Origin of the sequence: Myxococcus dinghuensis (assembly GCF_024198235.1) — a bacterium.
GTDB classification, from domain to species: domain Bacteria; phylum Myxococcota; class Myxococcia; order Myxococcales; family Myxococcaceae; genus Myxococcus; species Myxococcus dinghuensis.
On sequence record NZ_JAKCFB010000013.1, the window covers coordinates 1 to 115,343 of the forward strand.

General features: G+C 71.3%; 92 protein-coding genes and 1 pseudogene (1 of these 93 running past the window's edge). 41 read left to right on the forward strand and 52 right to left on the reverse strand.

Annotated features, from left to right (window positions below; translation table 11 throughout):
* A pseudogene (locus LZ198_RS18605) lies at positions 1-459 on the forward strand (hypothetical protein); the annotation flags it as partial.
* A 67-nt stretch (positions 460-526) separates the two neighbouring features.
* Here LZ198_RS18605 and LZ198_RS18610 read toward each other — a convergent pair.
* Positions 527-1,267 carry a transglycosylase domain-containing protein gene (locus tag LZ198_RS18610; RefSeq protein WP_253973344.1) on the reverse strand — a complete coding sequence of 247 codons (741 nt, stop codon included), beginning with the start codon at positions 1,265-1,267 and terminating at the stop codon, positions 527-529.
* Between the two features lie 88 nt (positions 1,268-1,355).
* On the opposite strand from LZ198_RS18610, the gene LZ198_RS18615 reads away from it, so the two are divergent.
* A complete protein-coding gene (locus tag LZ198_RS18615) occupies positions 1,356-2,048 on the forward strand; it encodes a ferredoxin reductase domain-containing protein (RefSeq protein ID WP_253973345.1) in 693 nt (230 codons plus the stop codon).
* Here the strand turns inward: LZ198_RS18615 and LZ198_RS18620 are convergent.
* From LZ198_RS18620 to LZ198_RS18635, 4 genes are all read right to left on the reverse strand, one after another.
* Positions 2,042-3,667 (reverse strand): aspartyl protease family protein, encoded by a 1,626-nt coding sequence (locus LZ198_RS18620; RefSeq protein WP_253973346.1) that lies wholly within the window; start codon positions 3,665-3,667, stop codon positions 2,042-2,044. The two genes, LZ198_RS18615 and LZ198_RS18620, sit on opposite strands and share 7 nt — an antisense overlap.
* Positions 3,664-5,832 carry an ABC transporter substrate-binding protein gene (locus LZ198_RS18625; protein WP_253973347.1) on the reverse strand — a complete coding sequence of 723 codons (2,169 nt, stop codon included), beginning with the start codon at positions 5,830-5,832 and terminating at the stop codon, positions 3,664-3,666. Before LZ198_RS18625 ends, LZ198_RS18620 begins: the two co-directional genes overlap by 4 nt.
* A 208-nt stretch (positions 5,833-6,040) precedes the next feature.
* The gene (gene dnaJ, locus LZ198_RS18630; RefSeq protein ID WP_253973507.1) at positions 6,041-7,171 is read right to left on the reverse strand and encodes a molecular chaperone DnaJ; all 1,131 of its coding nucleotides are present in this window, start codon (positions 7,169-7,171) and stop codon (positions 6,041-6,043) included.
* A gap of 168 nt (positions 7,172-7,339) precedes the next feature.
* Positions 7,340-7,780 (reverse strand): hypothetical protein, encoded by a 441-nt coding sequence (locus tag LZ198_RS18635; protein WP_253973348.1) that lies wholly within the window; start codon positions 7,778-7,780, stop codon positions 7,340-7,342.
* A gap of 160 nt (positions 7,781-7,940) precedes the next feature.
* Here LZ198_RS18635 and LZ198_RS18640 point away from each other — a divergent pair, with 160 nt between their 5' ends.
* The gene (locus LZ198_RS18640) at positions 7,941-9,704 is read left to right on the forward strand and encodes an ABC transporter ATP-binding protein (protein WP_253973349.1); all 1,764 of its coding nucleotides are present in this window, start codon (positions 7,941-7,943) and stop codon (positions 9,702-9,704) included.
* Positions 9,705-9,784: 80 nt separating this feature from the next.
* Positions 9,785-10,162 carry a hypothetical protein gene (locus tag LZ198_RS18645; protein WP_253973350.1) on the forward strand — a complete coding sequence of 126 codons (378 nt, stop codon included), beginning with the start codon at positions 9,785-9,787 and terminating at the stop codon, positions 10,160-10,162.
* Between the two features lie 979 nt (positions 10,163-11,141).
* Here LZ198_RS18645 and LZ198_RS18650 read toward each other — a convergent pair.
* Positions 11,142-11,819, reverse strand: a complete 678-nt coding sequence (locus LZ198_RS18650; protein WP_253973351.1) for a hypothetical protein — start codon at positions 11,817-11,819, stop codon at positions 11,142-11,144.
* Between the two features lie 171 nt (positions 11,820-11,990).
* Between LZ198_RS18650 and LZ198_RS18655 the strand changes: the two genes are divergently transcribed.
* The 4 genes from LZ198_RS18655 (at position 11,991) to LZ198_RS18670 (ending at position 14,070) form a co-directional block, all read left to right on the forward strand.
* Positions 11,991-12,215 (forward strand): hypothetical protein, encoded by a 225-nt coding sequence (locus tag LZ198_RS18655; protein WP_253973352.1) that lies wholly within the window; start codon positions 11,991-11,993, stop codon positions 12,213-12,215.
* 46 nt (positions 12,216-12,261) lie between these two features.
* Complete coding sequence (locus LZ198_RS18660; RefSeq protein ID WP_253973353.1) at positions 12,262-13,020, forward strand: hypothetical protein; 759 nt, start codon at positions 12,262-12,264, stop codon at positions 13,018-13,020.
* A 3-nt stretch (positions 13,021-13,023) separates the two neighbouring features.
* The gene (locus LZ198_RS18665; protein ID WP_253973354.1) at positions 13,024-13,584 is read left to right on the forward strand and encodes a hypothetical protein; all 561 of its coding nucleotides are present in this window, start codon (positions 13,024-13,026) and stop codon (positions 13,582-13,584) included.
* 111 nt (positions 13,585-13,695) lie between these two features.
* Entirely contained in the window at positions 13,696-14,070 is a 375-nt protein-coding gene (locus LZ198_RS18670) for a VOC family protein (protein WP_253973355.1), read from the forward strand.
* A 65-nt stretch (positions 14,071-14,135) separates the two neighbouring features.
* On the opposite strand, the gene LZ198_RS18675 is transcribed toward LZ198_RS18670, so the two are convergent.
* From LZ198_RS18675 to LZ198_RS18695, 5 genes are all read right to left on the reverse strand, one after another.
* Positions 14,136-14,960 (reverse strand): hypothetical protein, encoded by an 825-nt coding sequence (locus LZ198_RS18675; protein ID WP_253973356.1) that lies wholly within the window; start codon positions 14,958-14,960, stop codon positions 14,136-14,138.
* A complete protein-coding gene (locus LZ198_RS18680; protein ID WP_253973357.1) occupies positions 14,957-15,910 on the reverse strand; it encodes a hypothetical protein in 954 nt (317 codons plus the stop codon). Before LZ198_RS18680 ends, LZ198_RS18675 begins: the two co-directional genes overlap by 4 nt.
* A gap of 1 nt (position 15,911) precedes the next feature.
* Positions 15,912-17,444, reverse strand: coding sequence for a pilus assembly protein (locus LZ198_RS18685; protein ID WP_253973358.1), 1,533 nt, complete (start codon positions 17,442-17,444; stop codon positions 15,912-15,914).
* Positions 17,426-18,199 carry a TadE/TadG family type IV pilus assembly protein gene (locus LZ198_RS18690; RefSeq protein ID WP_253973359.1) on the reverse strand — a complete coding sequence of 258 codons (774 nt, stop codon included), beginning with the start codon at positions 18,197-18,199 and terminating at the stop codon, positions 17,426-17,428. Before LZ198_RS18690 ends, LZ198_RS18685 begins: the two co-directional genes overlap by 19 nt.
* 173 nt (positions 18,200-18,372) lie before the next feature.
* Positions 18,373-21,423 (reverse strand): helicase-related protein, encoded by a 3,051-nt coding sequence (locus LZ198_RS18695; RefSeq protein ID WP_253973360.1) that lies wholly within the window; start codon positions 21,421-21,423, stop codon positions 18,373-18,375.
* A gap of 297 nt (positions 21,424-21,720) precedes the next feature.
* Between LZ198_RS18695 and LZ198_RS18700 the strand changes: the two genes are divergently transcribed.
* The 7 genes from LZ198_RS18700 (at position 21,721) to LZ198_RS18730 (ending at position 32,351) form a co-directional block, all read left to right on the forward strand.
* Entirely contained in the window at positions 21,721-23,571 is a 1,851-nt protein-coding gene (locus LZ198_RS18700) for a sensor histidine kinase (protein WP_253973361.1), read from the forward strand.
* A gap of 341 nt (positions 23,572-23,912) precedes the next feature.
* Complete coding sequence (locus LZ198_RS18705; RefSeq protein WP_253973362.1) at positions 23,913-25,721, forward strand: cytochrome c3 family protein; 1,809 nt, start codon at positions 23,913-23,915, stop codon at positions 25,719-25,721.
* Positions 25,722-25,758: 37 nt separating this feature from the next.
* On the forward strand, positions 25,759-26,922 hold the full coding sequence (locus LZ198_RS18710; protein WP_253973363.1) for an FIST signal transduction protein: 1,164 nt from the start codon (positions 25,759-25,761) through the stop codon (positions 26,920-26,922).
* A gap of 3 nt (positions 26,923-26,925) precedes the next feature.
* Positions 26,926-29,871: a response regulator gene (locus LZ198_RS18715; RefSeq protein WP_253973364.1), complete on the forward strand. Its 2,946-nt coding sequence runs from the start codon at positions 26,926-26,928 to the stop codon at positions 29,869-29,871.
* Positions 29,864-30,268: a response regulator gene (locus LZ198_RS18720; protein WP_253973365.1), complete on the forward strand. Its 405-nt coding sequence runs from the start codon at positions 29,864-29,866 to the stop codon at positions 30,266-30,268. The genes LZ198_RS18715 and LZ198_RS18720 overlap by 8 nt, the downstream gene beginning before the upstream one ends.
* Positions 30,269-30,450: 182 nt before the next feature.
* Positions 30,451-31,320, forward strand: coding sequence for a tryptophan 2,3-dioxygenase family protein (locus tag LZ198_RS18725; RefSeq protein WP_253973366.1), 870 nt, complete (start codon positions 30,451-30,453; stop codon positions 31,318-31,320).
* Positions 31,317-32,351, forward strand: a complete 1,035-nt coding sequence (locus LZ198_RS18730) for a methyltransferase (protein ID WP_253973367.1) — start codon at positions 31,317-31,319, stop codon at positions 32,349-32,351. The genes LZ198_RS18725 and LZ198_RS18730 overlap by 4 nt, the downstream gene beginning before the upstream one ends.
* 61 nt (positions 32,352-32,412) lie before the next feature.
* On the opposite strand, the gene LZ198_RS18735 is transcribed toward LZ198_RS18730, so the two are convergent.
* A complete protein-coding gene (locus LZ198_RS18735; protein WP_253973368.1) occupies positions 32,413-33,114 on the reverse strand; it encodes a response regulator transcription factor in 702 nt (233 codons plus the stop codon).
* Between the two features lie 293 nt (positions 33,115-33,407).
* Here LZ198_RS18735 and LZ198_RS18740 point away from each other — a divergent pair, with 293 nt between their 5' ends.
* Together LZ198_RS18740 and LZ198_RS18745 are read left to right on the forward strand one after the other, a co-directional pair.
* Entirely contained in the window at positions 33,408-34,619 is a 1,212-nt protein-coding gene (locus tag LZ198_RS18740) for a sensor histidine kinase (RefSeq protein WP_253973369.1), read from the forward strand.
* Positions 34,620-34,817: 198 nt separating this feature from the next.
* On the forward strand, positions 34,818-35,216 hold the full coding sequence (locus LZ198_RS18745; RefSeq protein WP_234066178.1) for a response regulator: 399 nt from the start codon (positions 34,818-34,820) through the stop codon (positions 35,214-35,216).
* Between the two features lie 36 nt (positions 35,217-35,252).
* Here the strand turns inward: LZ198_RS18745 and LZ198_RS18750 are convergent, their stop codons facing one another.
* The 3 genes from LZ198_RS18750 to LZ198_RS18760 all read right to left on the reverse strand — a co-directional run bounded on the left by LZ198_RS18750 (position 35,253) and on the right by LZ198_RS18760 (position 39,808).
* Entirely contained in the window at positions 35,253-36,557 is a 1,305-nt protein-coding gene (locus LZ198_RS18750) for an ABC1 kinase family protein (RefSeq protein ID WP_253973370.1), read from the reverse strand.
* An 80-nt stretch (positions 36,558-36,637) separates the two neighbouring features.
* Positions 36,638-38,533: a protein kinase domain-containing protein gene (locus LZ198_RS18755; RefSeq protein WP_253973371.1), complete on the reverse strand. Its 1,896-nt coding sequence runs from the start codon at positions 38,531-38,533 to the stop codon at positions 36,638-36,640.
* Between the two features lie 786 nt (positions 38,534-39,319).
* Positions 39,320-39,808: a hypothetical protein gene (locus LZ198_RS18760; protein WP_253973372.1), complete on the reverse strand. Its 489-nt coding sequence runs from the start codon at positions 39,806-39,808 to the stop codon at positions 39,320-39,322.
* Between the two features lie 339 nt (positions 39,809-40,147).
* Here LZ198_RS18760 and LZ198_RS43450 point away from each other — a divergent pair, with 339 nt between their 5' ends.
* Complete coding sequence (locus LZ198_RS43450; RefSeq protein WP_253973373.1) at positions 40,148-42,460, forward strand: S41 family peptidase; 2,313 nt, start codon at positions 40,148-40,150, stop codon at positions 42,458-42,460.
* Positions 42,461-42,607: 147 nt separating this feature from the next.
* On the opposite strand, the gene LZ198_RS18770 is transcribed toward LZ198_RS43450, so the two are convergent.
* From LZ198_RS18770 to LZ198_RS18785, 4 genes are all read right to left on the reverse strand, one after another.
* Positions 42,608-43,360 (reverse strand): tetratricopeptide repeat protein, encoded by a 753-nt coding sequence (locus LZ198_RS18770; RefSeq protein ID WP_253973374.1) that lies wholly within the window; start codon positions 43,358-43,360, stop codon positions 42,608-42,610.
* Positions 43,361-43,434: 74 nt separating this feature from the next.
* Positions 43,435-44,082 (reverse strand): DUF998 domain-containing protein, encoded by a 648-nt coding sequence (locus LZ198_RS18775; protein ID WP_253973375.1) that lies wholly within the window; start codon positions 44,080-44,082, stop codon positions 43,435-43,437.
* An 87-nt stretch (positions 44,083-44,169) separates the two neighbouring features.
* On the reverse strand, positions 44,170-44,940 hold the full coding sequence (locus LZ198_RS18780; protein ID WP_253973376.1) for a LytR/AlgR family response regulator transcription factor: 771 nt from the start codon (positions 44,938-44,940) through the stop codon (positions 44,170-44,172).
* On the reverse strand, positions 44,912-46,195 hold the full coding sequence (locus LZ198_RS18785; protein ID WP_253973377.1) for a sensor histidine kinase: 1,284 nt from the start codon (positions 46,193-46,195) through the stop codon (positions 44,912-44,914). Before LZ198_RS18785 ends, LZ198_RS18780 begins: the two co-directional genes overlap by 29 nt.
* A 783-nt stretch (positions 46,196-46,978) precedes the next feature.
* Here LZ198_RS18785 and LZ198_RS18790 point away from each other — a divergent pair.
* A complete protein-coding gene (locus LZ198_RS18790; protein ID WP_253973378.1) occupies positions 46,979-47,746 on the forward strand; it encodes a class I SAM-dependent methyltransferase in 768 nt (255 codons plus the stop codon).
* Positions 47,747-47,752: 6 nt separating this feature from the next.
* Here the strand turns inward: LZ198_RS18790 and LZ198_RS18795 are convergent, their stop codons facing one another.
* The 15 genes from LZ198_RS18795 to LZ198_RS18865 form a co-directional block, all read right to left on the reverse strand.
* Positions 47,753-50,173: a sensor histidine kinase gene (locus LZ198_RS18795; RefSeq protein ID WP_253973379.1), complete on the reverse strand. Its 2,421-nt coding sequence runs from the start codon at positions 50,171-50,173 to the stop codon at positions 47,753-47,755.
* Between the two features lie 164 nt (positions 50,174-50,337).
* On the reverse strand, positions 50,338-51,288 hold the full coding sequence (locus LZ198_RS18800) for an aldo/keto reductase (protein ID WP_253973380.1): 951 nt from the start codon (positions 51,286-51,288) through the stop codon (positions 50,338-50,340).
* A gap of 57 nt (positions 51,289-51,345) precedes the next feature.
* The gene (locus LZ198_RS18805; protein WP_253973508.1) at positions 51,346-52,509 is read right to left on the reverse strand and encodes an alkaline phosphatase PhoX; all 1,164 of its coding nucleotides are present in this window, start codon (positions 52,507-52,509) and stop codon (positions 51,346-51,348) included.
* A 76-nt stretch (positions 52,510-52,585) separates the two neighbouring features.
* Entirely contained in the window at positions 52,586-52,858 is a 273-nt protein-coding gene (locus LZ198_RS18810; protein WP_253973381.1) for a DUF5985 family protein, read from the reverse strand.
* A gap of 11 nt (positions 52,859-52,869) precedes the next feature.
* Positions 52,870-53,130: a DUF5985 family protein gene (locus LZ198_RS18815; protein ID WP_253973382.1), complete on the reverse strand. Its 261-nt coding sequence runs from the start codon at positions 53,128-53,130 to the stop codon at positions 52,870-52,872.
* Between the two features lie 4 nt (positions 53,131-53,134).
* Complete coding sequence (locus tag LZ198_RS18820; protein ID WP_323382777.1) at positions 53,135-53,527, reverse strand: hypothetical protein; 393 nt, start codon at positions 53,525-53,527, stop codon at positions 53,135-53,137.
* A gap of 30 nt (positions 53,528-53,557) precedes the next feature.
* A complete protein-coding gene (locus tag LZ198_RS18825) occupies positions 53,558-54,652 on the reverse strand; it encodes a response regulator (protein WP_253973384.1) in 1,095 nt (364 codons plus the stop codon).
* Positions 54,649-55,197, reverse strand: a complete 549-nt coding sequence (locus LZ198_RS18830; protein ID WP_253973385.1) for a chemotaxis protein CheB — start codon at positions 55,195-55,197, stop codon at positions 54,649-54,651. The genes LZ198_RS18825 and LZ198_RS18830 overlap by 4 nt, the downstream gene beginning before the upstream one ends.
* The gene (locus LZ198_RS18835) at positions 55,194-56,027 is read right to left on the reverse strand and encodes a CheR family methyltransferase (protein ID WP_253973386.1); all 834 of its coding nucleotides are present in this window, start codon (positions 56,025-56,027) and stop codon (positions 55,194-55,196) included. Before LZ198_RS18835 ends, LZ198_RS18830 begins: the two co-directional genes overlap by 4 nt.
* The gene (locus LZ198_RS18840; RefSeq protein WP_253973387.1) at positions 56,024-61,924 is read right to left on the reverse strand and encodes a HAMP domain-containing protein; all 5,901 of its coding nucleotides are present in this window, start codon (positions 61,922-61,924) and stop codon (positions 56,024-56,026) included. The genes LZ198_RS18835 and LZ198_RS18840 overlap by 4 nt, the downstream gene beginning before the upstream one ends.
* A gap of 195 nt (positions 61,925-62,119) precedes the next feature.
* Positions 62,120-62,938: a hypothetical protein gene (locus LZ198_RS18845; RefSeq protein ID WP_253973388.1), complete on the reverse strand. Its 819-nt coding sequence runs from the start codon at positions 62,936-62,938 to the stop codon at positions 62,120-62,122.
* Between the two features lie 27 nt (positions 62,939-62,965).
* Complete coding sequence (locus LZ198_RS18850; RefSeq protein ID WP_253973389.1) at positions 62,966-63,340, reverse strand: response regulator; 375 nt, start codon at positions 63,338-63,340, stop codon at positions 62,966-62,968.
* Positions 63,341-63,368: 28 nt separating this feature from the next.
* Positions 63,369-64,805 (reverse strand): ATPase domain-containing protein, encoded by a 1,437-nt coding sequence (locus LZ198_RS18855; protein ID WP_253973390.1) that lies wholly within the window; start codon positions 64,803-64,805, stop codon positions 63,369-63,371.
* A 112-nt stretch (positions 64,806-64,917) separates the two neighbouring features.
* On the reverse strand, positions 64,918-65,544 hold the full coding sequence (locus LZ198_RS18860; RefSeq protein ID WP_253973391.1) for a hypothetical protein: 627 nt from the start codon (positions 65,542-65,544) through the stop codon (positions 64,918-64,920).
* The gene (locus LZ198_RS18865; RefSeq protein WP_253973392.1) at positions 65,541-66,173 is read right to left on the reverse strand and encodes an RNA polymerase sigma factor; all 633 of its coding nucleotides are present in this window, start codon (positions 66,171-66,173) and stop codon (positions 65,541-65,543) included. The genes LZ198_RS18860 and LZ198_RS18865 overlap by 4 nt, the downstream gene beginning before the upstream one ends.
* A 205-nt stretch (positions 66,174-66,378) precedes the next feature.
* Here LZ198_RS18865 and LZ198_RS18870 point away from each other — a divergent pair, with 205 nt between their 5' ends.
* From LZ198_RS18870 to LZ198_RS18905, 8 genes are all read left to right on the forward strand, one after another.
* Positions 66,379-68,025 (forward strand): SulP family inorganic anion transporter, encoded by a 1,647-nt coding sequence (locus LZ198_RS18870; RefSeq protein WP_253973393.1) that lies wholly within the window; start codon positions 66,379-66,381, stop codon positions 68,023-68,025.
* Between the two features lie 11 nt (positions 68,026-68,036).
* Positions 68,037-71,417, forward strand: coding sequence for a YbcC family protein (locus LZ198_RS18875; RefSeq protein ID WP_253973394.1), 3,381 nt, complete (start codon positions 68,037-68,039; stop codon positions 71,415-71,417).
* A complete protein-coding gene (locus tag LZ198_RS18880; protein WP_253973395.1) occupies positions 71,404-72,741 on the forward strand; it encodes a proton-conducting transporter transmembrane domain-containing protein in 1,338 nt (445 codons plus the stop codon). Before LZ198_RS18875 ends, LZ198_RS18880 begins: the two co-directional genes overlap by 14 nt.
* Entirely contained in the window at positions 72,741-74,279 is a 1,539-nt protein-coding gene (locus tag LZ198_RS18885) for a proton-conducting transporter transmembrane domain-containing protein (RefSeq protein WP_253973396.1), read from the forward strand. The genes LZ198_RS18880 and LZ198_RS18885 overlap by 1 nt, the downstream gene beginning before the upstream one ends.
* A complete protein-coding gene (locus tag LZ198_RS18890) occupies positions 74,272-74,826 on the forward strand; it encodes an HlyD family secretion protein (RefSeq protein WP_253973397.1) in 555 nt (184 codons plus the stop codon). The genes LZ198_RS18885 and LZ198_RS18890 overlap by 8 nt, the downstream gene beginning before the upstream one ends.
* Positions 74,827-74,930: 104 nt before the next feature.
* Positions 74,931-75,566, forward strand: a complete 636-nt coding sequence (locus tag LZ198_RS18895) for a glutathione S-transferase family protein (protein WP_253973398.1) — start codon at positions 74,931-74,933, stop codon at positions 75,564-75,566.
* 86 nt (positions 75,567-75,652) lie between these two features.
* On the forward strand, positions 75,653-76,996 hold the full coding sequence (locus LZ198_RS18900) for a short-chain fatty acid transporter (RefSeq protein WP_253973399.1): 1,344 nt from the start codon (positions 75,653-75,655) through the stop codon (positions 76,994-76,996).
* A 92-nt stretch (positions 76,997-77,088) separates the two neighbouring features.
* Complete coding sequence (locus tag LZ198_RS18905) at positions 77,089-77,583, forward strand: hypothetical protein (protein ID WP_253973400.1); 495 nt, start codon at positions 77,089-77,091, stop codon at positions 77,581-77,583.
* Positions 77,584-77,681: 98 nt separating this feature from the next.
* Here the strand turns inward: LZ198_RS18905 and LZ198_RS18910 are convergent, their stop codons facing one another.
* Complete coding sequence (locus LZ198_RS18910; protein WP_253973401.1) at positions 77,682-81,071, reverse strand: AAA domain-containing protein; 3,390 nt, start codon at positions 81,069-81,071, stop codon at positions 77,682-77,684.
* Positions 81,072-81,318: 247 nt separating this feature from the next.
* Here LZ198_RS18910 and sitA6 point away from each other — a divergent pair, with 247 nt between their 5' ends.
* Both sitA6 and sitI6 read left to right on the forward strand, forming a co-directional pair.
* On the forward strand, positions 81,319-81,990 hold the full coding sequence (gene sitA6, locus LZ198_RS18915; RefSeq protein WP_253973402.1) for a SitA6 family polymorphic toxin lipoprotein: 672 nt from the start codon (positions 81,319-81,321) through the stop codon (positions 81,988-81,990).
* A 13-nt stretch (positions 81,991-82,003) separates the two neighbouring features.
* Positions 82,004-82,717 (forward strand): SitI6 family double-CXXCG motif immunity protein, encoded by a 714-nt coding sequence (sitI6, locus tag LZ198_RS18920; RefSeq protein ID WP_253973403.1) that lies wholly within the window; start codon positions 82,004-82,006, stop codon positions 82,715-82,717.
* 83 nt (positions 82,718-82,800) lie between these two features.
* Here the strand turns inward: sitI6 and LZ198_RS18925 are convergent, their stop codons facing one another.
* The 6 genes from LZ198_RS18925 to LZ198_RS18950 all read right to left on the reverse strand — a co-directional run bounded on the left by LZ198_RS18925 (position 82,801) and on the right by LZ198_RS18950 (position 91,118).
* Complete coding sequence (locus LZ198_RS18925) at positions 82,801-83,391, reverse strand: hypothetical protein (RefSeq protein WP_253973404.1); 591 nt, start codon at positions 83,389-83,391, stop codon at positions 82,801-82,803.
* 151 nt (positions 83,392-83,542) lie between these two features.
* Positions 83,543-83,923 (reverse strand): B-box zinc finger protein, encoded by a 381-nt coding sequence (locus LZ198_RS18930; RefSeq protein WP_253973405.1) that lies wholly within the window; start codon positions 83,921-83,923, stop codon positions 83,543-83,545.
* A 20-nt stretch (positions 83,924-83,943) separates the two neighbouring features.
* Positions 83,944-85,905: a DUF4397 domain-containing protein gene (locus LZ198_RS18935; RefSeq protein WP_253973406.1), complete on the reverse strand. Its 1,962-nt coding sequence runs from the start codon at positions 85,903-85,905 to the stop codon at positions 83,944-83,946.
* A 48-nt stretch (positions 85,906-85,953) separates the two neighbouring features.
* Positions 85,954-88,680 (reverse strand): hypothetical protein, encoded by a 2,727-nt coding sequence (locus tag LZ198_RS18940; protein ID WP_253973407.1) that lies wholly within the window; start codon positions 88,678-88,680, stop codon positions 85,954-85,956.
* A gap of 175 nt (positions 88,681-88,855) precedes the next feature.
* Positions 88,856-89,887, reverse strand: a complete 1,032-nt coding sequence (locus LZ198_RS18945) for a Vgb family protein (RefSeq protein WP_253973408.1) — start codon at positions 89,885-89,887, stop codon at positions 88,856-88,858.
* A 106-nt stretch (positions 89,888-89,993) separates the two neighbouring features.
* The gene (locus LZ198_RS18950) at positions 89,994-91,118 is read right to left on the reverse strand and encodes a PstS family phosphate ABC transporter substrate-binding protein (RefSeq protein WP_253973409.1); all 1,125 of its coding nucleotides are present in this window, start codon (positions 91,116-91,118) and stop codon (positions 89,994-89,996) included.
* A 504-nt stretch (positions 91,119-91,622) separates the two neighbouring features.
* Between LZ198_RS18950 and LZ198_RS18955 the strand changes: the two genes are divergently transcribed.
* Positions 91,623-93,014, forward strand: a complete 1,392-nt coding sequence (locus tag LZ198_RS18955; RefSeq protein WP_253973410.1) for an NHL repeat-containing protein — start codon at positions 91,623-91,625, stop codon at positions 93,012-93,014.
* A 285-nt stretch (positions 93,015-93,299) separates the two neighbouring features.
* On the forward strand, positions 93,300-95,822 hold the full coding sequence (locus tag LZ198_RS18960; protein ID WP_253973411.1) for a sodium-translocating pyrophosphatase: 2,523 nt from the start codon (positions 93,300-93,302) through the stop codon (positions 95,820-95,822).
* Positions 95,823-95,892: 70 nt separating this feature from the next.
* On the opposite strand, the gene LZ198_RS18965 is transcribed toward LZ198_RS18960, so the two are convergent.
* Positions 95,893-96,441 carry a hypothetical protein gene (locus LZ198_RS18965; protein ID WP_253973412.1) on the reverse strand — a complete coding sequence of 183 codons (549 nt, stop codon included), beginning with the start codon at positions 96,439-96,441 and terminating at the stop codon, positions 95,893-95,895.
* Between the two features lie 265 nt (positions 96,442-96,706).
* On the opposite strand from LZ198_RS18965, the gene LZ198_RS18970 reads away from it, so the two are divergent.
* From LZ198_RS18970 to LZ198_RS18980, 3 genes are all read left to right on the forward strand, one after another.
* On the forward strand, positions 96,707-96,910 hold the full coding sequence (locus tag LZ198_RS18970) for a cold-shock protein (RefSeq protein WP_234066132.1): 204 nt from the start codon (positions 96,707-96,709) through the stop codon (positions 96,908-96,910).
* 103 nt (positions 96,911-97,013) lie between these two features.
* Positions 97,014-97,580: an endonuclease dU gene (locus LZ198_RS18975; RefSeq protein WP_253973413.1), complete on the forward strand. Its 567-nt coding sequence runs from the start codon at positions 97,014-97,016 to the stop codon at positions 97,578-97,580.
* A 208-nt stretch (positions 97,581-97,788) separates the two neighbouring features.
* A complete protein-coding gene (locus LZ198_RS18980) occupies positions 97,789-98,214 on the forward strand; it encodes a hypothetical protein (RefSeq protein WP_253973414.1) in 426 nt (141 codons plus the stop codon).
* 52 nt (positions 98,215-98,266) lie between these two features.
* Here LZ198_RS18980 and LZ198_RS18985 read toward each other — a convergent pair whose 3' ends face one another.
* From LZ198_RS18985 to LZ198_RS18995, 3 genes are read right to left on the reverse strand one after another with little or no spacing between them, the layout of a single operon-like run.
* A complete protein-coding gene (locus tag LZ198_RS18985) occupies positions 98,267-98,743 on the reverse strand; it encodes an NUDIX hydrolase (protein WP_253973415.1) in 477 nt (158 codons plus the stop codon).
* A 38-nt stretch (positions 98,744-98,781) separates the two neighbouring features.
* Complete coding sequence (locus LZ198_RS18990) at positions 98,782-99,273, reverse strand: hypothetical protein (RefSeq protein ID WP_253973416.1); 492 nt, start codon at positions 99,271-99,273, stop codon at positions 98,782-98,784.
* Positions 99,257-99,814, reverse strand: coding sequence for a DUF2378 family protein (locus LZ198_RS18995; RefSeq protein ID WP_253973417.1), 558 nt, complete (start codon positions 99,812-99,814; stop codon positions 99,257-99,259). The genes LZ198_RS18990 and LZ198_RS18995 overlap by 17 nt, the downstream gene beginning before the upstream one ends.
* A gap of 56 nt (positions 99,815-99,870) precedes the next feature.
* Here LZ198_RS18995 and LZ198_RS19000 point away from each other — a divergent pair, with 56 nt between their 5' ends.
* The 3 genes from LZ198_RS19000 (at position 99,871) to LZ198_RS19010 (ending at position 101,663) form a co-directional block, all read left to right on the forward strand.
* The gene (locus LZ198_RS19000; protein WP_253973418.1) at positions 99,871-100,623 is read left to right on the forward strand and encodes a hypothetical protein; all 753 of its coding nucleotides are present in this window, start codon (positions 99,871-99,873) and stop codon (positions 100,621-100,623) included.
* Positions 100,624-100,731: 108 nt separating this feature from the next.
* Positions 100,732-101,157, forward strand: a complete 426-nt coding sequence (locus tag LZ198_RS19005) for a hypothetical protein (protein ID WP_253973419.1) — start codon at positions 100,732-100,734, stop codon at positions 101,155-101,157.
* An 8-nt stretch (positions 101,158-101,165) separates the two neighbouring features.
* On the forward strand, positions 101,166-101,663 hold the full coding sequence (locus LZ198_RS19010) for a hypothetical protein (RefSeq protein WP_253973420.1): 498 nt from the start codon (positions 101,166-101,168) through the stop codon (positions 101,661-101,663).
* A gap of 43 nt (positions 101,664-101,706) precedes the next feature.
* Here the strand turns inward: LZ198_RS19010 and LZ198_RS19015 are convergent, their stop codons facing one another.
* The 4 genes from LZ198_RS19015 to LZ198_RS19030 form a co-directional block, all read right to left on the reverse strand.
* A complete protein-coding gene (locus LZ198_RS19015) occupies positions 101,707-104,820 on the reverse strand; it encodes an efflux RND transporter permease subunit (RefSeq protein WP_253973421.1) in 3,114 nt (1,037 codons plus the stop codon).
* 25 nt (positions 104,821-104,845) lie between these two features.
* On the reverse strand, positions 104,846-105,958 hold the full coding sequence (locus LZ198_RS19020; protein ID WP_253973422.1) for an efflux RND transporter periplasmic adaptor subunit: 1,113 nt from the start codon (positions 105,956-105,958) through the stop codon (positions 104,846-104,848).
* A complete protein-coding gene (locus LZ198_RS19025) occupies positions 105,955-106,674 on the reverse strand; it encodes a TetR/AcrR family transcriptional regulator (RefSeq protein WP_253973423.1) in 720 nt (239 codons plus the stop codon). The genes LZ198_RS19020 and LZ198_RS19025 overlap by 4 nt, the downstream gene beginning before the upstream one ends.
* A 134-nt stretch (positions 106,675-106,808) precedes the next feature.
* Complete coding sequence (locus LZ198_RS19030) at positions 106,809-107,507, reverse strand: DUF2293 domain-containing protein (protein WP_253973424.1); 699 nt, start codon at positions 107,505-107,507, stop codon at positions 106,809-106,811.
* Between the two features lie 113 nt (positions 107,508-107,620).
* On the opposite strand from LZ198_RS19030, the gene rnz reads away from it, so the two are divergent.
* Positions 107,621-108,544, forward strand: coding sequence for a ribonuclease Z (gene rnz, locus LZ198_RS19035; RefSeq protein ID WP_253973425.1), 924 nt, complete (start codon positions 107,621-107,623; stop codon positions 108,542-108,544).
* A gap of 31 nt (positions 108,545-108,575) precedes the next feature.
* On the opposite strand, the gene LZ198_RS19040 is transcribed toward rnz, so the two are convergent.
* Positions 108,576-109,091: a hypothetical protein gene (locus tag LZ198_RS19040; protein ID WP_253973426.1), complete on the reverse strand. Its 516-nt coding sequence runs from the start codon at positions 109,089-109,091 to the stop codon at positions 108,576-108,578.
* 405 nt (positions 109,092-109,496) lie between these two features.
* On the opposite strand from LZ198_RS19040, the gene LZ198_RS19045 reads away from it, so the two are divergent.
* On the forward strand, positions 109,497-111,206 hold the full coding sequence (locus LZ198_RS19045; RefSeq protein ID WP_253973427.1) for an amidohydrolase: 1,710 nt from the start codon (positions 109,497-109,499) through the stop codon (positions 111,204-111,206).
* Here LZ198_RS19045 and LZ198_RS19050 read toward each other — a convergent pair.
* Positions 111,172-113,199 (reverse strand): hypothetical protein, encoded by a 2,028-nt coding sequence (locus tag LZ198_RS19050; protein WP_253973428.1) that lies wholly within the window; start codon positions 113,197-113,199, stop codon positions 111,172-111,174. The genes LZ198_RS19045 and LZ198_RS19050 overlap by 35 nt on opposite strands.
* 112 nt (positions 113,200-113,311) lie before the next feature.
* Between LZ198_RS19050 and LZ198_RS19055 the strand changes: the two genes are divergently transcribed.
* Both LZ198_RS19055 and LZ198_RS19060 read left to right on the forward strand, forming a co-directional pair.
* Positions 113,312-114,532 carry a DUF6068 family protein gene (locus tag LZ198_RS19055; protein ID WP_253973429.1) on the forward strand — a complete coding sequence of 407 codons (1,221 nt, stop codon included), beginning with the start codon at positions 113,312-113,314 and terminating at the stop codon, positions 114,530-114,532.
* A complete protein-coding gene (locus tag LZ198_RS19060) occupies positions 114,529-114,852 on the forward strand; it encodes a DUF4286 family protein (protein ID WP_253973430.1) in 324 nt (107 codons plus the stop codon). The genes LZ198_RS19055 and LZ198_RS19060 overlap by 4 nt, the downstream gene beginning before the upstream one ends.
* 440 nt (positions 114,853-115,292) lie before the next feature.
* Here LZ198_RS19060 and LZ198_RS19065 read toward each other — a convergent pair whose 3' ends face one another.
* Positions 115,293-115,343 carry the 3' end of a GNAT family N-acetyltransferase gene (locus tag LZ198_RS19065; protein WP_253973431.1) on the reverse strand. It continues 495 nt past the right edge of the window, so 51 of the gene's 546 nt are visible here — the last part of the coding sequence; its start codon lies off the right edge, out of view — the gene reads right to left on this strand; it ends in the stop codon at positions 115,293-115,295.

Consider the following 115,343-nt stretch of genomic DNA (forward strand, 5'->3'; position numbering starts at 1 on the left):
GTCGCCCACGTCCCGCCGCCCGCCGCCGAGGGCGCGCAGGCCGTCGAGCCGGTCGCCGTGGCGCCGGTGGCCAACGGCGCGGAGCCGGGCGCCGCCACCGCCGCGACGCCGCCCCCCTCGTCGCTCCCGGAGCCCGCCGCGCTCCACGAGCAGGCCCCCAAGCTGGAGGAGGCCCACGCCGCGCTCCAGGGCCACGGGGCCACGGAGCCCGTCCGCGTGGCGAAGGCCATGCCGGACACGAACACGCGGGCCCGGCTGCTCAAGCGCATCGACTCGCTGGAGGACTCGGTGCCGGACCTGGTCGAGCGGGGCCGCGTGAAGAGCCCGGACGCGATGCTGAAGATGCTGACGAAGTACCGTCAGGAGGCCGAGCTGGCCCCCGACGCGGAGGCGCGCCGGGACATCGGCAAGAAGCTCAACTCGCTGGAGAGCATGTTCATCAAGCCCGCGGGCCGGTGAACCCGCGCACGGCCGCGCGCCGGGCCCGCGAGCGCGTCGCGGGGGCCCGGGCGCAGCAGCCGGCCGCTCACTCCAGGCAGGCCAGGCGCTCCGCCATGGAGCTGCGCGCGTTGGCCTCGCTCACCAGCTTCCAGCCGGCGAGGTCCTCCAACAGCATGTCGCGCTCCTGGCGCAGCACCGTGGGGTTCTTGCAGTGGCGGATCTCCCAGTACTTGTAGAAGGGGGGCAGCGCCAGCTGCAGCTCCGCCAGCTCCGCCAGCTTCAGCTCGCCCAGCTCCTTCTTGAAGAGGGTGAAGGCGGCGTCCTCCACGCCCACCACGCCGCGCTCGTAGTACTGGATGGACAGGTCGTAGGCGATGAGCTGGTCCTTCTGCATGAAGGAGTGCAGCCGGTGCGCGGCCACGGTGAGCGCCAGCGTGCCCTTGATGCCAATCGTCTCCGCGATGCGCATGGCCAGCAGCCGTTCGCACGCGCCGTCGCCCGGGGGCGCGGTGCCCATCGTCGCGCCGACGAACAGGCGCCACGCCCACGCCGGTCCGTCCTCGCGCGGCGTCTGGAAGTAGCGCGGGCACTCCATATGGCGGATGTAGAGCGCCACCAGGTCCTTGGGCAGGCGGGAGAAGTCCGGCCGGTTGAAGACGATGGGCCGGGGGTTCTTCTCGGACTGGCCCGCGCGCAGGCTCATCCGCTCGCCCTCGATGCTGTGCTTCAGCAACTTCTCGACGTCGAACTCACTCTCCAGTTGGGGGAGCTTGCTGGCCGTATAGAGATAGGTCAGCGGAATGACCACGCCGGCCAGGCCCAGCATGAACAGGATTATCCAAAGAAGACTCTTCACGCCCCCAGGCTACCAGGGGCAGCACGCGCCCGGCACACGGGTTAGAACCGCATCCACCATGTCCGACTGGCACCCGGCCACCGTCACCTCCCGTTCCCCCGCAGCCGACGGTCTCACCGACCTCGTGCTCGACGTCCGGGGGACGCCGCTCGTCGGGAGCCATGCCCACCCCGGACAGTACGTGCGGCTGAGACTGCCCGGCCTGGAGGCGGGCCTGTTCGCCATCGCCTCGCCGCCCGAGCCCCAGGGGGGCAGATGGGAGTTCCTCCTCAAGGACGGCAGCCCCCTGCCGGACGCCCTCATCCGCCTGCCCCTGGGCGCCCCGGTGCAGGCGTCCGCGCCGGAGGGCCCCGGCTTCCCGCTGGAGCGCGCGCGCGGGCACGACCTGCTGCTGTTCGCCACCGGCTCCGGCATCTCCGCCATCCGCCCCGTCATCGCCAGCGTGCGACGCGAGCGGGACGCCTTCGGCCGCGTGAAGCTCTACTTCGGCGCGCGCACGCCCGGGGCCTTCGCCTACCAGGGGGAGCTGCACGCGTGGGAGGAGGGCGGCGTCCAGGTGGTCCGCACCGTCAGCCAGCCCGGCGCCAGCGGCTGGCAGGGCCTCACCGGCTACGTGCAGGCCCACCTGGGGGAGGACCCCCTGCACGACGCGCTCGCCTTCGTCTGCGGACAGTCGAGCATGGTGCGCGGGGTGATGGACGCGCTGAGCGAGCGGGGCGTGCCCGCCACCCGCGTCTTCTTCAACTACTGAGCGGCGTCCGCCGCCACCGTGGCGCCCTCGGCGTAGCGCACGCCCAGCAGCACCGCCGCCGGGTCGCTCTCACCGCTGCTGCTGGCCACCTGCGGCGTCCACGCGGCCACGCCCACCCATTGCCCGTCCGGGCTGAACCGGACCCGGCGCACGGACCAGTCGACGGAGTACGAGCCCTTCGCCGCGGCGTCGCCTTCCGTGAAGAGGTACACGCGCTTGTCCCAGCCACCGGACACGAGCGAGCGCCCGTCCGGGGAGATGGCCGCGGTGGACACCACGCCCCGGTGCAGCGGCCACTTGTGGAGCACCTCGCCGGAGCCGGCGTCCACCACCGCGCCCGCGTTGAAGGGGCCCTGGGGCTCCTCCACGCCCTTGCGCTCGCGCTCGTAGACGGCGCGGTCGCGCTCCGGCTTCTGCTCGGACAGCCCCACGCCCAGCCTCCGCCCGGCCGCGTCCACGGTGACGTCGCTGACGTAGGCGGGGAAGCTGAAATCCGAGCGCGGCGAGAGCACCAGCGCCTCCACCGCGGGAGCCGCCACCTCCGGCGCGGCGCCCTCGAGCGTGAGGACGGCCTCGTGGCTGACCTCGTCGAAGGACACGCCCACCCGCTCCGTGAAGGGCGCGCCCAGCACGCCCTGCGTCCCCTGCGGCACGCACGCGTCGCACACGGCGACGTCCACGCCCGTCAGCGTCAGCGACTTGAAGCGCAGCGACTGCGAGCGCGCCAGCCGCGCCGCCGTCGTGCCCAGCGCGCCGGGCACGTCCACCGTCTCCTTCAGGAAGGGCACGTCGATGCCCGCGGCCGTGGCCACCTCGCTGGTGACGAGGATGACCGGCACGCGCGCGTCCAGCGCGAACGAGACGGGCGCCTTGCCGTTGAGCGAGCCGCCCACCACCGCGGAGCCCGCGCGCCGCTCGAAGCGCGCGCGCGCCGTCCCCGGCGTGGCGGACTCCTGGGCGGCGTGCCACGCGCGCACGTGCTTGTCCCAGCCGCCCGAGTACAGCGTCCCGTCCGGAGCGAACGCCAGCCCGCTCACCATGCCCGCGTGCCCGCGCGCCTCCGACGCGTGCGCCAGGTCCGGCACGGACAGCACGGTGAGCAGCCCCTGCGTGCTGCCCGCCACCAGCCACCGGCCGTTCGGGTGGAAGGCCAGCACGGACAGCGGCTCCTCGGTGAAGCGCACGCCCCGGGCCTCGCCGGTGGCCGCGTCGAACAGGCGCACCGCGCCGTCACGGCTCGCGGTGGCGACCAGGCCCCCGTCCGGCGAGAAGGCCACGCCCTCCACGTCCGACTCGTAGGGGTTGATGGCCGCGTCCGCCAGCTTGCGCGGCGGCGACCCCAGCGCCCAGATGGACAGGAAGTACGACTTGGAGCCCAGCCGCGTGTACGCCACGCGCCGCTGCCGGGGCGAGAAGTCCAGGCCCCAGATGAAGTCCGTGTTGTCGAGGACCGCCGCCTCGTCCAGGCCCGTCACGGTGCCGGTGACGTGACGCCCCGGCGCCTCGTCCAGCCGCGCCACCAGCTCCGGCGCGAGCCGCGCGTGGTGCGCGCAGCCGCCGCCCGTCGCCGCCAGCAGTCCCCCCGCCAGCAGCGCCGCCATCCCCTGCCCCACCCTCATGAGCCCGAGCCTCCCGTCGCGGAGGCGGCCTTCTCGCGCTCCTTGTCCACGTTGATCTCCGTGACGCCCTTGTTGTCGATGGACAGGAGGAACAGCTGCTTCACCGCCTCGCGCTTCTCGTTGAACGAGGTGCGGCCGGTGGCGCCGTCGAAGTCCTTCAGGGTGGCCAGCGCGTCGCGCATCTGCGCGCGCGTCCGGGGCGCGCCCTCCTTCTTGTCCGCGAGCTGGCGCAGCATGCGGGCCGAGTCGTAGCCGATGGCCTCCAACAGGCCCGGGTCCTTGCCCGTCTCCTGCTTGTACGCCTCGCGGTACTTCTTCACGAAGGTGCGCGTGGCCGGGCGCTGCGAGTCCACGAAGAAGCCGTCCACGTACACCGAGCAGGTGACGAACTTGCCGCCGCGCTCGATGAGCTCCGGCAGGCCCGAGCGCCCCTTGGGGCTGCTCCACTGGTTGGCGCCGAAGAGCGTCACCGTCTTCAGCTCCTTCTTGCCCGTCGTCTTGCGGATGCGCTCCAGGTCGCGCGGGTCGCACGCGTTGGTGACGATGTCCTCCACCGCGAGCGCCGGGGCGACGAGGCTCACGCGCCGCCAGTCGTCCGGCATGAAGATGGCCTCGAAGTCGATGATGGGCTCGACGCCGCTCTTCACCTTCTCCATCGCCTTGCGGCGGCGGAAGGCGTCCAGGTTCTCGCCCTGCACGTCGCGCACGCCCTCGATGTAGTCGAGCCGGTCCTCGAGGTAGTAGCGGCCCACCAGCTTCTTGGCCTCCGTGGTGAAGGTCGTCTGGTCGTGCGAGTAGCGCTCCGCGCCGCGCACCACGCCGCCGCGCTGGGTGACGTCGTCCCAGAACGCGTCCGCCAGCTCCACGCCGTAGGGGATGTTCGGGTACAGCAGGGCGAACTTCTTGAAGCCCTTCACGTTGATGGCGTAGTCCGCGATGGCGTCCGCCTGCGCGGCGTTGGTCAGCATGTTGCGGAACACGTACGCGCCCAGGTCCGTGACGCCCTCCTGGCGGCTCATGGTGAGCAGCGGCACCTGGAGCTCCTCGGCCACCAGCGCCGCGCGCTTGCTGTCGTCGCCCAGCAGCGGCCCCAGCACCGCGATGGCGCCGTCGTCGAACGCGAGCTGCTCCATCGCCTGGCCCGTCTTGTTGACGTCGCCCTGCGTGTCCTTGACCACCAGCTCGATGTCGCTGCCCTCCAGGCCCAACTGGATGCCGCGCAGCACCGCCTCGCCGATGGGCTGGTAGCGGCCCGTCATGGGCAGCAACACGCCCACCGTCCGGGGCCGCGCCTCCACGCGCCGGGTGGCCCGCGCGAGCAGCTCACGCGCCTGGGGCGCGAAGGTGCTGTGGGGCGCCTCCGCGAGGAAGCGGTTGAGCGTCTCCTCCAGCCGCGACCACTCGCGCAGGTGGTAGTAGACGCGCGCCAGCTTGAAGGTGAGGACCGGCCACGCGGGGTTGGTGGGGGACAGCCCGTCCGCCACCCGCGCGATGTCCACGAAGTCCGCGCGGCCCTCGACCAGCGCCTCCACCCGGGCCACCGCCGCGGCGCGCTCCTGCTCCGTGCGCGCCTGCCCCGCCTGCTCCACCGCCAGGGTGAGGGACTGGCCGTACAGCCCCGCGCCCTCCGCCGCCCGCGCCGCCTCCCGCAGGAGCTGCTCGCGCTCGGCGCCCTCGGCGCGCTCGGCCAGGCTGGACAGCGTCTGGTACGCGTCGCGGTAGGCGCCCGTCTCCATCGCCGCCAGGGCCAGCTTGCGCTTGGCGTCCTCGGACTGGGGATACAGCGGGTTCTCGAAGAGCAGCTCGTTGAAGGACTTGCGCGCGTTGACGTAGTCCTTCGATTCGAAGAAGAGCACGCCGGCCTGGTACAGCGCGTCCTGGCCCGCCGTCGTCGCCGGGTAGGCCTTGCGCACGGACAGGAACACCTCCGCGGCCTTCTTCTTGTCCGGCGTGGTCTGCGCGGCCTGCTTCGCCTGGGCGAGCGCCGCGTCCGCCGTGGCGTCCTTCTTCACCTCCACGGAGGGCCGCTGCGGGAACGGGTCACCCGTGGGGACGTCCTCCCCGGTCGCGCCTCCTGGCGTGGGGCGGGTGGTGCGGGGGCAGGCCGTCAGCAGGAGGGCCAGCGCGACGAGGAGCGAGCGGCGCAAGGTGGGCAGGACTTCCATGGCAGGGGGGTGCATAGCAGCGGCGGTGCGCCTCCGTCGACAACGGAGCACGGGGAAGATTCCTCGGGGAACCCCACCCGCGTTGCACCCTTCGTGCCCGCTTCCGCCACCCGCGCGGACGTTGACTGGCTCACGTTGCCGAGGCGTCCGGGCCACACCGCGTGGTCCCGGAGCCACGCTCGCCCGCCTGGGCGGGCGACGTCCCGCGTCAGCCGAAGAGCTCCTTCACCTTGGCGAAGAAGCTCTTGGACTGCGGATGCGACTCCTCGCCGGACAGCTCGGCGAGCTTCTCCAGGAGCTCGCGCTGCTTGGAGGACAGCTCCGTGGGCGTCTCCACCACCACGCGCACGTGCTGGTCGCCGCGCTGCTGGCTGTGCAGGTGGGGAATGCCCTTGCCCTTGAGGCGAAACACCTTCCCCGACTGGGTACCGGCGGGGATGGTCATCTTCACCTTCCCGTCGAGCGTGGGGACGTCGATCTTCGCGCCCAGCGCCGCGTGGGTGAAGGAGATGGGCACCTCGCAGAAGACCTCGTACTCCTCGCGCTGGAAGAGCGGGTGCTCCTTGACGATGACCGTGACGTAGAGGTCGCCCGGGGGACCGCCGCGGTCGCCCGGCTCGCCCATGCCCGCCAGGCGCACGCGCGTGCCGTTGTCCACGCCGCCGGGGATGGCCACCTCGATGACCTCCTCGGAGGGCACCTTGCCGGAGCCCTTGCAGCGCGTGCACGGGTCCGGCACCACCGCGCCGGAGCCGCCGCAGTCACCGCACGGCCGGGACACCGCGAAGAAGCCCTGGGTGTAGCGCAGCTCGCCCGAGCCGCCGCACGTGCCGCACGCGCGCGGCCCCGCGCCGCTCTTGCTGCCGGAGCCGCTGCACGTCTCGCACTTCTTGGGGCGCGGAATCGTCACCTTGGGCCGGCTGCCGAAGGCCGCCTCCTCGAAGGTGATCTCCAGGTTGTACCGGAGGTCCGCGCCGCGCGTGCTCGTCCGGCGGCCCCCACCCCGGCCACCGCCGAAGATGTCGCCGAAGATCTCCCCGAAGATGTCGTTGATGTTGACGCCCTGGAAGCCGCCGCCCGCCCCGCCGAAGCCCTCGAAGGGGTTGCCCGCGTGGCCGAAGCGGTCGTACTTCGCCCGCCGCTCGGGGTCGCTGAGCACCTCGTAGGCCTCCGAGGCCTCCTTGAACTTCTCCTCCGCGTCCTGGTTCCCCGGGTTCCTGTCCGGGTGGTACTGGAGCGCCACCTTGCGAAACGCGCTCTTCAGCTCCTGCGCGGAGACGGTCTTCTGGACACCCAGGACCTCGTAGTAGTCGCGCTTCTGTCCCGCCGCCGCTGGCATTCGCTTCAACCCCTGGAAATTGCTGAACTTTTCAACGCTGCGAAAATCCCTGGATCACTATAACGCAGCGAAACGCCCCAGCAATCCGGGCGCGGGAACGGCGACCGCCCGGGACCTGGGGGGTCACCGGGCGGCGGAAGGAAGGGGAAGCGGGTTGGCGCGGGTGGACTAGACGGTCCACACGCGGTTGGCCGTCAGCTCCATCCGGGCCAGCCGGCGCTTGAGGCCCGGGTCGACCGGACCGTTCGAGGCCCACTTGGGCACCACGAAGTGCAGCTCCGCGTTGTAGAGCTTGGCGGCGCTGGCCAGGAGGCTCCAGCGGTTCTCCGCGGCGGGCTCGTCCACCATGCCGGGTGTGACGATCTCCAGGATGATGGGGGTGCGCGCCGAATCCGACTGCCGGCAGGTGAAATCGGGACGGTGGTCCTCGATGGTGCCGGACAGGATGGGCGGGGGCATGAAGCCCGGAAGCCGTGCCTTGATGTCCGTGTACCCGATGGTGCGGAAGTACTCGGCCATGAGCCACAGGAGCCGCCGGCGCTCCTCGTCTTCAACCACCGGCTCGCAGCCCGGATTGAAAAGGACCTCTTTTTCGTTATTGGTGTCCATGGCTCCCATGAAGCTGTCCGCAGGGGCCAGGACGGGCAATGGAACGCACCTGCCTGCCGGTGAAGCCCGGTGGCAAGGCAGGCGGCGGGGCACACCGCGACCGGCGCGCCACTAGCCTTGGACCTCGCGGCGACTCGGTGACAGAGTCCGCGGCCGAACAGTGGCTCCCCGTCCTCCCGCACACGTCTATCGCCGAGTCCTCGGCTACCTGCGCCCCTACCGCTGGCTGCTCGCGGCGGGTGTCAGCGCGTCGCTCGTCGCCGCGCTGGCGACCTCCGCGTACGCCTGGGTCGTGGGCCCGCTGCTGCGCGCGGTGCTCACGGGCAAGCCCATCTCCGTGGCCGGCGTGTCCCTGCCCGGGGACACGATGCTCCAGCGGCTGCCGCTGGTGGTGGTCGCGGTCGCGTTCGTCAAGGCACTCGCCCAGTTCCTCCAGGGCGGGCTGATGCAGCGACTGGGCCAGCGGGTGATGGCGGACCTGCGCGGCTTCCTCTACGGGCGCCTGCTCGGACAGCCGCCCTCGTTCTTCGAGCGGAGGCACTCGGGCGAGCTGTTGGCGCGCTTCACGTCGGACGTGCCGCTGGTGGAGTTCTCCATCACCCAGGCGCTGTCGTCGTACGTGAAGGACGGGATGCAGGCGCTGGCGCTGCTGGTGACGTGCTTCCTCATCGACGCGCACCTGTTCCTGTTCACCTTCATCGTGGTGCCGGTGACGGTGGTGCCCATCAACCGCTTCGCGCGCTCGCTGAAGAAGGTGGCCGCGCGCTCGCTGCAGAGCCTGGGCGCGCAGACGTCGCTGACGGCGGAGCAGTTGCAGAACCTGCCGGTGGTGCAGGCGTACGGCGGACAGGCGCGGGCGCTCGAGGCCTTCGACGTGGAGGCGGAGCGGTACCTGGACGAGATGAAGCGCTCGCTGTTCCTGCGCGGCGCGGTGAGCCCCACGGTGGAGCTGCTGGGCATCGCGGGCGTGGCCATGGCGGTGGCGTGGGGCGCGAAGGCGGTGTCGGCGGACCCGGAGCTGGCGGGGCGCCTGCTGTCGTTCCTCGCGGCGGCGCTGCTGCTGTACCAGCCGGTGAAGTCGCTGAGCGGCACGCTGTCGCAGGTGCTCACGGGGCTGGCGGCGGCGGAGCGGCTGTTCGCGCTGGCGGACGAGCCGGCGCCCCCGGACGTGGGCGGGGCCGCCCCGCCGCTGGCGCGGGCGCTGGTGCTGGAGGGCGTGAGGGCGACGTACTCGGACGGGCGCGAGGCGCTGCGCGGCGTGGACCTGGTGGTGCCCGCGGGCAAGCGCGTGGCGCTGGTGGGCGCGTCCGGCGCGGGCAAGACGACGCTGTTCTCCGTGCTGCTGGGCTTCCTGCCCACGTCGGGCGGGCGGGTGACGTGGGACGGCGAGGCGCTGGACGGGCTGCGGCCCTCGAGCGTGCGCGCGCAGATGGCGTGGGTGCCACAGGAGCCGGTGCTCTTCTCCGGCACCGTGCGCCACAACCTGCGGCTGGGCCGGCCGGACGCGACGGACGCGGAGCTGTGGGAGGCGCTGGGGCTGGCGCACGCGGAGGACTTCGTGCGCGCGATGCCCGGGGGCCTGGACGAACCGGTGGGCGAGCGCGGCGCGCGGCTGTCCGGCGGACAGCGGCAGCGGCTGGTGCTGGCGCGCGCGTTCCTGTGCAAGCCGTCCGTGCTGCTCCTGGACGAGCCCACCAGCGCGCTGGACGCCGCGAGCGAGGCCGCGGTGGGCGCGGGCCTGGAGACGCTGATGCGCGGCCGCACGGTGCTCGTCATCGCCCACCGGCTGTCCACCGTGCGCGACGCGGACCTCATCGCGGTGCTGGACACCGGGCGCGTGGTGGAGTCCGGCACGCACGCGGAGCTGGTCGCGCTGCGGGGTCGCTACGCGCGGCTGCTCGGCGAGGGCGCCGTCGCCGCCTAGGACGCGGGTCGGCCGGGGCCCACGGGCCGGCCGCCGACCTTGCCTCCACGCATCCGCTCTGCCACCGTCCCCTCCGTCCGATGCGTCACCGGGAGCCCCTGTCCCTCAACGCCCTGCTGCTGGTGCCCGCGCTGGCGCTCGCGGCCCTGGCGTGTGTGGCCGTGTCGGCCCGGCAGTTGGCGTTCGCGGCGGCGGCCACCGTCACGCTGGTGCTCCTCCCCGTCGTCTTCCGGCTGTGGACACGGACCTGGTACCGCGGGCTGGTCCTGCGCGGGCTCGGCGTGTTCCTCATCGGCATGAACGCCCCGCTGCTCGTCGCGGGCGCGCTCGCCTACGCCCAGGTCGGCTGCGGGGAGGGCGGCTGCCCCCGCTTCTTCTTCCTGGGCGCGCTCGTCTCCCCCATCGTCGGCACGCTGTGCAGCGTCGCGTACTGGCTGATCGGTCGTCCCCCGGTCTGAATTACCAGATTAAGCAGGAGAGCCTACTCTCTCCTGGAATGCTTGTTCCTCTGCGGCTTCGTCTCGCGCCCGGCCTGTCCGTGGCGTCGTCCGTGCCACTCACGGTGCTCCTGTGGTGCTTCGCGCTGACGCCCTGGCTCCAGGGCACGGGGCAGAGCCTGGGCGTGGTGGAGGCGGCGGGTCCGTTCGCGGCGGTGGTGGGCCTCACGCTGCTGGTGGAGCTGCCGCTGTTGTCGGTGGCGCTGACGTGCATGAGCCTGGGGCGCCGGGTGCCGCTGGTGGTGATGATGGGGATGGCGACGTTGCCGTGGATGGTGGGGCTCCTGGGCACGGAGGTCCTGGTGGACCAGGCGATGCTCGGGCTGAACCGGCTGGCGGCGGGGGCCACGGTGCTGGAGGTCGCGGCGAGCACGGGCCAGGCGATGGCGCCCAGGCTGTTGGGGGCCTGGGCGAGCGCGGCGCTGCTGCTGGGCCTGTCGCTGGGGCTCGCGCTGGCGGGCCTGGGGCACGCGTGGGACGTGGGCACGGGCGAGCGCCGCCGCTCCCGGGGCCTGCTGCTGGCCAGCGGCATGACGGCGTCGCTGTCCGCGGTGGCGATGGTGGGCGCGCTGGAGGCGCGGCACTTCTTCGAGATGCTCACGGGCCTGGGCGCCGTGCCGGACGCGGAGCGCGCGGAGTGGGTGGCCTCCGGGATGGACGCGGCGACCCAGCTGCGCCTGGCGCGCTGGACGTTCACCACCCTGCTGGCGGTCCTGGGCACGCTCCTGCTGGCGCGCGGGCGCCGCAAGGAGCCGTCCGCCCGCCGGGGCTGGTCCGCGCGGCTGGTGCCCGTGGCGGTGGTGACGGCCCTGCTCGCCATGGACGCGCATCCGGTGCGCGCCATCGGCGCGAGCGCGCACGCGGCCCGCCACCGGGCGCGCGGCACCCTGCCGGACACGCTGGACATGCTGCGGCTGCTGGGCCTGGAGGTCGCGCCCGCTCAGAGCAGCCAGCTGAGCAACAGCAGCCCGAGCAACAACCCCACGCCGAGCACCACCACCATCACCGCGCCCTCCGAGCGCCGCGTCACCGGGGGCGGCACCTCGTTCGGGTGGGGCGCGCCGTACACGAGCTGAGCGGTCGCGGCGACGGCCGCCGCCTCCACCACCGGCGCGACGGAGGGCTGGGGCGACAACCCGGGCAGCGTGGGCTCCGAGGGGCGCTGCGACGCGGCCCGGGCCGCCTGGGCGGCCCCGGCCAGCTCCAGCCCCTCGCGCGCCAGCGCCAGCACGCGCTGGATGTGGAGGATGTAGCGGTCCTGCCCCGTGTAGGTCCCCAGGGCGAGCGCGGCGCGCAGCAGCCGGTGGGGCACGAGCTGGGGGTCCGCCCGCACCACGGCCGACGCGGTCCCCGCGCGGTGCCCCTCGCCCTCCCCGGGCTCCACGCGGCCGGTGCGCACGCCCTCGCCGCTGGCCCACATGTAGTGGTCTTCCAGCAGCGTCAGCTCCTGCCGGCGCACGCGCCCCTCGGTGTCCACCAGGGACATCAGCTCCGCGCCTTGCGTGCCCAGGTGCCAGACGGTGCGCAGCCCGTTCTCGCCGGGAGGCCCCTCCACCGCGTGAACGCGGCCGAGCGCCTGCACCGCGGTCTTCAACGTCTCCGGCGACGGTTCTGCCATCAGGAGGCGGAGACTAGGGTCGCGGGAGGGGAAACGGAAGACGAACGGGCCCTCGCCCGCCCGCCCCCGCCGCTCCCTCGCCCCACCCCGCCTGCGTAGCTTTGAACCGGGCGCGCGATGTGGAGCGGCCGACACACGGCCCGGCGCGCGACCTCCCGCACGGAGCCCGCCATGGCCATCCTCATCCCCGACCACCCCCTGGACACGCCCTTCACCGTCCCCGACAACCGCCCCGAGGTGACGGAGGAGGACGACGAGCGTTTCCTCACCGAGCTGGTGAGCTGGGACGGCCGCGCGCAGCACGGCGGCGGCCACGTCCCCGAGGACTTCGAGTGGACCTCCAATCCCAAGGAACGCCAGGACGAACTGATGGGCGAATGGCCGCGGGAACACTGATGCCGCGTGCGCCCGAGCGCTCCCCTGGAGTAAGCGTCCCGCCGCCATGAGCCGCTCCAAGGACCGAAGTGCCGACTTCCAGCGCCAGTTCGAGGGCGCCCAGACACTCGACGGACTGCTGGACCTCTCCGGCAGCGCGCTGGACACCGCCCAGGTGCTCGAGGTCATGCGGGCCGCGCATGCCGAGGGCCGCCCGCACAGCGATGTCATCCCGGACCTCTTCGAGGAGGAGCCGCGCTTCCCCTCGCCGGACATCGCGCGGCGGCTGTACCAGAACCTGCTGGGGCTCTGGGACCTGGTGGAGGAGGGGCGGCCGGTGCGGCTGGACGAGGAGCGCCCGCCGAGGCCCCGGAAGGTGAAGCCGGTGCCGCCGGAGACCTTCCATCCGGGCGAGCCGTCCGGCGAATTCGTCGAGGCGGCGTGGCGTTATCTGGAGGATGACGAGAAGTCGCGCACGCGGCTGCTCCACGCCTTCGAGAACCGACAGGACGCCATGCTGGGCGCGCTTGACGCGGCGGGGCTCACGGACGAAGGATACGGCGTCGCCCGCCACCTGCTCTTCGAGCTGTACGCCATGCTGGAGCTGGGTTGGCCGCCGGGAGTCGCATCCGTGCCTCCGGCGGCGCTCGAGACGCGGACGACGGCTCCACCGGTGCCTGCGGCCCTGCAGCAGTACGCGGACGAGGCGCTCTTCGAGGCGGAGCAGGACGAGGAGCAGCCCCTGTCCTCACAGGAGCTGGAGGCGGTGCGGCCTCTCGTCCAACGCGGACTCGCCGCGCTGTGGAGCGCGCGCAAGGGGAGATGAAGGATGGCCAAGGACAGGGACGACAACGGCGGCGGCTTCTCCGGGAAGCGCAACAAGAGCTGGCGTGAAATCGACGCCCAGCGGGGCAAGGGCAGCAAGTACACCTCCCGGCAGGACGACCCCGCCCAGCAGAAGATCGAACGCAGCGCGAGCTACCAGAAGTACAAGGCCGCCGCGGACGCGCTCTTCACCGGGGGCGAGCTGCCCGAGGGGCTGGCGAAGACGTTCGACCCCGAGGGCAAGCGCAAGGCCCAGAAGCAGGCCATGCAGAAGGTCACGGAGTCCGAGACGCGCGCCGACTGGGTGAAGGCCGTGGTGGACTACCTGGAGAAGTACCCGGAGCTGCCCGAGGACGCGTACTTCCTCGACAGCCTGCTGGACCACCCGCGCGAGCGCATCGTGGACAAGGCGCTGGCCAAGCTGGAGGTGCTGGCGGAGGAAGGCAAGCTGAAGGCGAAGGTGCCGCAGAGCCTGGATCAACGCCTGAAGTCCGTGGAGCTGACCAGCATGGACCCCGACATGCAGGGCCGCGCCAAGACGCTGCGCGAGCGGCTGCGCGCCTGAGCGCGGCGGCGGCCCGCACGGGGCGACGCGACACAAACCTGACACACGGCTGACGGGGCCCGGGGCCAGGGTGTCCTCATCGGCGCCGAGGCGCGCCGGAGGAGCCTGGTCATGGGGCATCGTGTGAACTGGTTCGAGATTCCGGTCGTGGACCTCGACCGCGCCACCCGCTTCTACGAGTCGGTCCTGGGGACGACGCTGCGGGTGGAGGACTTCCACGGGGCCCGCATCGCGGTGTTCACGCGCAAGGCCGCGGAGGACGTGACGGGGGCGCTCGTGCTGGCGCCGGAGCTGCGGCCCTCCCACCAGGGCAGCCGCGTGTACCTGGACGCGGGAGGCGACCTGGACGGCTGCCTGCGCCGCGTCGCGCCCGCCGGGGGCAAGGTGCTGGTGGGGCGCAGGTCGCTGGGAAGCCACGGCGCGTTCGCCGTGCTGGAGGACACCGAGGGCAACGCCGTGGCGCTGCACGTCCCCGCGCCGAGGTGACCGCGCGCATGGGCGACGTCAAGGCGCAGGCGTGACAGTCGAGGTGACCGCGCGCACGGGCGACGTCAAGGCGCAGGCGCGGCGTCCGACGCGCGGGCGCGGCGATGGAGGAGGACAACGGAGCGCAGTCCGCTCGCGGCGGCCTCGTCCACGATGCGCAGCTCCTCACCTGGGCGCGTGTAGAGGGCGCGCTCCCCTTCCGCGAGCCGCCACCCGGCGCGCGTCAGCTCCCGCGCGTAGTAGGCCTGGAGGTCGGTCGAGGACATGGGCACGAGGAAGGACAACGTGCGCGACCCCTCGTCCGACACGCGCAGGGCGTCGCGCGAGCCCGGGGGCATGGGCGCCACGTCTCCCTCGGCGGAGGGCTCCCGGCGCAGGGCGTGGTTGGCCTCGCCCAGGTAGACCAGGGTGAGCGTGGGGGACCGCGGCTGGAGGATGACGGTGTAGGTGAGGCCCTGGAAGATGTCGACGGCGGTGAGCATGGCCGCGCCGCTGGCGAGCTGCGGCTGCTCGTTGCCGGGGGGGACGTGGAGGCCGCCGTCGCGGAACGCGTCCGCGAAGCGCTGCACGAGGGCCTGGATGGGCTCCTTCACCACCACCGCGCGCAGCACCACGGGGACGCCGCCCGCCTCGATGACCTCGCTGGCGTCCACCTGCTCGAGCACCGTCAACGACGGCCACGCGAAGCGCTTCGTCGGCGCGGAGGCCGGAGCCTTCGCGCCGGCACGCGCTCCCACGGGAGCCGGGGGCTGCTTCGCGCTGGAGCGGGCCCCGGTGGACACCGACGGCTTCGCCTGGGCGCTCCGGGCGTCCCGTGCCGACTCGGCGTGGACCGGCGCCGCGGCACCGACCCACCCGACCAGCGCCAGCGCGACGAGCCGGGTCCTCACCGCGTCCGCACGCCTCCGAGCCAACTGTCGCGCCGGTTGACGTCGTACGGCCGCGCCAGGTTGCGCGCGCGGAAGGGCGTGGTCTCCCAGACGGACTGGCCTCCCGCGTGGGTGCCACCGATGTCGTCCTCGTACTGGTCTTCATGGCCGCGGAAGCTCATGAAGAACTGGTCCTCGTTGACCGACTCCGCGCCCACCAGCCCCGCCAGCGCCGAGCCCGCGCTCCCGCCACCGCCGTTGCGGCGGTACACCCGCTCCGCCCAGAGGTAGTAGTCCTGGTTGCCGCACGCCGCGCCGCTGTTGACGCTCAGCGGACACGCGCGGCCCTCCGCCACCGTCGACAGGCCCCAGTCGTCCAGGAGCAGGGAGAACTGGCCCGGGCACTGCGCGCCGTTGGCCCGCCCCGCCGCGCAGACGGTGAAGGCCGCCGCCGCGTCGCGCTGGGACTCGCGGAAGAAGCGCGGCTCCATGAAGCGACCGATGCGCTCGGCGCGCATGCGCGCGGACGCCGAGCACCGCATGCCGGACGCGCGCACGGTCATCGCCCCCGACAGCATCGTGCCCGCGCGGGCCGGCGTCAGGTCGGGCACCCCGGCCGGCAGGGACGTGTCGCAGTCCACCTGGATGGGCTGCGAGCGCGCGATGGCCAGTTGGAGGGTGACGCCCTCTCCCGCCATGCGCTTGCGCCCGTCGAAGTCCGCGTAGCGCTCGTTCGCCTCCTTCGCCGCCGCGGTGATGGCGCCCGGCCGCTGCCACTCGCCGGCCGCCGGGTCGTGCATCACGCGGCCCGTGGCGTTCCACAGCGCGAAGTTGGCGGCCTCCTGCACCTTGAGGGTCAGCGCGCCCACCTCCGCGAAGTAGATGCCGAACAGCAGGATGGTCACGAACACCATCAAGCCCAGCGCCGTCTCCACCAGGGACTGGCCCCGGTCTGCTCGCGAGCGTCGCATGTCAGTACCCCGCTCCCCGCCGGCTGCCTCCGCGATAGCCCGCGGCCTCCAGGTCGCGCAGCGTCCGCGCGTGCTCGGTGAAGCCCGCGGTCGACAGGCTGTCCGCGGGCTTGTCGTCGTCGGCGCCCTCGGCGCTCACCAGCGTGGCGCGCCAGAACGGGTTGAGGAAGTTGGGGGGCTCGCGCCAGCCGCCGCCCGACGCCGCCGGGAAGGGGCGGTGGTAGTAGACGATGCCCGCCGACAGCGCCACCTGGTTGCGCTGCACGCTCTCGCGCCCCGTGGGACGCGAGCGCCCGAGCGGGATGGCGTTGTCGAACGCCGTGTCGTTCTCCTGCGAGAAGCGGAAGCGGAAGAACAGGTTCCACGGGTCCGGGTGCTTGCGGCGCTGCTCGCTGCCGTAGTCGCGGTGGAGCACCGAGTACAGCTTCGGCTGGCCGTACTGGTTCGCCTCGCCCCGGTGGAGCTGGTCCACGTTGTAGCTCATGGAGAACGGCCAGATGCCCGGGCACACGACGCAGGCGCCCAGCGTGTGCTGCTCGTACATGGGCTTGCCGTCCTCGGGCGTCTGGCCCGGCGGCGCGCGCACGCCATACACGTGCTGGTCCTCGTGGGTCTGCTCCTCGTCGGACATCACCCACGCGTCCGACACGGGCACCACGCTCGGCGGCGTGTTGACGCACCGGGTGGGCAGCACCGCGTTGCCGTGGTCGTGGCCCCACGAGTTGCGCCCGGACACGGTGTCGTAGGTGGAGGGGTCCATCGCGCCCGCGGAGGCGTAGTGCCGGAAGGCCGTGGACTGGGCCGCGCCGCCCGTGCCGAAGCCCGCGCTGCCGGTGGGCCGGTTGTGCACCCACGTCCACCCCAGGCTGCCCATGGTGGCGTTGAGGCTGGCCGTCGAGCTGCCGCCCACGGCGCACACCGCGCCGCCGCCACAGCGCGCGTCACCGCGCCGGGCCGCGTTCATCAGGTCCTCGTGCTCGGGCACCGCGTCGTCGCCGTTGAGCTCGGCGAAGCTCTTGGCCGCGCCCTCCGGCGTGGCCTGTATCTCCCCGTTCGCCGCGCGGGCGATGCCCAGCGCCAGCTTCTGCCCCTGGATGTGGTCGCGCAGCAGCGACGCGTAGATGTTCAGCCCCGCCCGGTACAGGTTGCCGGCCTGCCCCTGGAGGCTGCGCGTCTGATTGGCCGCCGCCGTGTCGAGCACGTGCCACATGGGCTGCGGGAAGGCCGTCTGGCAGACCGAGTGCGCCGCGAACACCTGGCTGCTGCGGCTGATGAGCGCCTGGGTGCCCGCCATGGCCACCATGTGCGCCACCTGCGCCCGGTTCATCACCGAGATGGCGTTGAAGGTGCGCGCGGTGGCCACCGCCTGGCTGTAGGCCGCCGCGTCGGTCGCCATCTGGAGCTCGATGTTCTCCTTGGCGCGCATGCCGAAGCCGAGCGTCAGGAGCACCATCAGCGCCAGCAGCAGCAGCGTCAGCGCGAACAGGACCAGGGCCTGACCCCGTGACGAAAACTTCACAAGCCGACCGGGCATGCCGCGCCTCGCTGGAAGTTCTGGGCCATGGCGGGCGTCATCATCCGCATCGCCGCATGGACCTGGATGGGGAAGACGAAGTGCCCCTGGTTGCTCCACCGGACCATGCGGTCCCCCAGGTCACCGCCCGGCCACTCGTCGGGGCCGATCTCCACCGGCTCGTCCAACCACCAGTCCGAGCGCTTCTGCGCCGGCATCAGCGGGTTGGTCGCCGTGTAGTTCTTCAAACCGAAGTGGGCCAGGAACATCCGGCTCATCACCCAGTTCGCGAACGGGATGCGCATGTAGTACCAGGCCACCATGCGGATCTCCAACGTGCGCGCGTCCACCCCCGCGTCGTTGGTGGGCTGGTCGAACAGCAGGTCCTCCTGGCGCGCCAGCCCCAGCACCCAGTCTGGATCCGGCGACTCGCGGACGATCTCCACCAGCGGCCCGTCGAAGCGGTCTCCATAGGAGCTGACGACGCGGTACTGGTTGTCGCTGCGCTGCCGGAACGCCCGCGCCAGCGCCGCCGGGCTGTCGGTGCGCGCCACCGTGGGCAGCATCGTCACCATCGCCGCGTGCATCATCGGCAGGCAGTCACCGTGGTTGATGCTGCCCGCCCGCACCGCCCGGTACACCGCCACCTGCGCCAGGATGCGCGCCTGCAGCATCATGAAGAGCTGCAAAGTGCCCAAAACCAGGAATACGACGAGAGGCAGCGTGAGCGCGGCCTCCACGGCGGCCTGGCCGGATTCACGGGGTGTGGGTGCCATGGCGGGGGGAACCATACATCCGCCAAATTCCCCAAATCTTGTTGATTGAGGAATCGGTCATCTGGACCGTATCCAAAATCAACACCCCGTCCCACCGGCCACGACACAGTGCGACATCGAGCACGCGGAAGCTCGACGCATGGCGTCAAGCCTCTCGCGCCCCGAGGTTCTTCTCAGCGGTTGATGACGAAGCCGCAGGCCGAATCCAGGGTCAGCTTCACCCCGGACAGGGCCTTCAGCAGGCGCTCGTAGTGCGAGCGCTCCGCGCCGAGCTGGGCCTCCAGGGCGGAAGCCTCCAGGCCCTGGTGGGAGAGGGACAGGCGCAGGCGCTCCACGGTGGCGTCGCGCTCGGCCTCGAGGGCCTTGCGGGCAGAGGCGGCGAGCTTCGCCAGGGCGGCGTCGGCGGCCTTCTGGCCCACGGGCACGGCGGCGTCGACGAAGGCGCCGAAGCCCGGGAACGCGCGGGAGACCTCGTCCCCCTTGAGCCCCTTGCCCTCCGTCTCCAGCGCGCCGAGCACGGTGGTGTCGGCCTTGGGGCCCTGGGGGCCCTCCACCACGGCGACGTGGACGAGGGTGCGCTCCAGGAAGCGCGCCAGCTGGCGGCTGGGCACGCGCGCGCCGGGGGAGGTGTCCTCCGGCTCCGGCAACTGCGCGTGGTAGAGCAGCTCCACGCCGCGCGCCTTCAGGGGGCCGCGCTTCTCGATGAAGCGGAACGCGCTGCGCCCGTAGGGGCCGTCGCGCAGGAAGCCGAAGAGGGCCTCCACCAGCGGGTGGCCGGTGGCGAAGTACTCCAGCTCCTCCGCCTCCACGGCCGTGTCGCGCCAGAAAGTGCCCAGTTGGGTGCGGTCCTCCATGACGTCGATGCCCGGCAGTCCGTCCACCTTGAGCGCGTGGCCGAACTGGAAGGCCACCTGGAACGCCTCCACCTGCTCGTCGGTGTCCACGCCGATGCCCACGCGCCGGGCCAGCTCCGTGACGGTCTCCTCCAGCCGCTCGTCCAGGTCGCGCGCCACGCCCCACAGCCCGTCCTCCAGGCCGGGCGCGTCGTCGCCGTCCTCGTCGTCGCCGTCGTCGTCCAGGCCCATGCGCTCCTGGGCGCGCTTCACCAGCCGCTCCACCGCGGGCCGGTCGAAGCTGCGCACGTCGAGCAGCGGGTCGTACGCGCGCTTGACCTGCGCGCGCGCCGCCTCCACGCGGGCCTTCAACTCCCCGGCGTACGCCACCCGCGCCTCGCGCGGCAGCAGCGCCAGCTCCCCCAGCCGGTCCTCCACCTCCTCCAGCACCGCGTCCAGGCCACCCACCGTCTCGCCGAAGACGCCCACCGCGTCCGCCAGCAGCGCGAGCACGTCCGAGGCCAGCGTGCCCGCCGGGTCGAAGACGTGGATGTCCACCGGGTGCGTCTGGCCGATGCGGTCCAGGCGGCCGATGCGCTGCTCCACCGTCGCCGGGCTCCAGGGCAAATCGTAGTGGACCAGGTGGTGCGCGAACTGGAAGTTGCGGCCCTCGCCGCCCACCTCCGTGCACAGCAGGACCTTGGGGCCCTCCGGGTCCCGGAAGCGCGCCACCTGCCGGTCGCGCTCCACCAGCGGCAGGTCGCCGTGGTAGCCCAGCGCCTCCACGCCCTCGCGCCCCAGCTCCGCCTGGAGCATCTCCAGCGTGTCGCGGCTCTCCGTGAAGACGAGCACCTTCGCCGCGGGCTCCGCCTTCCACACGCCGCGCAGCACGCCCAGGAAGGCGCCGAACTTCGCGTCGCGCGACGGCAGCCGCAGCACGTCCGCCTGCGCCTTGAGCACCGGGTTGGACTTCACCGCGCCCGCGAAGGCCGCGGGGCTCGACTCCAGCCGGCGCAGCACGTTGCCCAGCGGCGCGCCACGCAACGAGCCGCCCGCCAGCGCCGCCAGCGCCGCGTCGCGCACCTTCAGCTCCTCCGCCGGCAGCGTCACCGGGTGGCGGTGCAGCCGGCGCGTGGAGAAGCCGCCCACCACCGCGCGGCGGTTGCGCACCAGCCGGTCGCTCAGGCTGTACGTCTCCGCCAGGTGCTGCAGCAGCGCCTCCGGCTCCTTCAGCGACTCGAGCCGCGCGTCCCCCGGGAAGCGCTTCGCCAGCGCCTTCACCGCCGCGTCCGGCTTGCCGCCCTCCCTCAGCGCGCGCACCGCGGCGGACAGCTCCTCCTGGCGCGCGAGCCGCTCCTCGAAGCCCTTCACGGACGGCGCGGTGGCCGCGTCGATGAGCGTGAGCAGGCCGTGGTACTCGGCCGGGTCCAGTTGCATGGGCGTGGCGGTGAGCAGCAACAGGCCCCAGGAGTTCCCCGCCAGCACCTGGGCGGCCTCGAAGGCGCGCTCGCCCTTCAGGTGGTGCGCCTCGTCGACGATGACCAGGTCCCAGAACGCGTCGTCCAGGGCCAGCTCGCGGCGGTGCTCCTCGCTGCGCGACAGCAGCTCCAGGCTCGTCACCACCAGCGGGAAGCGCGCCCAGGGCGACACGCCCGGCGCCTCCTTGAGCGACTGCGCGTAGCGGTCCGAGTCCATCAGCGTGAAGAGCTGGTTGAACTTGTGGAACAGCTCCACCAGCCACTGCACCGTCAGGTGGCTGGGCGCCACCACGAGGCAGCGGCGCGCCAGGCCCGACAGGCGCAGCGCGCTGAACACCATGCCCGCTTCAATCGTCTTGCCCAGGCCCACCTCGTCCGCCAGCACGAAGCGCGGCCGGCGCGCGGACAGCACGCGCTGCACCACGCCCACCTGGTGCGGCTTCACCATGATGCGGCTGGCCAGCAGCGCGCCCAGCGCGTCGCAGCGGCGCTCGTCGTCGAGCACCAGCGCCTGCTTGCGCAGGGTGAAGGCGCGCGCGTCACCCACCCGGCCCTCGCGCAGCGTGGACAGCACGTCCGAGCGCGGCGGCAGCGCGCGCACCTCGGACTCCGGCAGCTCGTCCTCCTCGCCCGTGTCCGCGTAGCGCAGCACGTAGCGCCGCAGGCCTCGCGCGCCCGGCTCCTCCGCCATGACGATGGCCAGCCGTCCCTTGTACGTCACCACCGGCTCGCCCCGGGGCAGCGGATACGACACCAGCGCGCCCCCCTTGGTGGAGACCAGCACCGGCGCGTCCTCCCGTGCGGGGAAGGCGACCAGCGCCTTGGCGCCGTCCTCCTGGAGCGACAGCAGGTGACCCACGCCCCATTCGGGCTGTGGGAGGTAGCGGACCTTGAGGCCTTCGACGAGGGACATGGCGGTGCGGAAGCGACCCGGCTGCAACGGGGAATGAGGGGGGTACGCCTCATAACCCCGCGCACCGGTGATGGCCATTCCGTCACCAACTCCCCCAGTCGTCGTCCCGCGCACGTCCAGGCCGCCTTCCAGGCGACGAGGCGTGGTCGCGGACATGACGTTCCGGAGCGTCAACCCCGGCCCTGGGGTGACTCGGACTTTGTCCAGGCGGGCAATGTTCTCGGCCCCTCACATCAGGGATGCTGACCCACGCCTTCCTCATGCGGGTATCCGCTAGGGGATGGGGGGGACTGCCACATGATGCGACGTTGGACGTTCGCCCAGCGAGTGGGGGCGGGAGTGTCCGCATGCATGCTCGCGGGGGCGCTGCTGCTCGCGACGCTCCTGTCCGCCGCGCACGGCCTGCTCACCCAGGCGGAGTCGGTCCGCGCCGCGCTGCCGCAGCTGTTCGCCGGCGGCCTGGGGCTCGCGGGCGTGGGCGCGCTGGGCCTGGTGCTGCACCGGGCGCTGGGGCCGCTGCACGCGCGGCACGAGCACAGCGAGCAGCGGCTGCGGCTGTTGTTGATGGAGGCCGTGACGGACTACGCGCTGTGCTTCCTCGACCGGCACGGCCGCGTCACGGCGTGGAGCGCGGGCGCGGAGCGGCTCACCGGGTGGACCGCCGCGGACGTCGCCGGCGGCGACCTGGAGCGGCTGCACCCCGAGGACGCCGTCGCCGCGGGCATGCCCCGGGCCCACCGCGAGCGCGCCGCGCGCGAGGGGCGCCTGTTGTCCGAGGGCTGGCGCGTGCGGCGCGACGGCACGCGCTTCTGGGCGGAGACGCTGCTCACCGCGCTGCAGGACTCCCGGGGCCGGCTGCGGGGCTTCGCGGAGGTGACACGCGACATCACCGAGCGGCGCCGCGTGGAGCGCGCCCAGGCGCTGTTCGCCGAGGCCGGCCGCGTCCTCCAGCCGCTGTCGGGCGCCCGCGAGGTGGGCGAGGCCCTCACCCGCCTGTGCGTGCCCGAGGTGGCCGACGCCTGCATCCTCTTCCTGCCCTCCGAGGACGGCCGCGTGCGCCCCCAGGCCGTGTCCTGCACGGACCTCCACGCCGCCCACCACATGTGGGAGCCGCTCCTGCGCTGCCCGGACGCGGACGAGGCGGGCCCCGCCCGCGTGGTGGCGACCGGCCGCGGCGAGCTCCTCCCGGAGCTGGACGCCGCGAACCCGCCCCACGCCCTGGCGGACACCGCCTTCGGGGAGCTGCTGCGCGTCATGCACGGCACCTCCGCCCTCACCGTGCCGCTGGCGGTGGGCCCGCGCGTGCTGGGCGCGCTGTGCCTCGTGTCCACCAGCCCGCACCGCCGCTACGGCGAGGTGGACCGCGCCTTCGTGGAGGAGCTGGCCGCGCGCGCCGCGCTCGCCCTGGACAACGCGCGGCTGCTCGCCGAGGCCCAGGACGTGCTGGAGCACGTGGGCGTGGCCGCGCACGACCTGGCCAACCCCTTGAGCTCGCTCCAGCTCCGGCTGCGGCGGCTGCGCGGCCTCCATGACGCGGCCCAGGAGCCCCGCCTGCGCGACGGGCTGGCCGGCGCGGAGGGCGAGGTGCGGCGCATGGGTCGGCTGCTGCACAACCTGCTCGACCTCTCCAGCCTCTCCTCCGGCCACATGCGGCTGGAGCGCGAGGAGGTGGACCTGTCCGCCCTGGTGCGCGAGTCCGCCGAGCGCCACGCCGAGCAGGCCGCCGCCGCCGGCTGCGCCCTCACCGTGCGCGTGCAGGACGGTGTCCGCGGCCACTGGGACAAGCTGCGCCTGGACCGCGTGGTGACCAACCTGCTCAGCAACGCCCTCAAGTTCGGCCACGGCCGCCCGGTGGAGGTGAGCGTCCAGGGCGATGCCGGGCTCGCCCGCGTCACCGTGAAGGACGCCGGCATCGGCATCGCGCCGGAAGACCAGCAGCGGCTCTTCCACCGCTTCCACCGCGTCCACGGCGATGGCCCGCACCACCCCGGCACCGGCCTGGGCCTCTACATCGTCCACCAACTGGTCGCCGCCCACGGCGGCAGCGTCCGGGTCCGGAGCCGAATCGGGGAAGGCGCGGAATTCACCGTCGAACTTCCCCATGCCCTCCAGGGCGAGTCCTGCACGGGCCTACAAGCCACCGCCTAACCCATTGAAATCAGGGCCACTCTAACGGGGAGTTTTCGCTACTTGACGACTCAGGGTGTTTGAGGGCAGCGGCAATTTCTCCCAGAAGTTGAAGACATCTGTTCATTCCAGATATTCTTCGTACGGCTGAAAAATCCCGAACCGGGCAATCCCCGACAACGGATGCGACGGGCCTGCCTCGCCCCCAGGCGACGGGCCACGGAACCCACTGGCCGGGGCGCCAATGCCGGCGCCCGCAACCACACGTACGAGGAGAATCATCCATGGGTGGACTTGGAGCGCCCTGGTCGTGGTGCGAGACGTGTCCGCGAAGCTCGCTTGCCTCCTCCCCAGCCGGGCGGATGAGCGGCTGGCTGGCGGCGCTCGCGGCGGTGCTGGTGGCGTGTGGGGGCTCCGAGGACCCGGCGAACGACGCGCGGCAGGCCCCCGAGGTGGAGACCCCCGCCCTCGAGGAGGGCGGCACCCAGAAGGAGCTGGCGGACGCGTGGGTCGAGAAGGGCGGCGGCAAGCCGGCGACGCCCGTGCCGGTGGGCGTGGCGCTCGAGGTGGACAACGGCGAGGGCATCCCGCTGCGCGTGCGCGCCGGGGGCACCTACTACATCAACCAGATCGACCTCCGCGCCGCGGTGAGCGCCACGTCGGACGCGGGCCTCAAGACGCTGCGCACCCAGAGCGACTTCGCCGGCCTGGGCTGGACGGGCGTCCACCAGGAGGACCAGGAGCCGGTGCTGCTGGGCAGCCCGGGCGCGTTCACGCGCCGGCGCTACTACCGGGACGCCGCCTGGATGAACGTCAACAGCTTCTTCACCGTGGAGCCGGTGGACTCCCGGGGCCGGCTCACGGGCCTGCCCATCCTGCTCAACGTCGGCGGTGAGGACCGCCGCCGCCCGGGCCTGGACTCCTTCTTCGTGCGCCGCCTGCGCGCCATCCAGTCCACGCTGGACTGCGCCTCGCCCAGCGACTGCTCCAACGCGAAGAAGTTCGAGGAGGAGGCGCTGGTCGAGCTGCGCAACGCCTACGACCACGCCCGCATCAACACGTTCAGCCTGCGCCCGGAGACCACCGCCCTGCGCCTGCGCTGGAGCCTCAAGCCCTTCTCCCCGTACACCATCCCCGTGGAGCAGGTGCAGGCCCCCGCCTACGCCTATGGCTTCTCCATGGACATCAAGGCCCTCACGCCCCCCGCCTCCAACGGCACCTACGCGCCCGGGTCTGAAATCACCTTCCAGCTCACCCTGAAGGACGGGGAGGGGCGCAGGCTGCACCCGGCGGGGAGTCTTCCGACCTACAATGAGGTCGCGGCGGGCCTCAACCCGGCGGGCATCGAGTACTATCGGGCCTTCTTCGACCCCACCACCACCTACTACCGGCGCAAGCACCGGGAGCGGATGTTGATGACGCAAATCATCGGGCCGGCGCAGAAGATCCAGCCCATCCGCTCCATCATCCAGCTCGACGACTTCCTCGACCCGAACGTGGATGAACAGGTCGTCGCCACGCAGGAGCGCGACGGCGTCTACGCGCAGTTCGCCACCCTGCCCTTCGCCAACATCCTGTTCCGCGGCGCCTTCTTCCCGGAGGAGAACCTCTGGGACCGTCCCAACACCGACACGTGGACCTACAAGATTCCGCAGAACGCCGAGCCGGGCACGTACCTGGTGACGGTGAAGGGGCGCCGCGTGTACCTGGGCGAGGACCGGCCCGCGTCGAAGACCGTCGAAATCCAGGTGGGCACCAAGAAGCGCACGGAGGCGAAGCTCACCACCGGCCCCTGCAACAGCTGCCACAGCGACGGCGGCGAGCTGGCCACGGTGCTGCACGGCAACGACAACCGCGCCGCGTGCGCCGGCTGCCACGCGCCGCTGAGCTTCGAGCTGGAGGGCCCCATCTTCGTGCGCGTGCACTTCATCCACTCGCGCTCCAACCGCGTGGATTCGCCCCCGGCGAAGTGCTCGTCGTGCCACCTGGAGAAGGCCAGCATCCAGCGCGCCAGCCAGGCCGCGTGCCTGTCGTGTCACAAGAGCTACCCGGCTTCGCACGTGGCGAAGTTCGGCGCGCTCGACAGCATGTACGTGGGCCGCGCGGAGAAGACCGCGTTCGACCAGTGCAACGGCGCCTGCCATACCCAACACCCGGGCAGCGGCCTCTAGCCGCCCGCCCTCCCGACAGACACCTCGGAGGACCTCCATGGCCCAAGTGAAGATGCAGACGGCTCGCACCACGCTGAAGGAGCCGGTTGCCGCCGCGGAGGACCTCCTCAAGCAACTGGGTGGCATCAAGCCCGTGCTGGTGACGATGTTCGCCTCGCGCGAGCGGGACCAGTACGCCCTCAACCGGGCGGTGCGCGAGCGGCTCCCGCCGGGCACGCGCCTGGTGGGCGCCACCACCGCGGGCGAGCTGGACAACGAGGGCATCCACGAGGGCAGCGTGGTGATGGCCGCCCTCTGGGGCGACCTGGAGGTGGGCCTGGGCCTGGGCACGCGCCTGTCGCTCGACGCCATCACCGCCGGGCAGAACGCCATCAAGCGCGCCTGCGAGGAGCTGGGCGTGCGGCAGCAGGACCTGGACCCGCGCCGGTACGTCGGCCTCGTCATCGACGACGGCTTCCGCTACAAGAAGGAGGAGCTGCTGCTGGGCATCCTCGAGCGCAGCCAGACGCTGGTGCTCGTGGGCGGCGGCGCCAGCGACGACAACCGCGACCCGGCGCGTCAGTCCGCGCTCATCCACGTGGACGGCGAGGTGGCGACGGACGCGGTGCTGGTGGCCCTGTTCCGCACCAGCGCCCCCTGGGGCGCGCTGCGCTCGCACTGGTACGTGCCCACCGGGGAGAAGCTCACCATCACCAAGGTGGACGAGAGCCACACCCGCGCGCTGGAAATCGACGGCCGCCCCGCGGCGAAGCGCTACGCCGAAATCCTGGGCGTGGAGAACGTGGCGGACCTGGAGTTCGGCACGCCGCGCGGCTTCGCGGCCCGCCCCACCGCCCTGCGCGTGGGCCGCGAGTACTTCATCCGCGCCGCCTGGCGGCCCCAGGAGGACGGCTCCATCCTCTTCGCCAACCTCCTGGAGGAGGGCACGGAGCTGGAGCTCATGCAGTTGGGGGACATGGCCGGCATGACGCGCCACTTCTTCACGGACGAGCTGCCGCGCCGCGTGCAGAACCCCCAGGCCGCCCTGCTGTTCCACTGTGGCGGCCGCATGTGGTACGCGCATGCGACGAACACGGTGTCCCAGCTCGCGCAGACGCTGAAGGCCGCACCCACCGCCGCTGGGCTCAATGTGCACTTCGAAATCTATTCGGGGTTCCACATCAACACCACGCTGACGACGCTGGTATTCGGGGCGAACTGAGCCATGGCCACCTCCCTCTCCCCCGCGGTCTCCCCCGAGTCCCCCTCGGCCGTGCTGCTCGTGGCGAGCGACCGCGAGTGCCAGCGCGTGGAGGAAGCGCTCGCCCACGCCGGGCTCCACGCCCGCAGCGAGCGCGCCCAGAGCCCGGAGGCGCTCGCCGCCGCGCTCGAGCAGCCCTGGGCGCTCGTCGTCTGCGGTTCGGAGCTGCCCGGCCTGGGCTTCGCCGAGGCGCAGGCCCTGTGGCGCAAGCACGCCCACGAGCTGCCCTTCGTGGTGCTGTCGCCCACGTGGAGCGACGAGACGCTGGAGATCGCCAGCCTCGCCGGCGCGCGCGACTACGTCAGCGAGGACCGCTTCAACCGGCTGGTCCCCATCCTGCGCCGCGAGCTGCCCCTGGCGCTCGACCGCCGCCTCCACGACGCCACCAAGGAGGCGCTGCAGCGCACCAACTGGATACTGGGCAGCATCATCGACGCGCTGCCCTTCGTCCTGTTCGTGAAGGACGCGCAGACGCGCCGGCTGGTGGTGGCCAACCAGACGTTCGCGGACGCGTTCAGCGTCACCAAGGAGTGGCTGCTCGGGAAGCTGGACCACGACTACTTCCCGCCGGAGCAGGCGGAGTCGTTCATCGCCATCGACACCGAAATCCTCTCCAGCAAGAAGATGCGCTCCTTCGAGGAGGTGGCCCGCGCCGGCGGCGTGGACCGCATCTTCGCCACGCGCAAGCTGCCGCTGCTCGACGCCCGCGGGGAGGCCCGCTACGTGCTGGGCGTCACCGAGGACATCACCGAGCGCAAGCAGAACGAGGAGATGCTGCGCGCGTCGAAGGCGGAGCTGGAGGCGGCCAACAAGCAGCTCGCCGCCAGCCTGGAGGAGATCAAACGCACCCGCGCCATCTCCGCCCGCTCGCTGGCGTCCTACCAGCAGCGCGCGCTGCAGATGGAGATCATCCGCCAGCAGAACGAGGACCTGGACCGGCTGGCCCAGGAGCTGGCGGTGGCCAAGCGCAACGAGGAGGAGCGCGCCCGCGAGGCGGAGGCCGCCGCGCGGCTCAAGAGCGAGTTCCTGGCCAACTTCAGCCATGAGATCCGCACCCCGCTCAACGGCATCATCGGCTACTGCGACCTCCTGATGCGCGAGGAGGGCTCGCGGCTGACGGCCCACGGCCGCCGCGACCTCAACGTGGTGAAGACCAACGCCAAGACGCTCCTGGCGCTCATCAACGACATCCTCGACCTGTCGAAGATCGAAGCCGGCCGCGTGGAGGTGGTCACCGAACCCGTCGACGTGCAGGAGCTGGCCGACGAGTGCATGGCCACGGTGAAGGAGTACCTCAAGGGCAAGGACGTGGCCCTCACCACGAACATCGACGCGGCGGCGCGCATGCTGCGCACGGACGCGCTCAAGCTGCGGCAGATCATGCTCAACCTCCTGAGCAACGCCGCCAAGTTCACCGACACCGGCGAGGTGGCGCTGGGCCTGGTGCCCGCCGGCGACGAGGTCATCATCACGGTGGAGGACACCGGCGTGGGCATCCCCGCCGACCAGCTGCCCTTCATCTTCGAGAAGTTCCGCCAGGTGGACGGCTCCACCACGCGCAAGGTGGGCGGCACGGGCCTGGGCCTGGCCATCGTGCGCGAGCTGTCGCGCGTGCTCGGCGGCACCGTGACGGTGACGTCCACCCTGGGCCGCGGCACCACCTTCACCGTGCGGCTGCCCAACACCCTGGACGCGCCGGCCCACGCGGACGGCGGGCACCACGAGCGCGGCGTGCCGGTGGGCGAGGTGGCCCAGCACGTGGGCGCGCTGGCGCAGCCGGGCAGCACGGTGCTGGTGGTGGACGACGATCCGCTCATCCAGCAGCTCGTCACCGGGCAGTTGGAGCCGGCGGGCTTCAAGGTGGTGGTGGCCGAGGACGGCATCGCGGCGCTCAAGCGCGCCCGCGAGCTCAAGCCCCAGGCCATCCTGCTGGACATCCACCTGCCCAAGCTGGACGGCTGGTCCGTGCTCAGCCAGCTCAAGAGCGAGCAGGCGCTGGCGGGCATCCCCGTCATCCTCATCTCCGTGGAGGAGCAGCGCGCGCGGGGCTTCTCCCTGGGCGCGTGCGAGTACCTGGTCAAGCCCGTGGAGCCCGAGCGGCTGGTGGAGGTCGTCCAGCGCTGCCTGGGCCAGGCCACCGCCAGCGGCGGAGGCGTGGGCGAGGTGCTGGTGGTGGACGACGACGCGGCCACGCGCGAGCTGGTCAGCCGCAACCTGCGGCGCGCCGGCTTCTCCACCGCCGAGGCCCGCAGCGGCGAGGACGCGCTGCTCAAGGCGCGCGTGTCCCCGCCGTCGCTCGTGGTGCTGGACCTGATGATGCCCAACCTGGACGGCTTCGAGGTGCTGCGCCGGCTGCGCGCGGAGAAGCTCCAGGTGCCCGTGGTGGTGCTCACCGGAAAGTCCCTCACCCTGGAGGAGGAGTCCCTGCTGCGCGACGGCTTCGCCGGCTTCGTGAAGAAGGGCGGCCACGCGCTCGAGGACGTCATCGCCCAGGCCAAGGGCCTGCTGTTGTCCCAGCGCGCGGCCACCGCGGGCCGGCTGCCGCGCATCCTCTACGTGGAGGACAGTGCCCAGAACCGCGACATCGTCCGTCGCTACCTCGGTGGACAGTTCGAGGTCATCGAGGCGGAGGACGGCGAGCACGGGCTCGAGCGCGCCACGCGCGACAACCCGGACCTCATCTTGATGGACCTCTCGCTTCCCAGACTGGATGGTTGGGAGGCAACACGGCGCTTGCGTGCGCTACCCTCCGTGGCCAACGTGCCGGTCATCGCGGTGACGGCTCATGCGGGGCGGGAGTATCAGGACAAGGCGCACGCGGCGGGCTGCACCGCGTACCTCACCAAGCCCCTTGATCGTGACCAGTTGCTCGAGATGATCCGCAAGCATCTAGGGAGAAGCCATGGTTGAAGAAAAAGCACGCGTCCTGGTGGTGGACGACGACCCGGACCTGCTCGACCTCGTCCAGCGCTCGCTGAGCGCGTACGGGTTCGAGGTGCTGACGCATACCTCGGCGCTCGGCGTGTCCAATCTCGTGAGCCAGTCCGAGCCCGACTTCGTCCTCATCGACGTCAACTTCCCCGCCCTCAAGGGCGACAAGGTCGTCAACCTCGCGCGCCAGTACGCGTCCGCGAAGACGAAGTTCATCCTCTACTCCGCCTCCGACGAGTCCAAGCTGCGCTCGCTCGCCCTCGCCTCCGGCGCGGACGGCTACATCTCCAAGAGCGTCCAGGGCGAGGAGCTCGCCAACCGGCTGCGCAACTTCCGGCTCAAGCCGCGCGCGGCCCCCACGACGTCGACGACCTGACCCACCTGTCTCACCGCGCCCCCGGACCGCTCGTCCGGTCCGGGGCGCAACGCCACCCGTAACAAGTCCTGTCTCACTGCTGGATGTCGTAGCGAGCGCCGTCCCCGCGGTCCCCAACTCGGGCAAGCCTCCTTCGAGCTTCCGACACCGAACGCCCACCTTCCCCTCTGGAGGGCACCACCATGCACACGTCTCACGATTACAGTTATGCGGAAAAGTTGCGGCAAGAGCTGGACGAACCGCTCTTCAACCCGCTGCTGAAGAAATGGGTGGGCCGGGGGGAGCTGGACTACGAGGTCTACCTCAAGACGCCGGAGCTCCTGTCGTTGCAGTCCTCGGAAGGCGAGCGGGTGGCGCACGACGAGCTGATGTTCCAGGTCGTGCACCAGGCGCAGGAGCTGTGGCTGAAGCTCGTCTCGCGCGAGGCGGTGGAGGTGGTGGGTGAGCTGGACCGGGACGCGCTGTGGCGGGCGTCCGCGCGGCTGGAGCGCATGCAGCGCATCCTCCGGTGCCTCGGCTCGGAGATGGGGGTGCTGGAGACGATGACGCCGGACACCTACCAGGTCATCCGGCGCAGCCTGGGCAACGGCAGCGGGCAGGAGTCGCCGGGCTACAACACCCTGCGCAAGGCGGCGGAGGGGCTGGAGGCCGCGCTGGAGCGGCTGCTCGTCCGTCGTTCGCAGACGCTGCGGGGCGTGTACTCCGGCGGGCCGGACGACCTGAAGCGCCTGTGCGAGCAGCTGCTCGACATCGACGAGTCCTTCCAGGGCTGGCTGTACGCGCACTTCCAGCTGGTGCGGCGCACCATCGGCGTGGACCGGTCCGTGAAGGCGCTGGACGGGCTGCCCACGCAGGTGCTCGCCGGCCGCATGACGCTGCCGCTGTTCCGCCAGCTCTGGGACGTGCGCGTGGAGTTGACGCAGGCGTGGAAGCGCGACGGCGGCTACGCGCCCGGCACGCGCCGCGAAGGGTGCATGGAGGGAGCGCTCGGCGCCTTCCCCCCGCCCGCCGCCGCCAGCGGCGGGTGCCCCATGCACCGGGGCGAATCGTGACGGCACCGCCGTCCCCGCCCGCGTCCTCGCCCCGCGCGCTGTTGCACCTGCTGTTCAACGGCGCGCGCGCCATCGACGTGGTGGAGACGTCGTTGGCGCTGGGCCTCCTGGATTCGCTGGAGGCCCCCGGCCCCGTCACCCTGGGCCAGCTCGCCTCGCGGCACGGGCTGGTGCCCACGCGCCTGTACAAGCTGCTCGACTGCCTGGAGAGCCTGGGGCTGGTGCGGCGAGAGCAGGACTCGGACGCGCTGGAGGACACGCGCTACCAGGCGGTGGAGGGACTGGCCGGCGCGGCGCGCGCGGTGCTGGCGCGGGAGAAGGACCGCGACAAGTTCGCGTGGCGCGCGGTGTACGGGCGGCTGCCGGAGGTGCTGCGCGGCCAGCACGGCGTGCCGCCGGAGGACTTCGACTGGCCCCTGCGCACGCCGGAGCAGGTCGCGGACTTCGAGTCGAGCATGGCCGCGGGGCTCCCGCCCATCCTGGAGACGCTGCGCCAGCACGCCGCGCTCCTGTGGCGCGACGGCCTCCGGCTGCTCGACGTGGGCGGCGGCGACGGCTCGCTGGCGGCCCACCTGCTGAAGGAGTTCCCGGGCCTGCGCGTGGACGTCTTCAACCTGCCGGCCACCGCGCCGCTCGTCGAGCGCACGCGCCAGCGCCACGGCCTGCCGCCGGAGCAGCCCGGCTTCGTGGGCGGGGACTTCCTCCAGCAGCCCCTGCCCCGCGGCTACGACGCCCTGGCCTTCGTGCGCGTGCTGCACGACTGGCCCATGCCCACGGCGCGCGCGCTGGTGAAGGCGGCCTTCGACGCGCTGCCGTCCGGAGGCCGCATCCTCATCTGCGAGGAGTTCCGCACGCCGCAGCGCCTGGCCGCGCAGTTCTTCTGGACGTACCTGCTCATCGGCGTGGACACCTGCGCCAGCCGGCTGCGCGAGGTGGAGCTCTACCTGGACGTGCTGCGGGACACGGGCTTCGTCGACGCGCGCGCGCTCCAGGGCGGGCCCTTCGAGCTGGTGACGGCCGTGCGCCCCTGAGCGCGACACGAGGACGCGCGCCGGGCCACGCTCCCGCCCGGGCCCGGCGCACGCCCCGCGCTCAGACGCCCGCCGGCCGCTGGACGCCGAGCTGGCACGCGAGCACCGCCAGCTGCGTGCGGTTCTCCGAGCCGAGCTTCTTGTAGATGCTGGTGATGTGCGCCTTCACGGTGCGCTCGGTGATGTCGAGGCAGGCGGCGATCTTCAGGTTGTCCGCGCCCGCGGCCACGTAGCCCAGCACCTCGCGCTCGCGCGGCGTGAGCAGGCCCAGCTCCACGCCCCCGGAGGGCGACGCCTCCTGCGGCACGAAGCCCTGCGCCGCCGCGCCCCACGACAGCCCGGAGGGCATCAGCCGCTCCCCCCGCGCCACGCGCGTCACCGCCTCCACCACCTCCGCGCAGCCCACGTTGTGCTTCCACAGATAGCCCGCGGCGCCGGCGTGCAGACACTGCTCCACCACCTCCGGCTCGTGGTGGCTCGACAGCACCAGCGGCTTCACCGCGGGGTAGAAGTCGTGCAGGCACCGCAGCGCCGTCAGCCCCGTGTCCGGCCCCTCCGGGTCGCCCGACTCCAGCTTCAGGTCCAGCACCGCCACGTGCGGCGAGCGCTCACGCACCCGCGCGAGGAACGGCGGCGTCTGGGAGCAACGGGCCACCACGTCCATCCCCGCGCTCTCCAACACCAGCACCAGGCTCTCCCGGAAGACCTGCTGGTCTTCCAGGAGGGCGACTCGGATCCGCTCAGGCTCAATCTCAGTCGTCATCGTCATCCTGATGCAATGAGAGCCTCTTGAATTCAGCGAAACGAGTCGCCCATTCCCGACCTTGTTCATCACGCGATGTTCAAGGCTTGTTCATCTCCTGTCCAAGGTGAGCCGGAGGCGAGCGCGCGGCCGCGGCGGCGGAGGCGACGTCGCGCGGATGTCAGACATCGACATCATCGAGCGCGGCATTGGCCGTCTGGTCCACACCTCACCTGCCCGTGCGGGCTCGACCTCCGTCGTCGATACGCACCCCGCCTTGCCGCTCCGAGGATGGCTGGGTTACAGCTCGAGGCATGTCGGATCACCTTTCCGCGGAGAATGAGCTCGAAGCCATCCTCGACAAGGTGAGGAAGGCTCACGGCCCGGACTTCGCCCATGAGCCCCACGCACCGCCGAGACACTCCTGGGCGCTGGAGGGGCTGACGGGCGCGCTGGCGGTGTTGCGAGACGACGCGGTGTTGCTGGTGAACATGCGCTGGCAATCCCTGTCACGGGCGCGCGGCCCCTGGCGACACCTGACGGAGGCCGGGCGCGAGGAGGGGCCCGCGCTGCTGACCTTGCGCAGCGTGGGCGCCGCGGCGGCCCGTCAGCTCGACGGCCTGCCGCACGGCGCCGCGTGCGTGACGCGCTACGGCTACGCGGGCGGGCACCAGCAGTTGGAGGTGCGGGTGTGTCGGCTCGACGCCCCCCCCGCACCGCCGGTGGTGCTGGTGCTGGCGCGGGACGTCACGGAAGAGGCGCGGGCGGAGGAGGTGCTGGAGCGCGAGCGCCGCGCGCTGGCGGAGCGCGAGCACCTGCGCATGCTCAGCGAGCAGGCCTCCGGCATCGCGCACGACCTGGGCAGCCTGCTGGTGGCGATGAAGCTGCGCCTGGAGCTGCTCCAGGCGAACACGTCGTGCGAGTGCGCGCCCACCTCGCACGTGGACACGCTGCTGCGCATCGTCGAGGACGCCACCACGCGGCTGACGCGCCTGCGGGACTACGCGCGCCGCAGGCCCGAGGCCGCCGTGGAGCCGGTGCAGTTGGCGGACGTGGTGCGCGACGCGGTGGAGATCGCCCGGGGCGAGCTGGAGACGCGCGCCTTGCGCGAGGGCCTGTCGCTGCGGCTGGACGTGGCGGTGCCCCGGCTGCCGCTGGTGGAGAGCTCGGCGGCGGACCTGCGCTGCGTCTTCCTCAACCTGCTGCGCAACGCGCGCGACGCCATGCCCCGGGGCGGCACGCTGCGCATCCGGGGGCACGCCCGGAACGGCTTCGCCGTCGTCACCGTGGAGGACGAGGGCACCGGCATCCCCGAGGAGCACCTGCGCTCCATCTTCCAGCCCTTCTTCACCACCAAGGGCCAGCACGGCACCGGCCTGGGGCTGTCCATGGCCAGCGAGGTGGTGACGCGCGCCCGGGGAACCCTCACCGCCGCCAACCGCCCGGAGGGCGGCGCCATCTTCACCCTCTCCCTCCCCGCGCGCTCCAGGCGGACGTCCCGGACCCCCGTCTACAGCTCCGGCTGACCGTCGTGACAGGGCGGGTGACGGGCTACCCAGCCCACTGCACGGGTGAGGCTGTCTCCCTGGAGAACTTCCGGGCGTCCCCCCCTCGGAGGGTGGCGACAGGGGCGGCGCGCTCGGCGATAATCGATGGGCACCATCCGGCCCAGGTGGTGTCATCCGGCGGGTGTCGGTACCCATGGTGCTCGAGGGGGAGGAGTCATGTCGGACATGAAGATCCGCGTGCTGGTGGTGGACGATGACCAGGAGCAGTTGACCCTGGCGGAGCGCTCGCTCTCCTCCTTCGGCTTCGACGTACGCACACACCGCTCGTCGCTCGGCGTCTCCAACCTGGTGCGCACGACGACGCCGGACCTGGTGCTGCTGGACGTGAACATCCCCGCGCTGACGGGGGACCGGGTGCTGACGCTGGCCCGGGCGCAGGCCCCCGCCGGGACGCGCTTCATCCTCTTCTCCGCCTCGGACGAGTCGCAGCTGCGGGCGCTGGCGCTGGCCTCCGGCGCGGACGGCTACATCACCAAGAGCACGCAGGGCGAGGAGCTGGCGAAGAAGCTGCACGCCATCCACGCCAAGGGCCGCGCCGCCACGGCGGCCTCCTAGCGGGCCCGGGGGCCGCGCTCGGCCCCCACGCGGCCTTCAGCCCAGGCGCTCCGCCATCTCCAGGAAGACGCCGCGGAAGTCGCCGTGCGCGCCGATGAGGCGCAGGTTCTGGGCGAGCCCGCCGGTGGAGCGGAAGAACATCACCGCCTCCGGGGGCGGCTTTATCTTGAGGAAGCGCGGCGCGTGGCGCGTGAAGTGCCCGCGCATGTCGCGGGGGATTTCGCACGACGCGTAGTCGTAGGGCGACAGGCGCATGGGCCGCCCGGCGATGTGGAGCACCTCGCGGATGAGCTCCGCGGCCTCCTCGTCCGGCAGCTCCACGGTGAAGCCCACCTCGCGGCTCAGGGGCAGCACGTCGACGGTCTCCAGCCGCATGGCCTGCTGGAACATGCGCCGGTTGGCGGCGACGAAGCGCGGGCTGAAGCGCTTGATGGAGCCGAAGTCCAACAGGCCCAGCCGGCCGTCCGGCATGACGAGGAAGTTGCCCGGGTGCGGGTCCGCGTGGATTTCACCCGCGCCGAAGAACGGGCCATACGTCGCGCGGATGAGCTGGCGCGACACGCGGAAGCGCTCGTCGTTGGACGCGCCGGTGACGACCCAGTCCTTCAGGGTGGGCCCCTCCAGCAGCTCCAGCGTGAGCACGCGCCCGGTGCTGTGGCTGGCGATGACGGCGGGCACGTACAGGTCCTCCAGCGAGGCCACGCTGCGCGCGAAGCCCTCCGCCAGCGAGGCCTCGCGGCGGTAGTCCAGCTCCAGCAGCAGCTCGTCGCGGAACTCCTGGAAGTACGCCGAGCCGTCCATCAGCCGCGACGCCTTGCCCACCGTCTTCACCACCATGCCCAGGTTCTCCATGTCGTGGGCCATGGAGTCGGCGATGCCGGGGTATTGCACCTTCACCGCCACGGGCCGGCCGTCCGGCAGCACCGCGCGGTGGACCTGGCCCAGCGACGCGGCGGCGAGCGGCTCGCGGCTGAACTCCCGGAAGGCGTCCTCGGGCGCGGCGCCCAGCTCCTGGCGCACCACGCGGGCGACCATGTCGTAGGACATGGCGGGGGCCTGGTTCTGCAGGCGCGCGAGCACCTGGCGCACCTCCGGGGTGAGCAGGTCCGGGTCCATGGAGAGGGCCTGTCCCAGCTTCATGGCCGCGCCCTTGAGCTCGCCCAGGGTGGAGACCAGCTTCTCCGCGGCCCCCTTGCTGAGCAGGTCCGGCGTGCCACCGGCCAGGCGCTTCGCGCCGCTCTTGAGCACGTCCGCGCCCACCTGCATGGACAGGCCGGCGAGCTTGCGCATCCGGGTGAAGCGTCCCTGGGGGGGAAGGGTGTCGTCGGAGTCGGAGGCCATGGGTACCCGAGGAGGATTAACGAGGAGCCTCCTCCAGGACGCAAGGTACACCTCCCGGCCCCACATGGCCGGCCGCCGGGCTACCGGGGCGTGGGGGTGTTGCGCAGCCGCGCTCGGAGGGCACGCCAGCGCTTGAGCCCATCCAGGTCCAGCGGGTCCATGCGCACCGCCTGCTCGTAGGCGGCGAGCGCCTCCTGCAGCCGGCCCACGGACGACAGCGCGTCTCCCGACAGCCGCTGCACCGCCGCCCGGCCGTCCCGCCCCGGGTTCTCCGCGAGGAAGCGGCGGCGGCAGTTCTCCAGCGCCGTCACGGTGAGGCCCGCGGCGAGGCAGCGCTCCACCCCCTCCACGTTCCCCAGCCGCGCGTCGTACTCCACCCGGCGCTCCACGTGCCCCAGCACGTGCAGGGCGCCCGTCACCCGCTCCAGCACCCGCTCGAGCTGGGCGCGCTGCCCCAGCGACAGGGAGCGGGTCTTGAGGGGCTCCAGCGCCGCGCGGGCCCGGCTGGCGCCCGTGCGCACCATCTCCAGCGTGGCGTCGCGGGGCACCTCCAGCACCACGTAGTGGTCACCGGAGAGCCGCGCGCGGAAGCCCTGGAGCACCCGCTCCGCCACCGCGTCCTCCTGCATGGGGGACGGCGGCGGCGTGGGCGGCTCCAGCCGCACCCCCGACTTCAGGCGCGCCAGCGCCTCCTGGAAGGCCGGCGACGTGTCGCGCAGTTGCACGCCGAAGCCCGGGGACATGCGCCACGCGCGCGCCTGCTCCGGCGTGACGTGCCGCACCACCTGGCCGGTGCAGGCCAGCTCGCCTCCGGGGAGCCGCAGCAACAGGCCCACGTCCGACAGCAGCGGCGGGGGGGGCGTCTCCGTGTGCAGGAAGAGGCCGGCGCGGCCCACCCACTCGCAGCGCAGCTCGTGCGAGTGCGGCGCGCCGGCGACGCGCACCCGGGCCATGAAGCCGGGGTCGACGGGCTCCGGCTCCGGCGCGAGCGCGGTGGCCAGCGCCGCGCGCAGGTCCGCGGCCTGGGCGAAGCGGTCCTCGGGGCGCTTGGCCAGCGCGCGCAGCAGCACGCGCGACAGCGCCGGGGGCACGCCCGGGCGCACCTCGTGGGGCGGGGGCGGCGGCTTCTGGAGGTGCCCGATGAGCACCTCCGCCGCGGTCCGCCCGGTGAAGGGCACGCGCCCGGTGAGCAGGTAGTAGCCCAGCACGCCCACCGCGTAGATGTCCGTGCGCGCGTCCACCGTGTCGTCGCCGCACTGCTCGGGCGCCATGAACTCCGGCGTGCCCAGCAGCACGCCCACCTCGGTGGTGTGCAGCCCCGCCGGACGCGACAGCAGCTTGGCGATGCCGAAGTCCAACAGCTTCACCCGCAGCCGGCCTTGCGGCCCGGGCACCAGGAAGACGTTGGCCGGCTTGAGGTCGCGGTGGACGATGCCGTGCGCGTGCGCGGCGCCCAGCGCGTCACACACCTGCGAGAGCAGCTCCACCACCACCGACGGCGCCAGCGGCCCCTTGGCGAAGGCCGCCAGGTTCTGCCCCTCCAGGTACTCCATGACGAGGTAGGGGCGCCCGTCGCGCGTGTCCAGGTCGTACAGCGCGACCACGTTCTCGTGCTGCACCACCGTCAGCGTGCGCGCCTCCGACAGGAAGCGGGCGACGAGGTCCGGGTCCTGCGCCAGGTGCGCGTGCAGCACCTTGATGGCCACGCGCTTCTGGATGAGGGCGTGCTCGGCCAGCATCACCGTGCCCATGCCCCCGCGGCCCAGCTCCTTGAGCAGCTTGAAGTGGCCCAGTTGCTGCCCCACCAGCGACCCCGTGGCCGCGGGCGGCGGCGTGGGCGCGGGCGTGACCACGCCCATCATCGGCGGCGGCGTCCCCGCGTACAGCATCGTGGGCGGCGGCGTCCCCGCGTACAGCATCGTGTTCCCCTCCGCGGGCGTGTTGCGCTCCACGGGCGTGTTCCGGTGCGGACGCACCCACGTCGGGCACTCACTCGGATCAGAGTGAGGAGGAACACAGGAGCAGATGACGTTGGGGACGAACACGGGGAATGGAGAGGAGGCGGGTACAGGGGTCGGTGCGGACTGCTTTGCGAGCCTTGTGCCACCCGCGCATTCAAATCCGTGATTCACGGACCTTCACGCGAAGGTGTTGAAGTGCTTCAGGTTCCGGACAGTGACGAGGAGCTTCAGACCTCCGGGTCGAAAGTGTCCCCCGTTCCTCCCGGCATAAACTACAGCCATTTGGTTGAAAACATTACCGCCTGACTCTCTCTCGCGGAGGTCGCTTCGGGGATTCCTTTGTAGTCCGTCACGCTTCACGGTTTTCCCCGAGTCATGCGTCGTTCTCAGCCCATCCGCCCGTCGACACCGCCCTACGTGTAGACGCATGAGGTCGGGATTCTTGAAGGAAACACGTGACGCGCGGCGACGGGGAAGGTGGCGGAGGGGTGCCGGGGCACGGCCGCGCGTCGCGGAGGATCATCCCGCGCGGGGGGGATGAGACATCCGCCGGAGGTGCCATGGGCCTGGGCGGCCCCGACGCGCTTCCAGCGGGGGCCACCCGGAGGGGCACCCTGCCTCGGCCCGGCTCACGCCCGGGCTTGCGACAGGACACCCCTCCGGATGGCATGACGAACGCGGCTCCCCGCGCGCTCACGGACGGCCCGCGCGCGTACCCTCCGCGAGGACACCTCGCGTCCGGGTCATCCGCTCACGCGGGCCCTGGACGCGGTTCTGGTCCCCGCGGAGGACCGCGAAGCTTCAGTTGATCTCCGGCTCGCAGAAGCCCTCGGCCGAGCACCCGAGGCCGTTGCAGCACACGACGCTCTCGTCGCACGCGGCATCGACGGGCGCGCACGTGCCGCCGCCGCCGTCCGACCCGCCGCTGCCGCCGTCCGACCCGCCGCTGCCGCCGTCCGCCTCGCCCTCGCAGGCACCGAGGAGGTCACCGTGCTTCTCATGGGCCTTCACGGCCGCTACGCCCACGGAGATCGTATGTGCGTTGGCGGGGTTGCCCGGCGGGATGTGACACAGCGTGACCTCGAGCTGGTCCACGACGCCACCCTCGGACGCCTCGCCCTTGTTGCCTTCATTGCCGGTGGGAGTTCCATCGGTGGAGGGGGCCGCCTCCAATCCGTCCGTCGCCGGCTCGCGCCCGTCGGCTCCAGGAGAGCCACCACACGCGCCCATCAGCAGCGCGCACAGCGCCAGCGTCAACGAGGAAACAACCACGCGGTTCGGACTTCGCATGAACATTCTCCAGTTTCGGGTGTACGGGTGGCGAGTGTCCCGAGAGCGCCCAGACACCGTGCGCTCGCCGCGAGGAGTCCCTCCACGACCTGAGACACGTCACATGTCTCGAGTGCGAACTGGAGCCCGTCTCATCCGGCCCCTCCAGCACCTCCTCGAGCACCGCCACCACGCGCTGAAGACCCAAGCCCCTCGCTCGCGGCCACCGACTCACTGGGGTGACACGTCATTTGGCGGACGAGCAGAAGTTTGCAGTGAGCCGCTGGGGGAACGGACAGGCGCGAGGGCGTGAAACCTTTTCGTGGCCACGGATGTCAGGAGGCGCCATCGGAGGTGACGGTGAAGCGCTCACGCGGCGGGTGGATGTTCGCCTGGACGGGTTGTGTCCTCATCGGGGCGATGGCCATGAGCCCGTGCCTCGCATTCGCGACGGGGGCGTCCGACGCGCACGCGCGGAGCGACGAGGCCTCGCGCAACGCAGCGGTCCTGGGTCGGGTCTGGGGGCTGGTGAAGTACACGCACCCCGCCCTCGCCTTGCACGAAGAGGACTGGGACGCGGCCCTCGTGGAGGCCCTGCCCGAAGCGCTCGCCGCCACCACGCCGGAGGCACTGGAGCACGCCGTCTCCGGCATGCTCCGTCGACTGGATGACCCGCTGACCCGCATCGAGGATGCACCGCCCGCCGGGGCTCCGTCGGGAGCGCCGCGCCCGCTGTCCCGCTGGGTGGGAGAGGTCCTCGTCCTGGACCTGGACCGCCGCTACGCCAACCTCCACGCGCTCTATCCGGCGATGCGCGCGCTGGAGCCCGAGCTCGCGCGGGCCCGCCACGTCATCCTGGACCTGCGCGCCCGTGGCACCGAGGAAGCGCGGTGGATGGAGATGTCGCTCGGGTTCCTGGAGCAGTCGCTGCCCTCGGAGCCCGTGAGCGCGCCCGCCGAGCGCCTCCGTCAGTACTCGGGGTTTCCCGCGCAGCGAGGCCCCAGCTCGGGAGACTTCACCACCTCCTTCGAGACGCGCATGCCTCGGATGTTCACGCCCGCGCCCGGCACACCGAAGCGCTCGGTGGCGTTGCTGGTCAACGCGCGCACGCCGCTGACACCGCTGCTGCTCGCCTTGCGCACCTCGCCTCGGACCTCGCTCGTGGCCCAGGGCGCACTGGATGAGTCCACCACCGTCCGCGTGAAGCGCATGCGCCTGCCCGGGGGGCGCGACGTGGTGGTGCGCGCGTCGGAGCGGGTCTTCCCGCCAGGCTCGCGGGGTTTGCGCACGGACGTCACCGTCGGCAATGACACGGCCCCCGGAGATGCCGGCCCCGCGTTCCAGGCCGCGCTCCGGTTGCTGCGCACGGGGCCCGGCAAGGCGCTTCCACGCGAGAGGACGGAGGCCCGGGTGACGCCGAGGAGCGCGACGGTGGATGTGTCCTCGACGACGCCCTACCCGTCCGAGCCGTATCGATTGCTCGCGGTCATCCGCTTCTGGAGCGTGATGCGGTTCTTCCATTGCGACCCATCGGCGCTCGGAGACTGGGACGCGGTGCTCCCGGAGGCGCTGTCGCAAGCCCGCGCGGCGACCGATGCCCGCGAGTACGCCCGCGCCGTGTACATGCTGGCGGCGCGTGTGCGAGACGGCCACGTCTTCGTCGCGGAGGCGAACGTGCCGCTGCGCTCGCTCGCCGAGGGCAACGTGCCGCTGGTGCTCCGTCCCATCGAGGGGCGCTTCCTCGTGACGGAGCTTCCCGCGCCCGAGGCCGCGAGAGCGGCGGGTATCTCCGTGGGCGATGAAGTGGTGTCCGTGGATGGTGAGCCCGTGGCCACGCGCGCGGCGCGATTCCGCGCGCTCCTGGGGGCATCACACCCCGCGGCCCAGTTGGAGCGAGTGGCCAGCCTGCTGCTCGCGGGCGCGGATGGCGCGCCGGTGGAGGTCATGTTCCAAGGCGTGGATGGGCGGTTGAAGGAGAGCCGGCTGCCGCGCTCGCGCGACTTCCTGCCCTTCCTCCGCGAGCCGCCGCGCGACGACGCGCCCTGGCGGATGCTGGAGGACGGCGTGGGCTATGCCGACCTGCGGCTGCTCCGCGCGGAGTCGGTGGACGCGCTGCTGGAGGCGATGAAGGACACGCGCGCGCTGGTCCTCGACCTGCGCGGCTATCCGCAGGGCAGCACGTGGACGCTCGCGCCCCGCCTCAACACGCGCGGCGCGACCACCGCCGCCCGCATCACCCGCCCCTTGCTGTCTGGAGGTGAAGGCCGGGAGCTGCGCTTCCAGGACACGCTGCCCACGACGGAGCGCCCGCTCTACGGAGGCCGCGTCGTGGTGCTCGTCGACGAGCGCACGGTGAGCCAGGGGGAGTACACGGCGATGATGCTCCGCGCCGCGTCCGGGGCGACGCTCGTGGGCAGCGCCACCGCCGGAGCCGTGGGCGACACGACGAATGTCTGCCTCCCTGGAGACATCTGCGTCCTCTTCACCGGCCAGCGCTTCGAGTGGCCCGACGGACAGCCCGCCCAGGGCACGGGGCTGAAGCCAGACATCGAGGTGCGGCCGACGGTGAAGGGCTTGCGCGCCGGACGCGACGAGGTGCTCGAACGGGCTCGGGCACTCCTGCGTGAGACGACCCGACCCGCGGGGAGTCTCACCTCCTCGAAGTCTCGCTGAGCACGCGGTCGCACGACGCCGCCGTCACATCAGCAATACGACGAAGCGTCACGACACGAGCGCCATCCGGAGGCCTGCATCCGCGCGACGCCCCCAGGGCCGCTGTGTCCGCGGCCCACCTGATGGAAGGTCGGAGCACCGGTCGAATCACACCGGCGTGGCGACGCGAGCACGCCGCCGCATCAGCCAGTAGCCACCGAGCCCCAGCACCAGCACCAGCACCAGGCCCCGGGGCACGAGGAAGAAGAGCCGACGCTGGCTCACCCTCTGGAGCCGCAGCTCGAGGTCCCTCACTCGTTCGGAGTCACCGAGGGAGCGGGCAAGTCGCGCCTGTTCCCGGGCGCCGTCCTCGTTCCCCGAGGACAGGAGGATGAGCCCGAGCAGGGCGTGGCCATCCTTGTCGTCGGGACGCAGCTCCGTGACTCGCACCGCGTGGGTCCGCGCCCCCTCGAGGTCGTGGGCCAGGTAGGTGAGCAACGCGCGCTCCGCATGGGCCTCGACGTCGTCGGGGTTCTTCTGGAGTCTCTCGGCGAGCGCGTCCCGGACCTCCGCGAGCGCGGCCACCTGACGCCGGAGGGAATCCCGCCACTGCACGGCCTCGATACGGTCCACTCCGTCGAGCCCCAGCTCGAGCGCGCGCTCCATGGCGCGGAGGGCCTCCTCGTATTGGGACTGCGGGATGAGCATGCGCCCGACCAGGAAGTGCGTCCGGGGGTTCTCCGGGGCCTCGTCGACCAGCCGCTGGACGTTCCGCTGCGCCTCGGTGAAGTCACCACTCATGGCCTTCAGCGCGACGTCGGCCTGGTCGTACACGGCCTGGAGTTCGGCGGTGTATCGCGGAGCCCCCTTCGTTTCGGGTGCCTGGAAGAGGAAGAGGAGGGTGAGCGCCAACGCGTGCATGGGACTCCCGAGTGTTGCAACTCGGTTGTATCACATCACCGCTCCGGGCTCTCGAAACCCTTTCCGGGCGAGGGTCATCCGAGCGGCGGGTACGAGGCGGACGGAGTCACACCCCGCCGGAGCTGCTTCGCCAGGAACCACGCGCCCACGGCGATGGGTGGGTAGATGACCAGGGCGACGAGCCGCTGGAGCAGCCCCTCGAGGCCCCTCACGTCCAGCCCGCTCCAGCCGCTCATGACGGGGACCAGCGCGAGCAGGAGCCCGTTCGTCACCAGGAGATAGCCGCGCAGGGGCCGGGCCTCGGGCTGACGCCAGAGCGCCGCGAGGAGCAGCGCGGGCAGGAGCACCGCGCCCGCGATGAGTGGCCCCGAGCCATGACGCGGGTCCGGCAGGGGGAACCGCGCGGCGTTCAGCGTGGCGAGCCCCAGCCCCTCCAGCGCGAGGAACACGAGCCAGCGCAGCACCACGGGCGCGTTCAGCGCCCGGAAGCCACAGAAGTAGCCCGCGGCGGCGACCAACGTCGCGAGCCCCGTCAACCCCACGCCCATGTTGAACAACCCCGGGTGCGTCGCGCGGTCGGAGCCGAGCATGCTCGCCGTCTGGCTCAGGAAGCTGTAGCCGGGGTTGAACGGCGCGGCCACCAACTGGGTGCCGAAGTAGAGGAAGGGAACCGCGACTCCCGCGGCCAGGGTGCCGCGAGGCGGAAGGGCGGACCAGGACATGCGCTCTCCATCGGGCATGCGCAGACATGCCACGGTTTGGGATTGAGACGGCGCGGCGGCGCCGGGACGACTGGGATGAGGCGGGTGTTACATGCCGCGGAACAGGAACATGAAGGGCTGAGACACCGTGAGGGTCTCCGGGCGATGTCTCAGCCGGAGCAGGCCCTTGCCCGTGTCGTCACGAGACACCGACGCGATGGCCCTCAGGTTGACGATGGTGGAGCGGTGGATCTGCTTGAACACGGCCGGGTCGAGCGCGTCGAGCAGCTCGCGAATCGGCTTTCGCAGGAGCGCCTCCCCCTCCGCCGTCATCACCACGGTGTACTTGTTGTCCGCCTGGAAGTAGGCCACGTCGTCCACGAGGATGAGGCGCGTCTCCCGGCCGGACGTGGCGGTGAGCCAGACGAGGGGCTCGGGGCGCTTCACGCTCGGCAGGGATTCGCTCAGCCGCTGGACCAGCGACGCCAGCACCGCGCCCTCCATGCCTCCCGACGGTGCGCGCGCTCGCAGCCGCCGCACCGTGGCCACGAGCCGCTCCCGGGCCACGGGCTTGAGCAGGTAGTCCACCGCGCCCTTCTCGAAGGCCTCCACCGCGTGCTGGTCATACGCGGTGACGAAGACGACCTGGGTGCGCGGGCTGCCCTCCGCCACGGCCGCCGCGACCTCCAGGCCCGTCAGCCCCGGCATGCGGATGTCGAGGAAGGCCACGTCGGGCCGGTGGGTGGCGATGGTGGCCAGCGCGCTGGCGCCGTCCTCGCACTCGGCGACGAGCTCGAGCTCCGGCCACACCTCGCGGAGCTGCTCCACGAGCGACGTGCGCAGGAGCGCCTCATCCTCCGCGAGCACGTACCGGGGCATGGTCCACCTCCTCCAAGGGAAGGGTCAGGGTCGCGGCGACGCCGCTGGGGAAGTTCGACGTCAGGACGAAGGAGGCCCGGTCTCCATGGGCGAGCCGCAGCCGCTCGCGCACGTTCCTCAAGCCGACCCCCGTGCCGGCGGTCTCCGCGCCCAGGCCCTGCCCGTCATCGGCGACCGTCACGCTGAGCCGGTCCCCGTTGGCGCGAGCCCGTATCCAGACCGTGCCACCGCCGGGGCGGGGCTCCAGCCCGTGCTTGAGCGCGTTCTCGACCAGGGTCTGCAGCATCATCGGCGGGAAGGGCACGCCACGCAGACTCTCCGGGACATCGAGCTGGGGACTCAGGCGGTCCCCCATGCGAATCTTCATGATGTCCAGGTAGGCCCGCGAGCGCTCCAGCTCCTCGCCCAGCGTCGACGGCGCGCCCGACGTGCGCGGCAGCGAGTGACGCAGGTAGGTGATGAGGTGACCGAGCATCTCCCCGGCCCGAGCCGGGTCGACGCGGGTGAGCACCTGGGCGTTGGCCAGCGTGTTGTAGAGGAAGTGGGGCTCCACCTGGGCTTGCAGCAGGTTGAGCCGGGCCACGGCCAGCTCCTTCTCGGTGGCGGTCTGCTTCGCGGCCTCCTGCTCCCGGCGTCGCTGCTCGCTCACGTGGCGGGTCAGGGCCCGCGTCAGCGCCTCCGCGTTCTCCAGGTTGGTGCCGTCATCCACCCGGAACAGGTCCAACCACGCTCCGGCCAGCGGCTCGCAAATCACCGTGACGCGGCTGACGCCCTCGCCGGGTGTCACCGTGGCCAGGACCTGGTTGTACGGCTGGCGCGACAACAGTCGGGGCAGGCGCCAGCGCCCGGGCGAGCCGCTCGGGTAGGGGTCCAGCCGGGGGAGCCTCGCGCGCACCTGGAGCCGCTCACGTGAGCGCTCCAGCATCTCCGCGGGGGCCATCTCCAGGAGGGCGGCGTCGACCAGCTCGAAGGCCACCACCGCCTCGAAGGGAAGCTCGACCTGGCGCCGCTGGCGGTTGGCCAGCGCGACGGAGTCCACCCGGTCCACGAGCAGCCGGACCCGCCGCGCGTGCGAGATGGCCCGGAGGGTCGCGTAGCCCGGCGCCAACAGGGCCAGGAGGAACGGCTCCGGGAAGGGCGGCGACCCAGGAGACGCCAGGCCCGACCAGACCACCATGGCGATGAAGAGCAGCCCCAGCCAGGCGCAGGTGAGACGGGCGATGAAGAAGCCGCTGGCGAGCACGGTGACACTCACTCCGATGAGGGTTCGAGCAGGAGAGTAGCCCCACGGGAACCCGGGAGCGCGGCCAGGCGACGAAGCACGGATTCAGCCGACCCGACCCCGAAAAGAGGCGACGAAGCCCGGGGACCTCGGCCTCCGCTCGGCAGCCCCGAGAGTGAGCGAAGGCGACGAAGCGCGGGGACCCCGGCCTCCGCGCGGCAGCCCCGAGAGCGAGCGAAGGCGACGAAGCGCGGGGACCCCGGCCTCCGCGCGGCAGCCCCGAGAGTGAGCGAAGGCGACGAAGCGCGGGGACCCCGGCCTCCGCGCGGCAGCCCCGAGAGCGAGCGAAGGCGACGAAGCGCGGGGACCCCGGCCTCCGCGCGGCAGCCCCGAGAGCGAGCGAAGGCGACGAAGCGCGGGGACCCCGGCCTCCGCGCGGCAGCCCGAGAGCCAGCGGAGGCGACGAGGCCGGGGACCTCGGCCTCCGCGCGGCAGCCCCGAGAGCGAGCGGAGGCGACGAAACCCGGGGACCTCGGCCTCCGCGAGGCAGCCCCGAGAGCGAGCGGAGGCGACTCGCGGGCACTGCCTCGGAGGTTGACCCGCCCCTGACGCGGTCCGTGGGGTGACGTCGCGCACCGAGCCTCGCGGGGAGCGCCTCTCCCGCCCTTGGGACCAGCACGCGGTACGGGAGCCACTCCCCGAACGCCGTGGACCCGGACGCGGGGCGCGTCGTGGAGCGGGACGGCGCTCCACTCCAGGACACCCTGGCTGCTTCGCGGTGGCCACCTCCCCAAGCTGCGCGATACGACACCGCGCATGTCGCGCACGTACGAGGAGCTGGAGGCCGAGGCGGCGTCGGTGTCGGTGTCGGGCTGGGACTTCTCCTGGCTGGAGGGGCGCGCGACGGAGCAGCGCCCGTCGTGGGGCTACCAGCGCGCCATGGGCGAGCGCATGGCCCGGGCCTCCGCCGCGCTCGACATCCAGACGGGCGGCGGCGAGGTCCTCGCGGGGGTCCCCACGCTCCCGCGCCTCGTCGTGGCGACCGAGTCCTGGCCACCGAACATCGCCCAGGCGACGAAGCGGCTCCACCCGCGCGGCGTGGTCGTCGTCGCCGACTCCGACGAGCCACCCCTCCCCTTCGCCGACGAGGCGTTCGACCTGGTCGTCAGCCGCCACCCCGTGACGACGTGGTGGAAGGACATCGCCCGCGTGCTCCAGCCGGGCGGCACGTACTTCTCCCAGCAGGTCGGCCCCGCCAGCGTCTTCGAGCTGGTGGAGTACTTCCTCGGCCCCCTCCCCGCCGACGTCCACCGCAAGCGCCACCCGGACGACGCGCGCGCCGAGGCCGAGGCCGCGGGCCTCCAGGTCGTCGACCTCCGCCTGGAGTCGCTGCGCACGGAGTTCCTCGACGTCGGCGCCGTCATCTACTTCCTGCGCAAGGTCATCTGGATGGTGCCGGACTTCACCGTCGAGCGATACCGGCCCCGGCTCCGCGCGCTGCACGAACACCTCCAGCGGCACGGCCCCTTCGTCGCCACCACGACGCGCTTCCTCATCGAGGCGCGCAAACCCACCCACCCCTGACGCCGCTCAGCGCGCCACGTCCGTCCCGCGCGGCAGGTGCACCGTGAAGATGGAGCCGAGCCCCTGCCGGCTCTCCACCTCGATGCGTCCGCCCATGGCCTCGACGATCTGCCGGCTGATGTAGAGCCCCAGGCCCAGGCCACCGTAGTGCCGGTCCGACACCGCGCGCTCGAAGCGTCCGAACAGGCGCGGCAGGTCCTCCTCCGAGATGCCGATGCCCTCGTCGCGCACCGACAGCCGCACCATGCCCTCCAGCGCGCCGGCCGCCTCCACCTGCACCGGCCGCCCCGCGCCGTACTTGGCCGCGTTGGTCAGGAGGTTCACCAGCACCTGGTCCAACCGCAGCGCGTCCCACCGCCCCAGCAACGGCCCCGGGAGGTGGAGCTGGACCTTGCACCCGGCCAGCGTGAACACCTCCTCCATCCGCTCCACCGCGTCGCGCACCGCCTGCCCCAGGTCCAGCTCCGTGGGCTCCAGCGCCATGCGCCCCAGCGACACGCGGCTCACGTCGAGCAGGTGGTCCACCAGCGTGGTGAGCCGCTGCACCTGCCGCACCGCCGTGGCCAGCCTGGGCGCCACCTTCTCCCGCGAGTCCGGCCCGAGCACCCGCTCGATGAGGCCATGCTGGAGCTTGAGGCTCGTCAGCGGCGTCTTCAGCTCGTGGCTCGCCACGGAGAGGAACTCGTCGCGCAACCGCACCGCCGCCTGCGCGGCCCGGTACAGCGACGCGTTCTCCAGCGCCACCGCCACCCGGCGCGCCAGCTCCTCCATCATCGACACGTCCGCCATCGCCAGCGGGCGCTGGGGCGCGGACGTCCCCAGGGTGATGACGCCCAGCGTGCGCCCCCGCGTGCGCACCGGCACCACCAGCAGCGTCCCCGGCCCCAGCATCTCCAGCAGCGTCCGGTGGCCCGGGTTCATCGCCAATTCGCCGCGCAGCGACACCCCCACGTCCGGCAGGTAGCGCGGCTCGCCCGTCTCGTAGCACTCGCGCGACAGGGGCAGCGTGCCCTCGTGCTCCAGCGCCGAGAGCACCAGCGCGTTGCGGCCCGAGTCCTGGTGCGAGGCCGCCACGCACCGCAGCGCGCCGTCCGGCCCCGCCAGCTCCACCAGGCACAGGGACGCCACGCTGCTGGCGGCCACGCGCGAGACGTGCTCCAGCGTCCACTCCACGTCATCCAGGTGCTCGGCCAGCGCGCGGCTCGCCTCCAGCAGGAAGAAGAGCCGCTCCTCGGCCTCCTTGCCCACCTGGAGCGCGCTGTGCAACCGCTCACCGCGCTCGCGCAACGTGCCATACAGCGCCGCGCGCTCCAGCGCCTGCGCCCCCTGGTACACCAGCGCCTCCAGGAAGCGCCGCTCCACCACGGGGAAGACACGCGCCACGCTCCACGTCAGCGCGACGAAGCCACGCATGCCCCGCTCCGTCATCAGCGGGAGGATGGCGCGCGCGCCCAGGCCCTGCGTCTCCAGCATGTAGCGCGGCAGCCCCGCCACGGAGAGGAAGTCCTCCAACGAGGAGAACCACTGCGCCTCGCGCCGCTCCATGGCCTGCCGCAGCACCGGGAAGTGCCCCGTGCGCCGTCCCTCGAAGGCCCGGGCCGCGTCCTCGGAGTGGCCGAACGAGCCCAGCACGTGGAGCCGCCCCTCGTCGTTCATCTCCGCGACCGCGCCCCGGCACGCGCCCGTCGCGCGCAGGCCCTCGTTCATCAGGACGTCCGCCACCTCCTTCGCCGTCGCCGCGCGGGACAGCGCCGCGGTCACCGCCTGGAGCCGCTCGGTGCGCGCCTGGGCCTCGCGCGCCTCCGCGTACAGGAGCGCGTTGTCCATGGAGAGGCTGGCGCGACGGGTCAGCTCCCGCACCAGCTCCAGGTCCGACGCCGTGATGGATGCGCCCTCCTCGCCGCGCACCAGCGAGACGGCCCCCAACACCCGCCCGCGCCCCTGCAGCGGCATCACCACGCCCGAGTGGATGCCGAGCCTGCGCATCACGTCCACCTGCTCCGCCCGCCGCACCAGGAGCGGCAGCGTGTCCTCCGTCACCACCTCCATCACCACCGGCCGGCCGGTGCGCAGCACCTCCGAGAGGCTCCCCGGCGACACGAGGTCGGGCGGCTGCAGCCGGGACAGCTCGTGGATGAGCGACACCTTCTCCCGCTCCCGGTGCGCCGCGGCGACCCGCTCCACGTGTCCGTCGTCGGACAGGACGTCCACCGCGCACCAGTCCGCGAGCGCCGGCACCACCAGCTCCGCGAGCTGCTGGAGCACCGTGCGCCAGTCGAGCGACGCGCTCAGCAGCTCGCCGGCGCGCGCGAGGAATTCCAGACGCGCCCCCATCTCCACGGGAGACTCGACGCGTTCGTCGGATGTCGCGCGCGCGCCGGGGGTGCCGCCCGGGCTCGCGCGAAAGAAGACAGAATTGGGATTCATCTCGGCGGACATTGGAAGCAATCCGTGATGCAGGAGATACGCCGGGCAATATCAGACCGTGTCCGAACGTTGTCCTGTACGTCGCGACAATGCCATCCGCGAATCAGGCGATGCGATTGTCCGCTGTCAGACCCGCGCCTGGGTCAATCACTGCTCACGAGGTCTCAGCCGACATCCGAGACAGCGGGAGGATTCCACCACACCGCTCCCTTTCCATCGATGGCGGCACGCGCGCGCTCACGCACCTGTCGCAGCGCCTCGACGGAGAGAGGACTCCAGGCGTTGGCCGCGCGCAGCGCCGCGTCCTGCTCATTGGGGTGGCTCATCCCCATCAACATCACGTCCGGGTCCAGCGTGAGCGTGTAGCGCACGCACTCCTCCACGGAAAGATGCGGCAGCACGGGAGCGGCGCGGTCGTCGAGTCCCCCCGAGCCCACCTTGCCGCGAGGCCGCGCCGTCATCGGGCGGCCATAGCCCTCCGTGTCGCCCAGCAGCTTGCCCGCGCCGAACGTCTTGAAGGACACCACGCCCACGCCGAGCGAGCGCGCCAGCGGGAGCACCTCCTCCACGTAGCGCGCGTCGACGAAGGGCCCCAGGGGGAACATCACCACGTCGCACAGGCCGGAGCGCAGCGCCGCGGTGAGCACGTCCGGGTGGTGGCTGGAGATGCCCCGGAAGCGCGCCTTGCCCTCGCGCACGCACTGGCCCAGCTGCGCCATGCCCCCGCCCGGCGCGGACAGCCGCCGCCACGCGTCCGGCTCCGACACCGCGTGGAAGACGAACAGGTCCACCGCGTCGTGGCCCAGCCGCTGCAGGCTGCCCTCCACCTGCGGCGCCACCGGCGCGTCGTGCTCGTCCACCTTGTCGATGAGGAAGACGCCCTCGCGGCGGCCGCGCAGCGCCTCGCCCACCACCTGCTCGCTCAACCCTTCCTCGTAGTTGGGCGCCGTGTCGATGACGTTGAGCCCCGCGTCCAGCGCCCGCCGCAGCGTGCCGACGAGCGTGTCGCGCGGCACCGCGCCGTCCGCGATGTCGCCGATGCCCACCGCCGTGGCGACGAAGCCGGTGCGCCCCAGCGCGCGGCGGGGCGTGAAGCGAGGAAGGGAGGTGCTCATCCCGTCGTTGTGCAGGAGGGCCCCCACCGCGTCAAGCAAGCCGGGCGGGACGCCTGCTCACCGGAAGGGCCCGGAGACCTCGAAGGTGTAGCCGTCCCCGTCGGCGTTGGTGGTGCCGCGCTGTGAGCTGAAGTACAGCCGCCGGCCGTCCGGGCTGAAGGCCGGCCCGGTGATTTCCGAACCCGCGTGTCCCATCAGGCGCAGGAACGAGGACACCACCCGCTCGGGCCCCGGGGTGATGAGGCAGATCTCCATGTTGCCGCCGTCCTCGGCCACGAACAGGTCTCCCGACCGGGAGACCAGCACGTTGTCCACGCCCGTGAGCGGCGACCCCGGGAACAGCGAATGGTCGTAGATGACCTCCAGGTCGCCGGTGTCCGGCGTGTGGGCCCAGACGCGCTTGTCCCCCTTGGTCGTGAAGTAGACGACGCCCGAGTCGTACCAGCAGCCCTCCGCGCCATCGAACACCGTCGTGCGCGACGCGACGTTGGACTGTCGGGACGCGGGCATCGTGGAGGCGCACCCCACCCAGCCCAGCTTCGCCGTGCCCGCCAGCGGGTCCCCCGTCATCCGCGCCGCCTCCAGCAGGCCCGCCTTCAACACCGGCCACACCGCCGGCGTGAAGCGATACAGGCGCCCCGTCGGCGTGTCCTCCGTCAGGTACAACCGGCGGCGCACCGGGTCCACCGTCACCGCCTCGTGCGAGAACGTGCCCAACGCGGCGCGCACCACGCCCTGCGAGGGCCGCGTCGGATCACACTCCCACACGCGCCCTCCGACGAACTCCTCGCAGGACAGCCACGTGCCCCACGGGGTGGGCCCTCCCGCGCAGTTCATCCGCGTGCCGGACAGCACGCGGTACGCGCCCACCACCGCCCCCGCGCCGGAGAAGCGCAGCGCCCCCGTCCCGCCGGACGACACCTCGCTGTTGGACGTGTAGACCCAGCCGCCATCCGGTTGCGCGAAGCACGCGCCCCCGTCCGGCGCGGGGTGCCAGGCGTAGGCGGAGCCGGACACCACGCGTCCGCTGCGCGCGAGCAGGCGCGACGTGAAGCCCGCCGGCAATCGCAGGCCGCGCGCGTCCGGTGTGCCGGACATGGCCCCGTAGGGCCCCCTCCCCGGACGGGCCGGCAGCGCGTACGCCGCCCTCCAGAAGGAAGTCCCCCACGCCAACGTCCCCCCCGCCAGCGCGGAGAGACGGATGAAATCCCGACGACCCAATCGACGCACCACGCCCCCCTCGTGGCGCGGCACCCCCGTCCGCGCCCCCGCCCTCACCCGTCGCCCGCGGGCCTCCTCATCCCCCGCCCTGGCGACTCGAGCGGTTCTTGTCCCAGATGGCGTAGAGGATGACGAGGAAGGCGACGAGCCGGGCCAGGTAGAGGTAGTAGCGACGCTCGTCCAGCGAGTCCATCAGCGCGGCCGCGACGGAGTTGACCGCCAACAGGACGAAGGCCCCGGAGAAGAAAGCGAACAGTCGCTCCCGCGACTGCTTCCAGAAGCGCAGGAAGAACAACGCGCACGCCAACCACCCCATCGCCACCGCGCCATTGAGCATGGACCTGAGCATGGCGAGCTACCTCACGAGGCGTCCCAGATGAGTCCGTAGAGCAGCACGGCCACGCTGGCCAGCGTGGCCAGCAGCCGGGGCATGTACAGGTCGATGGTCGAGGGCAGGATGACCAGGTCCACGAACAGCAGGATGTTGCTGAGGGCCATGCCCACGAAGCACAGGCCACTCCACAGGAGCAGCCGGGACTGGCTGCGCTTCCAGGCGCGCAGCAGCAGCACCGCGCACGCCACGCTCGTCAAGGCACAGAGGATGTAGACGGCCTCCGCCATGGTCCTACTCCTTGTCCTTCTTCAGAACGAAGGCCTCCGCGAAGCCCCGGACCTTGTCCAGCGGCCGCGAGAAGATGAAGGAGATGACACTCACCCTGCGCGCACCGTACACCGCCGCCAGCTCCGTCACCGCCTGCACGTCCTCCGAACTCGCGGGACTGAACCGATAGACGGGCGGTGTCCCCCCGTCGCTCACCAGGAGCTTGCGCTCGGTCAGGTCCGCCAGGCGCGCGGCCGCGGAAGAATCTGTGATGCGCAGCTCCAGGCTCACCGACGACGCGGTCCACTCCTTCCCGCTCTGGGACCGGAGCAGGAGAAGCACCTCCAGCTTCTCCAGGGAATCGATGTGCGTCGTGATGAAACGCTGGACCCGCATGGGAAGTCCGGCGTCGCTCACAGGCCCACCTTGCCCACGATATTTTGTGCGTCAACCTTTTCCTGCGTCGGCGTGTTCACCTTCCTGCGCGGCGGGCTCCTCCGCCAGGCTGCTCCCCTGGGTGGGGAGAGGTGCCTGGGGCGCCGGCGCGGGGCCGGGGCCCGCGAGGTGACGCAGGCCCTCGGCGAGGCGTGAGGTGGCGTCGGGCGGAGACACATCCAGGAGCGCTAACAACACCGTCTCCGGGCGTCCGAACATTCTGGGCAGCAGTGTGCTGTAGGCGCGCACGGCCCCGCGCTGGTCACCCAGCTCCCAGTCCACTCGCGAACCCTGGAGCACCTCGCCTCGGGCGGCGCGCATCAGCGGCTGGGCTGCCTGGGGCAGCGGCTGGCCGTCCGCTCCCCGGACGACGACCTCCGCGTGGAGGCCCTGGGCCTCGCGGTACGCCAGGCAGCCCCCCGCCAGCCCCTGCGCCGCCCGGTTGGCCAGCAGGGTGCGTCCGCTGCCGGGCTCCACCAGGGCGAGCGGCGTGGGGAGCGCGGCGAGCACGGCCTCCAGCCAGCGCTGCTGGTTGCGGTGGGACTCCATCTCCCGGCGCAGCAGCTCCTCGCGCGCGCGGCCCCGCTCCTCCTCGGCGCGGCGCAGGGCCTCCGCCAGCTCGTGCTCGTGTTCGCGCCGCTGCGTCTCGCGCAGCGCCTCCGCCTGCCGCCGGACCAGCTCCGTCTTGCGGTGCAGGTCCACGAAGACGCCCACCTTGGAGCGGAGGATCTCCGGCTCGTAGGGCTTGAGGAGGTAGTCCACCGCGCCCACCGCGTAGGCGCGAAGCTCCGGCAACTGGCCCCGGGACAAGGCGGTGAGGAACAGCAGGGGCGTGTGGCGGCTGCGCTCGCGCTCGCGGATGAGGCCCGCCGTCTCGAAGCCGTCCATGCCGGGCATGACGACGTCCAGGAGGATGGCGGCGAAGTCCTGGGTGAGCAGGTGACGCAGGGCCTCGCGTCCGCTGCGCGCGGTGACCAGCCGCTGTCCCAGCGGGGCGAGCGTCGCCTCCAGCGCCAGCAGGCCCTCCGGCTGGTCGTCGACCAGGAGGATGGCGACGGGCTCCACCGTGACGGCGGGGAGCTTGTCGCGCGGGGGCGCGGCGCTCATGGCGACACCCGGCCGCGCGGCAGGTGGACCCACCGCGACAGCCACCCGTCGACGTCGGCCAGCGACAGCCGCTCCACCTCCGGCCCCACCCCGGCCTCCTCCGCTTCGCCCACGACGGCGACCCGGCCTCCCCTCGACCGGAGCCGGCCCAGGCCCGCGAGGCCGTCCTCGTGTCCGGCGAACAGCAGCGCCGCGGCGGACGCGCCATGGCTGTCCGCGGTGGAGTCGAAGAGGGCGTCGATGGAGGGACGGCACCCGTGCTCGGGGGGCTCCACGGAGAGACACACCGTGCCCCGGTCGACCAGCAGGTGGTAGCCCGCCGGCGCCAGGTGGACACGCCCGGGCACCAGGTCGTCCTTGTCGTCCGGCTCCACCACCGACAACGGACAGCGGCGCCCCAGCGGCGCGGCCAGCGCGTCGAGCGGCCCCCGGTGCTGCACCAGCACCACCGGCACGGGCAGCAGCGCGGGCAGGCGCGACAGCAGCACCTCCACATCCGACGCCGCCGACCGGGGCGCTCCCACCACCAACAGGCCCACGCTCATGTCACCCTCCGGAAGATGCGGCCGGTGTCCTCCAGCTCCTCGTACGCGGCGGCGTGGGGCGTGCGCGACAGCGACTCCTTGCGCCCCAGGCAGAGGAAGCCGAAGCGCGCCAGGCTCTCGTGGAGCCGCGTGTGCGCGCGGTCGTGCAGGGTGCGGTCGAAGGCGAGCAGCACGTCCCGGCAGACGACGACCTGGAACTCGTTGAACGAGCCGTCCGTGGCCAGGTTGTGCTGGGTGAAGAAGATGCGCTCGCGCAGCTCCGGGCGAAGCTGCGCCCAGTCGCCGTCGCGCGTGTACCAGGACGACAGCCGCCCCTTCCCGCCCGTCTCCACGTACCGCGCGGCCGCGGCCGCGTCGGGCAGCGGCACCACGCCGGTGCGCGCGTCCGAGAGCAGCCCCTCGCACGCGTCGGACGCGTACAGCCGGCAGCGGCTCCACAGCCCCTCCTCGTGCAGGAGGATGGCCAGCGCGTGGGTGCCCTCCCCCGTGCCACAGCCCACGTGCCAGACGCGCACGGAGGGCCAGGTGCGCAGCACGGGGACGACGCGGGCGCGGAAGTCCTGGAAGAAGGCGACGTCGGTGAAGAGCGTGGGCTCCGCGCAGGACAGCGTGCGCAGGAGGGCCTCCAGCGCCTCGTTGTCGTGCAGCACCCGGGCCTGGAGGGCGGAGAACGACGCCAGCCGCTCCTCGCGCAGGTGCTGGCGCAGCCGCCGCAGGAGCAGCGGCCGGGCATGGCTGCGCAGGTCGAAGCCCCAGTGGCGGGCCACGCCCTCGAGGAGCAGGTCCGCCTCCAGGGCCTCCAGCGCCGCGGCCGAGTCCCCGGCGCTCACCCGGAGACCTCCGTGCGCGCGCCCCGCGCCTGGGCGCCGCGCGGCGCGTGCAGCCACACGCGCAGGAGGCTGAGCAGCTTCTCGATGTCCACCGGCTTGGTGATGTAGTCGGACGCGCCCGCCTCCAGGCACTTCTCGCGGTCGCCCTTCATCGCCTTGGCGGTCAGCGCGAGGATGGGCAGGTGCGCGACGCGGTCCATGCGGCGGATGGCGCGCATGGCCTGGTAGCCGTCCATCTCCGGCATCATCACGTCCATCAGCACCAGCTCGATGTCGCCCTCCGTCTCCAGCAGGGCCAGGCCCTCGCGGGCGCTCTCCGCGAAGGCGACCTTCATGCCGTAGCGCTCCAGCACGGTGTTGAGGGCGAAGATGTTGCGCACGTCGTCGTCCACCACCAGCACCTTGCGGTTGACGAGCAGCGGGTCGCGCTCGCGCGCCTTCTCCAGCATGCGGCGCTTGGGCTCGGTCATCTGCGCGGGCGAGCGGTGGAGGAACAGGCTCGTCTCCTCCAGGAGCCGCTCCGGGCTCTGCGCGTCCTTGACCACGATGGCCTCCGCCACCCGGCGCAGCTCCGTCTCCTGCGCGCGGGACAGCTCGCGGCCGGTGTAGACGATGATGGGCGGTCCCCCCGCGCCGTACGTCTCCCGGACGCGGCGGATGAGCTCCGTGCCGGCCATGTCCGGCAGGCCCAGGTCCAGCACCATGCAGTCGAACCTCCGCTCGGCCAGGGCGGACAGCGCCTGCGCCGCGGTGCCCACCGCCACCGTGTGCACGTCGTCGCTGCCGAGCAGCTCCTGGAGCGACTGGAGGTGCACGGCGTCGTCCTCCACGATGAGCAGGCCCCGGCCCTTGCGCTCCACGAAGTCGCGCAGGGACGCGAGCGCGGCGGTCGCCGCCTCCGGGTCCGCCGCGGCCCGCAGGTGGCCGATGGCGCCCAGGTTGAGCGAGCGCTCGCGGTGGTCCTCGTCGGACACCGTGTACACCGGCAGCGCGCGGGTCCCCGCGTCGTGCTTGAGCCGGTCCAGCACCACCCAGCCCGCCATCTCCGGCAGGTCCAGGTCCACCGCCACGGCCACCGGCCGCGCGTTGCGCACCGCCTCCAGCGCGCCCTCCACCTCCGAGGAGACGAGCACCTTGAAGCCCGCGCCCTGCGCCGCCGCGCGCAGCCGCGCCGCGTGGTCCGGCGCGTGGGTCACCGCCAGCAGCACGCGGTCCCCGGGCTGGATGCTGCTCCGGTCGTCGTCGATGCCCGGCGCCCCCAGCGACGTCGCGACGGGCGGCTCCTCCGGGAGCGGCGCGGGCAGCGTGGGCGCGGTGTGGACCAGGGCGGTGAGGGAGGACGCGCGGGGCTCCAGGCCGGGCCGCTCCACCACGAAGTCCAGCGGCAGGTAGAGGGTGAAGTTGCTGCCCCGGCCCGGCTCGCTCTCCAGCCGGATTTCACCGCCGAGCAGCCGCGCGATTTCGCGGCTGATGGACAGGCCCAGGCCGGTGCCGCCGTACTTGCGCGCGGTGGAGCCGTCCGCCTGCTGGAAGGCCTCGAAGATGATGTGGTGCTTGTCCCTGGGGATGCCGATGCCCGTGTCCTCCACGGCGAACGCCACCACGGAGGGCGCGGTGGACAGCACCGGGTGGTCCGGCGTCCAACCACCGCGCGCCATGCCGATGCGCAGCGCCACCGAACCGGACTCGGTGAACTTGAAGGCGTTGGACAGCAGGTTCTTGAGCACCTGCTGGAGCCGCTTCGCGTCCGTCTCCACCTCGCCGGCCATGCCCGGCGTCAGGTCGATGTCGAACTGGAGCCCCTTCTTGTCCGCCACCTGCCGGAAGGTGCGGTCCACGAACTCGCGCAGGTCGCTGAAGCGCAGCGGGCCCACGTCCACCGTCATGGTGCCGGATTCGATCTTCGACAGGTCGAGGATGTCGTTGATGAGCTCCAGCAGGTCCGCGCCGGAGGCGTGGATGGTCTTGGCGAACTCCACCTGGCGGCCGGTGAGGTTGCCGTCCACGTTGTCGCTCAGCGTCTGGCTGAGGATGAGCAGCGAGTTGAGCGGCGTGCGCAGCTCGTGGCTCATGTTGGCCAGGAACTCCGACTTGTACTTGGAGGTGAGGCTCAACTGCTCGGCCTTCTCCTCCAGGGCGCGCTTGGCCTGCTCCACCTCGCCGTTCTTGCGCTCCACCTCCGTCTTCTGCTCGGAGAGCAGCTTGGCCTTCTCCTGGAGCTCCTCGTTGGTGCGGCGCAGCTCCTCCTGCTGGCGCTTGAGCAGCTCCTCGGACTGCTGGAGCGACGTGGCCTGCTGCTCCAGGCGCTTGTTCGTCTCCGTCAGCTCCTCCTGCTGCTTGCGCAGCTCGTCCGTGAGCGCCTGCGACTGCTTGAGCAGCGCCTCCGTGCGCATGTTCGCGGCGATGGTGTTGAGCACGATGCCGATGGACTCGGTCAGCTGCTCGAGGAAGCCCAGGTGCACGTCGCTGAAGCGGTGGAACGAGGCCAGCTCGATGACGGCCTTGATTTCACCCTCGAAGAGCACGGGCAGCACGACGATGTTGCGCGGCACCTCCTCGCCCAACCCGGAGGAGATGCGGATGTACGTGTCCGGCACGTCCGACAGGAGGATGGGCTCCTTCTCCAGGGCGCACTGCCCCACCAGCCCCTCGCCCAGCTTGAAGGTGTTGGAGAGCCCCTTGCGCTCGCGGTACGCGTACGACGCGAGCAGCTTCAATATCTGCTCCCCGGCCTCCGCGCGCTCGGAGATGTAGAAGACGCCGTGCTGGGCGTCCACCAGCGGCGCCAGCTCCGACAGGATGACCTTGGACACCGTGAGCAGGTCGCGCTGACCCTGGAGGACGCGGGTGAACTTGGCCAGGTTGGTCTTGAGCCAGTCCTGCTCCGTGTTCTTGCGCGTGGTGTCCTTCAGGTTGCGGATCATCTCGTTGATGTTGTCCTTGAGGGCGGCCACCTCGCCCTGCGCGGACACGGTGATGAACCGCGTCAGGTCGCCCTTGGTCACCGCCGTCGCCACCTCCGCGATGGCGCGCACCTGCGTGGTGAGGTTGGCGGCGAGCTGGTTCACGTTGTCCGTCAGGTCGCGCCAGATGCCGGCCGTGCCGGGCACGCGCGCCTGACCGCCCAGCTTCCCCTCGATGCCCACCTCGCGGGCCACCGTCGTCACCTGGTCCGCGAACACCGCCAGGGTGTCGATCATCCCGTTGATGGTGTCCGCCAGCTCCGCGATTTCGCCCTTCGCGTCCACCACCAGCTTGCGCTTCAGGTCGCCGTTGGCCACCGCCGTCACCACCTTGGCGATGCCGCGCACCTGCGTGGTGAGGTTGGAGGCCATGGAGTTCACGTTGTCCGTGAGGTCCTTCCACGTCCCCGCCACGCCCTTCACCTCCGCCTGGCCCCCCAGCTTGCCCTCCGTGCCCACCTCGCGCGCCACGCGCGTCACCTCCGACGCGAAGGACGACAGCTGGTCCACCATCGTGTTGATGGTGTTCTTCAGCTCCAGGATTTCGCCCTGCACGTCCACGGTGATCTTCTTCGACAGGTCGCCGCGCGCCACCGCCGTCGTCACCTCCGCGATGTTGCGCACCTGGGCCGTGAGGTTGGAGGCCATGGAGTTCACGTTGTCCGTGAGGTCCTTCCACGTCCCCGCCACGCCCTTCACGATGGCCTGACCGCCCAGCTTGCCCTCCGTGCCCACCTCACGGGCCACGCGCGTCACCTCCGACGCGAACGAGTTGAGCTGGTCCACCATCGTGTTGATGGTGTTCTTCAGCTCCAGAATCTCCCCGCGCACGTCCACGGTGATCTTCTTCGACAGGTCCCCGTTGGCCACCGCCGTCGTCACCTCCGCGATGTTGCGCACCTGCGACGTCAGGTTGGACGCCATGGAGTTCACGTTGTCCGTGAGGTCCTTCCAGGTGCCACCCACGCCACGCACGATGGCCTGCCCACCCAGCTTGCCCTCCGTGCCCACCTCGCGCGCCACGCGCGTCACCTCCGACGCGAACGAGTTGAGCTGGTCCACCATCGTGTTGATGGTGTTCTTCAGCTCCAGAATCTCCCCGCGCACGTCCACGGTGATCTTCTTCGACAGGTCGCCGCGCGCGACGGCCATCGTCACCTCCGCGATGTTGCGCACCTGCGACGTCAGGTTGGAGGCCATGGAGTTCACGTTGTCCGTGAGGTCCTTCCACGTGCCGCCCACGCCACGCACCACCGCCTGACCGCCCAGCTTCCCCTCGGTGCCCACCTCCTTGGCGACGCGGGTCACCTCCGAGGCGAACGACGACAACTGGTCCACCATCGTGTTGATGGTGTTCTTCAGCTCCAGCACCTCGCCGCGCGCGTCCACGGTGATCTTCTTCGACAGGTCCCCCTTGGCCACCGCCGTCGTCACGTCCGCGATGTTGCGCACCTGGGCCGTGAGGTTGGAGGCCATGGAGTTCACGTTGTCCGTGAGGTCCTTCCACGTACCGCCCACGCCGCGCACCACGGCCTGGCCCCCCAGCTTGCCCTCCGTGCCCACCTCGCGCGCCACGCGCGTCACCTCCGACGCGAACGAGTTGAGCTGGTCCACCATCGTGTTGATGGTGTTCTTCAGCTCCAGGATTTCGCCCTGCACGTCCACGGTGATCTTCTTCGACAGGTCGCCGTTGGCCACCGCCGTCGTCACCTCCGCGATGTTGCGCACCTGCGACGTCAGGTTGGACGCCATGGAGTTCACGTTGTCCGTGAGGTCCTTCCACGTCCCCGCCACGCCCTTCACCACCGCCTGACCGCCCAGCTTGCCCTCCGTGCCCACCTCGCGCGCCACGCGCGTCACCTCCGACGCGAACGAGTTGAGCTGGTCCACCATCGTGTTGATGGTGTTCTTCAGCTCCAGAATCTCCCCGCGCACGTCCACGGTGATCTTCTTCGACAGGTCGCCGTTGGCCACCGCCGTCGTCACCTCCGCGATGTTGCGCACCTGGGCCGTGAGGTTGGAGGCCATGGAGTTCACGTTGTCCGTGAGGTCCTTCCACGTGCCGCCCACGCCCTTCACCACGGCCTGGCCGCCCAGCTTGCCTTCCGTACCCACTTCGCGCGCCACGCGCGTCACTTCGGAGGCGAAGGACGACAACTGGTCCACCATCGTGTTGATGGTGTTCTTCAGTTCGAGAATCTCCCCGCGCACGTCCACGGTGATCTTCTTCGACAGGTCACCCTTGGCCACCGCCGTCGTCACTTCCGCGATGTTGCGCACCTGCGACGTCAGGTTGGACGCCATGGAGTTCACGTTGTCCGTGAGGTCCTTCCAGGTGCCGGCCACGCCGCGCACCTTGGCCTGACCGCCCAGCTTTCCCTCCGTCCCCACCTCGCGGGCGACGCGCGTCACCTCCGACGCGAAGGCGCCGAGCTGCTCCACCATCCCGTTCACCAGCCGGGCGGTGCGCAGGAACTCGCCCTTGAGGGGGCGGCCGTCCACCTCCAGGGCCACCGTCTGGGACAGGTCGCCCTTGGCCACCGCGCCGATGACGCGGCCCATCTCCGTGGTGGGCTGCACCAGGTCCGCGACCAGCGTGTTCACCGACTCCACGCAATCCGCCCAGGAGCCCACGGCGCTGACCACGTGGGCGCGCTGGGTGATGCGGCCCTCCTTGCCCACCACGTTGCCGATGCGCTCGAACTCGTGCGTCATCCGCTCGTTCAGCTCGATGATTTCGTTGAGCGAGTCGGCGACCTTGCCGGCGTTGCCCACCTTGTCCACGGGCATGCGCACGGAGAAGTCGCCCTTGCGCACGGCGGTGAGCACTCGCAGCAGCTGCCGTGAGTCCAGCGTGTCCGAGTCGTCCTCCTGATGGCGCGACGGTGGCGGCGACGCGGGCGCGCGGCGGGAGGAAACCTTCTTCACGGTCATGTGAGTGAGCCCCGACTGGAGACAGCGAAAGGACTCCGGTTCTCCCGCGCCCCGGAGAGCCAGACAGCCCCCCCGGGCCGGTCCGCTGGTCACCACCTGACACTGGGGACGCACTCCGTGCACCAGCCGACACTTGGCCCTGTCCGGGCAACACCCGGCGTGAATCCCACCCCGCCCCCGAGGGGCACCGACCTGCTAGTGGCGCACGCGCGGCGTGGGAGCGCGGACCCGGACCTCCATCCGCTCGTCGCCCGCCACCACGCTGCTGTGGACCTCGTCCTGCTCCGGGGTGAGCCGCGCCACGGCGCGCAGCGTGGCCACCAGCACCAGCGCCTCCAGCGTGGTCGGCACGCCCACGCCCTCACGGCCGGTCTTCAGGGGCATGGGCAGCCGAGGCACCCGGTGCGCCGCGGCCAGCGCCTTCACCGCGTACGACGGCGAGGTGTCCAGCGACACGGCGATGGCGGGCAGGGCCTGCGCCGCCTCGCCCTGGCCGCGCGCCTGCATCTCCATCAGCATCTGCAGCGCGCCCGGCTTGAAGTAGAGCGCCAGCCCCGCGCGCCCGTCCTCCGTGTGGAAGACGCACCCCTCGAAGGTATGCGTCATGGGGCCGGAGACGGCCACCTCGAACGGCTGGCTGTCGTCCCAGTGGGACCACGGCCGGGCGTCCCAGTACTCGGTGGCCGCCTGCACGAAGAGCAGCGCCTTGTCCGAGCCGAGCCCGGCCAGCCCGCGCTGGCCCCAGGCGAGGAACGTGGCGATGGCCGCGCGCGACGAGAGCACCGCCGTCGGCGGCTCCTCCACCCCCAGCCCCAACGCCCCGCCCGCCTCCGCCAGGGACGGCTCGCAGCGGACGTCGCTCGCGTCCACGCCCTCCAGCAGCGAGCGCAGCCCCGCGTCGTCGTCCTGCTCGAAGACGGGCTGCGCCGGCTCACCCGTCTCGGTGATGCGCAGATAGACCTGTGTGCTCCCCTGGGAGAGCGGCACGGGACCGAGCTTGAGGAGGTAGAACATGGGCCTTCCTGGAACGGGAGCGAGGACTCAGCCGGCGGAGGCGCGCCTGCCATCCAGGGCCTTGCGGACCTGTCGCATCAGCGCGGGGATGTCGAAGGGCTTCTGGAGGAAGGGGATGCCCGGGTACTGGACCCGCAGCGCCCCCACGTCCACCGCGCTCATGCCCAGCAGGGACACGTCCTTCCAGGAGGGCTCCGACCGGATGCGCTCGATGAGCGCGGGCCCGTCCAACACCGGCATCATCCAGTCCGTGAGGACCAGGTCCGGGCGCAGCTCGCCCATGCGCTCCAGCGCCTCGCGCCCGTGGGAAGCCGTCAGGACCCGGTAGCCCTCCTCACGCAGGAGGTCCGCCAGGGCCTCCAGGATTCCCTGCTCGTCATCCACCACCAGGATGGTCTCCATACGGCGGGCGCCACTCCTCGCGAATGAGTCAGGGATGTCCACCCGACGCGTGTCGGGCAAGGCCAGTCAGCAGGGTGTCCAGGCTGGAGTTGAACGGGGGCTGCACCTCGATGCCTTGGCGGGAGATGACGAACTCCCGGAGGGAGGGGTCGAAGTCCGCGTCGCGCAGCTTGAAGATGGACAGCAGCCGCCGCAGCCGTCCCTCCAGCTCCACGTGGCGGAGGAAGAAGAGGTTCTCCGCCACCGCCGACGGGCCGATCTCCAGCGGCACGTCCAGCACGGGGCCGAAGAGCCGGGGCGTCTCCAGGCTGAAGACGGTGGTCGCCGCCTCGTAGCGCAGCTCCTGCGTGAGGGCCGCGAAGAACGAGCCCATGCGCGAGGCGTCCGGCGCCGCCTGCCCCATGGCGCTCAGGCCGTCCACGAACACGCGCTGGATGCGGTGTTGCTTCACCGTGGAGAGCAGCTGGTGCGCCAGCACGTCGAGGATGCACTCGGCGGGGGGCTGCCAGAGGATGTGCATCCTCCCCGCCTCGACCGCCCCGTCCAGGTCCATCCCCACGGCCGCCAACTTGTGCAGCAGCCGTTCGGGCGACTCGTAGAAGCCCATGTAGAGACAGCTCTCGCCCCGCCTCAGTCCCTCGGCCAGCAGGCTGCTGCCCAGGAGCGTCTTGCCGCTGCCAGGGGGACCGAGCATCAATGTCGTGGAGCCCGTGGCCAGCCCCGCGGGGAACATCGCGTCGAACGAGGGGATGCCGAAGTGGACCCGGTTCGCGTCCGGCGCGGGGGGCTGCGCGCGCCGCACCCGCGCCTCCAGCCGGGGGAAGACCTCCAGGCCGTCGCTGGAGATGCGGAAGGTGTGGACGCCCGTGAGCGTGGCGCCGCCCCGGAACTTGCGCACCTGCAGCTCGCGCCAGGAGCGCACGCCCAGGGTCCGCTCGCGCAGCTCCAGGATGCCGTCCACCATGGTGTACTCCGGGTGGACGGTGGGGCCGTTGGAGCTGGTGAGCATCAGCGCGGTGAAGCGGGCCAGCCCCGCGGACACCTGCAGCTCGTGGATGAACTTCTTGAAGTCGCGGCTGCTGCCCGCCGCCTCCTGGGCCTGCACCAGGCCGTCCAGGATGAGGATGCTGGCGTTGTGGTTGCGCACCTCGCGCCGCAGCAGCTCCAGCAACCCCGGCAGCCCCTGCTCCTCCAGCGTCCGGAAGCCGCTGACGTAGTAGACGCCCTCGGGCAGCAGCGCCGGGTCGAAGAACGACATGTCCCGCATGTTCGCGAGCATGCGCGCGTGCGACTCCGCCAGCAGCGTGACGTACAGGCAGCGCGCGCCCCCACGCCCCTGGTGGTAGCAGAGCTGGTTGGCGAGGAGCGTCTTGCCCGCTCCGGGCTCACCCACGACGATGTAGACACCCGAGGTCACCAACCCGCCGTTCAGGACGGCATCGAGACCCGGGACCCCGGTGGACACGCGCGCATCCTGTCTCGGGGGTTGCTCGGAAACAGACATGAGGGGGGCTCATACCCCAATCCCCGCGCCCGCGCCCCTGGATTGGTTACAGACCCGCGAACGAGCCCGGTCCTCAATCGACGACGACGACGAAGCGCTCCTGGACGTGCCGGACCTCGGAGACGTGGGACAGGCGCAGCTCGTAGCGGCCGGGCCGCTCGATGCGCACGCGCAAGGGGGTCGCCGCGTCTCCGGTCCGCGCGGTGAAGGCATGGACGCAGCGGGCCGCGTCGCAATTGACCAGCGCAAGGGAGGGCAGGCCCGTCAGGTGGGGACGGAAATCCAACGGCGGTGATGTCTCCAACCACACGGTGGCGGGCTCTCCGGAGTGGACGGCGTGCGACCACGGCAGCTCCAGCCACCGCTCGCCGGCGCCGGAGCGGCGGAACGCCACCTCGCGGGCGGGGACCGGCTCCGCGTCGCGAGTCCCCGCCGCGCCTGGCGGGCTCAGCAGCACGAGGCCCGCGCCCAGCACCAGGCCCGCCAGCGCCAGGGCGGAGGGATACGCCAGCAGCAAGCGCCAGGGTCCCGGCGCCACGTCGCCCGCCGCGCGCGCGCAGGCGCGTCCGTCGTCGGCCCTGACGAGCGCCTCACCCAAGCGGGCCCTCAGCCGCGCGGAGGGCTTCTCCTCGCGGAGCACCCCGAGCGCGGAGCGCATCTCCTGGGACAAGGGCGGACGGACCTCGTCGTGGTCGCTCATGGGCGGCCTCCTTCACTGACCGCGTCAGCGTGTCGCCCCGGCGTGGCCGCGAACAAGGCCCCCAGCCTCGCGCGCCCGCGGGAGTGTCGACTCTTCACTGTCCCCACCGGCAGCCCCAGCACCCGCGCCGCCTCCTCGTGGCCCAGCTCCTCCACGTCACACAGCAGCACCACCAGGCGGAACTTCTCCGGCAGTTGCCGCAGACACCACCACAACCGCTCCACCTCCTCGGACGCGCCCAGCCGCGCCTCCGGGTCCGGCTGCTCGACGCCTCCGGCGAACAGCGAGCCCAGCGCCGTCGTGGTCCCCTCCAGGACGGAGTCCAGCAGCGAACGTCGGCGCGCCACCGAGCGCCGGTGCTCGAGGAACTGGTTGCGCGCGATGCCACACAGCCAGGCCAGCGAGGGACCGGAGTGGACGTCCCCGCGCCGCAGGTAGGCCCGCACCAACGCGTCCTGGAGCAGGTCCTCCGCCTCCTGTCGGCTGTGACACAACGCCAGGCAGAAGCGGTGCAGCCGCGGCAGCAACGGCTCCACCGCCGCCTCGAACCGCGCGCGCTCGCTGGCCTCCAGCCCCGCCGGGCCCCGCTTGCTGGTGAATCCAGACACGACACCCCACCCACGGCTCACGTCCCCATTCCTTGGAAGGTGATTCGCCGGCGGGACGGAGCGGCGTCTGTTTCTAAGACGCGCGCGCTGTCTCAGCCTTGAAAACGACGCGCAACACATCCACGGGAACCCGCGCGCGACTCGTTCCATCTCCATGCCTCGATACGCCGACGGTCCGCTCGTCTCCGAGCGGCTTCGGGCAGGTGAAGCAGGAGGGGGTGGTTTCATGGAACGGTCGCCGTCCGCTGTCTGTCATTCCTCCGGGACCCCGGGGCGAGCCTCGTGGAAGGGTGACCTGGTCTCCGGCTTCCTCGTCTTCCTCATCGCGCTCCCGCTGTGTCTGGGAATCGCCATGGCGAGCGGCTTCCCACCGGTGGCCGGCATCCTCACGGCGGTGGTGGGCGGAGTCGTCAGCTCGTGGTTGGGGAGCGCGGCGCTGACCATCAAGGGGCCCGCGGCGGGGCTCATCGTCATCGCCCTGGGCGCCGTGACGGAGCTGGGACAAGGCGATGCGGGGCGGGGCTACCGCCGGGCGCTGGCGACCATCGTGGTGGCGGCGGGGCTCCAGGTCGTGTTCGCGGCGCTGCGCGCGGGGCGGCTGGGGGACTTCTTCCCGTCCTCGGTCGTCCACGGGATGCTCGCGGCCATCGGCGTCATCATCTGCGCCAAGCAGGTCCACGTCCTGCTCGGGGTGGCGCCCGTCGCGAAGGAGCCCCTGCGCCTGTTGGCGGAGATTCCCTCCAGCGTGTCGCGGCTGAACCCCGAGATCGCGCTCATCGGCGCGCTGGCCCTGGGGCTGTTGTTCGGGCATGCGGCGCTCGCCCGGCGCCTCGGGTTCCTGAAGCGCGTGCCCGCACCGTTGCTGGTGCTGCTGGTGACGGTGCCCCTGGGGCTGGCGTTCGACCTGGAGCACCCGCACACCTTCACCTTCTCCCACGCGGTCTTCTCCGTGGGGCCGGGCTACCTGGTGAACCTGCCGGGCAACCTGCTCACGGCGGTGACGTTCCCGGACTTCTCCGACGTCCTCTCCGCCACCTCGCTCAAGTACATCCTCATGTTCGCGCTGGTGGGCAGCATCGAGTCCCTGCTCACCGTCAAGGCGGTGGACCTGATGGACCCGGAGCGGCGCCGTTCGAACATGGACAAAGACCTGCTCGCGACGGGCGTGGGCAACCTGGTGGCGGGGCTGCTCGGTGGCCTGCCGATGATTTCGGAGGTCGTGCGCAGCACGGCGAACATCGGCTATGGGGCGCGCACGCGGCTGTCGAACTTCTTCCACGGGCTGTTCCTGCTGTCGCTCGTGGCGTTCGCGCCCATGCTCATCCACCGGATTCCGCTGGCCGCGCTGGCGGGGATGCTCATCTTCACGGGCGTGCGGCTGGCGTCGCCCGGCGAGTGGGTGAAGACGTTGCGCATCGGCGTGGAGCAACTGCTCGTCTTCACCGTCACGCTGGGGGTCACCCTGGCCACGGACCTGCTGGTGGGCGTGGCGTCCGGCATCGTGGTGGAGGCGGTGGTCAACCTGCTCAACGGGGCGCCGGCGCGTGGCTTCTTCCGCCCCGACATCCAGGAGCAGGTGACGAGCGAGCGCGTGGTGCTGCGCGTGCGGGGCGCCGCGGTGTTCACCAACTTCCTCGCCCTCAAGAAGCGGCTGTCCCGGCACCCGCGGGCGCGCCGCATCGACGTGGACCTGAGCGAGGCGAGGCTCGTCGACCACACGGTGATGCAGCGGTTCCAGGAGCTGGCGCACGAGCTGGCGAGAGAGGGCCGGACGTTGGGGGTGCGCGGGCTGGAGCATCACCGGGGCCTGTCCCCGCATCCCCTCGCCGCGAGGAAGAAGAGCGTGGCGCCGGGCCTGGAGCTCACCTCCTGAGGGAGACGACGATGCGCCCCGAATCGAAGCCCGCGTCTGCCGCCAGCGACCGCGCCGCGCGCCTGCGCGCGGCCCTGGCTCACGCCAGCCACCTGCTCCCCGCGCAGGGGCCGCTCGGCACGTTCATCCACCACAACACGCTGCACGCGTTCCAGCACCTCCCCTTCCACCAGGCCCTCGCCGCCGCGAGCACCACCTTCGGCGCGGAGAGCTACCTCCCCGAGTCGCGCTTCCTCGAGCTGTACCAACAGGGCCGCATCACCGACGGAGACCTCCTCGCCGTGCTCGCGGAGGAGGGCCTCTCCTCGGAGGCGACGACGTCCGGCGATGGCGCTCCGACACGAGGAGGAGAGGCCGCCTCCCAGGCGGAGCTGGACGTCCTCCTCTCCCCGACCGCCGTGGCGTTGCTCGCGTTGCGCTTCCCCGTCCCCGCGGAGACGGCGGCGTCGCTCCAGTGGCGGCTCATGGAGCAGTCCTGCACCCGCGCGCTCCGCGACGACGTGCCCGTGGCGGCCCGGCGGCGCTTCCTGGCGTCCTCCCGAACGGGGATGCGGTCGTGGCTCGACCGGGTGGGGCGGGAATGGACGATGTCGGAGCTGGCCAGCGCGCTGCTGGAGCCCACCTTCGCGGCCTCGGTGCATGACGCCGCGCTCTGCTTCCGCCAGCCCCTCCCCGTGGACTTCGCCTTGCGGCTGCTCGGCGTCCCCTCGGCGCGCGCCCCGGGCTACGTGGCGCGGGTGGAGGAAGAGGTCCGCAGCACGCCGGGCCTCACGCTGGAGCGCTGGCTGAGCGCCGAGGCGGCGCTCGTGCCACATGCGCTCGCCACGGCCTTCGGCGGCGACGGCGGTTGGGCCTCGCTCTGGGAACAGGTGGGACAGGACTGCGAGCCCTTCGCCGTGTCGGCCCTCTGGGCCGTGTGTCGCGCGCCACGGCTCGCGACACCGCCTCCCTCCCTCGGTCCACCCCGCGGAGGCATCGCCAGCCATCGTGAGCAATTGCTCGGGGCCACGGGCTTCGACGTCGGGGAGTGGGTCCATCCCCCGCTCATCCGCGTGTGCGCGGCCTTCCTGGACGAAGGCATCGCGCACTGGCCCATGCCCCATCGTCGACATGGGCTGTACGCCGCGTGGCGCGCGCTGCGACAGGCGGGGCTGGGCGGGGAGCTGGCGTGGCTCCCGCCACCGGCGGCGGAGGGCGGGGCTCCCGCGTCCTCCGAGGACACGGTGCTCGACGCGCTCGGGGCCCTGGGGGTCGCGGAGGAGCACTGGGAGCCCTACCTGGTCCGCGTCCTGCTCGCCCTGCCTGGATGGGCGGGCATGTTCCATCGCCTGGAGCACGACCCGGCGCGCTCGCCGGATGCGCCCCCCGCGCGGCTGATGGACTTCCTGGCGGTGAGGCTCGACCTGGAGCGCCACGCGCTGGCCTGTGCCGCCCGGGAGCTCCTGGGCCATCAGGGCCCCTCGTCCTCGCTCACGGACTCGGCGCGAGACACGCCGCGTGTCTCCGACGAGCCTCCGCCGCGGGAGGCGGGGAGCTGGCGCCTCTTCCAATGGATGCAGCTCGCGGGGGTGTCCGCGATGGAGCTGGCGCGACAGGGCCCGCGATACAGGCAGGCCTTGCTGGACACCCTCGAGCGCTTCGACGCACCGACGCGGCGGCGGCTGTGGCACGAGGCCCTCGAACACCACTATCGCCAGGAGGTCTCCTGGGGGCTCGCGTGCAATCGGCGACGGCCGGAATCCGAGCGAGTGGTGGAGGCCCCACGCCTGCAGGCGCTGTTCTGCATGGACGACCGGGAGGAGTCCATCCGCCGGCACTTCGAGGAGCAGGACGCGCGACACGAGACCTTCGGCATCGCGGGCTTCTTCGGCGTCGCCATCGACTACCAGGGCCTGGATGACGCCCAGGCCTTCGCCCTCTGCCCCGTGGTGGTGACGCCCGCCCACGTCGTGGAGGAGCATCCCCTCCCGGGGGAGACACCCCGCGCCCGAGCCCGCGCACGACGACGCGCGAGGTGGGCGGGCCTCGCGCACGCCTTGCACCAGGGCACCCATGCGTTGGAGGTCGCGTGGCTGCTGACGCCGCTGCTCGGTGTGCTCTGCCTGCTGCGCCTGCCCTTCCAGCTCCTCTTCCCTCGCGCGATGGAACGGCTGCGCCGAGGGCTCGAGGCGCGGCTGCTCCCCCTGCCCGTCACCGGGCTGACGAGCCTTCGCGAACCGGGAGCGCCGCGCGCGGAGGGGAAGCCCCGGGGGTTCACCGTGGACGAGCAGGCGACACGCGTCGCGAGCGCCCTGGAGAGCATCGGCCTCGTGAAGGACTTCGCGCCGCTGGTGGCGGTGCTCGGTCACGGCGCGACGAGCGTCAACAACCCGCACCTGGCCGCGTACGACTGTGGCGCCTGTGGTGGAAGACACGGCGGCCCCAACGCCCGGCTCTTCGCGGAGATGGCCAACCACCCCGAGGTCCGCGCGCGGCTGCGCGAACGCGGCATCGCCATCCCCGACACCACGTGGTTCGTCGGAGGGCTGCACAACACGACCACGGACGAGGTCGCCTTGTATGACACGCGGCACGTCCCCGGCGCGCTGCGGGACGACCTGACCCGGCTTGGCGCGGCCCTGGAGCACGCCCGAGCCCGGTCCGCCCACGAGCGCTGCCGCCGCTTCGAGTCGGCGCCCGAGGACCTCACGCCCGCCTCGGCGCTCCGGCACGTCGAGGCGCGGGCCACGGACCTGGGCCAGCCTCGACCGGAGCTGGGGCACGTCACCAACGCGGTCTGCATCGTGGGGCGTCGCGCCCTGACCCGCGGGCTGTTCCTCGACCGCCGCGCCTTCCTCATCTCCTACGACCCGAGCCTCGACGCGAGCGGGGCCATCATCGAGCGAATCCTGCTCGCCGCGGGCCCCGTCGGCGCGGGCATCAACCTCGAGTACTACTTCTCCCGCGTCGACAACGCGCGGTACGGCTGCGGGACGAAGGTGCCGCACAACCTCACCGGCCTGCTCGGGGTGATGGACGGCGCGCAGAGCGACCTGCGCACGGGGCTGCCCTGGCAGATGGTGGAGCTGCACGAGCCGATGCGGCTGCTGCTCGTCGTCGAGGCGAGCGACGCCGTGCTGTCGGCCATCCTGGAGCGACAACCGCCCCTGCGGGAGCTCATCGGTCAGGGCTGGGTCCAGCTCATCGGCCTGGACCCGGTGACGGGCGTCCAGCGGCGCTTCACGCCCCAGGGCTTCAAGGCCCTCCAGCCACCCGACACACCCCTGCCGGAGGTCGCGGCCTCTCCCCGCTGGTACGCGGGCCGGAGGGACTTCCTGCCGCCCGCGCTCATCCGGAGCGACACCCTCCGGCCCGCTGCCTCCGCGCGAGGACGCCCCCATGGCACCGCCTGACCTCGACCCGGGCTGGCTCGCGGCGGCGGTTGCGTTGGCGCCGCTGCTGGCGTTCCTCGCCGTGGGCGCGGCGCTGCTCGTGGGTCGCGCGCCGAGCGAGCGCGGGGTCGCGCGCGCGGTCGTCGGCGCCCTGTGGCTGTCCCTGGGCTGCGCGCTCACGGCGACCGCGTGGTGGGCCCTGCACCCTCACGCGGTGCTCGCCACGACGCTCCCCTTCGGAGGGCCGTTCCTCGTGGATGCCCTGTCCGCGCCCATGCTCGTGCTGGTGAGCGTCATCACCCTGTGGGTGGGGCGCTTCGCCATCCCCTACCTGCACCGCGAGCCGGGCTTCGCGCGCTTCTTCCTCCTGCTGGCGCTGTTCGCCGCGGGGATGCAGTTGCTGGTGGGCGCCGGGAGCCTGGAGGTGCTCGCCATCGGTTGGGAGCTGGTGGGGCTGTCCTCGGCCCTGCTCATCGGCTTCTTCCAGGAGCGCGCCAGCCCCGTCCGCGCCGGGCTGCGGGCCTTCGGGACCTATCGGCTGTGTGACGTCGGCCTGTTCATGGCCGTGGCCTGGCTGCACCACGCCGCGGGCGACACGCGCTGGCCCGAGCCCACGCGGGCGCTCCCCACGACGGCCCTCGCGCTGTGCCTCCTGCTCGCGGCGATGGGCAAGTCCGCGCAGTTCCCCTTCAGCGGTTGGCTGGCTCGCGCGATGGAGGGCCCCACGCCGTCCAGCGCCCTCTTCTATGGCGCGCTCTCCATCCACGCGGGCCCCTATCTGCTGCTCCGGGCCGCGCCCCTGCTGGAGCACGCGCCCGTCGTCCGAGGCGCCCTCGTCCTGGTGGGGCTGCTCACCGCGCTGCAAGCCACCCTCGCCTGGCGCGTCCAGACGGACGTGAAGGGCGCGCTGGCCCAGGGCGTCCTCACCCAGGTGGGGCTGATGTTCGTGGAGGTGGGGCTCGGCCTGTACTCGCTCGCCCTGCTCCACCTGGTGGCCCACGCCGGCCTGCGCTGCCTCCAGTTCCTCCGCGCGCCGTCCGCGCTCAGGCAGGCCCAGGCCTGGCGCGCGGCGCTGCGCGACACACCACCGCCCTCCCTCGTCTGGTTGCACCGGTTCGTGCCCCGGGCCTGGGCGCCACGCCTCTACCGGCTCGCGATGGAGCGCTTCGCCGTGGACGCGCTGTACGAGCGCTGGCTCCTCCATCCGCTGCTGCGGCTGGGGCGCGCCCTCGACGCGGCGGAGCGCCGCTGGGTGGGCACCCTCTCGGCCGCGGAGGTCCCCCCGCCGACCCCCGCCCGCCCCGCGGAGACCTCTCCCAGCAATCCCTCCACGGGAGCCGTGTGATGACACCCACGACGCTGCTCGTCCCCCTCCTGCTCGTGCTCCCCATCGTCGGCGCGGTGTCGCTCGTGGGGACCCGAACGCCCGCGCGCGCGCTCCGCGTGGCCACCGTCGCGGCCTCGCTCACCCTGGTCGTCGCGCTGGCCCTCTCGTGGCCTCCCACCGGGCGTGCGCGCCCCGACGACCCCGACGCCCTCCTCTGCCCGCTGGTCTCACTGCTCACCCTGGCGACGCTCGTCGCGGGCCCCCGACAACTCCTGGACCGGGGGATGCTGATGGCGCTGCTCCTCACCGAAGGCGCGGCGCTGGGGGTGTTCCGCGCGCGGGGCACGCTCCCGCTGCTCGGCTGTCTCGTCGCATTGCCCATGCCCCTCGCCGGGCTGCTGGCCCAGAGGGAGCGGAGCGCGCCGGGCCCACGCGAGGCGCGCGTGTTCCACCTCTACATGCTCGTGGGCACGCTGCCGCTGCTGGCCGTGTTGGGCTTGGACCTGCCCGATGGCGCCCCCGGGGCCGCGTACGTCGTGCACACCCCCCGCCCCACCATGGCGCTGGGCCTCGGCGCCCTGGCGGCGCTCGCCGTGGGCGTCCGTCTGGCGGTGGTGCCCTTCCACTCGTGGCTCCCTTGCGTGGTGACGCGGCTGCCCCTGGGCGTGGGGCTCGTGGTGACACACCTGGTGGTGGGACTCTTCCTGCTGGAGCGCCTGACGCCTTGCCTGGGCGCTCCGGCGCTCGCGCTGCTGGGCACCCTGGGCGTGGCGACGGCGCTCCATGGGGCCGTGGCGGCCTGGGCCCAGACCGACCTCCGCCGCATGCTCGGCTTCCTGCTGTCGAGCCACTCCGGCCTGGTGCTCGCGGGAGCGGTGCTGGGAGGCGCGGAGGCCTGGCCGGGCGCGCGACTCCACGCCGTCGCCATGGGCCTCTCCTTCACCGGGCTGGGGCTGCTCGTCCAATCGCTGGAGCGGAGGACGGGCACCGCGGACACGACGAGGCTGGGAGGACTCCACGCCCCGGGCGGTCGCATGTCGGTGCTCTTCCTGTTGCTCGCCCTGGGGGCCCTGGGCGTGCCGGGGACGTGGGGGTTCACGAGCGAGGACCTGCTGCTGCGCGCGGCCGTCGGCGTGCATCCGGCCCTGGCGCTCGCGCTCCTGCTCGCCCTGGCGCTGGGCGCGGTCACCCTCCTGAGGGCCTGGCAGCGCGCCTTCCTCGGTCCTCCCTCGCCTCGGCCATTCACCGACCTCCTCCCCCGGGAGCGCTGGACGGCGGTGGCCCTGGTCCTCGCCCTCCTCGCCGGGGGCCGGGGCCTCGGCGAGTCGGTCTTCCCTCCCTCCATGGCGCCTTCCATCGTCTTCCAGCGTGCTCACCGTGAGGCCAAAGCCATCCGGAATAGGAGGGAGCACCATGTTCCAGTCGAGGCAGCGCAACGTCCTGGGGGGCCTGTTCGTGGCGACGATGCTGGGCCTGAGCGGCTGCAGTTCGAGTCGACACAGCGCGAAGGTGGACGAATCCTGGTTGGCGCGAGTCCCCCCCGACCAGATGAATGACGTGCGCCAGGCACAGCTCCTCGAGACCAAGTCCGAGGACGAGGTGACCCGCGCCAAGGTCGCGGAGGAGGACAGCAAGCGCGAGCTGGAGATCGCCAAGAAGGAGGAGAAGGCGGCCAAGGCCAGCCACGGCGCGGCCAAGGCGGAGATGAAGCACGCGAACGCCAAGGGCCAGAACGCGAGCGCCGACGCGCAGCAGCGCCTCCAGCAGTCGGACACCCAGTTGGAGGCGGCCAAGGCGCAGGTGGCCTGGCGTGAGCGGGTCGTCACCACCCGCAAGTCGCTGAAGACGCTGCGCGAGCGGGAGCGCGACGTGGCCAAGGCGCAGTTGGAGCAGGCCCGCTACGAGACGCTCCAGCGCAGCGGCGACATCCGCGCCAACAAGCTCGACGGCCAGAAGTTCGCCCGCAACGTGGAGGACACGCAGCGCAAGGCGCAGGAGTCCCAGCAGGTGGTCGACAACGACCTGCAGCAGCAGCGCCAGGCCCGGGCCCACTGGCAGGAGCTCGACTCCCAGGTCCAGGCGTACGGCGGCAGCGGCCGCTAGGCGTCGCACAAACCTGACATACGGCTGACACACCGGGGAAGCAGGGTAGGGCCTCACCGACGACGGCGCCGGGATGCCCGGCCCCGCTTCCCCGGAGGTCCGCCATGAAGCTCTACGGAAACAGCTACAGCACCTGCACCCTGAGGGCCCTGCTCGCCCTGGCCGAGAAGGGCCTCGAGGCCGAGCTCATCCCGGTCGACCTGGCCAAGGGCGAGCAGCGGCTGCCCCAGCACCGCGCGGTCCACCCGTTCGCGAAGATTCCCGTGCTCATCGACGGGGACTTCCGGCTGTACGAGTCGGGCGCCATCATCCGCTACGTCGACGGCCTGCCCTCCTCCGCGCCGAGCCTCATCCCCGCGGACGCGAAGACGCGCGCGGTGATGGACCAGTGGGTGAGCGTGGAGCCGTCGTACCTCCAGCCGCACATCTTCGAGATCCGCAAGCAGTTGTTCCTCAACCCCATGTTCGGCGGGAAGACGGACCCGGCCGAGGTCGAGAAGGCGCGCGAGAGCGTCGCCTACGTCCTGGACGTGCTGGAGCGCGCGCTGGAGGGGAAGCACTACCTGGCCGGGGACACCTTCACCCTGGCGGACCTGGTCTACGTGCCCACCCTCCAGTTCCTCGTCATCGCGAAGCAGGACGACCTCATCTTGACGCGCCGCAACGTGGCCGCGTGGTGGGAGCGCATCGGCACCCGGCCCGCGTGGAAGCGCATCGTGGCGGGCGCGCCGGCGCGTTGAGGTGGGTGGTCCGGGCGCGGGGGGATGCCGTAGAACGCTCCTGCCCGCCCCCGTCGGGGTGACGGCAGTCCGGGAGCCCTCACCTCGTGGAGACCCTCGTCCGCATCGCCGAAGCCCTCGGTCGTTTCTCCGCGCGCTTCGTCCCCAGCGCGTTCTCCATCGCCGTGCTGCTGAGCCTGCTCACCATGGGCCTGGCCATGGGGTGGGCGGACGCGGCGCCCGCGAAGGTGCTCGACGCGTGGGGGGGCGGCTTCTGGGAGCTGCTCACCTTCTCCATGCAGATGGCGCTGGTGATGTTCACCGGCTACCTGCTGGCGCTCACCCCGCCGGTGCGGCGGCTGCTGGTGTGGGCGGCCGGGCTTGCGCGCACGCCGCGCGGCGCGGTGGCGCTGATGGCGGGGGTGTCCATGGGGCTGGCCTACATCAACTGGGGCCTGTCCCTCGTCGCCAGCGCGATGCTGGTGCGCTTCGTGGCGCGCCGCAGGCCGGACGTGGACTACCGGCTGCTGGTGGCGTGTGCGTACTTCGGCCTGGGGGCCACGTGGCACGCGGGCCTGTCCGCGTCCGCGCCGCTGCTGGTGGCGACCCCGGGGCACTTCCTGGAGAAGTCCGTGGGGGTCATCCCCATCGACCGCACGTTGTTCTCGCCGTTCAACGTGGGCCTCACGGTGGTGGTGGTGGTGGGGTTGGTGCTGCTCGCGTGGGCGCTGCATCCCGAGCCCGGGAGCGTGGTGCGCGTGGACCCGGCGGTGCTGGAGACGCTGGGGGACTTCGTGCCGCCCGAGCGTCCGGCGGAGAAGAGCTTCGCGGTGTGGTTGGACCACGCGCGGGTGCTCAACCTCGTCTTCGGGGTGCTGGGGCTCGTGTGGCTGGGGCGCTACCTGTGGATGAACGGGGGGTGGCGCGCGCTCAACCTCAACGTGGTGAACTTCACGTTCCTGGTGCTGGCGGTGCTGCTGCATGGCACGCCCGCGCGGCTCATCAAGGCGTCGGAGGAGGCCGGCGGGGTGTTGCACGGCATCGTCCTCCAGTTCCCGCTGTATGCGGGCATCTACGGCATCTTCAAGGCCACGGGGTTGACGGACCGCATCGGCGAGCTGTTCGTGTCGATGTCCACGCGTTCGACGTTCCCGGCCATCGTCTATCTCTACAGCGGCGTGGTGAACTACTTCGTGCCGTCGGGAGGCTCGAAGTGGGCCATCGAGGCGCCGTACCTGCTGGAGGCGGCGAAGACGCTCGGCGTGGCGCCGGAGAAGGTGGTGCTCGCGTACGCGTGGGGCGACATGGCCACGGACCTCATCCAGCCGTTCTGGGCGCTGCCGCTGCTCGCGGTGGCGAAGTTGGAGTTCAAGGACATCCTCGGCTTCCTGCTCGTGGCTTTCCTGGTGTACCTGCCGCTGGTGACGCTGGCGTTCTTCCTGTGGGGGTAGGCGCGGTTGGACGCGGCGGATTTCGTGCTACATCAAGGGCGTGGCTGGCCGGGGAGGCCAGCCGTGGACCGACCAACGAGGGGACCCCGACGATGAAGAAGCTGCTGACGCGGAGCATGGTGTGTGCGGTGCTGGGGATGTCGACGCTGGCGATGGCGCAGGACGCCGCGCCCGAGGCCGTGAAGGCGCCGAGCGCCGACGCCGTGCGTGACACGTGGAACTACTTCTACAAGGGGCAGGGACAGGGGCCGGTGCTGGTGGAGGCCAAGCTCTGCACCGAGGTGGCGAAGGAAGGTCCGAACAAGTTCGAGTGCACCGCGGAGGTAGGCCCCGAGGGTGTGAAGGCCAACACCAACGTCATGCTGTGGCAGGCGTACCTGGTGCCGCAGGGTGACTCGGTCGAGGACGTCATGGTGCAGACCAAGCAGGGCACCGTGGTGCGCGAGACCAAGGACGTGAAGCTCAAGGGCGACGGCTGGCGCGCGCGTCAGTGGACGGGCGTGCGGCTGAACAAGCCGGGCACCTGGACCGTGTCCATCATGCGCGGCGACCAGGTGCTCAAGGAGCTGCAGGTCAAGGTGCAGTAGTCCCGAGCCCAGCGAATCCAGTACACGACGCCCGCCGGTGGCCCTCCAGGGTCCGCCGCGCGGGCGTCGGTGTTTCGGGGGTCAGGGCTGGAGCGGATTCAGGAGCGCGACGGCTCGTTCCCCTCCAAGACTCCCGCGTAGTACGCGGCGGCCTTGACGAACCTCGATTGGGATTGGCCGCTGATGTACTGACGGTACATGGCCCGGGTCGCCCCGACGTAGAAGAAGGCACGCAACCTTCGCTCGAGCCCCCGGGGCGTCGCGTCTCCATGCTCCAGCACGCCATCCTGGAGCCACGTGGCATCGTCCAGCTGATCCACGCCCGTGAAGAACACGACAGGCGCTTCGTGTCCCTTGCACGAGGACACCGTCGTCACTCGCACGTACTCGAAGTTCTCCACGGGAAACGCCCCGGCCTCCTGCCCACCTGCCCCACCGAACGCCGCGGCGGGAACGCCCGCGCGACTCAAAGCGCTCGCGACCCTGCTCGGTTTCGCGAGCTGAACGACCAGGATCTCTCTCGCGGACAGCCCCTCCTCCTCCACGAGCCGTCGTATCTCCGACGCCAACCATCCATGCTCCGCGGACTCCGACCCGAACGATTGGACCCTCGGCGGTACCCCGGACCTCTCCGTGTAGGCGACATGGAACAACCCATCGAGGGCCTTCGTCGGGGTCTCGAGCAAATCATGGGTCATGAGTTCGTTCGTCTTCATGAACTCCCGCATCCCAGGCTCCCTGACGCCCTGGAGTCGATGCGGATCGAGGACGCAATTGAAGGCGAGGTCGAGGATCTCCCGGGTCGAGCGAAACGCCTCACGCAGGACGCGGACTCGCCCAGAGAAGTTGAGAGCGGCTGGGAGCTCTGTCTTGAGCGCTTCGAGCGACGCATTCCCTCGGATGTTCTGTGAATCGTCGAGGAACAGGTAGAGGGGTCTGAGGCCTGTGGTTCCGTTCTCGCGAACCATGGGGCGTGCCGCCTCATAGAGCAGGCGCAGGTGTTCTGGTCCCATGTCCTGGGCCTCGTCCACGAAGACCGCGTCGAACAGGGCACTTTGTCTCCGGAGAAGGTCGACGTGGGTGAAAGTGACCCGCTCCAGTGCCTGCAAGTTCGCATGACCGAAGCGCGCCTCGAGCGCTCTCGACACGAGGGACTCCAGCAAGGGACGAAGCGCCTTGTTGGCGTACGAAACGAGGACCCTGGTCTTCGGATGCTCCTCGAGGAATCGCGCGAGCCAATGCGTGAGCACGAAGGTCTTGCCGGAGCCCGCGACGCCACGGACGAGGTGATGGCCTTCGTCGACTCGACGGCGGAACAGCTCGACCTGCTCCTCCGAGAAGAGCGGTCGCTCCTGCCTCCGGGCCCGCAGCTCGGAGGAGAGGGTGATTCCTCGCTCCATCTTCAACGGGAAGCTCACGTCGATGTGCTCCGCCACGAACTTCCCCTTGCGGAAGCTGACGGGGTGTAGGAGTGACGCGAGTAGACCCGTCACGGGTCCGCCAGCCTCTTCCGTGGAGCAGAGGAGAAACAGATGGTCGCGAGCCCGGCTGGCCGCGACGTTCAGGATCATCGACAGTTCTCCTGGAGAAAACGGCCGCCCAGCCGCGACGGTGTCTATCAGCACGACGTCCGCTTCAGTCCCCTGCTGTCGGTGGATGGTGGACGCAATGAACCTTCCTATCGGAAAGTTGCGTTCGGTCCCCAACCGTCGAAGTCCGTTGGCCTGAGCGCGATAGGGCGTCAGCGCCAACACCGACCTGTTGCTGGCGAGCACCTGCTCCGCGATTTCAATCAGGAGACGTGCCGAAGCATCTCGCTCGTATCCACGTCCTATCTGAGCGCGCCGGAATGCCAGCTTCCGAGGGTCCGTCGTACAACGGTCGAGGACGACCCAGCATGCTCGATTCTGGGGAAACCCCGGGACCAGCGAAGCCGCCGCGCGCTCCTGGACGCGCGGTGCGGTCGTCAGCATCTTGCCGTAGGAGAACTCACTCACCACAGAGCAGATCTCCGGATGCATGCGGTACTGCTCGGTCAGCAGCAGGACATCCCCTTTCGACACGTCTCTCGTCGTGTCTTGCAAGTGCGACATGGGAGAACTGCGGAACCACCGGTTCACATGCTCCCCATGCCCTTCCGGCGCACGGGAGATGGGGCCAATCTGCTTGGGATCTCCCGCCAGGAATACATGAGGAGCCAGCGGAGCGATGAGCGCTGCCGCCGCGCGAGGCACCATCCCGGCTTCGTCGATGACGACACGGGAGAACGGGCTGTCTCCTGCGAGTTCTGAGACCAGCCTGAGCGCCCGGTGAATCGTCACGACAATCAAGGTCGCGCGACCCTTCTTCGCAGCGAAGAACGTTTCGTCTGGCAGCGCCTTCCGTAGGTCGGAGCTCTGCTTTCGGGCTTGAGCAATCTCAGTAGATGGAGCGCCTTTCGCACCGAGCTGGGCGACAAGCTGGTCCTGCTGATCGATCTCCGCGACCAACCGGCGGTATCCCGCGTCCTGCAACGTCTCTGGGAACAGGTTGGCAAGCTGCTCACCAGCGCCCTTCCCTCCACGAAAAACCCGGCAGAGACCGTCATGAATCAGCGATCCCTGCGCCTTCAATCCTTGAGCAACCCTTCGGGTCAATTCATCGACCGCCCGATTCGTAGGTGCGGCGGCGATGATTCGTTGGGATGGGAACTGCAGGAGCGCGGTGATGAGCTGCTGTGTGGTCGCATGAGTCTTACCGGTCCCAGGAGGTCCCCAGAGAATTCCCCACGTGCTCTTCCAGACGTTGGCGAGGGTGAGGGGCCCGGACCTTCGCAAATCGAACCCTCCCTGAACCGACCGGAGCGCCTTCTGGAGGGATGCGGCCGGAATGGGCGCCGACGCCGCGCCCTGGATGGCCAGCGAGAAGTCGAACGGCTTGTAGCACCAGGACTCCACCTGACGGACAGTCGATGCCTCGAGCGGAGACTGCGGCCCCGTGCACATGAACACCCTGCCCGTCTCAGGGTCGACATGGACGATCTCCCCCGCGACGACGGGCACCTCGGCCTTGAAGCCGAGCAACGTCCCCCCGTTCCAACCGTCATCCGCGGAGGGAGAGGGTTCCATGCTGAGCATCTGTGCGGATTCGATCCGAACTCCCGCAGCCTCCCGAAGCTTCACCCCTCGGTAGCTGGCCTTCTCCTGGTCCAGTGCCTCCAAGAGGTCCTCGGGAAGCCGGGACGAGCCCCCACGACTCGCCGTGTGCAGTCCCACGACCGCACGGCGCATGAAGCCATTGACCAGCGACTGATCCAGTTCCTCGGCTGCATCCAAGGCGCTGGGCGCAGCGATCGGATCTCCCGGGGCGGTCATACGCAGCTTCCGCTCCAGCTCCTTCACCTTCCTGGACCACATTGCGGCGAAGGCAGGATCGATCCCCGGCTTCGAGAGATTGGACTTCGCATGCGCATACTCTCGCTCGAGGGCCTCGCGAGTCGCCTTCGGCATCGATTCCCCCTCATGGACGGCGGAGCCAGCCTGATGGCACTCAATCTATCGCGGTGATTCACGAGATTGCCATGCAGGCATCGCCACCCATGACTGTCGAAAGGGCGACGGGTCGCTTTCGCCTCATCCATCCAGGCCACGTCCGAAGGTGGCTGGTCCTGATGTCAGGGATGGCCCTTATTGGAGAGCAATCCCCGTCCTGGGCTGCGAGCACACCTGACAGCCAGGGTTGATAGCCTTCAGGCCCATGCAAGCCTATCGCTCCCTGTGGCTCCTATTGGTCGCGGTGTCGTGGTCGGGCTGTTCCTCTGCCTCCAGGCCGTATGTCCAAGACGCTTGGGAGGCGGCGGAGACGGAGTGCGACGCCTCCCATGAAGACCTGTGCGTCTCCATGCACTGCATGGAAGACGCATGCGGACTCTACGACTGTGCGGATGCACCTGGGGCCATCGAGCTGGCGCGTCTCCCTCCCGTCCGCCCGCCCGCGGCCGCCGCTTCGCCGGGCAGTGGCCCCCGGCGGAATTGGGGAAGTGCCCAGGAGCTTCCACCAGGCGCCGTCATGGTGTTCCCCAACTGGAACGGCGCCTCATCCCAGAGCATCCCTCCGTCATTCCGGCTCCCCGCGGGACGGTGGGAGAAGCACCACATCTTCCCCCAGTCGAAAGACCTCGCGGCATGGTTCGAACGGCAGGGCGTGAAGATCCACAATTACACCATGCCCATCCCGCTCTCCGTGCATCGGAGGATCCACGATGGCACGGGTCGCGGCGGGGCATGGAACGACGCCTGGCGCGACTTCAGGGCGAACAACGAGAACGCCTCACCCGTGGAGATTTTCAAGTTCGCAGGGGAGCTGATTCACCGGTTCGAGCTGATGGGCGGACCTATTCAGCCCTACTCCTCGCGCCCCGGCACGTGAGAGTCTGCAACTCATGACCCGGTACTTTCGGCTACGCGAGGACAGGACCGCCGTCACAGCCGACCTCGACGCTTCGCACAGATGGGGACTCCCGGGCGTGCGGTGCCATACGTGCGGAACCACCTGGGCGAGCTCCGGCCATCAGTACCCCGCGGTGGACCTGTCCCCGCTTCCGGAACGACACGCGTTCGAGAAGCCCCGGACCGAGCCCTTCCCGGAGTTCGCCCGTCTTCGAGAGCTGGTGCGCCCCCTGCTCCCTCCCGATGCCGCGCTCCCTCCGGGAACACTCTTCGGACCGCTCGATGGAAACGCGACGGGGCGGTTCGGCCCGCTCACGTCCCAGGGAGAGATCCTCTGGGTGGCGAGGAAAGACGCGCTGGACCAGCTCCAAACAGCGGGCGTCCGCGGACTCGTCGGCTGCCCGACGGCACTGCGGTTCCGGCAAAAGTCCCCACCCGAGCTGCTGGAACTCCAGCTCGAAGCACACGGAAGACTGCACCCCGATTGCCTGCCTCCGGACCTGCAGCCCCCCTGCGAGACCTGTGGCCGTGTGTACTTCCGGCTCCCGGATGACCCCGTCCTGGATGCGGCATCGCTTCCCCGGGAACTGGACCTGTTCCGAGTGGGAAACTACGCAACGATGATCGTGGCGACCGACCGATTCATGGAGGCCGCGAAGCGACTTGAACCAAGCGGGGTCACGTTTCGTGAGCTTCCTGTGCGCTGAGCGCGCAACGACGCCGAGCCACGTGCACGACGCCCGCCGGTGGCCCTCCAGGGTCCGCCGCGCGGGCGTCGGTGTTTCGGGGGTCAGGGCTGGAGCGACACGCGCGCTTCCGCCGAGCCACGACGGTGCAGCTCGAACGCGGCCTGCACTGCCTGGAAGAACACGACGAGGATGTAGATCCGGAAGAGCATGCCGTAGATCTTGGGCGTCTTGCCGTCGGCCATGGCGTCACCGAACGTCACCAGGCTGTCCAGGACATACAAGGTGATGGCGAGGATCGGCGCGGCGCGAGCCCCCTGGAAGGTGAAGTAGCCGAGCACGGCCACGACCAGACCAAACAGGCCGGACGCCATGCCCACCCCGATTCCCTCCCACACATCGTCCGCCGTGAAGACAGGCATGCAGCCCATCATCGTGTTGAGCGCCGCCAGGAAATACAGCAGGTGCGCGGCCACCTTGATGCGCTGCTCGGGGTCCGTCGACGAGCCCGGCAGGGGCACGCCATCTCGTGTCACATGGAGATAGACATTGGAGAGCGTCTGCCGGAGCTGGATGTTCAACGCGCTCCCATCCGAGAGCCGGAACTCCACACCCTGCTTCAACCGGGCCGCTCCCCCATCCACAACCCCGAGCTCCTCGCCATCCAGCGTGACCCGGAACTTCCTCCAGAACATCCCCCACGACATCTCGAGACGCTGAGGGCCACCCACCTCCAGCGCCAACCGCTTCGAACCCATTTCAGTCCCGCCCTCGACCCGTCCCGGGTCCGCGCCCCACCCTAATCCCACCCACGGGCGCCATGCAAAACACGGCCGGCCCCGTCCCTCAGACCTTCGTCAGCAACACGAAGACCACCAACAACAACATCACCAGGTGGAACCACCCCACGTTGCGCGCCACCACCGCCATCGGCTCACCCGCGACGGGCGCCTCACCCCGGCGGATGGCCGCCAGCTCCTTCATACCGAGGACGAGTCCCGCCAACCCCGGCACGAAGCCCAGGAACCCCGCCGTGGAGAACTTGAGCGCCAGACGCGCACGCGGGGACGGCCCCTCGTGCGCCTCACGGACACTGCAATCGACGCAGAACGTCCGCCGACTCCGCCGCTGGCGGCACTCCTCACAGACAAAGGTGCCACAACGACTGCACGTCCCCTCCGCGGCGCGTTGGGGATGACGGGGGCACAGCGCGACACTCGCGTCCATGCCCCCTGTCTATCACGCGCTCACTGGAAGATGTCGAACGGGGCCACCCCGGACCAGGTGTTCTCCCTCACGTTGAAGCCGAGGAAGAGCAAGAAGCTCGCATCCCAATCACCGAACACCACGATGAAGTGCGGACGCTCCATCGCGTTGCCCGCGGCGGCCATCACGCTCCCGGTCCCCGTGGCTCGCAGCCCGTAGAAGCTCAGCGGCGGAGTCCCGGTGGTGGAGGGCGCCAGGAAGGCGCCCCCCTCGTCCGGCCCCGAGGTCTCGCCGAAGCGCACCTGCGTCACCACCGGGGTGAACACCGTCCCCTGGCTGGTGCCGTTGGCCGCGACGTCGAAGTGGCCGAAGTCCACCCCCTCCGCCGGGCTGTTGGAGATGGCGTTCATCACCCGCACCCGGGCGTCCATCACGCCCACCGGATAGCGGTCCTGGATGAACAGGAGCCGGGGCGTCTGCGCGCCCGTCGTCTGTCCCGCGCGCCCCGTCACCACCGCCAGGTAGCGCCCGCCCGCGACGAGCGGCCCCGTATTCGTGTCCGACACCACCAAGGCGTTGGCGTCGTCGTTGCGCGCCACGCGCAGCAGATGGCCGCTCGCCGTGACGGGCAGCTCTCCAATCGCTGGCGAGTAGTTGAACTCGACGCCCACCGCCACCTTGGTCGTCCCCTGCAATGCCTGGAGGATCAGCGGGTCGTCATTCTCCGTCACCGGCAAGAGGCCGTTGAAGAAGTAGACCAGCGGGTCCCGCTTCAGGCGCAGCGTCTGCTCCACCCCGGCGCGAACCAGCAGCAGCGCGGGCTGCCCGGCGTCCGGCAGCGGGCGACGGTCATCACCCGTGAGGATGGCGAACCACGCGCTGCCCTCCGGCAACGCCCCCTCCGGCACGGAGAAGAACAACCGCTTGCTCAAGGCCGGCGAGAAGCCGCTGTCGCCCGACGAGGAGATGACGAGCCGCTGCGTCGTCGTGGGGATGGCCACCCCCGCCGCGACATCCGCCGAGTAGGGATTGACGGTCGACACCGGCGTCGCCGACGCGCTCTCCAATCCCAGCCGCCGCGTACGCCCCTGCGCCGGGATGACGGTGACCCGATCCGCCGACACCATTCGCACGCGGGCCTTGCCCGTACCCGCCGCCTCGAAGGACTCGCGCAGCACCACCAGCCGGGCGCGCTCCACCCGGTCCACCTCGGTGCGGTTGGAGAACCCCACCGCCACCAACGTGAGCCGCTCTCCCTCCGCCAGCTTCACGGGCTCGGACGTGGCCAGCGCGGGCCCCGAGGCGACATCCGCGTCGTGCGTCGTGAACAGCAGCTCCGTCCCCGCGGGCACCTCCTGGTAGCCCGTGACGGCGTCCTCGCCCGGAGACACCGCGTCGAACAGCTCGCGTGCCCCCTGGCGCACGTCCAGTCGATAGGGACGCCACGGCGCGCTGTCGCTGTCACTCGGGTTGTCCTTCAACCCCAGCGACGCGTTGACGAAGCGCACGTAGGCCACGGAGGGCGGGTCGCCACAGCCGCCGTCGGGCGAGGACCCGCCATCCGGGCATTCGGGAGGCGGCGGGCAGCCACCATCCGGCAGCGGGGTACCCCCGTCACCACAGGCAGGAGGAGGCGGCGAGCAGCCACCGTCCGGCAGCGGCGTGCCCCCATCCGGGCAGGTGGTCGGCTGCGAGCAGCCACCGTCCGGCAGCGGCGTGCCCCCATCCGGGCAGGTGGTCGGCTGCGAGCAGCCACCATCCGCCAACCGCGTCCCTCCATCCGGGCACGCGGGAGGCGGGCAGCCACCGTCCGCCAACCGCGTCCCTCCATCCGGGCACGCGGGAGGCGGGCAGCCACCATCCGGCAGCCGCGTCCCACCGTCCGCGCACTGTGAACCGCTGTCCGGAGTGCCCGGGTCGTCATCATCTCCACAGCCCGTGGCCAGCACCGCGAGCCCCAGGCCCACCGCCAGCATCCACCTTCTGAAAGCAGGTCTCGTCACGACACATCCCTCCCAGAGAAGACAGCCCGTGGCGTACGTCTGGATGTCTCAGCGTGCGGCGGAGCCCGCGGCGGTGCGCTTCTGGCACTCGCTGCGCAGCGGGTACGGCGGCTTGCCCTGGGACAGGTGGTCCCGCAGGTAGAAGTAGGCCATCACGCCCGCGTTGAACTCCGCGCGGCGCAGCCACTCCGCCTTGGCGACCGGCTCGCCCGTGCGCACCGCCTCCGTGATGGGGTTGTCCACCGTGCAGATCTCCCGCCACATGGTGGCGCCGCCCAGCGCCCGGGTGTTGCCGCTGCGCGGGTCGGAGGACGACCCCGTGCCGAACTTCCCCACGCGCACCAGGTCACACGCGCCGCGCGCCGCGCCGAGCATGTTCGCGCCCCAGCGTCCCCAGTCGTCCGCGTCGCCGGAGAAGTCGATGTCCACCTCGCCGTACTTCACCCACGCCTGCATGAACGACGGCAGGAAGGACACCTGCGTGCCGCCGGTGCCCATGAACACCAGGTACTTCGCCGCGCCCCCGTCCCCGAGCGCCTGGTCGAACGTCGCCAGGTGGCTGCTCCCGTCCGTGCCATGCCCGAAGAGGCCGGCGACGAGGTTCGCCACCCGCGCCCCGTTGAGCGTGACGAGCGCCTTGGCCGCGCCGCTCTGCCCCTCCGCCGTGCGGCCGTGGCAGTTCCCGCACACGCCCTGGAACACGGTGGACCCCGGCGTGGAGTAGTACAGCTCGCCCCACGGCTGCCGGGGGTTGCCCAGCGCGTCCACCATCCACGGCTCGACGGTGGCGGGCTCGGGCGCGTCCTCGAAGGAGCACTCCGGCCTCGCGACCCAGAAGTTGGTCGGGAACAGGCGCGCGGCCAACTGCGCGTGCCGCTCCGTCACGGCGTAGCCCAGCAGGTGCTGGTGCGTGCCGCGCTGGACCTGCGCGAGCCAGTCGCGGTTGCGCGGCTCGTACGGGACGCGGTCGGTGAAATCCTCGGAGACCCACCGCACGTCCTTCGGGTTCTTGCAGGTCTCCCAGACGATGTCCTCCGCCTGCTTGATGCGCACGCGCTTCGCGTTCGCCCGCTGCTCCGAGGACAACGTCGCGTCGCTCGCGCGCTCCAGCGAACCGAGCCACTTCGCCATGAGCAGCACCAGCCGGCAGTCGCGCCCGGGCACGTTGGCCGGCATGTGGAGGTAGACCTCGTGCGACTCCTGCATCACCCGCTGGTAGAAGGTGCTGGTGGGCGCGGCGGCGCGCAAATCCCGCTCGAAGTCCACGCCCGCGCGGACGTCCGCGTAGAACTTCTGCCCGTTGCTCTCCATCCGCTTCGTGTCGAAGCCCGGCAGCACGCCCCCCGCGGAGAAGTCCAGGTCCGCGATGGCCGGGTTGCTCTGCACCGCGAACCCGTTCGGGTTGTGGCACTGCGCGCAGTTGCCGATGAAGTAGCCCTGCAGGGCCAGCTCGTTCCCATCGCGGTAGGGCCGGCCCACCGGCGCCTGGTCCTCGAGGCGGGGCAGGTCCGCCGCCGAGCGCAGGCCCTGGATGACCCCGTAGGAGATGAGCCGGTCCACCTGCGACAGCTCGTCCTCCAGCACCTCCACGTTCGGGTCCGTGCCGCCCTGCCCCGCGGGACGGCGGTTGACCTGGAGGGGCGTGAAGCCCAGCACGAAGTCCTGGGCCTCCGCGCCGCTGTGGCAGTTGATGCAGCGGTGCCTTCCCGGGAGCGCGTAGTTGCGCGTCCCGCCCCACTCCTCGTGCTCCGTGTGGACCAGGACGCGGTCGGAGAAGCGCGAGCCGTCGCGGTAGCGCAGGTCGTGCAGCCGCGCGGCGGTGCCCTCCTCGTTCCACACGTACGTGCCGAACAGCGCGTCCTGCCACCGCTCGCGCGTGACGATGAGCCGCGTCTCGATGCGGCGGTGCTCGGTGCGGCCCCCCGCGCTCGTCACCGGCTTGAAGAACGTCTTGTAGAAGCGGGTGTTGGGAGGGATGACGAAGCGCTTCCTCGCCGCGTCATAGGTGATGGCCTTCCCCGCGGGCACGTGCACCATGCGCAGCTTCTTCGCGTGGTCGGAGAACAGCGGATAGGTGGGCGCGAAGGCGAAGGTGCCGTGCCGCGCCAGCTTCAGCGCGTCGAACGTCAGGATGTCCGTGTCCGTGTCCTTCAGGTCCGCCGGCAGCTCGGTCAGCGCCGCGAAGAAGGTGTCCTTCTCCGGGTCGCCGCCCGGCTCGGGCTTCGGAGGGATGCAGCTCCCCAGGTCGCTCATCGACCGGGCCACCGAGAGCGACACGCGCGCGCCCTCCTCCACCTCCGCCTCGCAGGAGAGGTCGAACGGCTCGCTCTCCGGGGCACCTCGCGCCAGCCACGCTTGCAGCGCGCACGCCAGCCGGGCGGACGCGCGGCTCTGGTCCGGCGTGGCCAGGGGCGGCATGGCGCCCTGGGACGCCAGCGCCGCCATGCGGGGCGCGGCCTCCTTCAGCCCCGCGAGGTCGGAGTCGTACCGGAAGCCGCCGCGCGCCTCGGGGGCGCGATGGCATTCCCCGCACTGGGCATCCACCTGCCCCTTGAGGCTGCTGAAGACCTCCTTGCTCACCGGCGCGCGCTTCACCGCCGCGCGCATGGGGAACACCTCCGACGAGCGGACCGCGGAGTAGCACTGCTCCTCCACCACGACCCGCTCCTCCGGAGAGGGCTCCCGCTCCGAGGAACAACCACCCATGAAGGACAATGTCAGACAGGCCAACCAGGAGGCCCGGTACCGCGCGAGCCAATTCCTCTCCAACCGCATGGACCGCTCCTTTTAGGAGTCCCCGGCGGCCCAATACCGCAAGTCCAACCCCACAATCGACAACACAAACATCACCCAACGGGTCGTCTCGTCTGTTTTCACCCCGCCGTGACATTCAAAGACTCTCACGGGCCACGGCGGGGTGCGGCACTGTCACGGAATCACGAACGCGGCATCACGGGACCGTGACGGCGCGGATGCGACCCAGCGCGTTGGCCGCCCGCTCGGTGAACCACAGGTGCGCGTCCAGGCAGAAGAAGCCCGGGGGCGCGAAGACGATGCCCGCGGGCTGGCTGCCGGCGGTGGGGACGGCGTACTCGGTGATGGCGCCGTCCACGCCGATGCGGCCCACCTTGTTGGCCCGCAGCTCCACGAACCAGAGGGCGCCGTCCGGCCCGGGGATGATGTCCACCGGCGAGGCGTTGGGCGTGGGCAGCGCGTACTCGGTGATGACGCCGTCCACGGTGACGCGGCCGATCTTCCCCGCGAACTGCTCCGTGAACCACATGGCGCCGTCCCAGCCCAGCACGATGCTGTTGGGGCCCGCGTTCGGCGTGGGCAGCGCGTACTCGGTGATGACGCCCTCCGGGGTGATGGTGCCCACCCGGTTGCCCGTCAGCTCCGTGAACCACAGGCGCCCGCCGGCCCCCAACGCCAGCCCCATGGGCTGGGACTCGGGCGACGGCAGGGTGAACTGCGTGAAGACGCCCTCCTTCGTCACACGGCCGATACGGTTTCCGGCCACCTGGGTGAACCAGACATGTCCATCCGGACCCGTGGCAATCCCATACGGCGCGGAGCCCCGCAGCGGCAGCCGGAACTCGGTCACCCCCCCCGCGGGAGTGATTCGCGCCACCTGGTCCACGGAGAGCTGGGTGAACCAGAGATTGCCATCCAGGCCCGGGGTGATGCGCTGGGGCAGCGAGAACTCGGACGGCAGCGGGAACTCCGTCACGACGCCGTCACGCGTGGCGCGGCCGATGGTGCCGGAGCTGGCCTGGGTGAACCAGAGGTTGCCATCCGGCCCCACGGTGATGCCGGACGGGCCGGACTCCTCGGTGGACAGGGGGAACTCCGTGAACGTCCCGGCCACGCCGGACGGACGGCGGCAGATGAAGGGGTTCGTGGACGGCGGGGAGGCGAGGACCGGGGTGGACAGCAGCGCGGCGGCGGCGAACAGCGAGCGGAACGAGCGAGCGCGATTCATGGGGTATCTCCCAGCAGGAGGAACGGGAACGACGACGAGGGACGGACGCGCCGGGGGTTGCCCGGCGCGCCCGTCCCGCTGCGTGCTTCAGGTGAAGCGGTGGAACTCAGTTGCCCTTGCAGAGACCCGCGCCACGGCCGTCGTTGGCCGCGCCGCCGCAGCGCAGGGCACCGGTGCCGCTGCACGCGATGAAGCCCTGGCCCACCAGGATGCTCTGGAAGGAGGCCTTGTTGGCGTAGACCCAGTCATACAGGGCCTGCTCCTTGGGGTCCTTGGTGAAGCCGGTGTTCTCGTTGAGGAAGAGGAAGCGCGACAGCGGATAGGCGTTGGCCGGGTCGGTGATCAGCTTGCGGACGTTGGCGGCCGTGGGCGCGATGCCAGCGATCAGCAGCGCCTTGTTGCGGGCGTTGCCCGAGCCGTCCACCTTGCGGGCGGAGTCGCCGGAGTAGCCCACGGCGTTGATGTCCGTGGAGACCAGCTCGCCGATGCACTCGGTGGCGCTGCCCTGGCCGGCGCAGGCCGCGGGCAGGGCCCCGTCGGCGATGGTGACCACGTCCGCGCAGAAGTTGGTGCAGCCCAGCAGCGACTTGAACGTGTCCGTGGTGCCGGACAGGTCGTCGCGGCGGTACTTGGCGATGACGCCGTTCGGGTTGGAGGTGGTGCCCAACTGCCCCCAGGTGGTGATGCCGCAGGCGGCGGCCGAACCGGAGCCGTCCGTCCCGCAGTAGAGCGCCTTGGCCTGGGCCATGGTGATGCTCGGCACGCCGCCGTTGGTCAGGTCGTTGTTGACGTTGACCCACAGGTTCACCGCGTCCAGCGCGATGGCGTTGCTCTGCTCGCCGGGGCAGCACGCCGCGTTGCGCGGGTTGCCGTTGGCGTCCGTGCCTCCGGAGGGCCCGCCGTTGGCGCAGGCGTTGGTGGTGGACCGGAAGTCACGCGACATGGGGGCGATGGTCTGCTGGCGACCGCTGCAGAACGTACCGGAGCCAGAGCGCACACAGCCCTCGCCCGCCCCGGAGCCCTTGCCCTCGATGGCCAGCCCGGCGACCGCGGACGTGTTCGCGCTGATGAGCGCGCCCTTCAGCGTGTCCGACCCGAACAGCTTGTTCCCATCCGTCAGCGGCGCGGCGACGCGGCCCGTGGCCAGCGAGCCCTCCTCGGCCTGACCACCACATCCCACGACGGACAGCGACAGGACCGCGGCGGACACCATCCACTTCATGCTGTGCATGGACGACTCCTTGGTGCTTGGGGGGACTGCGCAGACAAAGCGTGGCCTCTCCCGCGGCGCGGGTCGGGATGGAGTCTTCCAATGGGAGAGGAGCAATGAAGCCGGGGACCGCTGGCCTCACGCGGAACGCAAGGTGCCCGATTGGGCAGACAAACGCTGACTCGTTTACGTCAAATCTCTGCCAGCGCGCGGTCACGACACCCCGCGCGTGGATGTCTGCCCATGTCAGGCATTCGACACGTGCGGCGCGCGGGCCACGCTCGCACGGCCGCCCCCAGGCCTCGCGGACGGGCCGGTGCGTCGTTTTTCCTCCCGCGTCCGATGTTGGACAGGGATTTTTTCAGACGAGCGGACACGTCCCCCGCCCCGCGGGTCGGGGTCCCCGTCGGGATGAGAGGGAAGACCCTTCCCTGGAGCGTGCTGGCAGTGCCCTTGCAAACGGTCTGTCCCGGTTGAAGGGCAGGGGGTTGTCGGAGTCGGGGGCAGGGGAAGGCCGGAGCGGCGATGGCGGCGTGGCGATGGGCGAGCGTGGTGTGCGTGCTGACGTCCCTCCTCGTGGGGTGCGGGGAGAAGGCGCTGGCGACACCACGTGCTCCGGGCCTGGTGGTGGTGGGGGCGGGGGAAGGTGGAGACGGGGGCAAGGCGGCCCTGGCGTGGACGCGCTCGCTGGCGCACGGGGACAGCGAGGCGCCGTCCGCGGCGGTGGCTCCGAACGGGGATGTCCTCGTCGCGGCGACATACCGTGAGCCTTTGGACATAGGGGGAGGCCCCCTGCCCTTCGACCAGGCCTCCGCGCGGCCCCACCTCCTGGTGGCGCGCTTCTCGCGGGATGGCACGCTTCACTGGGCGCATGGCCTGGTGCCCGCGAAGCAAGGCACGACCCCGGCGCGGGTGGGCGGTCTCGCGGTGGACCCGCAGGGCCGTGTCTGGCTCGGCGGCGCCGCGTCTGGATTCACGCTGGGCATGACTCACTTTCCGGAGGGGCCGTTCCTCGCGAGGCTCTCGCCGGAGGGCGCCGTGGAGCAGGTGAAGGCCTTCCCGGGCGACGGCGCGCTCACCGTCCAGGCCGTGGCCACGGACGGCGCGAACGGCGTGGTGGTGGTGGGTGACTTCACGGGCGCGCGCGACTTCGGGGACACGGTGCGCGAGCCCCCGGACGGTGAGCGCGCCGCCTTCGTGGTGCGGTTGACCCCGGACGGGCGGACGCAGTGGAGCCGCGCGTGGTCCGCGGGCGCGCAGGGCCTGGTGTCCGCGCGCGCGGTGGCCGTGGACGTGTTCGGGGACATCCACGTCGCGGGCGCCTACTCCGGCAGCGTGTGCTTCGGCGGCGCGTCGTTCGTCACCGTGCGCCAGCGCACCCCCTTCGTCCTCAAGCTGTCCCGGAGGGGAGAGCACGCCTGGAGTCATGATCTCCGAGGGGCCACGGGCTCCGCGGACGCGGTGGCGGTGGCCTCCGACCGCGTCTTCGTGGCCGGCGGCTTCTCCAGTCGCTTCTACTTCCAGGGCCGGCTCCACGACGGCGGCGAACACCACGGCTTCGTCGCCGCCTACGACGCACAGGGCCATGAGCGCTGGGCGCGCTCCTTCGCCGCGTCCGCCCGCGCGCTCGCCACCGACGAGGCCGGCCAGCTGACGCTCGTGGGAACCCACGATGGTGGCCTGGACCTCGCGCGCACCCGCGCGCCCGCCGGCCTCTATGTCGCGCGGCTCCTCCCGGAGGCGGGCCAGTCCCTCTGGGTGCGGAGCTTCTCCAGCCCCACGCCCCCCGCGCCGCGGAGCGTCGCGGTGGACGGAACCGGTGACACCGTGGTCGCTGGCGCGCTGCGACGAGTATTACCTGTGGGAACCCCTTACCCGCACCCGGAGGATGGCTTTCTTTTCCGCCTCCGGCCCTGAGCTCCCGCGGGATTGCCTACATCCAGACATTCCAGACACCGCGATACGGACGTCAGTGAATTCCCTGGGGAATTCGACTTCGAGTGCGAGTCCATGGTATTCGCGCTTCCGCCTTCCGGGCCTGCGATTGCGCGCGCCTTGAAGGGCGAGGCTGTGCTGAAGCGTCGGCGCGCGGCATCCCCGCGCGCAGGCGGCCAACCCCTCGACACCACTCCCTGTCACCCCGGGAGCGAGGCGTGTTTGGGCCGAGCTTCCGGGCGAGCCAATGTGAGGAGTTGCACCCCCATGACACGCACCGTTTCACGGATGGATGTCCTCCGTCAGAGCGTCACCCGAGTATCCGCCAGGGCCCTGGGGCTCCTGACGGTGCTCGGCGCCAGCGCCGCCCACGCGAGTGAGGCGGACCTCGTCCTCCCCGACTTCACGTCCAAGACGTTCCTGGGCGGAGGCTTCAACGGTCACCAGCTGCTGCTGTCGGGCATCGCGGTGAGCGTGCTGGGCCTGGTCTTCGGCTTCCTGCAGTACGCCAGCCTCCAGAAGATGCCCGTGCACCGGGCGATGCTGGAGATCTCCGAGCTCATCTACGAGACCTGCAAGACGTACCTGATGACGCAGTTGAAGTTCATCGGGGTGCTGTGGGCGCTCATCGCGGTGGTGATGGTGGGCTACTTCGGCTTCCTGCGTCACATGGACGGCGGCCGCGTGGGCATCATCCTGGTCGCGAGCCTCGTGGGCATCGCCGGCTCGTGCGGCGTGGCCTGGTTCGGCATCCGGGTGAACACGTTCGCCAACAGCCGCACGGCGTTCGCGTCGCTGCGGGGCAAGCCCTATCCCACCTACGCCATCCCGCTGCAGGCGGGCATGTCCATCGGCATGGTGCTCATCAGCACGGAGCTGTTGCTGATGCTGGCCATCCTGCTGTTCATCCCGGCGGACTTCGCGGGCCCGTGCTTCATCGGCTTCGCCATCGGCGAGTCGCTGGGCGCCTCCGCGCTGCGCATCGCCGGCGGCATCTTCACGAAGATCGCCGACATCGGCTCCGACCTGATGAAGATCGTCTTCCGCATCAAGGAGGACGACGCGCGCAACCCGGGCGTCATCGCGGACTGCACCGGCGACAACGCGGGCGACAGCGTGGGCCCCTCCGCGGACGGCTTCGAGACCTACGGCGTGACGGGCGTGGCGCTCATCACCTTCATCCTGCTGGCCGTGGGCGCGGACTACCGCGTGGAGCTGCTCGTGTGGATCTTCATGATGCGCATCGTGATGGTGCTCGCGTCGCTGGCCGCCTACGCGATCAACAACGTGTTCCAGTCCGCCAAGTACAAGAACGCGGACCACATGAACTTCGAGCACCCGCTCACCGCGCTGGTGTGGGTGACGTCGCTCCTGTCGGTGGCCCTGACGTTCCTGGTCAGCTACCTGCTCATCCCCGACCTGGGCGGTGACCCGACGCTGTGGTGGAAGCTGTCCGCCATCATCACCTGCGGCACGCTGGCGGGCGCCATCATCCCGGAGGCCATCAAGGTCTTCACCTCCACGGAGAGCCGCCACGTGCGCGAGGTCGTCACGGCCAGCCGCGAGGGCGGCGCGTCGCTCAACGTCATCTCCGGCCTGGTGGCGGGCAACTTCTCCGCCTACTGGATGGGCCTCATCATCGCCAGCCTGATGGGCCTGGCCTTCTGGTTCAGCGGCGCGGGCGTCGCCGGCCAGGGCGTGGGCCAGTTGATGATCGCCGCGCCGGTGTTCGCCTTCGGCCTGGTCGCCTTCGGCTTCCTGGGCATGGGCCCGGTCACCATCGCCGTGGACTCCTACGGCCCGGTGACGGACAACGCGCAGAGCGTCTACGAGCTGTCCCTCATCGAGAACGTCCCCAACGTGAAGGACGAGGTGAAGCGCGACTTCGGCTTCACGCCCGACTTCGAGAAGGGCAAGGAGTACCTGGAGGAGAACGACGGCGCGGGCAACACGTTCAAGGCCACGGCCAAGCCGGTGCTCATCGGCACGGCGGTGGTGGGCGCCACGACGATGATCTTCTCCATCATCGTGGTGCTGGTGGGCATCAGCGGCAACGCGCTCAACGCGGAGAAGGCGCAGTTCCTGTCGCTGCTCCACGCCCCGTTCCTGCTGGGCCTCATCACCGGCGGCGCCATCATCTACTGGTTCTCCGGCGCGTCCATGCAGGCGGTGTCCACCGGCGCCTACCGCGCGGTGGAGTTCATCAAGGCCAACATCAAGCTGGAGGGCGTGGAGAAGGCCAGCGTGGCGGACTCCAAGAAGGTCGTGGAGATCTGCACCCAGTACGCGCAGAAGGGGATGATCAACATCTTCCTCGCCGTCTTCTTCAGCACGCTCGCCTTCGCCTGCCTGGAGCCGTACTTCTTCGTGGGCTACCTCATCTCCATCGCCGTGTTCGGCCTGTACCAGGCCGTCTTCATGGCCAACGCCGGCGGCGCCTGGGACAACGCGAAGAAGCTGGTGGAGGTGGAGCTGAAGGCCAAGGGCACCGACCTGCACGCGGCCACCGTGGTGGGCGACACCGTGGGAGACCCGTTCAAGGACACCTCCTCCGTGGCGCTCAACCCGGTCATCAAGTTCACCACCCTCTTCGGCCTGCTGGCGGTGGAGCTGGCGGTGGAGCTGGAGGCGTCCGGCCAGGGGCAGCTGACGCTCATCCTCGCGGCGGTGTTCTTCGTGCTGTCGACGGTGTTCGTCTACCGCAGCTTCTACGGCATGCGCATCCAGAGCGTGGGCGGCGGCAGCAGCACCACGGACGTCAAGCCCGAGGCCGCGGTGAAGACGGCCTGAGCCGCTCCGCCAGCACCTGACACGGACACGAGCGGCGGGCGCCTCCAGGAGGCCCGCCGCTCGCGTCGTCTCAGGCCCCGATGCCCTCCGGGTCCGTCGCCAGCTCCCCGCCCAGGTGCATGCCCGTCACGCACCGGTAGTCCGTGACCAGGGCCATGCCGATGGCGGACAGCCCCACCAGCACGTGCACGGCGGCCACCACCGGGTTCGTCCGCGCGTAGCCCAGCGCGAAGGGCGCCAGCACCGCCGCCTTGCCGAACGTGTAGTCCCACAGCTCGTGCGCCTCGATGGGGATGAGCTTCGCCGCGCTCAGCCGGCTGTCCGTCAGGAGCGTCACGCCCACGCTCAGCGCCCCCAGCACCCAGCCCGTCCGCCGGGCCACCGGGTTGGCGGACAACTGCCCCGCCACCGCCGCAATCACCCCTCCCCGGTAGTCCAGGAGCGAGTGCACCTCCGAGGGCACCCACCGGCGCAGGGGGAGGCTCCCGAACAGGGGCCGGGAGAGGATGCCCGCCCGGGCGCTGCGGTCCTTCAGGTGCCGCACCAGGCGACGAGGCGCCGGCTCGCGCCGGGGGTGGAGCGCGGTGAGCGGGGTGGGTGGGGGCAACGACTCGGCCATGGTGGGCTCCTTCCGGTCCGGGGTGGGAGGTCCTCTCTCGACGGTAGCCATGGCCCCCTGGGACAGCGGATACCCTCCCCCGCCCGCCTGTCCCCGGGAAGTAGGAAACCCGGCTACCACCGCTCACCCCGTCGGAGGGCGGTCGACCAAGGGGGCTTCCACTCGGACGCCCGGCGCGTGCAGACTCATGTCCCGAAGTACGGCCTTCACATTCTGAGAGGCCGAAAACCGCGGCGAGCCGCGCCAGCACGAGAGAACGCGATTCATGGCAACAGGTACCGTCAAGTGGTTCAACGATGCGAAGGGCTTTGGCTTCATCGTGCAGGACGGAGGCGGTGAGGACGTGTTCGTCCATCACAGCGCCATCAACATGGATGGCTTCCGCACGCTGCAGGAGGGCCAGAAGGTCGAGTTCGAAGTCGGCCGTGGCCCCAAGGGCCTGCAGGCGCAGAACGTGCGTGCGGTCTGAGCCCACCGCCCTTCGGTAGTTCCTGGAGCCCGGCCCGCGCGCGCGGAGTCGGGCTTCTTCCTTTGCGGTGTCGTCGCCGCATTTGCGAGGCTGGCCGCACCTCATGCGCCTGCCCCGCTTCCCCCGAGTCATCGGCTTCGACGACGGCCCCTTCCCCCGACGCGCCGGCGTCGCCGTGCCCCTGGCCGGCGTGGTGTGCGCGGGCACGCGCTTCGAGGGGCTCGTCTGGGGTCGCGTGCGGCGCGACGGCTGGAACGCCACGGACGTGGTGTGCCGGCTGCTCGAGGGTGGCAAGTTCCTCCCACAGCTGCACGCGGTGCTGCTGGACGGCATCGCCTTCGGCGGCTTCAACGTCGTGGACCTGCCCCTGCTCGCCGCGCGCCTGCGCAAGCCCTGCGTGGCGGTGATGCGCAAGCCGCCGGACCTCGACGCCGTGGAGCGCGCCCTGCGCCGGCTGCCCCGCGCCGACGCGCGCTGGGAGAAGCTGCGCCGCGCCGGCCCCATCCATCAGTTGCGGGGTTTCACCTTCCAGTGCCAGGGCGCGAGCCCCGATGAAATCGCGGAACTCATGCAACAAATAACAGACAGGGGAAACGTTCCAGAAGCGTTGAGACTCGCACACCTCATCGGGTCGGCGGTTGTCACCGGAGAGAGCAGTCAGCGAGCATGAGCGAGTCATCCCTGACTCGACGCGACATCTCCCCTGGAGGATTGCGCTGGAGTGAGAAGTGGCTGTGAGACGGCGAGAAACTTCCGCCAGGCTCGATTGACAACGACACAATTCCTCTCGACTATTCCAGGGAGGACATAGTGTCCGGGGGTGGCTACGAACGCAGGGCGCTGTTTGTTATTCTTTGTCATCCCCAGAGGGAGGGCCCATGTTCGAGGTCACCAACGATACGAACAGACGTACTGTCACCGTGCGGCTGAGCGGCTTTGTTCGACCCAACGAGATGAAGGAGTTCGCCTCCAGGTATCGCGCGGAGACGGATTCGTACGGTGGAGGGAGGCACCTGGTGCTGGCGGACATGCGCGGGCTGCGCGCGCTGGAGCCGGAGTCGGCGACCATCTTCGGAGAGGTGGTGGCGTACGGACGGGAGAAGGGCTGCGTGATGTGCGCGCACGTCTCGGACTCCACCATCGCCCGGCTGCAGACGGCGCGGGTGGCGTCGGAGGCGACGCCCGGCGACGACCTCACCGTGGACTGCGTCTCGCTGGAGGAGGCGAAGAAGCAGTTGGACAAGGCCCGCACGCGCATCTTCCTGCACGACGGGCATCACGTCTCCTCGCACGCGGCCCGCTGAAGTCCCGGGGCGCCCGAGGTCTCACGCATCCAGGAGTGACTGCCAGGCCCCGTCATCCCCGGCGCTGACGCGCGTGTTCCAGGTATGCGCGCACGAGTGGGGAGACGGGGAGCCGCAGCGCGGTCTCCAGGTCGATGAACGCCGCCCACGTCACCTCGCGCTCGTCGACGACGAGCGGGGGCTCGTGGGTCACGTCCAGCTCCAGGAAGCGGACATGGTCGTGCTTGTGCTCGGTGGTGCCCACCGTCTCGAAGGCGGGGCGGAGCGCCGTCGCGTCCACGCGCACGCCCACCTCCTCGTGCAGCTCGCGCGCGCCGGCCTCGGCGGGGGACTCGTCCTTCTCCATGCCGCCGCCGGGCATGCTGAGCTGGTGCTTGTAGGAGTTCTGCAGGAGCAGCACGCGGCCGTCGTGCCACACGCCCACGAAGACGCCGTGCGTGTGGGGCCTGCGCACGAACCAGTAGGCCCGCGCGAGCGTGTACGCCCCCCGGTAGGCCGTGCGCGCCAGTGGATCCACCCATCGCTTCACGGCCACCTCCAGGAGGCCCCTCGCGGGGGCCGCGTCGTTCACCGGGCGCGCAGCTCCGGGGGCAGGTGCGCGAGCCACCCCACCTCCAGCACGCCCCACAGGCCCAGCAGGATGGCCTCCGCGGCGTCGTGCCGCAACGAGGTGGGCCGGGGGGCGCCGGACCAGTCGATGACGCGGCGGGCGAGCCCGTCCGCCACGTCCTTGGCCTGGGCGCCGCTGCGCTGCTCGCGCGCGTAGAGCAGCGTGTGGCGCCAGTCCTCGGCGGACACGCGCAGCACGGGCACCGCGCGGCGCGCGGCCTCGCGCTCCCAGACGTCCGCCACGGGGCCGCCGCCCTCCAGGACGAGCCAGGACAGGGGGCCCTGCGCCGTCAGCAGCGCGGGCACGGCGCGCTTGAGGCGCGCGCGGTTGCCGAAGTTGCTGGAGTGGTATCCGACGAGGCGCCCGTCCGGGCCGTAGCGGGCCAGGCCCGAGCGCAGGCCCAGGTCCACCGCGAGCAGGCCGGGGGCGCGCTCAGGTGGCGAGCCCATTGCGCCAGGTGCAGCGGTAGACGACGTCCACCGCGGAGTACTCGCGCACGACGACCTGGGGCTGGATGGCGCCGGTGGCGCGCAGGCCGGCGAGCACGGCGCCCTGGGTGAAGTAGCGGATGGCGCCCGCCTCGTTCATCCACAGGTCCACCGTGGCGGGGGCCACGTCCTCGATGCGGGCCTCCGTGTAGTTGTTGCCCGAGCGGAACATCTGCCGCGCGCGCCCCACGCCGCGCCGGGGGCCGAGCAGCTGGATGACGCTGAAGAGGGCGCGCCCCATCACCGTCTCGCGGTAGCCGTCCACCATGCGCTCGCCGAGCAGCGCGTAGCCCACCTCCGGCGGGGACTCGGGGTGCAGCTCGAGCGCCGCGGCGCGCACGGCGGAGCACCACGTGTCGAAGGTGTACGCGGGCTGCAGCTTGCGCTCGAGGTCCACCCCCACCTCGAGGAGGCGCCCACGCAGGGCCGGCGTGACGCGGTTCACCAGCCCGCGCACGAAGAGGCCCTCGAAGGTGTGCTCGAAGACGAGCTTCTCCGGCATGTGCAGGAGTGTACCCCGGTCCGCTAGGCTGCCGGCAGAGGGGACGGAAATTCATCATGGGTCTGCAACGAGAGCTGGCCACGATGGCCATGAGCGCCACGCCACTGCCGGGAAAGCAGAACTTCCTGGAGGAACTGGGAGTCATGACACCCGTGCCGGCGGTGCGCGGGTCGATTGGCGCGGTGGCGCACGAGCCGTTCGAGGCGTTCGAGTTGAAGCGGATGTTCGACCTGTTGGTGGCGTTCACCATCGCGGACTTCCCGAGCGGGACGGGGTGCTCGGATTACTTCAACCCGTTCAGCCCCTGGTACAACGTGTTCTACGGGGCCTACGGGCTGCGCTCGTACAAGCGGGACGGGAACCCGTGGGGGTTGCGGAGCGACGGGCGGCCGGACGTGGAGGAGATGCTGGAGATTCCGCGGCTGGACTACAACTTCCTCACGGCGGGGGAGCTGGGGTGTCCCGCGTCGCGGATGTGCTTCGAGGTGCTGGACGTGGAGCTGGGGCGCCAGGGCGCGTGGCACCACGCGGACGTGGGCTGCGTCATCCCCAGCGGGCTGCACCGGTTGCAGGACGCGGACGCGCCGGACCTGACGTACTACGCGGTCTTCGGCGTGCCGGAAGAGGACTACCTGATGGGCGGCCGGGAGAGCTACGAGCCGGTGCGCATGCGCGGGCGCATGTACTGGCGCCCCGTCGCGGAGCGGCTCACGCTCGCCTGGGGCGGCCTGTGCCCGGACACGCCGGACGGCCAGGCCCTCATGCGCACCATCCTCGACACGATGACGCCCCACTACGCGGGCGGCTGAGCGCGGGCGCCGGGCACCCGACAGAACACCGCCGACGGGCTGGAGCCGCGGAGGACGTGACGCCTACGCTCACCCGTCATGCTCCGTCAGGGCCGACGCGCTGGAGGGATGCTCACGCTGCTGGTCCTCGGGGCCCTGCTCGTCTCGTGCGCGCATCCGGACAGCGGCGGCGGTGGAGGCTTCGGCCGCAACAGCGCGGAAGCGCGCATCGTGCACCTGATTGGCGAGGGTCAGTTCGCCGAGGCGGAGGTCCTCATCCAGGAGTCCGCCACGTCGGGGCTCATCGAGCACTCCGCGGCCGCGAGCTTCAGGCGCACCATCGCGGACCTCTCCATGAAGCTGGGGGACATCCCCGCGAGGCTGCAACGCGTCCCCTCCTTCCCGGCCCGGCTCAAGGACTTCACCCGACACCAGCTCCAGAAGATGTATGACGCGGCAGACTTCAGTGTCGGGACGAAGAAGGAGCTCCAGGTGGCGCTCAAGCTGCTCAAGGACGTCGCCAAGGACAATTCCCGCCTGCTCCAGAAGCTGTGAGAGTCCGCATGCACCCGAGCCCCATTGAGCTTCAGCGACTGCTGTCCTCGGCCCTCTCGATGGAACGAGGCAGCGCGGAGCAACTCCAGCACCTGGAGCGACTGCGCACCCTCTGCCCCTCCTTCGTCCCCGGCCTGCTGCTCTCCAGCAGGGCCATGCTCTGGGGGAAGGAGGACGTCGCCCGACCCGACGCGTTCTTCGACGAGGTGGAGCGGGTCCTCCACCACGCGCTCGAGGCCTCGAATCGCTCACCCGAGGCGCTCGTGGGCATGGCCCGCTTCCAGAGCGTGGTGCGGGATGCCCCTGGCGAGGCGGAGTCCCTCTACCGTGAGGCGGCGACCAAGGCGCTCGCCGTCCTCGAGGAGTCCTGGGCGGGCCTCATCGAGTCCCTCGCAGAGCAGGAGAAGACCGAGGGCGCCGCGACGACCGCGGCCCGAGCCAGGCAGGTGTTCCCCGACTCCGAGATTCTCTCGGAGGCCCGCAGGTTCGCGGGCCTCCGGGACTGACCCGCCACACCGGCCCCCACCGCGAGGGCCGGCGCGCGGGACGTCACGCGGCCTGGCTGGGGCCTCCGGCCGGCTGGGGCACGGGCGCGGGCGGCGCGGCCCCCTTGCGACTCCCCAGCCAGCCCAGCCGCTCCACCGCCGCGAACACCACCGGCACCACGAGCAGCGTCAGGAACGTGGAGGTGATGACACCGCCAATCACCGAGATGGCCATGGGCGCGCGGAACTCCGAGCCCGTCCCCGTGCCCACCGCCGTGGGCACCATGCCGATGGCCATCGCCGCGCTCGTCATCAGGATGGGCCGCAACCGCCGCGGCCCCGCCTTCATCAGCGCCTCGTCCACCGAGTCACCCTCGCGCAGGTGCTGCAACGCGCCGTCGATGAGCAGGATCGCGTTCTTCGTCACCAGGCCCATCAACAGGATGACGCCGATCATCGCGCCCATCGACAGGTGGTAGCCCGTCACCACCAGGCTCAACAGCGCGCCCACCAGCGCCAGCGGCAGCGACACCATGATGGTGAACGGGTGCTTGAAGGACTCGAACTGGCTCGCCAGCACCATGTAGATGAACACCAGCGCCAGCCCTCCCGCCAGGCCGAACGCGTCGTTCTGCTCCGCCAGGCTCTTGATCTGCCCGTCGTAGACGATCGCATACCCCGGCGGCAGCGGCTCCGCCGCCACGCGCGCCTTCAGCTCCCCGGCGATGTCACCCAGCGCCGCGCCCTTCGCCAACTGGGAGTACACCGCGAGCTGCCGCTCCCGGTTCTCGTGCTCGATGACGCTCGGCCCGTCGCGGAGCTCCACCGCCGCCAGGTCCGTCACCGGCCGCAGCCCGCGCGGCGTGAACACCTCCAACTGCCGCACCCGCTCCGGCGTGTTCCGGTCCGACTCCGCCAGCCGCACCCGGATGTCCGTCTCCGTCGTCCCCTCGCGCAGCTTCGCCACCACGTCGCCGCTGATGGCCAACCGGAGCTGCGTCGCCAACCCCGCCGCGTTCACGTCCGCGTCGCTCGCCCGCGCCCGGTCGATGTGGATTTGAAGCTCCGGCTTGGGCGGATTGGCCTCCACCCGCACGTCCTCCGTCCCCTTCAGGCTCTTCAGGATTCCCGCGATGCGCTCCGCCTCCTGGTTCACGCGCGCCAGGTCCGGCCCCGTCACGCGCACCATGATGGGGTAGTAGTCGCCCAGGCCCTCGAGGATGGGCGGGTCGCTCAGGTTCACCCGCGTCGCCACCAGCCCCGTCATCGCCGCGCGCGCCTCCTCCTTCAGCACCGGGATGCCCTTGGTGCGCTGCCCCTTGGGCACCGTCAGCACGCGCAGCCGGGCCTTGTTCACGTCGCCGTTGGTGCCGACGATGGCGTAGATGTCCGCCACCTCCGGCAGCTTGCGCAGCGCGGCCTCCGCCTCCGCCGTGCGCGACTCCGTCTCCTGGAGGCTCGCCGAGTCCGGCAGCGTCAGGTCCACCAGGAACTGCGAGCGGTCCTCCGCGGAGAGGAACTCCGCGCCCAGCCGGCTCGCCGCGCCGAACGACAGCACCAGCACCAGCACGGTGATGCCCGCCGTCGTCCACTTGTGCGCCAGCACCCAGCGAAGGATGGCCGCGTAGAAGCGCTCCGTGCCGTCCAGGAACCGCCGCAGCGCCGCCGCCACCGCGTTCTCCCGGTGGTGCTCCCCCGGCACGCGCCGCTTCGCCAACCGCGCCGACAACATGGGGTCCAACGTGAAGGAGATGAACAACGAGACGAGCACCGCCGCGGAGATGGTGATGCCGAACTGCTTGAAGAACTGGCCGACGATGCCGGGCATGAACGCCACCGGCACGAACACCGCCACCAGCGACAGCGTCGTCGCCAGCACCGCGAGGCCCACGTCCTTGGTGCCGTTGGACGCGGCGCTCATCGGGTCCTCGCCCTGCTCCAACCGGTGGGTGATGGCCTCGCGCACCACCACCGCGTCGTCGATGAGCAGACCGATGGCCAGCGACAGCGCCAGCAGCGTCATCTGGTTCAGCGTGTAGCTCAGCGCGTACATCACGAAGAACGTGCCGATGACCGACGTGGGCAACGCCAGCGAGGAGATGAACGTGCCGCGCCCGTCCAACAGGAACATCAGGATGATGAGCACCGCCATCGCGCCGCCGAAGACGAGCGCCACCCAGACCTCGTGCGCGTTCTCCTTGATGAGCTCCGACTGGTCGATGAGCAGCGTCGCCTTGAAGCCCTGCCCCACCTCCGGCCCCATGGCCGCGAGCACCCGCTTCACCGCGTTGCTCACCGCCACCGTGTTGGAGCCCGGCTGCTTCACCAGCTCCAGGATGACCGCGTCCTGGCCATTGAGCCGCGCCACCGTGCGCCGCTCCGCCACCCCGTCCGTCACCGCGGCGATTTCATCCAACCGCACCTGCGCGCCCGTGCGGCTGCGCGCCACCGGCAGCGCGCGAATCTCGTCCACGTCGCGGAACTGCCCCAGCGAGCGCACCGTCAGCTCGCTCGAGCCGAGCAGCAGTCGCCCCGCGGGCAGGTCCAGGTTCTCCGCCCCCACCCGCTGCGCGATGTCCAGCGGTGACACCCCCGCCGCGCGCGCCTTGTCCAGGTCCAGGTCGATCTGGATTTCGCGCGTGTCGCCGCCGGTGATGCGCACCTCCGCCGCGCCCTCCAGCTGGGCGAGCGCCGGCTTGATGCGGTCGTCGATGAGCCGCCGCAGCTGCTGCGACGGCATGTTCGCGGACACCGCGTAGGTGAGGATGGGCGTGGCGGACAGGTCCACCCGGCTCACCACCGGCGCGTCCGCCGTCTGCGGCAGCTTGTTGGCGATGCCGGCGACCTTGTCGCGGACCTCCTGCACCGCGCGGTCCAGGTTGGTGGACAGCGTGAACTGCACCACCACCGTGCCCAGGTTCTCGCGGCTGTAGGAGTGGATGCGGTCCACGCCGCTGATGCCGGCGACCGCGTCCTCCACCGGCTTGATGACCTGGGTCTCGATTTCGCCGGGGCCCGCGCCCTTGTAGACGGTGTTGACCACGACGATGGGGAAGGACACGTCCGGATACAGGTCCGTGCCGAGCCGGCCCAGCCCCATCAGTCCGAGGACGATGAGGCAGAGCGACAGCATGACCGTGAAGACGGGCCTGCGGATGGAGACGTCGCTGAGGAACATTGGAGGGGCTCCCGGGACCTTTCGGCTACTTCACGGAGACGTTCGAGCCCTGGGAGAGGTCGGGCGTGGGATAGTCGATGACCCGCGAGAGCGGCGCCGACGAGAGCACCACCACCTCGCGCTCGCGCTCGCGGCGCTCCAGCACCTGCACGTCCACGCGGCGCACCTTGCCGTCGTCCACCACCAGCACGTGGTCGCCGTTGGAGGACACCAGCGCCGTGCCGGGCAGCACCTGCGCGTCCTGGTCCTCGCCCAGGGGCAGCACCGCGCGCGCCAGGGTGTGCGCCACGAAGCGGCCGTCCGCGTTGGGGACCGCCAGCTCCACCGGCACGCGCCGGGTGGCGGGGTCCGCGGAGGGCAGGATGTTGCGCACCACCGCGTCCTCCGTGAAGACGCGCGAGCCGATGGACTCCACCCGCACCCTCACGCCGGGCTTCAGCCGCGAGCGCAGGGACTCGGCCACCGTCGTCCTCAACAGGAGCGTGTCCAGGTGCTCCAGGACGAACAGCGCCGCGCCCGGTCCCACCGTGGCGCCAATCTGCTCGGGGGCGTCGACGAGCGTGCCCGCGAAGGGGGCCTTCAGGTCGTGGCGCCGCCGCGCCGCGCGCGCCTGCGCCAGCTGCGCCTTCGCCGCGAGCAACTGCGCCTGGGCCTGCGCCGCGGAGGACGCGGTGGAGCGGTTCTGCAGGTCGCTCACCCCACCCTCCGCCTGGAGCTTCAGGTTGCGGGCGGCGACGTCCGCGGCCATCGACGCCGCGGCGTCGGCGGCGGCCACCGCGGCCTCCGCCTGCGCCACCTGCGCGTCGGCGATCTCCGGGTCCAGCTGGGCGAGCACGTCGCCCTTCTTCACCACCTGCCCCTTGCCGCCCTTCACCAGCGCGAGCCGGCCGCCCACCTCGAAGCCCACCTGGAGCGCCTGCGCGGGGAACAGCGTGCCCGTCACCTCCTCGTGAGGGGCCGCGCGCACCGCGCGCGCCTCGATGAGCTTCACGAGGGGCGCCTTGGCGGCGCCCGCCGTCGCGGCAGCGGGTGTGGAGGACGCGTCCGCCTTCGTGCAACCGGGGAGGGACACCGCCACGACGGCGACACCCGCGGTGGCGAGCGCGCGGAGGATGGGATTCTTCCGGGTGGGATTCACGAGCGTTTCCTCGAGGTGTGGCGGGGCTTCGCGCGGGCGGAAGGCCGGCGCTGGGAAGGGTTGGGAGGGCGGGTGGCGCGCGGCGCCGGGACGGGCTCCGCGTCCGCCTGCGGGAGGGTGCCGTGGTCACAGAGGCGGTGGAGCGTCCGGGCCCAGGCCGCCAGGTCCGGCTTCTCCTCCAGGCGGACCATCTGCTGGGTGAGCAGCAGGTACGCGCCGACGATGATGGAGCCGAACAGGTCCGCGTCCATCTCCCGGTCCGCGGCGCCCACCTCCTGCATCCGGCGGAAGTCCCGGGCCACCCGCGCCACCTGCTGGTCCGTCACCCGCCACAGCAGGCTCTCGAAGGGCGTGCCCTGGCTGCCGCTGACGAGCACCGACATCAGGTCGCGGTTGGCCCACATGAGCTCCAGCGCCTCCAGGTCGAAGGTGGTGTCCAGCGAGCTGAAGCGCTGGTAGCGCTCGGAGCCCTCCATCCGGTCGTGGGGGCTGGGCACCCCGTGCTCGCGGATGAGGGCCTCCGCGGTCGCGATGCGCCGCTCGTTCACCTCGTTCAGGCGCGCCTCGAACGACGTCACCACCTCCCCGAACAGCGCCTCCTTCGATTCGAAGTGCAGATAGAAGGCGCCCTTGGAGAGCCCGCAGGCGGCGGTGATGTCCTCGATGCGCGCGCCCTTCAGGCCCCTGCGGGCGAACTCCGCCCGCGCGGCGGTCATCAGGGCTTCCCTCGCGTGTGGATCGGCGGGTCGGGGCATGGCGTGCCCATAACTAACCCGCGGGTCATTAATGGCGCAAGGTGACTGAACGGCGGGTCAGAAACCCGGCGGGCGCCCCGGTTCACGGGGAGGGGTCAGGCCTTGGGGGTACCGCTCCCCACATGCTGGAGGGCGGTGCAGAGCGGACACGCGGTGGCCCCGTGGGGCACGTCGCGGCGGTGGAGGTCCAGCACGGCGCGGGAGATGTCCGCCAGGTCGCGGCGCACCTCGCGCCGGGCGCCCTTCACGCGGGCGATCTTCATGTCGTCGTAGCGGGTGGTCTGGTGGCGCATCCAGGCGATGACGGCGGCCTCGGCGCGGCGCTCCAGGGGGATGCGCTCGGTCCGGGCCACGGTGCCGCTGCCCACGGGGGTGGCGTGGGTGGCGACGAGGACGGCCATGCGCTTGGCGTGGGGCAGCCAGGCGGGCGAGAACGCGAGGAAGCGGAGCACGGCGTTGGCGAAGTCGACCTCGTACTCCTCCTGCTCGCGGGCGCGGCGCTCGCGTCCGGCGGCGAGCTTGCGGGCGTAGGCGGGGGTGGCGCGCTCGGCGTCGAGGACGGCGCGGGCCTGGACGATGTGGGCCTCGGGGGCCCACACGCCACGGGAGAAGAGCTTGCGGCCCACCTTCTCCACCACCGTCCAGGTGGGGCCGGCGGCCTTCACCCGGCGGGTGAGGCCCGCGTCGCCGGGGGGCAGCAGGGCCCAGCCCTCGGGGACGGAGAGGACGCGTCCGTCCGGGGCACGCACGCGCCGGGGGTCGGGGGTGGGGGCGAACGTCAGGGATTCAGGCATGGGGGTGTCTCGGGGGCCGGCTCATAGCACGGGCGACGCGAAACCCTGCTAAATGGCCGCCTCGCGCCCGTGTGTCGGCGCGGGAGGTCCTCTTCGCCGTGGGAAGTGCCGGAATGTCCCTCCTCAGACTCACCTTCCTTGGAACCTCCGCCGCCCAGCCCACGCTGCACCGCAACCTGTCCGGGCTCGCGGTGAAGGCGGACGCCGACCTGCTGTTGTTCGACTGCGGCGAGGGCAGCCAGCGGCAGATGGTGCGCTTCGGCACGGGCTTCACCGTGGACGCGGTCTTCTTCACGCACTTCCACGCCGACCACTACCTGGGAATCATCGGCTTCCTGCGGACGCTGGGGATGATGGGCCGCGACACGCCCATGCACCTCTATGGGCCGCCGCCCGCGCGGCGGCTGCTGCATCAGGCGGTGCACCTGGGCCTGGACACGCTGTCCTTCCCCGTCGAAATCCACGAGGTGAAGGACGGGGACGTCATCCCCCGCTCGGGCTACGCGCTGCACGCGGTGGGCGTGGACCACCGCATCAACGCGCTGGCGTACGCGCTGGTGGAGGACGACCGGCCGGGCCGCTTCCACCTGGAGAAGGCGCGCGAGCTGGGCGTGCCGCCGGGACCGGACTTCGGCAAGCTCCAGCGCGGCGAGAGCGTGGTGCTGGCGGACGGCCGCACGGTGAAGCCCGAGGACGTGCTGGGGCCGCCGCGTCCGGGCCGCCGCCTGGTCATCTCCGGGGACACGCGCCCGTGTGCGTCGGTGGTGCGCGTGGCGAAGGACGCGGACCTGCTCATCCACGAGTCCACGTTCTCCGACGACGAGCAGGAGCGCGCGCTGGAGACGCGGCACTCCACGGCGCGCGAGGCGGCGCGGGTGGCGAGGGAGGCGGGGGCGCGCAGGCTGGTGCTCACCCACCTCTCCAGCCGTCACGACACCGACCCCTCGAAGCTGCTCGTGCAGGCGCGCGAGGAGTACAAGGGGCCGGTGGAGGTCGCCTACGACGGCCTCACCCTGGAGCTGCCGCTGCGCGACTGACGGCGCGAGCGGCGCTCCCGGGCCCAGCGGACTACTGGATCTTCTCGGACTCGGCGCGCAGCGCGCTGGCGGACTCCGCGTCGACCTTCTGGAGCAGCTCCCACTCCATCTCCATGTCGCGGTTGAAGTTGCCGGACTGGTTGCCGACGGACTCCGTCATCTCCTTGCGCGCGTTGTCGGCGCCGCGCGCCTCGGTGGCCAGCTGCTTGTGGAACTCGATGGCGCACTGGCCCGGGCCCTTCTCCACGCCCTTGACGTAGTAGCGCGCCTGGGTGGTGCCCAGCGACGAGGGCGCGCCCTGCATCAGCCACTCGGTCTGCGCCTCGAAGCCCTCCTTGCCGGCGCGCATGGAGAAGCCCTTCTCCTTGAGGAGGGCGATGGCCTGCGGCCACACCTCGGCGATGGGCTTGCGGTAGACGTGGTCACGCGTCTTGTCGAAGAGGAAGGCCTCGCGGCGACGCCCCGCGCACCCCGAGACGGCGGCAAGACCCACGGCGATGACGGCCAGCAACGCGGTAGCCCCAAGGCGGGACTTCGACAGGTTCATGCTCATGACTCCAGACATGTGGGAAAGCCACACCATCCCTCACGTCAAGTCGCGCGCCAAGTCCTCGCCGGAATGATTGCCGAGCGCAAATACCTGCTCGAATGGATGCCCTCACCGGGCGCATGGGCGACCCCGGAGTGGCGAGCCGCGGGGGGCCGTTGCCTCCCCGTCCCGGACACGGCACCGGAAGTGGAGTGCGGAACCTGCACCGGGCGCCCGTGCCGGGCCCACCTCCGCCTCGCGGGTTCCCACGACTCCGCGTCCGGGCCGCCGGGCGAGCGGTGGGCCCCCACGGCGACTCCAGGCGCTGGCGCGCGCGTCGCTGGCCGGAGATGACCGGGTGGGCCAGAGTGTCGCGCGTTCGCCCCAGGCCCGGGGCGACCTCTCGGGAAGGTGCGCGACACGATGCTGCGACGACTCGGCGGAATCCTGACGGCGGTGCTCCTCCTCTCCGGCGCGGCGGGCTGCTCGCGGAGCGCGCCGGGCGCGGCGAAAGGCACCACGGTGTACGTGGCACAGCGGGTGCGGACGCTCGACGCGGCGCACCCCACGGTCCAGGCGCTCGCGGTGCGCGACGGCAAGGTGCTGGCGACGGGGACTCGCGACGAGGTGCTCGCGGCGGCCGGCGCGAACGCGCGCGTGGTGGACCTGGGGGACGCGACCATCGTCCCCGGCCTCACGGACTCCCACGGCCACCTCGCCGGCCTGGGCCAGGGGCTGGTGACGGTGGACCTGACGGGGACGGAGACGAAGCAGGAGGCGCTTTCGCGCGTCGCCTCGGCCGAGCAGACGTCCTTCCAGGGCGAGTGGCTGGTGGGTCAGGGCTGGGACCAGAACGACTGGCCGGAGAAGGCCTTCCCCTCGCGGACGGACCTGGACGCGAAGCACCCCGGCACGCCCGTGGTGCTCAGCCGCATCGACGGGCACGCGTACTGGGTGAACAGCGAGGCGCTGAAGCGCGCGCGCATCACCCGCGACACGGTGGACCCCGTGGGCGGGCGCATCTTGAAGGGGCCGGATGGCGAGCCCACCGGCATCCTCGTGGACAACGCGATGAACCTCGTCGCGAAGGTGCTGCCGCCACCCACGCCCGCGCAGCACGAGGCGTGGCTGAAGGCGGCGCTCGCCCGGGCGGCGAAGGCGGGGCTCACCGGCGTGCACGACGCGGGCATGGACCTGCGCACGTTCCGCTTGCTCCAGCGCTGGGACCGCGAGGGCCGGCTGCCGCTGCGCGTCTACGTCATGGCGGACGGCCAGGGCGCGGACACGCAGACGTTCCTCGCCGAGGGCCCGTACGAGGGCCAGCGGCTCACGCTGCGCGCCGTGAAGTTCGTCCTCGACGGCGCGCTGGGCAGCCGGGGCGCGGCGCTGCACCAGGAGTACAGCGACGAGCACGGCCACAAGGGCCTGCTGCTGCTGACGCCGGAGGACTACGCGAAGCGCGTCCAGGCGTTCATGGGCCGGGGCTTCCAGGTGTGCACCCACGCCATCGGTGACCGCGCCAACACGCTCGTGCTGGACACGCTCGAGCAGGCCACGGCGGCCACCGGGACGAAGGAGGGGCGCCACCGCGTGGAGCACGCGCAGGTGATGCGGCTGGAGGACATCGAGCGGCTGGGCCATGACGGCTACATCGCCAGCGTCCAGCCCACGCACGCCACCAGCGACATGCCCTGGGCGGAGACGCGCGTGGGCGAGGCGCGCATCCAGGGGGCCTACGCCTGGCAGCGGCTGAAGCACGCCGGCGCGCGGCTGACGCTGGGCAGCGACTTCCCCGTGGAGCGCCCGGACGTGCTGCTCGGGCTGTACGCCGCGCGGACGCGACAGGACGCCCACGGCGCGCCCGAGGGAGGCTGGCACGCGGACCAGCGGCTGAGCGGCGAGGAGGCGCTGGAGGGCTTCACCACCAACGCCGCCTACGCCTCGTTCGCGGAGGCGCGCCGGGGCCGGCTCCAGCCGGGCCTGGACGCAGACTTCGTCGCGCTGTCCGTGGACCCGGTGGACGCCCCCGTCGCGGAGCTCCCCCGGGCCCAGGTGCGCCTGACGGTGGTGGGCGGCGACGAGACGTATCGCGCGCCCGCTACGCCGGCGTCGACAGCTCCGTCGCAAAACTGAGGTCGGCCACCCGGCGGCTCAGCTCGTCCTGCGCCGCCTGCCGCTCCTTCGCCAGCCGCTCCAGCTCACGGCCGATGGCCTCGAGCCGGTCCTCCTGCTCGTTCAGCTTCGTGACGAAGCGCTCGGCCAGCTCTCGCTGGGAGGCGCCGCTCTTCAGGGACTCGATGTTGGAGCGGATGCGCTCCTGGTCCTTGAAGAGCTGGGTGCGCTCGGCGGTGAGCTGCTGCTCGTCGCGCGCCATCGTCGCCACCTTCTCGCGCGCGGCGATGATTTCACGCAGGGCCCGCGCCAGCTCCTCGTCCACGTAGCGCTGCGACAGGAAGAAGGCCACCTGGTCGGAGACCACGTTGGTGAGGGCGTAGTGCTGCGAGGCGAACGCGCGCTCGGACACCTTCAGCTCCACGTGCGCCTCGGGCGCGAGGACCTGCTTGAAGCGCCAGAAGCCGTCCGTCGTCTCCGCGGGCTCCGGCGAGTCCTTCATCAGGTCCCAACTGTCGCGCGGGTGCTCCACGAACAGCACCTGCTCCCGCGGCGCCTTGTTGCGCGCCAGGTACCGCGTGTGCCGGATGCGGGAGTACTCCACCTTCAGGACACCCTTGCTCAGCACCGCGCGGAACACCGGGCCGTCGTCCCACCCCGCATCCTCCACCGACACCACACAGCCCAGCTCCACCGCGTACGGCACGAAGCGCGTGTCGCGGGGCTTCATGGTGTCGAGCATCGCCTCGCCCACGTACCGCTCGTCCTCCGTCACCGTCACCGGGCCGCCCTCCAGCGTCAGGCCCGTGGTGTTCTTCAGCTCGATGCAGGCCATGGGGTTCTTCTCCCGCGTGGCCCGGTTGTAGAGGAGCACCCGGCGCCCCTCGAACGGCTTGTGGAGGATGGGCACCAGCGCGCTCTGGTTGCGGTGCACCGTCACCGGCCGGTCCACGCCGTACTCGAAGAGGTCGCCCACCTCCTTCGTCAGCGTGGTCACCTTGTTGCTCTGCTCCAGCGCGTCGCGCAGCCGAGGGGCTCCGGCCGACCCGGGCCCGCCGAGCTCGGACTTGCTGCGCATCAGGCCGCGCGCGCGTCCGCCGGGGGCCATCGCCGGCGCGGGCGCCGCCATCGCCGGGGCCGCGTCCAGGCTCTCGCGGAGCATGGACGCCTCGGCCCCGTAGCCCTCCTCCGGAATCACCGGCGCGGCGGCGGCCTCCGTCTTCACCTCCACCACGGGCCGCTGCATGTAGCGCGGGCTGTAGAGGTCGTGGACGAACGACACCGGCAGCCCGGCGACGAGCGCCAGCTCCACGTCCACCCAGTCCTCGTCCCCGGTGTTGTCCACCAGCGCCCAGCCCTGGAGCAGCGGCGGCTCGCCCTCGTCCAGGAGGATGCGGTAGCTCGTCTTCCACACCGGCGCCTCGATGACGTAGCTGACGAACAGGTCCCGCTCGCCCTCGCCGGTGGTGAGGATGGACATGCGCTTGCTGTCCTTCTTGTACGAGGACAGCACCGTGGCCAGATAGAACTCCAGGTCCTTGCGCACCGCCTCGTCGAGGAACTCCAGCTCCGCGATCTCGAGCACGTCGAACGTGCGCAGCGAGCCGCCCGTCAGCAGCGTGAGGAACGGGCGCACCACGCTCGTCTCGCCCGCCGCCACCGCGAGCGACTCCAGGCCGATGATGGCGCCCTCCACCTGCCCGCCCCCGACGCGCGCACGCACGCGCGCGCCCTTGATCTGCCCCAGCAGCGCCGTGAGGCTGCCGTCCTCGGGGATGCGGATGGTCGCCTCCGCCAGGAGCTGCTCCAGCGGCTTCGTCGAGTCGTAGCTCACCGCCGACACCGAGCCGCCCGACAGGTCCAGCACCGTCAGCGACTTGAGCACGTCGTTCATGTCGCGCGCCTTGAAGTCCAGGTGCAGCGCGTCGCTGCCCTTCGTCCCTCCCCGGCGCTCGAAGTAGCCGACTCCATGCTTGTAGAGGACGACACGGCGGATGGGCAGATTCGTGGGCATGAGGACTGGAACTCCAGGAAGTTGGGGACGGCCCCGCGTCCCCGGTGTATCAAGCGGGCCCCGGGGTCGCGCAATGCCGCGCCCAGGCCCCATGAGGAGTCGCCCGATGAGCATGTCCCGCGCTTCCTTCCCCACGACCCGACTCGCGACGTTGTGCGCCACGTTGGTGCTCGGCGCAGGCTGCGAGAGCACGCGCCCCCGCGCCGTCAGCCCCTCCGATGGCGCACCGGTGACGCAAGGTGGCGAGGAGCAGGCGCCCCCGAGCGCGCTCCCACCGGTGAAGGGCAACTCCCCCTGGTTGAGCGCCCGCGTGGGAGACCGGGTGGCCTACGCGTTCTCCGCGAATCGCACCCCGCTGGGCAACGCGCGAGCCATGGCGGCGGCGGGCGTGGTGGCGCTGGAGGTGGTGGCGTTGGAGCCCTCCTGGGTATGGCTGGCCGTCATCTTCACGGACGACGCGGGCGCGCCGCTGAACCTGCCGCGGCTGTCCCGTCCGCTGGTGCTGCCGGTCCGCACGGACGGGACGCGTCCGCTGGACGTGAAGCGCGAGGGCGTGGAGAGCGTCGAGCAGCCCACCGCCGCGGGGCGCACGTGGGAGGCGAAGCGTTATCTGCACGACAATCGCCCCGTGGACGGCCCGTTGCAGAATCGCCTCTACGCGACGGACGTGGGGCCGGCGTACCTGACCAACGGGTTGCTCGACGCGAGCACGACGCTGTCGGGTTTCGGCGGGGGTGGCAGCTACCAGCTCACGCTCGTGGAGGTGCGCCAGGGCAAGGAGGGTGGGACGGGGACGCGGCCGGAGCTGGAGCGTCCGCTGGGTCCGGGCACCTGGTTCGACACGCGGATGGACGTGGAGGGTACGGGCCCCGTCACGGTGTCGCGCACGTGCCTGGGCGCCGAGCGCGGCTACGTGCTGCGGCAGGCCGTCCCCACGCCCACGTCGCCCGACCCGGAGACGTGCCGGGACCTCTCGCACGCGGAGGTGGTGCCGCTGGAGGAGGTGCTGCTCACGTTCGTCTGGGACGCGCTGGAGACGCCGACCTGGCCTCCCGCACAGCCGAACACGACGCCGCCGGTCCGCGAGACGGCGAGCTTCGGCGCGCACAAGGTGCCGGTGCTCCAGTTCGACGCGGCGGAGGACGCGGGGCCGACGAAGCAGATCCGCTCGCGGGTGTATGCGGCCGGGCTGTGGGAGCCGTCGCTGAACGGGCTCGCGGTGGAGGTGCGCTTCGGGCCGCTCGACGACACGCTCTACCGGACGCCCGCGCGTGGCAAGCGTGAGTCCGCGGGCGGCGTGCGGCTGGCGGACTGGGGGACGTGGCTGCCATGAGCACGCCCACGCTCTACACGGTGGTCATCGAGGTGGAGCCCGGCGCGGAGGCGCGGTGGAACCTGTGGCACGAGACGACCCACGTGCCCGAGGTGCTGCGCGAGCCGGGCTTCCTCGCGTGCCGCAAGTGGCGCGACACCGAGCACGCGCCGGATGGCTGGGTCCGCTATGTGTGTCATTACGAGCTGGCGAGCGTGGAGCACTTCCGCCAGTACACGGTCAGCGACGCGGCGAAGCACCTGCGCGCGGAGTCGGAGCGCCACTTCGGCGGCGTGACGCGGCACTCGCGCCAGGTGCTCACCGAGGTGAAGCGGTTCTGAGAGGTCCGCCGCTCCCACGAGGGCGGCGGTCGCCTCGGAAGACTCGTTCGTGGAGGTAGCGCTGGAGGCCGCGCGGCCCAGGACGCCGACGCTCACGGTTCTGGCCGCCAGCGCACCATCACGAGCCCCCCGCGCCTTTCGCGCGCGCGGAGTCCTGAGGACAGAACGCGTCGCGGAGGTCCGACGGCGGGCAGTCGCAGGGAGAATTCGCCGTGGGCAGCTTCTCGCAGCCGCCCCCGACGACCTCGTCGATGCGGCATTCCACCCTCCCGTGGCGGGTACAGCCAGTCGCCCCAAGCAACAGGAAGGACGCGCCCACGAGGAGCCCCCCACGCATCACCGCGTCGCACGTCCTCACGCGCCCTCCGCGGCGCCCGCGTGGAGCCGCTGCCACCATGGCAGTCACGCCCCGCGTCACCGCGTCACGAGCGTACCGGACGTCACGCGCACAGCGCCCGGACCCGGGACAGCAGGAAGTGGCCGCGCGCGCT

Excerpts from the sequence above, each read along its gene's own strand:
- LZ198_RS18610 (WP_253973344.1), bottom strand. The coding sequence starts at position 1,267 with ATGCTGGGCCTGGCCGGCGTGGTCATTCCGCTGACCTATCTCTATACG.
- LZ198_RS18615 (WP_253973345.1), top strand. The coding sequence starts at position 1,356 with ATGTCCGACTGGCACCCGGCCACCGTCACCTCCCGTTCCCCCGCAGCC.
- LZ198_RS18620 (WP_253973346.1), bottom strand. The coding sequence starts at position 3,667 with ATGAGGGTGGGGCAGGGGATGGCGGCGCTGCTGGCGGGGGGACTGCTG.
- LZ198_RS18625 (WP_253973347.1), bottom strand. The coding sequence starts at position 5,832 with ATGGAAGTCCTGCCCACCTTGCGCCGCTCGCTCCTCGTCGCGCTGGCC.
- dnaJ (WP_253973507.1), bottom strand. The coding sequence starts at position 7,171 with ATGCCAGCGGCGGCGGGACAGAAGCGCGACTACTACGAGGTCCTGGGT.
- LZ198_RS18635 (WP_253973348.1), bottom strand. The coding sequence starts at position 7,780 with ATGGACACCAATAACGAAAAAGAGGTCCTTTTCAATCCGGGCTGCGAG.
- LZ198_RS18645 (WP_253973350.1), top strand. The coding sequence starts at position 9,785 with ATGCGTCACCGGGAGCCCCTGTCCCTCAACGCCCTGCTGCTGGTGCCC.
- LZ198_RS18650 (WP_253973351.1), bottom strand. The coding sequence starts at position 11,819 with ATGGCAGAACCGTCGCCGGAGACGTTGAAGACCGCGGTGCAGGCGCTC.
- LZ198_RS18655 (WP_253973352.1), top strand. The coding sequence starts at position 11,991 with ATGGCCATCCTCATCCCCGACCACCCCCTGGACACGCCCTTCACCGTC.
- LZ198_RS18660 (WP_253973353.1), top strand. The coding sequence starts at position 12,262 with ATGAGCCGCTCCAAGGACCGAAGTGCCGACTTCCAGCGCCAGTTCGAG.
- LZ198_RS18665 (WP_253973354.1), top strand. The coding sequence starts at position 13,024 with ATGGCCAAGGACAGGGACGACAACGGCGGCGGCTTCTCCGGGAAGCGC.
- LZ198_RS18670 (WP_253973355.1), top strand. The coding sequence starts at position 13,696 with ATGGGGCATCGTGTGAACTGGTTCGAGATTCCGGTCGTGGACCTCGAC.
- LZ198_RS18680 (WP_253973357.1), bottom strand. The coding sequence starts at position 15,910 with ATGCGACGCTCGCGAGCAGACCGGGGCCAGTCCCTGGTGGAGACGGCG.
- LZ198_RS18685 (WP_253973358.1), bottom strand. The coding sequence starts at position 17,444 with ATGCCCGGTCGGCTTGTGAAGTTTTCGTCACGGGGTCAGGCCCTGGTC.
- LZ198_RS18690 (WP_253973359.1), bottom strand. The coding sequence starts at position 18,199 with ATGGCACCCACACCCCGTGAATCCGGCCAGGCCGCCGTGGAGGCCGCG.
- LZ198_RS18695 (WP_253973360.1), bottom strand. The coding sequence starts at position 21,423 with ATGTCCCTCGTCGAAGGCCTCAAGGTCCGCTACCTCCCACAGCCCGAA.
- LZ198_RS18700 (WP_253973361.1), top strand. The coding sequence starts at position 21,721 with ATGATGCGACGTTGGACGTTCGCCCAGCGAGTGGGGGCGGGAGTGTCC.
- LZ198_RS18705 (WP_253973362.1), top strand. The coding sequence starts at position 23,913 with ATGAGCGGCTGGCTGGCGGCGCTCGCGGCGGTGCTGGTGGCGTGTGGG.
- LZ198_RS18710 (WP_253973363.1), top strand. The coding sequence starts at position 25,759 with ATGGCCCAAGTGAAGATGCAGACGGCTCGCACCACGCTGAAGGAGCCG.
- LZ198_RS18715 (WP_253973364.1), top strand. The coding sequence starts at position 26,926 with ATGGCCACCTCCCTCTCCCCCGCGGTCTCCCCCGAGTCCCCCTCGGCC.
- LZ198_RS18720 (WP_253973365.1), top strand. The coding sequence starts at position 29,864 with ATGGTTGAAGAAAAAGCACGCGTCCTGGTGGTGGACGACGACCCGGAC.
- LZ198_RS18725 (WP_253973366.1), top strand. The coding sequence starts at position 30,451 with ATGCACACGTCTCACGATTACAGTTATGCGGAAAAGTTGCGGCAAGAG.
- LZ198_RS18735 (WP_253973368.1), bottom strand. The coding sequence starts at position 33,114 with ATGACGACTGAGATTGAGCCTGAGCGGATCCGAGTCGCCCTCCTGGAA.
- LZ198_RS18740 (WP_253973369.1), top strand. The coding sequence starts at position 33,408 with ATGTCGGATCACCTTTCCGCGGAGAATGAGCTCGAAGCCATCCTCGAC.
- LZ198_RS18745 (WP_234066178.1), top strand. The coding sequence starts at position 34,818 with ATGTCGGACATGAAGATCCGCGTGCTGGTGGTGGACGATGACCAGGAG.
- LZ198_RS18750 (WP_253973370.1), bottom strand. The coding sequence starts at position 36,557 with ATGGCCTCCGACTCCGACGACACCCTTCCCCCCCAGGGACGCTTCACC.
- LZ198_RS18760 (WP_253973372.1), bottom strand. The coding sequence starts at position 39,808 with ATGCGAAGTCCGAACCGCGTGGTTGTTTCCTCGTTGACGCTGGCGCTG.
- LZ198_RS18770 (WP_253973374.1), bottom strand. The coding sequence starts at position 43,360 with ATGCACGCGTTGGCGCTCACCCTCCTCTTCCTCTTCCAGGCACCCGAA.
- LZ198_RS18775 (WP_253973375.1), bottom strand. The coding sequence starts at position 44,082 with ATGTCCTGGTCCGCCCTTCCGCCTCGCGGCACCCTGGCCGCGGGAGTC.
- LZ198_RS18780 (WP_253973376.1), bottom strand. The coding sequence starts at position 44,940 with ATGCCCCGGTACGTGCTCGCGGAGGATGAGGCGCTCCTGCGCACGTCG.
- LZ198_RS18790 (WP_253973378.1), top strand. The coding sequence starts at position 46,979 with ATGTCGCGCACGTACGAGGAGCTGGAGGCCGAGGCGGCGTCGGTGTCG.
- LZ198_RS18795 (WP_253973379.1), bottom strand. The coding sequence starts at position 50,173 with ATGAATCCCAATTCTGTCTTCTTTCGCGCGAGCCCGGGCGGCACCCCC.
- LZ198_RS18800 (WP_253973380.1), bottom strand. The coding sequence starts at position 51,288 with ATGAGCACCTCCCTTCCTCGCTTCACGCCCCGCCGCGCGCTGGGGCGC.
- LZ198_RS18810 (WP_253973381.1), bottom strand. The coding sequence starts at position 52,858 with ATGCTCAGGTCCATGCTCAATGGCGCGGTGGCGATGGGGTGGTTGGCG.
- LZ198_RS18815 (WP_253973382.1), bottom strand. The coding sequence starts at position 53,130 with ATGGCGGAGGCCGTCTACATCCTCTGTGCCTTGACGAGCGTGGCGTGC.
- LZ198_RS18825 (WP_253973384.1), bottom strand. The coding sequence starts at position 54,652 with ATGAGCGCCGCGCCCCCGCGCGACAAGCTCCCCGCCGTCACGGTGGAG.
- LZ198_RS18830 (WP_253973385.1), bottom strand. The coding sequence starts at position 55,197 with ATGAGCGTGGGCCTGTTGGTGGTGGGAGCGCCCCGGTCGGCGGCGTCG.
- LZ198_RS18840 (WP_253973387.1), bottom strand. The coding sequence starts at position 61,924 with ATGACCGTGAAGAAGGTTTCCTCCCGCCGCGCGCCCGCGTCGCCGCCA.
- LZ198_RS18845 (WP_253973388.1), bottom strand. The coding sequence starts at position 62,938 with ATGTTCTACCTCCTCAAGCTCGGTCCCGTGCCGCTCTCCCAGGGGAGC.
- LZ198_RS18850 (WP_253973389.1), bottom strand. The coding sequence starts at position 63,340 with ATGGAGACCATCCTGGTGGTGGATGACGAGCAGGGAATCCTGGAGGCC.
- LZ198_RS18860 (WP_253973391.1), bottom strand. The coding sequence starts at position 65,544 with ATGAGCGACCACGACGAGGTCCGTCCGCCCTTGTCCCAGGAGATGCGC.
- LZ198_RS18870 (WP_253973393.1), top strand. The coding sequence starts at position 66,379 with ATGGAACGGTCGCCGTCCGCTGTCTGTCATTCCTCCGGGACCCCGGGG.
- LZ198_RS18875 (WP_253973394.1), top strand. The coding sequence starts at position 68,037 with ATGCGCCCCGAATCGAAGCCCGCGTCTGCCGCCAGCGACCGCGCCGCG.
- LZ198_RS18880 (WP_253973395.1), top strand. The coding sequence starts at position 71,404 with ATGGCACCGCCTGACCTCGACCCGGGCTGGCTCGCGGCGGCGGTTGCG.
- LZ198_RS18885 (WP_253973396.1), top strand. The coding sequence starts at position 72,741 with ATGACACCCACGACGCTGCTCGTCCCCCTCCTGCTCGTGCTCCCCATC.
- LZ198_RS18890 (WP_253973397.1), top strand. The coding sequence starts at position 74,272 with ATGAATGACGTGCGCCAGGCACAGCTCCTCGAGACCAAGTCCGAGGAC.
- LZ198_RS18895 (WP_253973398.1), top strand. The coding sequence starts at position 74,931 with ATGAAGCTCTACGGAAACAGCTACAGCACCTGCACCCTGAGGGCCCTG.
- LZ198_RS18905 (WP_253973400.1), top strand. The coding sequence starts at position 77,089 with ATGAAGAAGCTGCTGACGCGGAGCATGGTGTGTGCGGTGCTGGGGATG.
- LZ198_RS18910 (WP_253973401.1), bottom strand. The coding sequence starts at position 81,071 with ATGCCGAAGGCGACTCGCGAGGCCCTCGAGCGAGAGTATGCGCATGCG.
- sitA6 (WP_253973402.1), top strand. The coding sequence starts at position 81,319 with ATGCAAGCCTATCGCTCCCTGTGGCTCCTATTGGTCGCGGTGTCGTGG.
- sitI6 (WP_253973403.1), top strand. The coding sequence starts at position 82,004 with ATGACCCGGTACTTTCGGCTACGCGAGGACAGGACCGCCGTCACAGCC.
- LZ198_RS18925 (WP_253973404.1), bottom strand. The coding sequence starts at position 83,391 with ATGTTCTGGAGGAAGTTCCGGGTCACGCTGGATGGCGAGGAGCTCGGG.
- LZ198_RS18930 (WP_253973405.1), bottom strand. The coding sequence starts at position 83,923 with ATGGACGCGAGTGTCGCGCTGTGCCCCCGTCATCCCCAACGCGCCGCG.
- LZ198_RS18940 (WP_253973407.1), bottom strand. The coding sequence starts at position 88,680 with ATGCGGTTGGAGAGGAATTGGCTCGCGCGGTACCGGGCCTCCTGGTTG.
- LZ198_RS18945 (WP_253973408.1), bottom strand. The coding sequence starts at position 89,887 with ATGAATCGCGCTCGCTCGTTCCGCTCGCTGTTCGCCGCCGCCGCGCTG.
- LZ198_RS18950 (WP_253973409.1), bottom strand. The coding sequence starts at position 91,118 with ATGCACAGCATGAAGTGGATGGTGTCCGCCGCGGTCCTGTCGCTGTCC.
- LZ198_RS18955 (WP_253973410.1), top strand. The coding sequence starts at position 91,623 with ATGGCGGCGTGGCGATGGGCGAGCGTGGTGTGCGTGCTGACGTCCCTC.
- LZ198_RS18960 (WP_253973411.1), top strand. The coding sequence starts at position 93,300 with ATGACACGCACCGTTTCACGGATGGATGTCCTCCGTCAGAGCGTCACC.
- LZ198_RS18965 (WP_253973412.1), bottom strand. The coding sequence starts at position 96,441 with ATGGCCGAGTCGTTGCCCCCACCCACCCCGCTCACCGCGCTCCACCCC.
- LZ198_RS18970 (WP_234066132.1), top strand. The coding sequence starts at position 96,707 with ATGGCAACAGGTACCGTCAAGTGGTTCAACGATGCGAAGGGCTTTGGC.
- LZ198_RS18975 (WP_253973413.1), top strand. The coding sequence starts at position 97,014 with ATGCGCCTGCCCCGCTTCCCCCGAGTCATCGGCTTCGACGACGGCCCC.
- LZ198_RS18980 (WP_253973414.1), top strand. The coding sequence starts at position 97,789 with ATGTTCGAGGTCACCAACGATACGAACAGACGTACTGTCACCGTGCGG.
- LZ198_RS18990 (WP_253973416.1), bottom strand. The coding sequence starts at position 99,273 with ATGGGCTCGCCACCTGAGCGCGCCCCCGGCCTGCTCGCGGTGGACCTG.
- LZ198_RS18995 (WP_253973417.1), bottom strand. The coding sequence starts at position 99,814 with ATGCCGGAGAAGCTCGTCTTCGAGCACACCTTCGAGGGCCTCTTCGTG.
- LZ198_RS19000 (WP_253973418.1), top strand. The coding sequence starts at position 99,871 with ATGGGTCTGCAACGAGAGCTGGCCACGATGGCCATGAGCGCCACGCCA.
- LZ198_RS19005 (WP_253973419.1), top strand. The coding sequence starts at position 100,732 with ATGCTCACGCTGCTGGTCCTCGGGGCCCTGCTCGTCTCGTGCGCGCAT.
- LZ198_RS19010 (WP_253973420.1), top strand. The coding sequence starts at position 101,166 with ATGCACCCGAGCCCCATTGAGCTTCAGCGACTGCTGTCCTCGGCCCTC.
- LZ198_RS19015 (WP_253973421.1), bottom strand. The coding sequence starts at position 104,820 with ATGTTCCTCAGCGACGTCTCCATCCGCAGGCCCGTCTTCACGGTCATG.
- LZ198_RS19025 (WP_253973423.1), bottom strand. The coding sequence starts at position 106,674 with ATGACCGCCGCGCGGGCGGAGTTCGCCCGCAGGGGCCTGAAGGGCGCG.
- LZ198_RS19030 (WP_253973424.1), bottom strand. The coding sequence starts at position 107,507 with ATGCCTGAATCCCTGACGTTCGCCCCCACCCCCGACCCCCGGCGCGTG.
- rnz (WP_253973425.1), top strand. The coding sequence starts at position 107,621 with ATGTCCCTCCTCAGACTCACCTTCCTTGGAACCTCCGCCGCCCAGCCC.
- LZ198_RS19040 (WP_253973426.1), bottom strand. The coding sequence starts at position 109,091 with ATGAACCTGTCGAAGTCCCGCCTTGGGGCTACCGCGTTGCTGGCCGTC.
- LZ198_RS19045 (WP_253973427.1), top strand. The coding sequence starts at position 109,497 with ATGCTGCGACGACTCGGCGGAATCCTGACGGCGGTGCTCCTCCTCTCC.
- LZ198_RS19050 (WP_253973428.1), bottom strand. The coding sequence starts at position 113,199 with ATGCCCACGAATCTGCCCATCCGCCGTGTCGTCCTCTACAAGCATGGA.
- LZ198_RS19055 (WP_253973429.1), top strand. The coding sequence starts at position 113,312 with ATGTCCCGCGCTTCCTTCCCCACGACCCGACTCGCGACGTTGTGCGCC.
- LZ198_RS19060 (WP_253973430.1), top strand. The coding sequence starts at position 114,529 with ATGAGCACGCCCACGCTCTACACGGTGGTCATCGAGGTGGAGCCCGGC.